The following is a 109,447-nucleotide window of genomic DNA, read 5'->3' on the forward strand; positions in this document are numbered from 1 at the left end:
CGCGTCGAACCCGAGCCGCTTCGAGACCACGAACAGCGCGCCGAACAGGCCGTAGATCGCGCCCGAGGCGCCGACCGTCATCGCCAAGCCGCCGAACAGGTAGACCGCGACCGAGCCGCCGATCGCGGACAGCAGGTACAACATCGCGAACCGGACGGAGCCCAGCCTCCGCTCGAGCTCCGGACCGATCACATACAGGGCCCACATGTTGAACACGATGTGGGTGAAGGAGAACGAGCCTTCGAGTGGGCTCGCGTGGAGGAAGGCGCCAGTGATCAGGCGCCACCACTCGCCGGAATAAATCTCCAGCGCAGACGTCCCGAACCGGCGGAGGATATCCGGCCACAGGTATTCCAGGCCGTAAGCCAAGACGTTGAGGATGAGCAGCGCCCAGGTGACCCTCGGCTTGGCGACCGCGGCACCGCCCAGCGGGGCCTGCGCCTGCCGTACGGACTGGTTGCCCTCGCGGACACACTCGACGCACTGGTGACCGACGGCTGCCTCACGCATGCAGTCCGGGCAGATCGGCCGGTCGCAGCGCTGGCAGCGCACGTAGGTCTCGCGGCCGGGGTGCCGGTAGCACGTGGGCACGGCTTCGGCGCCCGGCTGGACCGGCGGTTGCTCGGAAGGAGACGGCGGCGGGGGCTGGGAGGTCATGAAGTCCTCTCAAAGGGCAGGTCAATCCCTCCCAGCCTATAAGCCGCTGACGCTGGGGAGCGGTTCAGGAACGCTCGATCGTGACCTCTTCGATGATCACGTCGTTGACGGGACGGTCGCGGCCGTCGGTCTCGGTCGTGGCGATCTCGTCCACGACCTTGGAGCCGTCGATGACCTCACCGAAGATGGTGTGGCCCTGGTTGAGGTGCGGAGTCGGCCCGACCGTGATGAAGAACTGCGAGCCGTTGGTGCCCTTGCCGAACCGCTTGCCCGCGTTGGCCATGGCCAGCAGGTAGGGCCGGTTGAACTGGTTGTCGACGTGGATCTCGTCGTCGAAGCTGTAGCCGGGGCCCCCGATGCCCTGGCCCAGCGGGTCGCCGCCCTGGATCATGAAGCCGCTGATGACCCGATGGAAGATCGTGCCGTCGTACAGCTTGTCGGTGGTCTTCGCGCCGGTCTCCGGGTGGGTCCATTCGCGGGTGCCCTCGGCGAGCTCCACGAAGTTCCGCACCGTCTTGGGCGCCTGGTTGGGGAAGAGCTTGACACGGATCGTGCCGCGGTTGGTGCGCAGGTTCGCGATGAGGTTCTCAGCCACGAAGGCCGCCCCCTTATATGCAGGTGTTAGTTGTCCGTTGAACAGGGTATCCAGCGCGCCTCGCATACCTGTCCATGATTGAGCCGCAATCACACGGGAAGGGGGTCGTCAACAGGGCCCCGTCGACAGGGGAGGTTGATTGTGTCCCTGACAATGAAGAAGAGGCGCCACGCCGAGGCGATGGTGCCGCAGGCGTGGCTCGGGCTGATGAAAGGGCAGGCCAGGAAGGCCGGTCGCAGAGTGAGCCCGATGGCGGAGACAGCTCGCGATGTGGCCGCCCATCGCCTCGAGGATGCCAGGATCTGGGCGGCACCCAAGCTCGACCAGGCCTCGCATTCCGTCGAGGAGCAGTTCGCGCCGATGGTCAGCGCGTTCCTCGCCGAGATGTCCCGCCGGGTGGACGTGTCGCCCGTGAAGTCCCGCCGACGTTGGCCGATGCTCGCGCTGCTCACCGGCGCGGTGATCGGTGCCGTCGGCGCCGTGATGTACCGCAACAACGCCCAGCGTTGGACGGACACCATGAAGGACAACATGCGGGAGGGTGTGTCCGACACGGCGAAATGGACCGGAGAAAAGGCCAGGGAGACCGCCGACAAGGTGGGCAAGAAGAGCGACGACATCTCCGGCAAGATCTCCTGACGCTGTCCCCGCCGGTTTTCCGGCGATGTTCTAAACCTGGTACGGCCGGCACCGATCGAGGCGCCGGCCGTACCTGCATGTCGGAGTCGTCATCCCGGGCTTGCGGTGAGCCTTTCGAGCATCTCGGGCAACGCGCCCTCGTAGACCACGGTCAACCTCCGGGTCGCTCTCGTGATCGCCACGTACAGGTCCTGACCGCCCTTGGCCGACTGGCCCAGGATCGTGCCGGGGTCGACCACCACGACCGCGTCGAACTCCAGCCCCTTGCACTGCACGACCGTGAGCACCGCCACCGTGGCGTCGAGCGGGTCGCTCACCTCGGGGAACAGTGCCGCGACCTCGGCGCGGCGGGCGTCTGGCGTCACGATCGCGAGGCGGCCCTCCCCGATCTGGCGGAGCTCGGACTCCACCAGGTGGCGCAGGTCGGTGTCGGCGGCCCGCACGGCGCGCGGCGCGGCCTCGCCGTACCGGACGGACTCCGGAGGCGCCTGGCCGGGCGCCACCGCACGCAGGACGTCCGCGGCGACATCCATGATCTCCACGGGTGTGCGGTAGTTCACGAGCAGCCGCTCCTCCCGCCAGCGACCCTTCACGTAGCGGTCGAGCATCTCGCCCCATGAGCGGGCGCCCGCGGCGGAGCCGGTCTGGGCGATGTCCCCGACGACGGTCAGCGAGCGCGTGGGGACCCGGCGCATGACGGTCCGCCAGGCCATCGCCGACAACTCCTGCGCCTCGTCCACGATGACGTGGCCGTACGCCCAGTCACGGTCGCGGACGGCCCTGTCGGCGGTCGTGACCGGGGGACCGCCGTCGCGGTGCCGATCGGCGACGTCCGACGCCACCATCAGCTCGCCGAGGTCGTTGATCGCCAGAACCCCCTCGGCGTACGTCTCCTCGGCCTGACGTCTCCGCTCGGCCAGCCGTTCGCGCCTCCTGGCGGGCCCGTCGTCCTCGCCGAGGAACTCCGCGGCCTCGTCGAGCAGCGGGACGTCCCCAGCCGTCCACGGCGCGTCGTGCGCGCGAAGCAGGACCGCGCGCTCCGCCTCCGTGAGGTACGGCTCGGCGGCCGATCGCAACAGTTCCTCGTCGGAGAGCAACTCGCCGATCAGGCCTTCCGGTGTGAGTTCCGGCCACAGACGGTCGACGGCGTCGCGGACGGTCCGGTGCTGCCAGAGGTTCTTCGCCGAATGCCGCAGGTCCTCCTCATCCACCGGGCGGTCGAGTTGTGCGGCCTCATCACGGGCGAGCGCGTCGAGCAGTTGACGGACGAAGGCGGCGCGCGCGAGGTTGTGCGGCCGGAGAAGGGATCGTGCCCGGTCGCGGGCCCGGACGCAGGCGGCGTGGCCCGTCCGGACGGTCATCTCCTCGACCACGACCTCGACGCCGTCACGCAGGGACGTCCGCACGGGGACGGCGATCTCGAGGTCGCCGGGGGGCACGCGCTGCCGGTCGGCCACCGCCTTCTCCACCACGGCCGCCATGCGCAGGTCGCCCTTGACGACGGCCGCCGCTGGGAGATCCTCCTCGGTGGCGTGCACGCCGGGATGGAGTTCGCCCGTGCTGGACAACACCACCTCGGTCTCACCGAGGGACGGCAGGACCTGGCTGATGTAGCGGGAGAACATGGCGTTGGGGCCGATGACGAGCACGCCCCGCCGCTCCAGCGTGGCACGGTGGGCGTAGAGCAGGTAGGCGGCGCGGTGCAGCGCGGCCACCGTCTTGCCCGTCCCCGGGCCGCCTTGGACGACCAGGACCCCGGGGAGGCCGGAGCGGATGACCCGGTCCTGCTCGGTCTGGATCGTGGCGACCACGTCTCCCATTCGGCCGGTGCGCCCGCGCCTGAGTGAGGCCAGGAGGGCGGCCTCGCCGACCAGGGTGCGGCGATCGACCTCGCTCATCATGTCCAGGTCGAAGACCTCGTCGTCGATGCCGGTGACCGTACGGTGGCGGAGGTGGAGATGGCGGCGCCGTACGAGGGGCCCTGGGTCGGCCGGCGTGGCGACGTAGAACGGGCGTGCGGCGGGCGCCCTCCAGTCGATCAGCTTCGACTCGTGCTCGTCGTCGCGCAGGCCGATCCTGCCGATGTAGAGGGTTTCGCCACCGGTGTCGTCGATGCGCCCGAAGCACAGGCCGCGCTCGACGGCGGAGAGTTGGGAGAGGCGTCGCGCGTGTTCGTCCGCGGCCACCTCGCGCTCGAACGCCGCCTGCCGGGTGCCGGACGCACCCCGGGCCAGGACTTCGCGGAGGGCCTCCTCCGTCCGGTCTCGAACGGTGTCGAGTCTTTCGTAGAGCATGGAGACGTAGGACTGCTCCATCCGCAAAGCTTCGGCGCGCACGGTTTCGGATTGACGTCGCTCCATCTCTTTGATATACTCCTTTTGGATTACTTGTGTGCTTCACCAGAAATCGACAGAGTATTCCAGCATAGGTCACAGAGCTCCCGCTGCGCGTGTTCGCGCGCCGGGAGTTTTCGTTTTGTATGCCCGCACTCGCCCGGCTCCTCCGCCTGCCGGAGTGACGCGCCGGCAGGTGCCCGTTTGTTTCCGAATTGACTCTGGGTGTTGTCGATAAAACGCAGAGTGAGAATTCGATAGGGAAGAGATATCGGTCACATCCGGGGAAATTCACATCGGCTTCGAGCCGACTTGACCTGCCGTAACGGGGATGTCCCACCCTCGCCGATGATCGCCGTCCGACTTGATATCGGAAATTCCCAGCTTTATCGGGTGAACCCCTGTGACTATCGGGGCGTCTTTTGTGTCAAGGAGGCCCGGATGGACGTCCTCGACGGGCTCGTGGACGAGGAGCTCCGCTTGGAGCTGATCCTTGTTCAGGCTCTTCATGAAGAGGCGGAACGGCTGGCCGCCCCAACCGTCCGCTGAACCCCTCGAAGCCCGCCGCCTTCCCCCACGGAAGGCGGCGGGCGTTGATCGGAACCGCCCGGGCGCGCTACATGTCAGGCCGGAAGACCACCCGGACGCAACCGTCCTTCTTCTCCTTGAACATGTCGTATCCGAGGGGAGCCTCGTCGAGCGACATGATGTGCGTGGCGAGATGGGAGGTCACCAGCTCTCCCCTGGCCACCCGGTCGAGCAGCATCGGGATGTACCGGTGACCGTGCTGCTGCGCCCCGCGGACCGTCAGGCCCTTGTTCATCATGGCGCCGAGCGGGAACCGGTTCACCGTGCCGGAGAAGACCCCCAGGATGAACACCGACCCTCCCGGCCGGCAGGCGAAGATCGCCTCCCGGACGGCGAACGGACGCTCCTGCTCGATCTTCAGCTGATGCTTGGCCTGCTCGTACAGCTGGTCGGGTCCGAGGCCGTGTGCCTCCATCCCGACCGCCTCGATGCAGACGTCCGGCCCTCTGCCCCCGGTCCGTTCGCGCAGCTCGGCAAGGACGTCGGTGGCCGTGTAGTCGATGACCTCCGAGCCGACGTGGCGTGCCGTCATCGCCAGGCGCTCGGGGAACCGGTCGATCGAGATGACGCGTTCGGCGCCGAGCAACATCGCCGCGCGCGCCGCCATCTGGCCGACCCCGCCGCACCCCCAGACGGCGACCACGTCACCGGGCTTCACTCCGCCGAGGTCGGCGCCCATCCACCCGGTGGGTGCGGCGTCCGACGTGAACAGCGCGCTCGTGTCCTCCACGCCCTCGGGCACCGGGAACGCGTTGTGGTCGGCGAAGGGCACGCGGATGAACTCCGCGTGGCTTCCGTGGAAGCCGCCCATCATGTGGGAGAAGCCGAAGACCCCGGCGGTGGATCCGCCCCAGAGCGTCTCCGCGAGGTCCGGCGTGGGGTTGCTGTTCTCACACAGGGACCACAGGTCGTGCCGGCAGGCCCAGCACCGCCCGCAGCCGATGATCGAGCACACGACGACGCGGTCGCCCGGCCTGTGCCGCCGGACGTCGGGCCCGGTCTCGACGATCTCGCCGAGGAACTCGTGGCCGATGACGTCGCCCGGGCGCATCGCCGAGACGTAGCCGCCCAGCAGATGGAGATCGGAACCGCAGGTGGTGGTCGCGAGGACCTTGACGATCGCGTCCTGACCGTTGAGGATCCCGGGATCCGGCACCCGCTCGACCGTCAACTCGTCGACGCCCTGCCAGCAGACCGCCTTCACAGCCGCTCCTCCCCCGCGGCACGCGCGAGCGCCATGTCGACCACCTTGGCCCTCGCCCTTCCGGCCCTGGCAGGCCGCTCTCTGGTGAGATCCGGGTCGGGACGCAGCACCTCACCGGTCTCGATGAGGGATTTCACCTGGCGCAGAGCCGTTCTGACCATCTCGCGGGGATGGTCGCCGCGGAGCCGGGCCAGGACGGCGGCGCGTCCCGTCGGCACGGGCGCGCGGGGACGTGCGTAGAGTTCCGTGCCCCGGTCTCCGGGCGCCTTCTCCACGCGCACCTCGACGTCGAGTTGGGCCAGCGGTCGCGGCAGACGGCCGTCGGGCGCCACGTCATCGGGGTGGCAGTTGATGGTGACCGCCATCCATCGGTGTTGCGCCCTCGGGTCCTTGACCGGCGAGGAAGCACGGCGCCGCGACGCGAGCCAGCGCCCCACCACCACCCCGGTACCTGCCACGCTCACCACGCCGATGACGACACGTTTCATAGTTCGCCCCCTTTGGACGGGTAAGTCCTTGGGAGGGCTACCCACCGCCCGCGCGTGGCTATCTCCGCTTGAGGTCGCGTGAGCCGGGAGTTGGACAGTGCGGGACCGAGGCCGCCGGGCGCTCGCGATCCCCTGACCGCGAAGAGGGTTTGCCGAGCCCGGAGCCCACCTGTCCCCACGGCCCCGAGTGTGTCCGGTGATCTCGCGACACCATCCGATGTCGAACGACAGGAAAGCCGTGTCCGCCCACCGCGTGCCTAGGTAATCTCGCGCCAGGCGAGCTCACGGAGGTTCGGTGCGACCTGATTCGTCGGCCCCGCCAGGAGCCGCGGCGCCGGCGACGTCAGTCGTGGCGGGGCGTTCCGGTCACCTCGTGGTCGGCGTGGAACAGCGCCTCCGCGATGAGTGCCCTGACGTGGGCGTCGCGGGCCCGGTAGACGACGCGGCGGCCGTCCCTGCGGGTGTGCACCAGACCGGCGAGCCGGAGCTTGGCCAGATGCTGGGAGACCAGAGGCCGTGCCACGGCGATCGTCTCGGCCAGGGAACCCACGTCGTACTCGCCATGGGAGAGCAGCCACATCAGGCGGAGCCGGGTGGCATCGCTGAGCATGCGAAAGGCGTCGACTGCGGCGTTCACGCGATCGGCCGCCGGTTGCTCCTGCAAGGGGTTGGCACCTGATTCGTTGTCGCGTGCGTACATGACTACATATACTCGCGGGACAACGTGCCTTCCGCAAGCGAGGGATCATGTCCGACACGCGGCCACCGGCGTCGACGCCGTCCGACCATCGTCACGAGGCCCCTTCCCGCGACCGGCCGGGGCGAGAGCACGGGCACGGAGACGGTCATGGGCACGGGCATGGTCACGGACACGCTCACGGACATGGTCCGGGGGGTCACGGGCACGCTCATCCGCACGAGAGCGCCCATGAGGACGCCGACGGCGGGAGTGGGCGCTTCGGCCGGATGGCGTCCGCGGTCCGGCACACGTTCGCGCCGCACAGCCATGACAGCGCCGACAAGACCGACGCGGCGCTCGAGTCGAGCGCCCGCGGCCTGCGTGTGCTCGGCGTCTCGTTCGCCGTCCTCGTCGTGGCGGCGGCGATACAGGCGGTCATCGTGGCGATGTCCGGTTCGGTGGCTCTGCTCGGCGACTCGTTGCACAACGTCGCCGACGCGCTGACCGCCGTCCCGCTGGCCATCGCCTTCTCCGTCGGCCGCCGTCATGCCAGCCGCCGTTTCACCTACGGGTACGGCCGGGCCGAGGACCTCGCCGGGATCGTCATCGTGTTGATCATCGCGATATCGGGTGGGCTCGCCGGTTACGCGGCCGTCGTGCGACTGCTCGATCCCCAGGGCGTACGGGCTCTGGGCTGGGTCGCCGCGGCGGCGATCGTCGGCTTCGTGGCGAACGAGTGGGTCGCCCGCTTCCGCATCAAGGTGGGGCGCGAGATCGGCTCGGCCGCGTTGGTCGCCGACGGACTGCACGCCCGCGCCGACGGTTTCACCTCGCTCGCCGTGCTGATCGGTGCGGCCGCCACGGCGCTCGGCCTCCCTATCGCGGACCCGATCGTCGGCCTGCTCATCACGGTCGCGATCCTCTATGTGCTCCGCGACGCGGCGCGTGAGATCTACCGGCGGCTGATGGACGCCGTCGACCCCGGCCTGATCGACCAGGCCGAACAGATCATCGCCGGCACGGACGGCGTGCTGGGGATCGGTTCGGTGCGCCTACGCTGGATCGGCCATGCATTGCGCGCCGAGGTGGACATCGTCGTCGGGCATGACCTGTCCCTGGTCGAGGCGCACGCGGTCGCCGTGGAAACCGAGCATCGGCTCATGCACGCCCTGCCCCGCCTGCGCGCGGCGACCGTGCACGCCGATCCGGACAGCCCGGACGGGACCGATCACCACGCCCCGCTCGTCAGTCACCGGAACGCCGCCTGAGCGCACCGGACGGGACGAGCCCGCCGAGGCTCGGCCGTTCGCACTCGTGCGCGGGATCTTCCCCCACCATCACCAAGGAGCGCCCTCAAGGTGACCGCTCGTTCCGTGCTCCCGCACGCCGTCGTCGAATCTCTGGCCGCGGGAGCTCCGAGCTCTCACATGGACGCCGCCGTGGTGGCCGTCGTGCTGGGAGCGGCTCTCCTTCACGCGACCTGGAACGCCATCGCCCATGGCTCGCCCGACCGGTTGACCGGCTTCGCCCTCATCGGGATCCCCTTCACCGCGATCGGGGCGATCGGTGTCGCGGTCAACGGTCTGCCGCCGGCCGACGCCTGGCCGTTCATCGTCATCTCCTCGATCCTCACGGTCACCTACCAACTCCTCCTGCTGGCCAGTTACCAACTCGGACAGTTCAGCCAGACGTATCCGCTCGCCCGGGGCACCTCGCCGTGGGTCGTGGCGGTGGTGAGCGTGACCCTGCTCGGCCAGGAGCTTTCCTGGACGGAGGCGGCCGGCGTCGCGGTCGTCTCCATCGGGCTGATGGGCCTGGTCTTCATCGGCGGGCTGCCCGACCGGGCGAGCATGCCCGCGCTCGCCGCGGCCTTCGCCACCGGGGTCATGATCGCCGCCTACACGACCGTCGACGGCGTCGGCGTCCGGCACGCGCCGGTGCTCACCTATGCCTCGTGGTTGTTCCTGTTCCAGGGGCCGGCGCTGCCCCTGATCGCCGTGGTCCGGCGCGGCCGTGCGCTGCCCGGGCTGATGCGCCCTTCGCTCGCGGCCGGTCTCGGCGGAGGAGCGGCGTCGGTGCTGGCGTACGGGCTGGTGTTGTGGGCCCAGACACGGGGTGCGCTCGCGCCGATCGCCGCGCTCCGGGAGACCAGCATCATCTTCGGCGCGATCATCGGTGCGGTGTTCCTCGGCGAACGGTTCGGTTCGAAGCGGGCCCTCGCCAGTGTCGTCGTCGTGGCCGGGATCGTCCTGATCAACCTGTCGTAGCGGCGGTCTCGCGCGCACGCTCGATGTCCGGGCCGCGGTAGAGGTGTTCGGGTATGCGCGCGAGGGTCGAGGGATGCACCTGCGGGCCCAGGCCGTACAACTTCTGGAAGCTCATGATCAGCGGCCGCCACGCGTCGGGGTCGATCCGGTCGGCCGTGCCGGCCATCCGTATCTCCTCGTGGACGTACACCCGCTGGACGCGTACCTCGATCGCCACGATCCCGCCGCGCTGGGCCTCGTCGTCGTCGGCCACGGGATGCACCCCCTCGACGACCACCTCCATGTTCACCGGGCACTCGGCGACTCTCGGCGGGCCCACCGTCTCGGACGCGACAGGCGTGAGGCCGGCGCGGCCGAACTTGTCGGCCACGAAGTGGTACCCGCGCCTGCGCTTGGTCGGCGGCACGGGATCCGAACCCGTCGTCAGCGCCAGCCGGTCGACGGCCGGGGCGAGCGAGTCCGACGGCAGGTTCAGCACGCCCTCGCGGGTCCTGAGCAGATTCTGCGCGGTCTTCGAGCGGGCGCCGAGGCCGAGCACGGCCCGCCAGCCGAGCCAGAAGGCGGACGACATCGGCGCCAGATTGGCGGACCCGTCCTCGTTGAGGGTGGAGATCAGCACCACCGGGGTGCCGAAATAGAGGATTCCGGGTTCGATCCGCGTGTGCGACGGGGTGGTCATAGCCATGCGGACCAGTGTCTTTCCGCCTCCGGATCCACGCTGGCGGCAATCAGACGTCGCGTTGGGCCCTGTCACTCGAAGACGATGTGCGCCGCGCCCCGCCGTATGAGCGACGGGGCGCGGGCGCCGGCCGGGAGCTCCCGATCAGGACGACGTGCCCGGCCGATCGAAGGCGAAGAGCACCTTGCCCGAGCGCTCGGGCCGCTGGGCGTGCGCGATGGCCTCGCGGTACTGGTCGAGCGAGTAGGTGGCCTCGACCGAGACGTTGAGCACACCCTCCTCGACGAGCCCGGCGAGCTCCGCGTAGACCTTCTCGATCTCCTCGCGCGGAGCATTCCAGACCCAGTTGATCACGAACAGGCCGTGGACGGAGATCTCGCGGTAGACGAGTTCGCCGAGCGGCATGACCGGCGGCTGACCGGTCATGGCAGAGAAGGTGACGAAGGCCCCGCCGGTCTCGATCGAAGGCGCCACCTGGGCGGCGACGTCGGGGCCGCCGATCCCGTCCAGGAGCAGCCGCAGCTTCGCGCCGTCGAGAGCCTGGGCGACCCGATCACCGAGGTTCTCCCCGTCGTCGACGATGACGACGTCGGCGCCGTGCTTCCTCACCTGCTCGGCCGCCTCCTCGCGGCGCACGATGCCGAGGATTTTGACGCCGGCCCGCCTGGCGAGGGCGATCACGGCCTGGGCAATCGCGGAGTTGGCCAGCGTGAGGCCTACCCAGTCGCCCGGCCGCAGAGAGACATAACGGTTGAGCAGGTGGTAGGCGGTCGGCGGGTTGATCCCGAGCATGGCGAGCTGGAGGGCGTCGGCCGTCTCCCCGACGGTGACCACGTTGCGGGCGGGAACGACGACCCTGTCCGCCCAGGTGCCCTGCTCGTATGTCGGGAGGATGAGCACGCGGCGCCCGACCAGCGCCTGGCCGGCCGCGGACCCGGCCTCGAGCACGCGGCCGACGCCCTCCGCCCCCATGGCGAAGGGGAACTCGGGCTGCACGGCGTACCAGCCGTTGGACAGCAGGAAGTCGGCCGGATTGATGGGAGCGGCCTCGATGGCGACGAGCAGGTCGTCGGGGCCGAGAGGCCGGTCGGGCTCGTCGTCGAGGCGGAACGATTCGGCGTCGGAGCCGAGCTTGGTGAGAAAGATCCTGCTCATAGGGAACTGCTCCTCATTGAGGTCATGGGTGATTGCATGGCCGCCCTCGCCGCGGCCGGGGGCCGCGCCGCGCGGCCGGTGGGACGGTGCGGGATTGGGGGCTAGGACTGCTTCGCGAGCGCGGCCCGCAGGACCGGCGCGTCCAGGTACACCTCGAAGGTGAGGATCTTCCCGTCGCGCACGTGCCAGACGTTGACCTCCCGCGCGTCGAACGGCGCGCCGTTGGCCCGTAGGGTGCCGTGCGCACGGCCGACTCCCACGACGCGTTCGCCGGCCTCGAAGACGGCGTCCATCTCGAGCGTGCTGTCCATCGCGCCGGCGACCCGGCCGAGGAACTCCTTGAACTCCTCGATCCCGTCGTAGACGCCGCCCCAGGGCACGTCCTTCGCCGCGTGATAGACCCGGACATCCGGGTGGATCAGGTCGAGGAGGCCGTGAAGGTCACCGGCCGTGAGGGCCCGATAGGCGGCCTCGACCGTCTCGATGTCGCTTCTCTGGCTCATTTCGATCTCCCGAGCACGGCTTTCGCGGGCATCTCGCTCAGGCCTTCGTGTCCAGGACGACGCGGAACCGGGCCTTGCCGGAGATCATGCGTTCGTACGCCTCAGGTGCGGCCGACAGCGGGAGCGTCTCGATCATCGGCCGGATGGCGTGCCGCTGACTGAAGTCGAGGTTGTCCTCGTTCTCGATCGAGCTGCCGGTGAGGCTGCCGGTGATCGTGCGTGTCCCGAAGGTGAGGTCCAGCGTGCTGACGGAGATGGGATCCGAGCCGACTCCGACGACCACCATGCGGCCGCGCGGCGCGAGCCCGGGGACCAGCGCGCTCATCGACGCCCCGCTGGCGGCCGTCGCGATGATCGCGGCCGCGCCGCCGAGCTCGACCAGTGCGGCGCCCGGGTCGTTCTCGGTGCTGTCGATGTAGTGGTCGGCGCCCAGCCGCCGTGCCAGCTCGGCCTTGCCCGCACCTCGGGCGATGGCGGCGACGCGGTAGCCGAGCTTCGCGGCGTACTGCACGCCGAGGTGGCCGAGACCTCCGATCCCCTGGACCGCGACGAGGTCTCCCGGACGGCTGTTCACCTGCTGCAGCGCCTTGAACGTCGTGAGACCGGCGCACAACAACGGCGCCGCCTCGGCGGAGTCCATCGCCTCGGGGATGCGCACGAGCCCGCTGGTCCTGGCGAAGGCCACCTCGGCGTAGCCGCCGTCCGTGGTCATTCCCACGTTCTGCTGATCGGTGCAGTTGACGAAATCGCCCCGCCTGCAGCGGTCGCACTCTCCGCAGTGACCCCCGAGGAAGCCCACGCCGACGCGCTCACCTATCCGCCAGTTGCGCACACCGTCGCCGACCGCGTCGATGACTCCGACGATCTCGTGGCCGGGAATGAGGGGCAGGCCCGGGTCCGCTCGATGGCCTTCCACGGTGACGGCATCCGTATGGCAGACGCCACAGCTCTCGACCCGGATCCGCACGTGACCCGCCGCCGGCTGCGTGAGCTCGCGCTCCACAAGCTCGAACTGGCGTGATCCGGTCACTTCGAAGGCACGGTAGGTGGACATGGTTCTCCTCGCATGGGATTCGACGCCGGGCGGCTCGCTGTCCGATGGGTCGGCAGGCACCCGGCGCGGTTCTCAATATGACCGGTCGTCTTAGACGATGTCAAACGATGCCCGAATGTGGACAGGATCACCTGATCCCGATTTGACGAACGGGGAGACGACCGGCCATATTGGATGCGGAAGAGGGAGCGATCATGGCCAGGCCCAGCATGCGCAAGGAGATCGTCGAGGCTGCGCTGGAGCAGTTCCACACCCGGGGCTTCAACGCCGCCGGGGTGAAGGACATCACCGATCGCGCCGGCGTGCCGAAGGGGTCGTTCTACAACCACTTCGAGAGCAAGGAAGCCCTCGCGATCGTCGCCCTGGAGGAGTACGGCGTCAGCCGTCGCCTGCAGGACCTCGCCGATCCCACCGTGGAGCCCCTGACCCGCCTGCGGAGGCATTTCGAGTCCTTCCGGGACGAGATCCTGGGTCACGGAATCACCCGTGGCTGCCTTTTCGGCAATTTCGGCGCGGAGATCGCCGATCACAGCGAGGCCATCCGGACGGCCGTGAGCCAGGGCTTCGACGCGTGGCTCGTCGCGGTGACCGCGGCGATCACCGAAGCCCAGCGTGCGGGAGCCGTACGCTCCGATCTCGACCCCGAGACGACCGCGCGCTTCCTCCTCAACGCATGGGAGGGCACCCTGATCATGGCCAGGACCGACCGGTCGGCGGTGGCCTTCGACTCGTTCTTCGCCATCGCGTTCGGCACGCTGCTCGTCTGACGGTGACCCCTAAGCCGAAAATGCGGCTCGATCACCGTTCCGTGAACATTTCGCGTCACACGAGCGAATAGAGATCGTTTTTCCTAAATTCCACATAAGTTGAGCCATCCGGCGGTCGCGTCGCCGGATGGCTCAACCAGGGAATGGAACGATCTTGGCTCTCCGCTCCAAGCGCGCACGTATCGTGCGTGCCGCCTCCACCATCACGGCGCTGGTCGTCGCCGCCGGCGTGACCATGGCCGGCTCGGCCAACGCGTATCCGTCCAGCTACGACCGCTGCCCGAAGGGCTACTTCTGCCTCTTCAGCGGCCTGGACGGCAAGGGCACCGTCTGGAAGTTCCGGACGGACCAGCACGATCTGGGCTTCGCCGGCAGGCACGCGACCTCATTCACCAACCGGACCGCGGGCTATGCCTGCCTGTTCGGCGGCAAGGACTACACCACTGAGGACGATCGCACCATCTTCAGCATGGACTCCTGGGGCTCCGGGGGCATGAACATGACGAGCGAGGTCGCCCAGTGGCGCAACCACATGGGTTCGCTCAACCTCGCACCCACCTGGCACGAGTGCTCAAGCAGGGTGCAGTACGTCGACTGGACCCGGCCGGCGAACGAACCGGACGGCACGCCGAAGCCGTTCGGCTCCTTCCTCGGCGACGGCCACAGCCAGATGCTGATGCGCTCCCCCCAGGGCCGCCTGTGGGTGCTTCCCGGCGACGGCAACACGCCGATCGACCTCGGCGAGCGGCTGAAGGGCATGACCACGCTGGTCAGGCATGGCGACTACAGCGGCGACGGCCGGGAGGACATCATCGCCCGCGACGCCAAGGGCGTGCTCTGGCTCTATCCCGGCAACGGCAAGAAGGCCCTGGGCGCCAGGAAGCTGATCGCCTACGGGTGGAACAAGATGAGCCTCATCTCGGCTGCCGGAGACCTCACAGGCGACACGAAGAACGACCTCGTGGCGCGCGACACCAAGGGCGACCTATGGCTCTACCCCGGCAACGGCAAGGGGGGCTTCGGCAAGCGGCAGCGGATCGGGCGCGGCTGGAACAACAAGACGGCCGTCGTCGGCATCGGAGACCTCACCGGTGACCACAAGGACGACCTTGTGGCCCGCGACACCAAGGGCGACCTCTGGCTCTACCCGCGCACCGGCAAGGGCGTGTTCGCCGCCCGCCGCATCGTCGGCCACAGGTTCTCCAAGACCTGGCGCCTGTTCGCCATCGGAGACGTCAACGGCGACCGCAGGAACGACCTCTACACGTCGGGCAACAACGACCTGCGTCTCTACCTGGGCACCACCAAGGGCACCCTCAAGCAGAGCTCCGCCTGGGGGATCGTCAACAACGGCATCGAGCCCAGCGAAGTCGTCTTCTGACCCGTTCGTCCGGCCGGCCGCGTGACGCAGGTCGCGTGGCCGGCCGTACACACCAGAGTCGTCCGCATCGTGGTGAGGCTGAACACATGATCCATGTCGAGGCTCCCGAGGAGTTCGGCGGCCGGACGCGCAGCGTGTTCCTCGCGGGCGGCATCACCGACTGCCCGGACTGGCAGTCGGAGGCCGCCGCGAGCTTGGCCGACCTCCCCGTCGCCGTACTCAACCCTCGTCGTGCGAGGTTCAAGGACTCCCCCGGCGCGGCGGCCGAGCAGATCGACTGGGAGTACCGCCATCTGGTCATCGCCGATGTGATCCTCTTCTGGTTCCCCGGCGGCCCGGCCGTACAACCGATCGCTCTGTACGAACTGGGCGCGTGGGCGGCGAGCACCAAGCCGATCGTGGTCGGCGCCGACCCCGCCTACAACCGCCGCCTGGACGTGGAGCTTCAACTGTCACATGTACGGCCGGGCCTCGACGTGCACACGACCCTGAACGCCACGTCGCAGGCCGCGCGGGCGGTGCTCGAACGATTCTGATTGAACATTTCGTTTAAAACGCTGTGTTGACAATTATCCGTGTGTAGCAGCATATTGTCTGCATGACGTCCGAGTCGATCGATCCCTTCACGCCGCCGAATCCGGACCAGGTTCGCGCACACCGCGTGCACGCCGCTCTCGCCCGCATCGCCGAACGGCATGCGGCCACGGAGGACCAGCGTTCCCGGCAGGTCCACCCCCATGTCCTCGGGCCGCACGAGGCCATCAGGCTGGTGTCGCTGCTCGCGAGCGGGACCGCCCAGCGCGAGGAGGCGGAGCCGGAGGTGGACGCCGCCGACATCACCGCCGCCCTGACCCTCGTTCCGCTGGCACGCGGCGAGATGGACCAGTTGGAGACGGCGCTCCTTCTCATGGCACGAGGCCGCGGGCTCACCTGGCAGGAGATCGCGTTCGGTCTCGGGCTCGGCACCGCGCAGGCCGCCAGGCAGCGGTATGAGCGACTGGCCGGACGCCTCGGAACCGATTGACCCCTCGCTTTATTAGACCGCTCGTTCTTGATACGGTGCGGGCATGGCGAGGACGAAAGAGTTCGATCCCGACGTGGCGCTGCAGGCCGCACTCGACCTGTTCTGGGAGCGGGGCTACGAGGCGACGTCGATGGCCGACCTGGTGGAAGAACTGGGGATAGCGCGCGCCAGTCTGTACTCGACCTTCGGCAACAAGCGCGACCTGTATCTGAAGGCGCTCGAGCGCTACCTGGAGACCAGGAACCCGTCCCCCATCGAGATCCTCTCGCAGCCGGGTCCCGCACTGCCGGCCGTACGGGCCCTGGTCGAGTTCTACGTCACCGACGCCATCGCCGACACACGGCGGCGCGGCTGCATGATCGTGAACGCGGCGGCGGAGATGCTTCCCGGGGACCCCGAGGTCTCGCGCCTGCTCGACACCAACTGGAGCGCACTGGAAGCGGCGCTGACCTCGGCGCTGATCAGAGCCCGAGGCGAGGGCGACCTGCCCGCCGATCGCGATCCGCGGGCGCTCGCCCGGTTCCTGCTCGTCTTCCTCCAGGGGCTGCGACTGGTGAGCAAGGGCTCCTCTGACGCGAAGCGCCTGCGCGAGGCGGCCGCCGAGGCTCTCACCGTCCTCCGCTGACGGCCCGATATCGGGAACGATCGATCTCGAAAGGAACATGATGAAGTTCGCCGGCAAGGTGGTCCTGGTCACCGGAGGGGGCTCGGGCATAGGCCGGGCGGTCGCCCTCGGCTTCGCCCGGGAGGGGGCCCTGGTCACAGTCGCAGGGCGACGCGCGGAACCGCTGGACGACACCGTGAAGCTCATCGACGCCGCGGGCGGGCACGCCGCGGCGACCACCGCCGACCTGACCCGGTCAGGAGACGCGGCCCGGATGGTCGGCGAGATCGTGCGGCGGCACGGCAGGCTCGACATCGCCGTCAACAACGCCGGGGTCTTCACCACGGCCAAGGTCGCCGACATCGACGAGGACGACTGGACGCGCACGCTCGACGGCAACGTCACCGGCGTCTTCCTGTCCATGAAGCACGAGATCGCCGCCATGCGCCGTACGGGCGCGGGAGTGATCGTCAACGTGGCCTCCCAGATCGGCGCGCACCGGCGGGTGCCCGGCCTCGGCGCGTACGGCGCGGCCAAGGCGGCGGTCGCGGTCCTGAGTCGTACGGCGGCGCTGGAGTACATCCGCGAGGGCATCCGGATCAACGTGGTCAGCCCCGGGCCGCACGACACGCCGATGTCCATGCGTCCCGGCGAGAGCGTGGCCGACCGGACCGCACGGGTGAAGGAACAACTGCCGATCGGGCGGGTCGGCACGCTCGACGAGATCACCGCCACCGTCCTGTGGCTGGCCTCGGACGACGCGGGCTTCGCCGTCGGCCACGACCTGGTCGTCGACGGAGGCTCCGCCGCCTGACCACACCCGGCGTCATCACGCGAAATCAGGTTCATGGCCGGGCACACCCCGGACGAGCTGTCCACCCGGACCTCCACGAGCGTGCCGGCAACTCGGCAGGTCCGCAGGGTGGGCGTCCGGATCTATCTGTCCGTGGGGCCGGGCAACCCGCCGCCCACCGACTTCACCATCGAGTCACTCACCGCGCAGCGCTCGCCGACCGGCCCGGTAGCGGCGATCTCGCCTGCCCTGATGAGCCTCGACCGGATGATCAGACTGCCTGGCGCCGCCGAAGCCGCGAGACGACCCATCCGGCTACACCCACCACGAACAGGCCGATCGCCGCGTAGAGGACGGGATTGACGTATGCGGGCACCAGGTCCACCGGCACGCCCCCGGACGCACAGGTGTGATTGTGCAGGGGCCACATGCTCGACGGCTCGGGCGAATCGGAGTACGACAGCCCGGACATATGGCACAGGTCGTCGGGATCGGACATCCACATGAGGTTGCCCACCCACAGCCCGATTCCGTACACCGCCAGGCCGACGCACAGCGAGATCGCCGTGAGCCTTGCCCACAGGGCCGCCGTCCGTGGCCGCCTCCCCCGTGTCGTGACGACGACGGTGTGCACGACCAGTCCGGCGGCCACGATGAGCAACACCGGCGACAGGAGCGGGAGAATTATGAGGAAGAAGAACAAGGCCTCAAGCATGATGGGCAACGGTATCGACCGCTATGTCGCATCAGGCCAGCTCGTGCCGTCTTTCGACGCCATCTGCACATGTCCTGCACACGCGGCATCAGGGGCGTGAAGGATTCTTCGCGGGCCATCCCGGCGACCCCGGACGCGTCCTCCCAGATGTGGACGAGGTCTCCGGCATGTCCGCGTCCGTGTAGGAGCGCATCCTCATCATGGTGGCCTGTGTAGTGCATCCGGACGCCGGGCCGCACATGGTTATCCGCCCAGCCGGGGCGTCCTCTTCGTACGTCGCGGTGAGCCGTCAGCCGGGGAACATGTAGTCGGCGGCGATGCGGCCGTCCTCGTCGAGCACGAGGACCTCCAGGCCCCCGCCCACCGCCTCACCGCCACCGGCGGGCACGGTGTCCCAGTTGAACCTGACGATGTCGTGGAGCAGGACGGCGTTGCCCTGCGGCCGGAAACTCACCTGGCCGGACGCGACGAACCGTTCATGACTGCGGCTCACCCGGACCTCGATGCTGTCGTGTCCGCGGGCTTCGAGGGTCGAGGAGTCGAAGCCCAACTCCGCGGCGATCTCCCGGATCTCCTGCGGTGGGTGAAGGATGTGGGCACCGCCCTCGGCCCAGAGTTCGTGAATGGCTTCGCGCCGCAGTTCGGCGTCCGGCTCGTTCCAGAGGGCGACGTAGCGGGCGGCAAGGTCCTGGGGATCGATATCGGTCATTTGCTTCTCCTTCTGGTTTCCTGCCAAACCATGCGGGAAGCGGCTATCGACTGACAATTCCCCCAAAGGAATGCCCCATACGACGCGAACAGGCAGTGCGACGTCGGTTCGCCCATATTGGTGTGATTTAGTCATGCACCATGTTGATCACCCCCCCTGCCACCGGCAGCCTTCGTCGCGCATGGATACCCCTTGCGCTCTCCTATGCCATCGCACAGCCCCTTGAGGTCTTCCTGCATGAGTTCTCCCATGCCGTGGCCGCGCGGGCGCTGGGGTACCAGACGACGATCGGCCAGTTCGTGGAGGACAACCCGGCGGCCGAGTCCGGGACTCACGAGGCGATCATCGCCGCGGCCGGCCCCGTCGGCAGTGTGGTGATGGGGTTGGTGTTCTTGGCGATCTACCGGCGGTCGATCCGGAGCCAGAGCTTCGGCAACCTGCTGCTGATGTGGCTGGCCATGACGGGCCTGGTCGGCGGCATCGGCTATCTGGCGGTGATGCCGATCCTCGCCGATGGCGACACGGCGGTCCTGGCCAGGATCCTGGGAATCCCCATGGTCCTGCAGATCGTCATCGCCGTCGGCTCCGTGGGGGCCCTCTACTTCCTGACGAGACCACTGAGCACGATGTACCTGGACACCCTGCCGCCGGAGACGCCCCTGGAAACGGCCTTCGACCGCGCGAGGAGCGTCACCCGGCTGTGGACACCCTTCGCGCTGGGTTTCCTCCTGCTCATCCCCGCCGCCATCGGCGGTGATCCGCTGATCGTGTTCTACGGCCTGTTCGGCGCCTGGGGACCCGGCATGGCGCTGGTCGGCTTCATGACCTTGGGCGCTCGCAGGCCGTACGAACGACCCGTCTCATCCGGGACGGGATCCACATGGCACACGCCGGCCTGGGGTTACGTTCTGTACGCGGCCGTCGTGCTCTTCTACGTTCTGGCTCTGCGCCCGGGCCTGCCCTTCTGATTCCCTCTCGACGGCGCGGCCCGACCGGCACCGGGGGCCGCGCCCAGTCGACGATCAAGCTCGTGACGACGCGATCAGTCCGGTTCTTCGGCGCACCCGTCCCGAGAGGAACTCGTCCGATCCACGAGGCACAAGCCCTCACGCTGCATAGAGAACCTCAGCGTCATTGAGAACCTGGTCGCGAATCACCCAGTGGAGGCCTTTTTTGGATACCACGTCCACCTTGCGACCGAGTAGATCTTCGAGTTCCTCCTGAAAGCCGAAGAACTCAAGCCCGCTATCGCTGCTCGCTGAGCTCACGCTCCACGATGGTGTTCAGCCCACGTCCTAGCCTGTGACCTCTGAGAGCGGGATCCGCGCAAACGTGACGGTCGTGTTGGCGTTCCAGTCACCGGTCTCGTACAGCAGCCCGATCGTTGCGTCGTTCATCTGGACCAGGTCCGAGTACGCCGCGGGGAGACCGGAAACCGGGTAGCCGATCGTCCACGTGCGGCCGTTGTCGTCACTGACGCGAATCGTCATCCCGGCACGCTCCGTCGGGTGTACCGGGCCGGAGTAGAGGAGACGTCCGTCAGTGAGAGCGATGACGCTGCCCTCCACGATGGGGCCGGCGATGGTGGCCTGTGGCCGGTACGACTTCTCCAGGGTCTGCCCGTTGGCGCTGTAGCCGTCGACCCGGCTGATCTGCAGCGATCCGTTCTGGTTGCGCGCGTTCACGTACAGGCGGCCGTCGGCGAGCTCGGTGATGGTCGACTCGTTTTCGTTGAGTTCGCCGTTCGGGTTGGAGCTTTGGGCACCGACCGACCAGGTGTGGCCGCTGTCGTCGGAGTACAGGAGGTGCCCGCCGTAGTACTTCGCCTCGGATCCCAGGTCGGTGCCGGTCGGCGGCTTGGAGTGGTTCGCGGGGATGACCAGCCGGCCGATGTTGGTGCCCTTGGCCTTGGCGACGCCGTGCCCGGGCCCGGTGGCGTACCACCGCCATCCTGCCGGCCTCACCTCGTCGGTGATCTCGACCGGCGCGGACCAGGATGCCCCGTCATCCGTTGACCGCTGGACGTAGACGCGCCGGGCGGCGGCCTTGCCTTGCATGATCTGCGCCTCGGTCGCCGCGGCGGCGTTGCGGCACGACAGCAGCACGATCTCACCCGAGGCGGGGTCGACCACCGCGGTGGGGTTGCCCGCCGTGTCGGCTCCCTGGGAGGTGACGACGCTCTGAGCACCCCAGGTCGCTCCGCCGTCGGTGGAGCGTTTGGCGACGATATCGATGTTCCCCCCGTCGGCGGCCGAGGCGTGCCGGCCTTCGGCGAGCGCGACCAGGACGCCGTTGCTGTAGACGATGGACGGAATGCGGTAGGTGTCGTACCCGCCGGCCCCGGCCTGCCAGACGACACTCGTGATGGCGGTCAATGATCTGGCGTCCCCGGTCACGGTGATGAGTGGCGCCGCAACAAGCACGGACGCGGTGAGTGATCGAGTAACTACTGTTCGCATCCGGTCAGGGAACCCCATGCTCGGCGTTCTCGTCCCGCAAACCCCACCGTCCGCCCGTGCGGGTATGCCTGCGCGCACCTCTCCACCGCATGGTTAAGTTCCTCGGGCGGTCACCGTGTCCGCATCCGTCCCAGGAAGCGATCCCTGAGCCGGTTTCCGGCACGAGGGACCGAGTGAGCGAGAAGCGGCCCCCTTGCCGGCGTCCGTGACCGCCGGACGGGGACGGTCCGTTCTCAGCCCGGGGCGATGCCGTCGAACTCGACGAGGAGATGACGGGGACCGCGCAGGAACGGGTGCTGCCGGTAGGGAGGCGGATCGGCGACGAGCCGCGGATTGACCAGCCGGCGAGCGAGCGCGGTCAACGCGAGTTGCGTCTCCAGCCGGGCCAGGGGGGCGCCGAAGCAGTAGTGGATGCCGCCGCCGAAGCCGAGATGCTGGTTGTCCTTCCGCTCGGGATCGAAGTGGTCCGGGTCGTCGAAACGGTTGGGGTCGCGGCTGCCCGCGGCCAGAACCAGAGTGACCACGGCGCCCCTGGGAATCGTGGTCCCGGCGATGTCGATGTCGGCCAGCACGTTCCTTCCCGTGCCCAGCGCCTGAACCGGCGGGTCGTAGCGCAGGAGCTCTTCGACCAGGCCGGCGGCCAGACCGGGCTCGCCGCGCAGCCGCTCCAGCAGATGGGGGTGGCGCAGCAGCAGGAGGACACCGTTGGAGATGAGGTTGACGGTGGTCTCGTGACCGGCGACGAGCAGGAGTGCGGCCGTGCTCAGCAGGTCGCCCGGCGGCATCTCCTCGTCCGTGGCGAGGTCGGAGAGCAGGTCGTCTCCCGGATTGCGGCGATGGACGTCCACCAGTCCCTGCAGATAGCGGCTCAGCTCGGCCGTCGCGGCCACCCGCCGTCGACGCCGCTCGTCCATCGGGCCGGTCGTCTGGTCGTTGGCCTCGATGATCGTCCGGGACCACCGATGGAATTGCCTGTCGTCTTCGCGCGGAACCCCCAGCAGCTCGCAGATCACGGTGACGGGAAGGGGGTAGGCGAAGTTGTTGACGATGTCGGCCTGAGTCCGGCCGGCGAACCCGTCGATCAGCCCGGTGATGATCTCGGTCATCCTCGGCGCCATGCCGGTGATCCGGCCGGGAGCGTCGGGAGGCCCGAAATGCCGCATGGCGACCGATCTGAGCCTGTCGTGGTCGGGCGGGTTGAGCCGGATGAAGGCCGACGGCAGTTCCGGGGTCTCCTCACCCGGTGACGGGCCCACCATCGTCGGCTCCGGAGTGTCCCGTGGGTCGGAGCTCACGCGGGGGTCGTGCAGCAGCGCGACGATCTCCCGATAGGTGCTGACCACGTAGCTGCCGTCCGGTTGTCGTTCCACCGGGGTCTTGCGGAGCTCCGCGAACAGGGGATACGGGTCGGCGCGGTTGGAGTAGTCGAGGATCTGTTCAAAGACGGTGCCGTCCTCCATGACCTCATCTCCTTGACGTGCGCGCTCCTCGGCGGCTCCCGCGGTCAGTGATTCCGGTGGACGAGGGTGGCGCGCCGCTCGTCCGGGTTGTGGCCGGTCACCACGACCGTGGCCCCCTGGAAGGCGGAGACCCGGTCCGGGGCCTCCGCCGGGACGACCCGCATCTCTTCCGGCCCGCCGACCATGCCGAAGGCGGGCGGGAACGGCGCGGCCTGCTCGATCAGGTCCTGGTAGAACTCCAGCCACATCGCCTGATCGAAGGCGACCGCGGCGGTGATGCGGCCGCGGTAGCCGTACGCGGCGACGAAACGCCGGTCCGCGACGGAACCCTGCGTGATGGCGACCTGGTCGGCGAAGGTCGGCACACCGACGGACTTGATGTTGGTGCCGAACTGGGCGGACCAGAAGACGGGCAGGGACAGGTGGGGCCAGCGCTCCGCCGCAGGACTGATCATGTTGTGCGCCGCCACCTGCGCCTGATTGACCGCGTTCCCCCAGTGTTCGAGTGCCAGGAACTGGTAGCCGTACACGGGATGGGGGAAACGTGCCACGTCACCGGCCACGAAGATGTCGTCGGACACCACCCCGTTGACGTCGAAGGCACGGCATCCCGCGTCGCAGGAGACCCCCCACACTCCGGCGGCGAGACCCGAACCCTCCAGCCACTCGACGTTGCGTTCCGCGCCGAGCGCGGCCACCGCGACCTGGACGTCGACCACGCTGCCATCGGACAGGTGCGCGCAGCGGAGCCGTCCGTCGCCGTCGCCTTCGAGCGCGGTGACCGTGAGGCCGCAGCGCAGATCGACGCCGTGCTCGCGCTGCATCTCGGCCGCGATGCCACCGATCACCCCGCCCAGCGCCCCGACGAGCGGCGCGGATCCGCGCTCGACGACGGTGACCCGCAGGCCGAGGTCCCGGCAGGCGGAAGCGATCTCCGACCCGGTGAAACCGGCGCCGATCACCAGCACCCGGCCCGGTCCGGCCGCCAGTCGCTCGTGCAGGCGGGCCGCGTCCTCACGGGTGCGCAACACGAACACCCCGTCCAAAGCGCCCTCCGCCGCGTTCGGCCAGGGCCGGGCTCGCGCCCCCGTGGCGATCAGCAGACGGTCGAAACCGACATGCCCGCCGTCGGACAGGTGCACCTGTTTGGCGGCCAGGTCCAGCCCGGTCGCGGGTTTGCCTCGCAACCATTCCGCGTCGAGATCACCGCGGCGGGGCAACATGGTGTGACCTGCGGTGATCTGCCCGCTCAGGACCTGTTTCGACAACGGCGGCCGATCGTAGGGCTCGCACGGCTCGTCCCCGATCAAGGTCAGCGACCCGTCGTACCCTTCCCTGCGCAGGGTGGCCGCGGCCCGCAGGCCGGCGAGCGAGGCGCCGACGATGACGACGCGACGGACCCGCTCGGACGACTTCGGGCCGCGGATCCGACCGGCCCGAGCCGGAGCGCCGTCCTCGGGGGTTCCACCGGCCCGCGCGGCGTCGGCCGTCTTCGGGCGCCCCAGCGTTCCCATCTGGTCGACCACTATGGCCTGGACCGGGCAGGCCGCGACCGCCCGCAGGACCTGCTCACGCTCCTCGTCGTCCGCGTGCAGTTCGTACATCAGTGCTTCCGCGCGGCTCATCCTGAAGACGCCGGGTGCGAGGAAGGCGCACTGCCCGTATCCCTGGCAACGCGTGAGATCGACGACGACTCTCATGCTGGACCGTCCCCTCCAGAGGGGCGACCGGGCGGCGGCCCGGCCGCGCACCCCGCGGACGGACGTTGCAGATGACCCGTCAGGGGCGCCGGAATCGTGCCTGAATGCCTAGTTCGAGGCTAGCAACCCGCCGCTCACGACCCGGAGGGGGAGGCGCGGCGGGCCAGCAGGACATGGGTCTCGCCATGTGACCGTACGATCCCGCCGAGGTTCTCGATCGCGGCGTGCAGCGCACGCTGAAGCACAGTGAGCCGTTCGGGCCCGAGGCGCTGGTGATCGCTGTACGTCGCCACCAGCCCCACCCACTCATCGGCGCTGAACGTGTCCTCCCAGCGGTAATTCCTCGTCTCGACCGAGGAGAACGCGTCGCTCTCCGTGAACGGGTCCACCGGGGGGCTCTTCACGGCGTTGCGCCCGTGCACCTGCGCATCCGGCGCGTACTGGCGGTAGACCGCGTCGAACGCGGTGAGCACGGGCTCTTCCAACAGGTGGTAGCTCCAGAACCGCGCGATCACGCCGCCCGGTCGCAGCACCTTGGCGGCCTTGGAGACGCCCAGCGCGGGATCGATCCAGTGCCACGCGCTCCCACACGTGATCAGGTCGAATCGCCGTCCGGCGTCGTCCCAGGTCTCGAATGGTGCGATCTCCACCGGAATGCCGTGGCCACGTGCCACGTCCGCCATCCGCTCATCCATTTCGACGCCCAGCACGGACAGACCATGCTTCGCGAGGGGAACGGCCACCTTGCCGGTGCCACAGGCGACGTCGAGCACCTGTTCCGGTCGTAACGCCACGAAGTCCTCGATCAAGGCATCAGGGCATACCGGACGATAGCGGTCATACTGCTCTGCCACGGAGCCGAAGGACCCGGCCCGCCGACGATCAAGATGAAGCTCTTCCGAGGCCACGCAGCGATGATAGGCATCCCCTGGTGGGCGACCCCACGGCGGGATCGGACAAATCGCCGATGGCGGCTCGCCGTCCTCAGTCTTGGGACACGCCCTCCACCGCGTACGTGATCAGCGTGGTCAGCACGTCCTTGACCGACTCACGGTCGCGTACGTCACAGAGCACGATGGGGGCGACCCCTCCCAGCCCCAGCGCTCGCCGTACCTTGTCGGGGTCGTGGCGCCTGGCTCCGTCGAAGCAGTTGACGGCGACCACGAAGGGGATGCCGCGCTGCTCGAAGTAGTCCACGGCGGGGAAGCACTCCTGCAGGCGGCGGGTGTCGGCCAGCACGACGGCCCCGAGTGCGCCGACGGCCAGTTCGTCCCACATGAACCAGAACCGGTCCTGGCCGGGCGTGCCGAACAGGTAGAGCCACAGGCCTTCGCGGATGGTGATGCGTCCGAAGTCCAGCGCGACGGTCGTGGTGATCTTGGACTCCACGCCGGAGATGTCGTCGACGCCGACGCCTCGTTCGCTGAGCAATTCCTCGGTGTGCAGCGGCCGGATCTCACTGATCGTGCCGACCATGGTCGTCTTGCCGACTCCGAACCCGCCGGCGATGAGAATCTTGATGGCCAGCGCCGAGGCGGCCTCGGTCGTGTCCGGCTCAGAGGCTGCGTAGCCCATGCAGCACTTCCCTGTAGATGCGTTCGTCGATCGTCTGCGCCGCCGGCCGCGGCCGGTCGATGGTCACGAGGCCCTCGCGCCGCAGATCGCCGAGGATCACGCGGGTGATGTTGAGCGGCAGCTTCAGGTGCGCCGCGACGTCCGCCACAGGCGTGGGCATGCGGCACAACGTCAGGACGGCGAGATGCTCGGGGATGAGCTCCGCCGGCTGGACCGGCGTGCTGACGGTCGTGACGATGGCCACCAGGTCGAAGGTCTCTCCCACCGGGCGCGCGCGGCCCCCGGTCAGCCCGAAGAGCCTGACCAGCGGCCCGGGGTCCTCTCCCGTCACGACCCCCCGCCGTTCCAGGCGGGCGCCGGAGCCGCCCCCCTCGGCTGTGCGGACAGGTGCTCGCCGACGCGCTTGACCAAGAGCGCCATCTCGTAGGTGACCATGCCGAGCTCGGCGTCACCGGCGGCCAGTACGGCCAGGCGGGCGCCCTGCCCCGCGGCGGTGACGAACAGGAAGCCGCCCTCAAGCTCGATGATGGTCTGCCGGACGCCGCCGAGGCCGAAATGCCGGCCGGCGCCCTGCGCGAGGCTGTGGCTGCCGGCGGAGATCGCGGACAGGTGCTCGGTGTCCTCGCGGGTCAGCTCCTTGGAGCCGCCCATGGCCAGCCCGTCTGCGGACAGCACGATGGCATGCCGGATGTCGGGGATGCGCTGAGTCAGATCGTCGAGCAGCCAGTTCAGTTCAGTTCTGGGGTCGGGCATCGGAGTGGCCGTCCTTTCTGTTCCACGCGTCCTGTCCTTGCTCTGCCTGGCCGCGGCCCTGCTGCCAGCCGCGTTGCATGGTCGACATGAGCCGGGCGAGCTCCTCGGGAGATCGCGCAGAGACATCATCCTGCTCCGTCGACCGTGCACCGCGGAGCTGGGGGGCCAGGCTGGCCTGCGGTATCCGCATCGGCAGCCCGTCGAGGTCGTCGTCGCCGCCCGGCTCGGGGACCGTCCACTGCGCGGGTGCGGGAGAGACGACGGGTACGGGAGAAGGCGCCGGCGCCGGGTTCTGAACGGGCTCGGCCGAGAACCATCCCGACGCGGGCTCTGAAGTAGGTGCCGTCATCTGCCCCCCTGCGACAGAGGTCGTCTCCCTGGACCGAGCCTCCGGCGTCGCGCTCAGCGCGCGCAGGGGCCTGCCCAGACGTGCGTGCCCGGCCGGGGCCATCTGGTGCGACACGATCTCGGTGGCAGGCGCCTCCGCCGTGGCGAGCAGGCTCGACGGCAGCAGCACGATCGCGGTGGTGCCGTCGTACGGCGAGGGCCGTAGCACGATCTTGATGTTGTGCCGGGCCGCGAGCCTCGCCACGACGAACAGCCCGAGCCTGTCGCTGTCGGCCAGGTCGAACTCCGGCGGGTCGGTGAGCCTCGCGTTGAGATCCTCGAGGGTGGCCCGGCTCAGCCCGAGACCCCGGTCCTCGACCTCCAGGGCGAAGCCGTTGGCCGCCACGCTGCTGCGGACATGGACGGTGGTGTCGGGCGGCGAGAACACGGCGGCGTTCTCCACCAGTTCAGCGATCAGATGGATCACGTCGGTGACCGCCGCCCCCACGAGCAGCGGGGCCTGCGGCATGGGGGCCACGACGACACGGGTGTAGTCCTCGACCTCGAGCACGGCGCCGCGCACCACGTCGAGAAGCGGCACGGGGTCGCGCCACCTGCGTGCGGGGGCGGAGTCGGACAAGATGATCAGGTTCTCCGCGTGCCGCCGCATGCGGGTGGTCAGGTGGTCGAGCTTGAAGAGACCCTCCAGGGTCTCCGGCTCCTCGACCCGGCGCTCCATCGTGTCCAGCAGGTTGAGTTGGCGGTGCAGCAGCGCCTGGTTGCGTCTGGCGAGGTTGAGGAACACCTGGCCGACGCCCTTGCGGAGGGTCGCCTGGCCCACCGCCGCCTCCACGGCGGTCCGCTGCACCGCGGAGAACGCGTGCACGACCCGGTCGACCTCGGCGGTGCCCGCGGAGGCCAGGTCGGGGGCCTCCGTCGCGGGGTCCACGTCGTCACCCCTGCGCAGACGCTCGACCAGCCGCGGCAGCCGCTGCTCGGCAAGCTCCACAGCCGACGACTGAAGCCGCTTCAGCTCCGAGATCATGGACCGGCCGAAGCGGTAGGACAGTGCCAACGACAGGATGACCGCCATCAGGCCGAGGAGGAGGATCAGCCCGATCCGCCAGTGCGCCCCGACCTTCTGCGCCTCTCCCTCGGCCGCGGCGCGCTCCAGTTCCTGCTGGGTGTCGCGGTTGATCGCGTTGAGGATGGTGGCGGTGTCGCTGTTCCATTCGGCCGGGTCCACCGGGGGCGCGCCGTCGGTGTCCCAGACGAAGAGCCTGTCCTCCACCTCCACGAGCCGCATGTAGGCGTTGCTGTTCACGAGATTCTCGTAGTGCGCCCGCAGTTCGGGACTCATGTCGCGGCCGGCGTTGGTGAACAGGAGCCTGCGGCTGGTCATCGCGGCCACGAACGTGGCGCGATCGGTGGGGGTCATGTCGCGATGCACGATCGTGCTGGTCAGCACGGCGTGCTCCCTGCCCAGGTATTCGGCGGTGGCGCTGTAGGCGGACATGCCGCGCACCGCGCGGTAGGACGACACGTCGCTCAACGCGTCCTGATCGCTGAACGCCTGGTTGGCGGTGGTGATCAGGCTGTTGTACCCCTCGATGACCTTGAGTGGAGTGGTGAGCCTGCCGTTGTCGGCGGAGTCGCGAAGGTACTGCACCCCGTCCACCGCCGCCACCAGGGCACGCACCGCCGCGGGGGTCTCCGTCTCCCCTCCCTCGGGGGCGATCGACTCGATCACCTGACGCAGGCGCTCCACCCGGCTGTCGGTCACCCGCCGCTGGTCCGCGAGCGCCACGTCGGCGGCGGTGCCGTCCTTCGCCTCCGCGGAGAGTTGGCGCTCCCGCTGGAGCTCCACGACCAACTGCAACACCGGCGACCCGATGCTCTCCCAGCGATTCTGCGTCCGGGAGACGTCAACGATCTCCTGGACGCTCGAGTAGGCGATGAAACCCCACAGGGCGATCATGGAAATCAGCGGAAGCAGCAGGATTCTGAGGAGCTTCGAGCGGATCGGGGGAGGCGAGCTCATCCATCATGTCCAATTCCGCGCGTGCTGCGCCGTAGCGGCCGTGATCTGTTTCCGCCCCCGAGGATGCGTGCCACGGCTGATACGCCTGTGGTTGGTCCACTATGCCCATGGCACAGAAGGACTTCAAGCAACAGATGCGAAGAACGGACACGAATCCGATTGGCATTGATGGTGACGAACCACCACATCACATCCGGCCGCTACGGTGTGCCGCCGGAAAGGTCACAACACGGACGGTTCGGATGTGATGGACGTGCTGGTCAAACACATATCCCTGCCGTCAGGCACACTCGCGACAGCGGTGGGCGGCTCCCCGGAGGGCACGTTCCGTGACTTCGCGTGTGCGGCGAAAAGCAGGGAAGATCAAATTAATGACCCTCGGGTCGCTATCGGAGCGGAGCCGGACGCTCACTCCCTAAGCGACCCGAGGCATCGACCCCTTGTCTTAATTGTGTGGAATATAGAAGGAAATTCTGTCGGACTCGGCGAGGAATGGCGAGTTATCGACTGAAGCCGTAATTTCGAGTCAGCCGCGTGATGACGGGGCGAGCATGTCGAGGGACACCTGCCACAGTCGCGCCGCCGCCTCGGGGTCGAGGGCGTGCGGGGCGACGCCCCGGTGCTCACCGGGTACAGGAGGCTGCGCCTCGTTGCAGTCCTCGAAGTACCGGCCGCCCACGCCTTCGAGCGGCGGCCAGGTCGCGAGCAGCGCGGACGTGGCGGCGCCCTGCTGGGGCGTCTTGAACACATAGCCGGCGGCCTTCGATTGTTCGAGTGCCTCCTGGCTCATGTGCCGCGTCAGATTCGTCAGGATGGCCCCCGGGTGCGCGGCGTTGACCGTGATGCCGTCCGCGGCCCACCTCTTGTTCGCCTCGACCGCGAAGAGGGCGTTGGCCGTCTTGGACTGGCCGTACGCGACCATGGAGTCGTAGGCGCGCCGCATGAAGTGGATGTCGTCGAAGTCCACCCCGGCCCGCAGGTGACCGACCGAGCTGAGCGACACGACACGGGCCCTCCCGGCCGCCACGAGCGCCGGGTGCAGCCCGGTGGAGAGCGCGAAGTGTCCGAGGTGGTTGGTCGCGAACTGCAGTTCCCAGCCTTCCGGCGTCCGCACCTCGGACGTCGTCATCACGCCGGCGTTGTTGACGAGGATGTGCAACGGGCCGTCCCACGCGGCGACGAAGGCCGCCACGGACGTCTGGTCGGCGAGGTCCAGCGGCGCGACCCGGATGTGCTCGTTTCCTGTGGTCGCCCTGATGTCCGCGGCGACCTCCTCACCGGTGCCGACGGAGCGCACCGCCAGGGTGACCTCCGCCCCCGCGCCCGCGAGCGCCCTGGCGGTCTCGATCCCGATGCCGGACGAGGCGCCGGTCACGATGGCACGGCGGCCGGTGAGGTCCACGCCGTCCACCACCTCGGCCGCGGTGGACTGGCCGGTGAACGGCGTGGTGATGAGTGTCGGTTCGGTCATGGGACTGCCTCTCTGTCATGCTCGGGCCCGCAGGCCGACGGCGGACGCGCCCGAATCCGGGTAGCCACTGCTCACCTGACCTCGCGAAACAGGTCCAGATGGCGTCTTGTTCAGCACACCACCGGCGCGGCCCCGCGGACTCCGCGAGGCAGGCCCGCCTCCACCCGGGGCCCGGCCTACCGGGGGTCCAGCAGACCCCCCCACGGACCTCGCCGCCCCTTCACCCCGGTCATACGCTGAATGCCATGACCGATCCCTCCTCCGGCGCCGGGGGCAACACGGAACTCCGGGAGTTCCTGCGCTCGCGCCGGGCCCGGATCACGCCCGAGGAGGCAGGGCTGCCGGCGCAGCCGGGCGCCCGCCGGGTGCCGGGCCTGCGCAGGGAGGAGGTCGCCCAGCTCGCCGGAGTGAGCGTTGACTACTACGTGCGTCTGGAGCGCGGCCGCCACGTCAACGTCTCCGAGACCGTGCTGGACGCCCTCGCCCGGGCGCTGCGCCTGAACGACACGGAACGCAGTCACCTCTTCGACGTGGCCAGGCCCACCCGCAGGCGGAGCCGCCCGATGCCGCCGCAGCGGGTGCGGCCGGGGCTGTACCGCGTGCTCGACCTCCTGAGCGACACCCCGGCGCTGATCCTCGGCCGCCGCATGGACGTCCTGGCGACCAACAGGATGGCCCGGGCCCTGTACACCGACTTCGACGCCCTCCCGCACCGGGAGCGGAACATGATCCGATTCATGTTCCTCGACGAGGCCGCCCGCACGCTGTACGTCGACTGGGAGTCGGCCGCTCGCAGCACCGTCGCCGGTCTGCACCTCTACGCGGGACGCCGGCCCGACGACGCCCGCCTCGCCGAGCTCATCGGCGAGCTCTCCCTCCACGACAAGGACTTCCGCCGCTGGTGGGCCGACCACGACGTCCACCGCCGCACCTACGGCGCCAAGGACTACCACCATCCCGTGGTCGGCGACCTCACCCTGAGCTACGAGACTTTCAGCGCCGACGGCGACCCCGATCAGGTCCTCGGGATACACACCGCGGAGCCCGGCTCCCCGTCCGAGCAGGCTCTGCGCCTGCTGGCCAGCTGGATCAGCGAGCCCGCCGCCGTACGCCTGCCGGGTCCCACCTCCACGAACTGACCGCCCGGGTCGAGGGCGGGCGCCCCACGAGCCGAGGGCGGGCGCCCCGCGGGCCGAGCGCCGGGTAGACGGCGGGCGGCGCGCCGCCTCGATCCCCCACGAGATCGCCGCCATGGGGAAAGGTTGCCGAACGCTTGTCTCAACCCATAGCCGACATGCGATTCACCGGGGCCGGGAACGAGGCCCTGAGCTGCTTGAATTCCCCCGATGAGCAGATCACGTGCAGGGAATTACATCCGTGTCGGCCGGAGGGACCGCCGCTGTGGCAGCCGGCTTCCCCGGCTTGCGGGCGTACTGATCGCCGTGATCCTCATGGCCGGCTTCTTCCCCACATCGGCCGCCCAGGCCGCGACGACCGCTCAGCGGTTCGCCTACGTCAGCGATCTCAACGCCGACTCCGTGTCCGTGATCGACACGGCGGACGAGACCGTCGTGGCGACCGTCCCCGTCGGCGACAGACCGAACGGGATCGCGGCGCTGCCCGACGGCTCGCGCGTCTACGCGATCAACTTCGACTCGGACGACGTGTCGGTGATCTCGACCGCGACGAACACCGTCATCAGGACCGTCGACGTCGGAACCCGGCCGGCCGACGCCACAGTCACCCCTGACGGCAGGTTCCTGTACGTGGCCGACTCCGGCTCCGACACCGTGACCGTGATCGACACCGCCACCGACGCGGTGGTGGACACCCTGGCCGCCGGCGACGGGCCGGCCGAGGTGGCGTTCACCCCGGACGGCCGCTACGCCTACGTGACCGACTTCCTCGCGGGGCCCGCCGGCACCGTCTCGGTGATCGACACCGCCGCCCGCACCACCCTCGCCACCATCCCCGTCGGGGCCCACCCGTCGGGGATCACGATCACCCCCGATGGCCGGTACGCCTATTCGACCAACTTCGGCACGACCACCGTGTCGGTGATCTCGACCTCTTCCAACACGGTCGTCGACACCGTGACCGTCGGTTCCGCCCCGGCGGACGCCGTGGCCGGCCCGGACGGATCGCGGGTCTACGTCGCCGACATGTTCTCCAATGCCGTGTCGGTGATCTCGACCTCTTCCAACACGGTCGTCGACACGATCCCCATCAGTGGTCCCACTCCCGTCGGCTCCGGTCCGAACGGCCTGGCGATCACTCCCGACGGCTCGCGCGTGTACGTCGCCAACACCTTCGCCGACACGACGTCGGTGATCTCGACCGCCGCCGGCACGGTCGCCGACACCGTCGACGTCGGCGGCAGGCCGACCGATGTGGACATCGCGGGGACGGCGACAGGCGGCCCGTCTGCGCCGTCTTCCGCCCCGGCCGCCCAGGAGTCGGGCGGCGTCGTCAGCCGCGAGAACGAGAACTTCACCGGGATCGTCGCCGCGACCCAAGACGCCGGGATCCGGCAGGCGGTGCGTGACATCCGCGCCTTCGTGCAGCAGGTGACGAAGCGCCATCTCGACCACCCCGCGCCCGCGAGACCCCCGAAGATCCGCCACCCTCGTCTGGCCGCGAGGACGCCTTCCTGAGGGTTTCCCGCCGGAGCCCGAGCGTTCCGCGCCGGAGGGGAAACCTACGCCCTGGTGCGGTAGTGGAGGTGGATCACGCCGTTGCCGAAACGGTGTTCGTCCAGCAGTTCCAGCTTCACGCGGACGTCGCCGGGAAGAGCCGGGTTTCCGCCTCCCACGACGATGGGCGACAGGAACAGGTGGAACTCGTCGACCAGCCCGGCCCTGATCGCCTCGGCGGCGAGACAGGGACCGCCGATGCCGAGGTCCCGCTCCGCTGACGCCTTCATCCGGCGGACCGCCTCGGCGTCGAAGGCCCGCTCGATCCGCGTTCTGGCACTCGACACCGTCTCCAGCGTCGTGGAGTAGACGATCTTGTCCTTCGACTGCCATATCGCGGCGTAGTCCAGAACGATGGGCGACTGGCCGGGGAGGGTGTGCATGGTCTCCCAGCCGGCCAGCACCTCGTACATGCGACGCCCGTAGAGGTGGGTGCCGATCGGACGTTCGAGGTCGTTGACGAAGGCGTGCACCTCCTCGTCGGGCATGGACCAGTCGAACTTGCCGTTCTCGTCCGCCACGTAACCGTCGAGCGACGTGATCGCCGCGTAGATCAGCTTGGCCATGATGGCCTCCCTTGACGCCGACTGCTTGCATTTTGCCACCAGTCGGAGAGCATAGGTAAACTGCTCCTCTATTGCAACCAGTTCTCCGGAGGGTTCGATGACCCAGGCCCACCGCTCGGGGTGTCCCATCAACCTGTCGCTCGAGGTCTTCGGTGACAAGTGGAGCCTGCTCATCCTCCGCGACATGATCTTCGGCGGGCGGCGGCACTTCCGCGAAATATTGAACGGATCACAGGAGGGGATCGCCTCCAACATCCTCGCCAACCGGCTGAAGAGGCTGGTCGACCTGGGCATGCTCACCAAGCGGGACGACCCGACCCACAAGCAGAAGGCGATCTACAGCCTGACCGAGCCGTCGATCGAACTCGTGCCGATCATGGCCGCGCTGGGCACCTGGGGCAGCAGGTGGCTGCCGGTCACCGAGGAACTGTCGATCCGGGCGCGTGTGCTGGGGGAGGGCGGCCCCGAACTCTGGGACCGCTTCATGGCCGAGCTTCGCCAGGAGCACCTCGGCATCCCAGCCGACCCGGCACCCGACGGGAAGACGGTGCGCCAGAGTCTCCAGGACGCCTACCTCGCCGTCGTCGCGGGAAGTTGCACGGTCTGACCTCGGACCTCCTCCGTCGCCGCCGACGGCAAAGACCCCGAGCCGGCCGTACCGGAAACTTGACCGTACGTTCCAGATAGGCGTACGGTCCTTCGCATGGCACGAGTCCGGGAGTTCGACACCGAGGCCGCATTGAAGGCGGCGATGTCCGCCTTCCGCCACAAGGGGTACGAGGGGACCTCGGTGCAGGACCTGGTCGACGCCACCGGAATCGGACGCGGGTCGCTGTATGCGGCGTTCGGCAGCAAGGAGGGCCTGTATCTGGCGGTGATGGACCGCTACCGCGAGCAGTACGCCCTGCCGCTGATCGAACTGCTCGGCAGCGGGGCTCCGGCACGCGAACTGGTTCGCTCCATGCTGCTCGGCCTGGTGGACGAGATCGTGCATGACGACTGCACCCAGTCCTGTCTCATCGTCAGCGCCACGACCGAGCGGCTCCCTCATGATCCCGAGGTCGCCGGGCGCGTGCGGGACACGACCGCGTCCCTTGAGGACGCGCTGACCGAGGTGATCGGAAGAGCCCAGGCGAGCGGCGAGGTGACGAGTGCCCGCGATGCGCGGGGCCTGGCGCGGTTCCTCCTGACGACCATCCATGGGCTGCGCATCATGGGCGCGATCAACACCGACCGGCGCTATCTGATGAGCGCAGTGGAGGTGGCCCTGGGCTGCCTCGACTGAGTTTTTCACGCCCTGAATATGTAACGATCATTCAAGATTTTTAAGAGGAACGGATGGGACAGGCGGCTCCGTCGCCGTCTCACGAATCAGTGCAACGGGGGAGCGATTTTGGAGAAGGACGACATGCTTCGGCGTCTGTGGGACGTCGAGGAGGTGAAGCAACTCAAGGCGCGTTACTTCCGCTCCATCGACACCAAGGACTGGGAGGCCTGCCGCGAGCTGTTCACGGCGGACGCGCGCATCGACATCGGCGGAACCGTCAGGACACTCGACGAGTTCATATCCGTCACCCGCGCATGGCTCGGCGACGCCGTTTCCGTGCACAGCGGGTCCACACCCGAGATAGAGATCACGGGTCCCGACGTCGCCACCGGGATCTGGGGCATGCACGACTACATCACCTTTCCCGACAGCGGCGGAGCCCCGCAGGGGATGCACGGCTACGGCCACTACCACGAGCGATATCGGCGGATCGACGGCCGCTGGCGCATCCACACCGTGACGTTGACCCGCTTGCGGATCGACCTGCTTGAGGGTGGCCTTCCTGATGTGTGAGCACCAGGCCCGACACGCCGGATGCCGCTCATGAAGGCGGTGGGAGCTCTCACCTTCGGCGGTCCGGACGTGCTGCGGGTCGTCGACGTGCCGGAACCGCACGCCGGCCCGGAGGAGGTGCGCATCCGCGTGCACGCCGCGGCGGTGAATCCGGCGGACACGCTCATGCGGGCGGGCCTCACCCCACTCCCCGGCGTGCGACCGCCGTACATCCCCGGCCAGGACGCCGCGGGAGTCGTGGACGAGATCGGGGAAGGCGCAGTCACCGATCTGCGGATCGGCGACCGGGTGATGGCCATGGTCATGCCGAACGGCCCGAGCGGCGGCGCCTACGCCGAGTACGTGGTCCTGCCCGCGTCATGGGTGACCAGGGCGCCGACCGGCACGAGTCACGCCGAGGCCGCGACCCTTCCGATGAACGGACTCACCGCCCTCCTGACACTCGACCTGCTGGACCTGTCGGCTGGTCAGACTCTCGCGGTGACCGGCGCGGCAGGCGGATTCGGCGGCTACACGGTCCAACTGGCGAAGGCGGAAGGACTGCGCGTCGTGGCCGACGCCTCACCCGCGGACGAGGAACTGGTCCGGTCCCTGGGGGCGGACATCGTCGTGGCGAGGGGCGACGATGTCGGCGCCCGCATCCGCCAGGCCGTACCCGAAGGTGTGGACGGGCTGGCCGACGGCGCGCTCATCGGGGCGCCCGTGGTGGGCGCGGTGCGTGACGGCGGGGGCGTCGCCGCCCTCCGCGGCACCGGCCCCTTCGGTGCGCCTGATCGCGGCATCACCTTCCACACCGTGTACGTCCCCGACTATCGCGGCCGCCGGGACAAGCTTGATCAATTGCGGCGTCTTGCGGATGCCCATGCGGTGACCTTGCGGGTCGCCGCCACGTTCGCCGCCGAGCAGGCGCCCGAGGCCCACCGCCTTCTTGAAGCCGGCGGCACCCGGGGACGACTGGTCCTCGAGTTCTGACTCACCCGCCGGCTGCGTCTCCGGCACGTCTCCGGCACCTCACGACACACGTCACGACACCTGGCCGCACCACGGCCGGTTCCACCATTGGGGGAAGCACATGAAGAAGATCGGCGTAGGCATCATCGGGGCGAGCACCGGCGGGTGGGCGTCCATCAGTCACGTTCCCGCCCTGAAGGCGTCGCCCGACTACGAACTGCGCGCGATCAGCACCTCGCGCCGCGAGTCCGCCGAGCTCGCCGCGAGGGAATTCGGCGTACCGGCGGCGTTCGACGACCACAGGGACCTGATCGCCCATCCGGATGTCGACCTGGTCGTGGTGGCGGTGAAGGTCACCCACCATCACGCCCTGATCTCCGCGGCGCTGGAGGCCGGGAAGATGGTCTACAGCGAATGGCCCCTCGGCGTGGATCACCGTGAGGCGGCCCTCCTGACCGAGCATGCCCGGGCCGCGGGCGTGCGCACGGTGATCGGGCTGCAGGCCCGCTTCTCCCCGGTGGTCCGTTATGTGCGTGACCTGGTCGCGGAAGGCTACGTCGGGCAGGTGCTCGGCACGACGCTGATCGGGTCGGGTCTCTCCTGGGGGGAGGAGACCGACCGCGCCCACGCCTACATCTTCGACGCCGCCAACGGGGCGACGCTCCTGACCGCCGCGGGTCTGCACGCCCTCGAGGCGGTGAACTTCGCCCTGGGCGACTTCGCCTCCGTCTCGGCCAACCTCGTCAACGGCCGCAAGGAAGTACGAGTGGTCGACGAGGGGATCTCGATCCCGGTGACGACGGCCGACCAGGTGTCCGTCACGGGGACGCTGGACAACGGCGCGGCCGTCTCCGTCTTCTACCGCGGCGCGTTCTCGCGCGGCCCCAACCTGCGCTGGGAGATCAACGGCACCGATGGCGACCTCATCCTGACCGCGCCGGGCATCAACGGAAACCTGCAGGTGGCGGATTTGCAGCTGGAAGGCGGCCGGGGTGCGGAGACCGCCGTCGCCGAGATCGCCGTGCCGGCTCACTACTTCGATCCGGTCCCCCGAACCCTGTCCGGACTTTCGCAGAGCGTGGCCCAGACCTACGCGTTCCTCGCCAAGGATCTGCGTGAGGGCACCGACACCGTTCCCGGCTTCGATTACGCCCTTGAACGGCACCGGCTCGTCGACGCGATCGAGCGGGCCTCCCGGACCGGATCCGTCCAGTCGCCGGCCTGAGCCCACCTGATCCGTCACGACGGAGACAGGCCGCTCTCTCGCAGAAAACGGTTCCGATGACTAGAATCATGTTCTATTTTCCGGTCTCGGACTGCGAGGGAGCGGCATGGGCGAGCTGAGAATCACCTGCGATCCGGAGGAGGTCGGCTTCGACCGCGACCGGCTGCGCCGTATCGACGCACACTTCGCGTCCTACATCGACGACGGAAGGCTCCCCGGCTGGCTGGCGCTGGTCAGCCGGCGCGGCGAGATCGCGCACCTGTCGACGTACGGAGCACGTGACGTGGCGTCCGGGACGCCGGTCGAGACCGACACCCTCTTCCGGATCTATTCGATGTCGAAGCCGATCACGTCGGTCGCGGCCATGATGCTCTACGAGGAGGGTGCACTCGAGCTGACCGATCCGATCAGCCGGTTCATCCCCTCGTTCAGCGACATGCGGGTCTATGAGAAGGGCATGGCGGTCAAGCCGGTCACCCGGCCCGCCGCCGAACCGATACGGCTCTGGCACCTCCTCACCCACACCGCAGGCCTGGTCTACGGCTTTCAGCACGTCAGCGTCGTCGACGAGATCTACCGCAACGCCGGCTTCAACCGCGGCATGCCGCGGGACCTCGACCTCGCCGAGGTCGTGGACCGCTGGGCGGCGCTGCCTCTGCTCTTCGAGCCCGGCTCGCAGTGGAACTACTCCGTCGCGACCGACGTGCTCGGCCGGGTGGTCGAGGTGGTGTCGGGGCAGTCGCTGGACTCCTTCTTCGCCGAGCGGATCTTCGGCCCGCTGGGGATGACCGACACCGGCTTCTCCATCGACGCCGGCAGGGCCGATCGGATGGCCTCGCTCTACACCGCCGGCCCGGACGGGCGTGCGACCCTGCTCGACATGGGCGACGCCGCCCTCCACCGGCCGAAGGCGCTGTCAGGAGGCGGCGGGCTGATCTCCAGCGCCGCCGACTATCACCGGTTCACTCAGATGTTGCTCCGCGGCGGCGAACTCGACGGCGTCCGGCTGCTCAGCCCGCGCACGGTCGCCTACATGACCCGCAACCACCTTCCCGGCGGCGCCGACCTCGAGGAGTTCGGCCGGCCGGTGTTCGCCGAGGTCCCCTACGCCGGCGTCGGCTTCGGGCTCGGCTTCGCGGTGGTGCAGGACGCCGCGAAGCACAAGGCCCTGGCCTCGGAGGGCGAGTACAACTGGGGCGGCGCGGCGAGCACGACGTTCTGGGTGGACCCGGCCGAACAGGTGACGGTCGTCTTCCTCACCCAGCTCACCCCGTCGAACACCCACCCGATACGCACCCAGTTGCGGCAACTGGTCTATCAGGCGCTCGTCGACTGACGCCGGGCCCTGCGCGGCACCCCGGGGCCACATGGCCGCCGGGGTCGGTCGCCATCACCGCGATGCTCTGGATCTCCGTGGTCGCGATCCGGTGCCGCAGCGGCCGCTGATGGTGGTAGGGGCACGCCGTGAACCGACGGGCCGACCTCCGATCCTGGGTGTGACACACCCCTCGTAAGCAGGCCGGATACGCCATAACGTGACGGAGTGGAAGTACTAGCTGACTTGCTTCGCGCCCTTCGCAACACGGCCCCGATGGACACACTGATGCGGCTGCGTGGCCACCGGCAACTGCCGGGATTGCGACGCGAAGAGGTGGCCCTCATGGCAGGCATCAGTCCGGCCTACTACACCCGGCTGGAGCAGGGGCAGGAATCCCATCCGCCCGATCACGTCCTCAGTGCCCTGGCACGCGTCTACGACCTCGACACCGACTCCGCCGATCACTTGTACCGGATCGCGCACCAATCGGAGCGGAACCAGATCTCCCGGAATCTGCAGAAGACCGTGGAGAACTGGTACCACGCTCCGGTGTTCGCCGTGAACCACCAACTGGATGTGCTCGCCGCCAACCGCATGGCGCGCGTGCTGTTCAAAGGCATGGATCACACCGACAACCTGATGCGCCACGCGTTCCTCGCCCCCGGCGCTCACGAGTTCTTTCCCAACTGGGAGTGGGAAGCCCGCTCGAAGGTGGCCCACCTGCGCGCCGCCGCCGAAGCCGACGACGACGCCCCCGCCCTGCGCGACCTGGTCGACGAACTCTCCTCGGAAAGCACGGATTTCCGCCGGATGTGGTCTAACCGGGACGTTCACGCCGACGAGTACAAACACATGCACCATCGCGAGCTGGGCTCGATGAATCTCCGGCACGACACGCTGTCGGTTCAGAGCGCTCCCGGTGTGCTGCTCTTCGTCTGCCACGCCGACCCCGGCAGCTCAGCCGAGGAGGCTCTGTCCCTGCTGAGCATCCTCGCCGCCGACGAGGAGTGACTCTCGTCCACGGCGACCGTTGACGGCATCGTCCGGCGCAGTCGCTACATTGCAGATCATGCTTCGAGGACGGGACGACGACCGGCGAATCGTCGATGACCTGCTCGACGGCGCGCGGGCGGGTCGCAGCGGGGTCCTCGTCGTCCACGGCGACCCGGGCATCGGCAAGACGGCCCTCCTCGGTCACCTCGCCGAGCGGGCCACCGGGCTGCGGATCCTGCGTAGCACCGGGGTGGAGACCGAGGCCGAGTTGCCGTTCGCCGCCCTGCACCAGTTGCTCCGACCCGTGCTGACCTCTGTCTCCGTGCTCCCCGAGCCGCAGTCCAACGCGCTGAAGGGCGCGCTGGGCCTCGCCGGGTCGGCGGGCGAGGACCGCTTCCTCATCGGCCTGGCGACCCTTTCCCTGCTGTCGGAGACGGCGGAAGAAGGCCCGCTCGTCTGCCTGGTGGACGATGCCCACTGGCTCGACCAGTCTTCCGCGGAAGCGCTGCTGTTCGCGGCCAGGCGCCTCGACGCCGAGGGGATCGTGCTCGTCTTCGCCACGCGGGACGGATTCCGGTCACCCGGGCTGCCGGAGTTGCGCCTCGGTCCGCTGGACGCCGAGGCGGCCTCCGCTCTCCTGTCAGAACGCGCTCCCGACCTGCCCGAAGGGATCAGAGCCCGGATCCTCGCGGAGAGCGGCGGCAACCCACTCGCCTTGATCGAGTTGCCTCGGACGACGGACGCCCACAGCCCGCTGCCGTTGCCCGGCAGGATCCAGGAGGCGTACGGCGCGCGCCTCGCCGATCTGCCGCACGGCGCCCGGCTGATGATCCTGCTCGCCGCCGCCGAGACCGCCGGTGATCTCGGAGTCATCCTGCGCGCGGGTGCGACGCTCGGCATCGGAGCCGAGGCGCTCGGCGTCGCCGAACGGTCCGGCTTCCTCTCACTCACCGCGACCGCGGTGAGCTTCGTCCATCCCCTGATGCGCGCCGCGGCCTTCCACGCGGGCACCTTCGACCAGCGATTCGCCGTACACGGGGCTCTCGCCGAGGCTCTCCACGACCAGGAGGACCGGCAGGCCTGGCACCTGGCCGCGGTGGCGCTGGGCCCGGACGAGCGGGCCGCCGCCGCGCTGGAGCGGAGCGCGGAACGCGCCAGGGAACGGCACGGCCACGCGGCCGCCGCCACCGCTCTCGAACGGGCCGCCGAGCTGACCGCCGACCGTTCTCTGCTGGCCAGACGGCTGACCGAGGCCGCCGTGGCGGCGGCGGACGCCGGATCACCCGACCGGGCACAGGGGCTGGCCGAGCGGGCGGCCCACCTCGTGGACGACCCGCGATCCGTCGCGAGGCTCGCCGAACTGCGCGCCAGGGTCGCCTTCGAACGGGGCTCGGTCCACACCGCCCACGACCTCCTGGTGTCGGGTGCGGAACAGGTCGCCGACCTGGATCCGGTGGCCGCCGGTCTCATGCTGGTGGACGCGGGTCGCAACGCCTGGCAGCTCAGCGATCCCGGACGCGTCGCGGAGGCCGCCGCGCTGCTGCGGTCTCTGCGGCTGGGCCCCGAGGACGGTCTGGACACCGCCGTGCACGCGGTCGCCGCGGCGGCTGAGTCGCTCAACCTCGGCCCCGCCAGAGCCCTGTCCGGCATGCGCCCGCTGGTGGAGGACGCCCGGCGTATCAGGCGGGGCTCGTACGGCCTGCGGATCAACGGCGCGTTCGTGGCCGGACTCGTCGGTGATTTCGCGGCGCAGCGGGAGATCTCCGCCGCGGTCGTCGAGGAGTGCAGGACCTCGGGCGTCACCGGTCTCCTGCCGGTCGCGTACGTCACGCTCGCCTCCGCCGAGCTGTATCAAGGCCGGTTCAGGAGCGCACTCGCCGACGCGTCGGAAGGGCTGCGGATCGCCTCGGACATCGGCCAGCCTCACCGGACCGGCTACCTGGAGGGCATCCTCGCCTGGGTGGCCGCGGTCGAGGGAGACGACGCCCGGTGCGCGGAGCTGGCCGTACGGTGTGCCGACCACTTCGCGGCGACCGGGATCGCCAACGGCCTGGCCTGGGCGCAGTGGGCGTCGGCGATGCTCGATCTGAGCCGGGGGCGCCATACGCAGGCCCTGGACCGCCTTGAAGACGCGCTGGCCGGACCGGTACGCCACCAGATCCAGGCCGTCTACTTCGGCGCCGACCAGGTGGAGGCCGCCGTTCGAGCCGGTCAACCTGACCGCGCGAAGGAGCCGCTGGCGAGGTTCGCGGAGTGGGCCACCGCCGCTGGGTGCGACTGGTCCGATGCGGTGCTGCTGCGTTGCCGGGCGCTGGTGGAGGGCGGCGAGGAGCATTTCACGGCCGCCCTGCGCCTCCACGGTCCGGGCGAACGCCCCATGGAGCGAGCCAGGACCGAGCTGCTGTACGGCGAATGGCTGCGCCGCGAGCGCCGTAAACGTGAGGCCCGCACCCACCTGCGGTCGGCACTGGAGATCTTCCATCGTCTCGGCGCACGCCCGTGGGCCGACCGGGCGGGCGCCGAGTTGCGCGCCGCGGGTGAGGCCACGACGCCGTCCGCCGCGCCCGACCGGCTCGCCGACCTTTCCCCCCAGGAACTGCAGATCGTACGGCTGGCCGTCACCGGCCTGACCAACAAGGAGATCGGCGCCAGGCTCTTCGTCAGCCCCAAGACCGTGAGCTACCACCTCTATCGGGCCTTCCCCAAGCTCGGTGTCTCCTCCAGGATCGAGCTGGCGAGGCTGGACCTGGGCGAGTACTAGCCGCGCGACAGGACGGGTGTCACGGACGCGAGCACGGCGAGGACCACGCATCCTCCCGTCACCGCTCCGATCGCCGGCCACGGCACGCTGATGGCGATCGGCCCGGCGATCTGGACCAGCGACGCCCAGAGCCCGGCCAGGCTGACCGCGGCCACGCCGGCGGCCAGGACCACCCCGATGGCCACCACCAGCAGCGCCTCTCCCACGACGTAGCGCACCACCTGGGCGCGCGTGGCGCCGAGGAGCCGCAGCGCCCCGCGTTCCGCCGTCCGGTCGGACGCCGCCATCAGCAGGGTGTTGACCAGCGCGATCGCGGTGTAGGCGAGGATGATTCCGAGAACCACCAGCAGCCCGAGGCGGCTGGCGGAATTACGGCGGGCGCCGTTGTCATCCGTCCAGAGGGCCTTGGTGAGCGCCCGCGCGTTGTGCCCCGTGGTGGCCTGCTTCAGCAGGGCATCCACGGAGTCCCGGGACGTGCCCGCGCGCAGCTTCACGTAGGCCGTGGTCACAGGTGCGGAGAAGGCGTGCGCGGGGGTGATGTAGGAGTCCGCCGGCGCGCCGGCGCCGAGCAGTCCGACCACCTTGAGTGAGGCCTCGCTGCCGTCCGCCCGCCACAACTTCACGGTCTCGCCGAGCTTCCTCTCCCACGTCTCGGAGACGACGATGGTGCCGTCGTTCAGGTCGGTGAGTGATCCCTCGATCACCGGCAGGTCCAGCATGGCCGCAAGCGTGGTCGGGTCGACCGCCTCGGTGGGGCGCTGAATGAGTGCGGTGGCTCCTTCCAGGGTGTAGACGCTGGTGGGAGCCACGGTGGCGACGTCCACACCGGGGATGGCACGAAGGCGCTCCACGAGTTGCCGGTCCAGGCCCGCCGTACCAGTGGGTTGGACCACGTAGTCGGCGCGAACGGGAGCCGACTCCATCGCCGTCTTCGCGTCGTCCGTCATCGCGGCGGCACCGAGCAGCGCGGCGGCCAGGCTCACGGCGATCAGCACGGGTGCGACGGTCGCGGCGGTCTGCCTGGTGGAGGCGGCCGCGGCGGCGGGCACCACGGTGCCGCCCGCTCCGCGCAGGCGCGCCAGCGGCGCGGCCAGCAGACTCGCGACCGGTCTCACCGCGGCCGGGGCGAGCAACCCGACGCCGGCGACGAGCAGCATCACGACCGGCATGAACGACTTGTCGTTCGAGGCTCCGGAAGGGTCGGCGACGGCGGTCACGCCCATGCTGACCAGCGCGCTGCCGAGCAGGCCGCCTCCCACGATCCAGCGGCCCCAGGTCATCGCCCGTGATTCGACGACCGCCTCGCGCATCGCCTCCGCCGGGTGAACACGCCCGGCCCGGTGGGCGGCCATCGCCACTCCGAGCATCGCGACCACCACCCCCGTCGTGAACGCGACGACGGACGGCCAGGTCGCGTGGCTCGGCACCAGCCATTCCGGCGCCATCCCGAGACCGGTCAGCCAGTCGAGGATCGGACCGGAGGCGAAGGGGCCCGCCACCGCGCCGAGCGCTGACGCGATCACCGCGACGAGTCCCGCCTCGCCGTACACCATGCGCCGCACCTGGCGGCGGGTCGCGCCGACCGTGCGCAGCAGGGCGAACTCCCGCCGTCGTTGCGCCACCGCGAACGCGAACGTGGAGGACACCACGAATACAGCGATGAACACGGCGAATCCGGCGGCGATGCCGACGATCGTGTCGGCGTTGTTGCGGGCGCGCTCATCGCTGTCGCGGGTGGGGTCGACCAGGACACGGTCCTGTCCGGTGAGCACCACCGCTCTGTTCCCCACGACGGCGCGCACCTCCTGCGCCGGCTGCCACAGGGCGAGCGCGTCGATCCTCGGCGAGAGCCTCGCGGCCCGGGCATCGGTGAAGAACACCGTCGCTTGTGGTCCCGCGTCCGTGACGCCCACCACCGTGTACGGCTCGGCGCCCTCGGCCGTGACCACCTGGACCCGGTCACCGGCGCGAGCCCCGGCACTCACCGCGATCTCGTCGTCGGCGGCGGGAGCCCGGCCGGCGACGAGCCGCTGCGGCGCCGTGCGAACGGCGGACCAGGGCCGCCCCGCGGCCGGGGGGCCACCGGCGAGTTGGGCGGGGAAGACCCGGTCCACGACCGGCCGGGAGAAGGAGGACGCCAGATCCGCGGGCACGCCACGCGATTCGGCCAGCGGCGCGCTCTCCCGCCCCTGCCAGGTGTTCACGACGAGCCGGTCGTCGGGGACCACCACGACGGGCGCCGCCGCGTACCGCTGCGGGCTCCGGTCGGGCGAGCCGACGGTGGTGGCCAGGACCTGGCCCATCGCGGCGATCAGCCCCGCGCCGAGCGCGAGAGCGACGAACGTGCCGATGAATGAGGTCAGGCGGGTGCGCAGGGTGCTCAACGCGATGGTCAGCACGACTCCTCCAGAGCCAGCATGCGGGAGGCCACGGCCTCAGCGGTCGGGTCGGCGAGTTCGCCGCAGATCCGGCCGTCGGCCAGGAACACCACACGGTCGGCGTACGCCGCGGCCGCGGGGTCGTGGGTGACCATCACGACCGTCTGCGCGTGCTTGTCGACGAGGGAGCGCAGCAGCCGCAACACGTCCCTGGTGGTGTTGGTGTCCAGGGCGCCGGTCGGCTCGTCTCCGAACAGCACGGCCGGCCGGGTCACCAGCGCGCGGGCGATGGCCACCCGCTGCTGCTGCCCGCCGGACAGTTCGGCCGGACGGTGGTCCGCACGGTCCTCGAGCCCCACGGCGGCCAGGCTGTGCCGGACCACGTCGCGATCAGGGCGGCGGCCGGCAAGACGCATCGGCAATCCCACGTTCTGCGCCGCCGTCAGGGAGGGCAGGAGGTTGAACGCCTGGAACACGAACCCGATCCGGTTCCGCCGCAACAGGGTCAGCTTCCGCTCACTCAGTGACGTCAGGTCTCTGCCGTCGACCCTGACCTGACCCGATGTGGCCTTGTCCAGTCCGGCGGCGCACTGCAGCAAGGTCGACTTGCCCGACCCCGAAGGCCCCATCACGGCGGTGAAGGTGCCGTGGCGGAAACCGATCGTCACGTCGTCGAGCGCGGTGACGCCGTGGGCGTAGAGCTTGGTGACCGACACCAGCTCCACGGCGGTGTCGAGGCCTTCCATGAGTTTCACAACGATCCCTGTCCGTCCATGTCAGCGGGGGTGCTCAGGACAGGAAAACTACGGAGGCGGCCGTCGGTCCGGTACCGGACGAGTGACTGGGGCCGGCCCGGAAGTCGATCTACAGGTCGCCCGGATTGACCCATACGTTCCGTTCCATGGCAGCCACACAAGTCCCTTTGGCCTAATAACCTGAGTTGCATGCCAACACGGGGGATATTTCGGACAAGGATTGGTCGAGGCGTCGCGCTGCTCCTGGCGCTCGGTGTAGCCGGGGGCGGCCTGGTGGCGGGGATCTCGTTGCCGGCGATCGGCGGCATCGGCGTCGGGATCGTCACCGCGTCGAACGACCTGGACATCAATCCCGCGGACCTCGTCGAACCCCCGCTGCCTGAGAAGTCGACCGTGGTGGACGCGAACGGCCACCAGATCGCCCAGTTCTACGACCAGTACCGGGTGAGCGTCTCGCTCGACCATGTGGCCGAGGTGATGAAGACGGCGATCATCTCGATCGAGGACTACCGCTTCTACCAGCATGGGCCGATCGACATCGAGGGAACGGTCCGCGCCCTGTCCAAGAACGTGATCGCGGGTGGGGTGAGCCAGGGGGGCTCCAGCATCACCCAGCAGTACGTCAAGCAGGTGCTGCTCAACAAGGCCACGACCAAGGAGGAGCAGGAGGAGGCCCTGCAGCCGAGCTACGGGCGCAAGCTCAGCGAACTCCGGTACGCGATGGGCATGGAGCGGAAGTACACCAAGGACCAGATCCTGGAGAAGTACCTGAACATCGCCTACTTCGGCGCGGGGGCCAACGGGATCGAGGCGGCGGCCAAGCGGTTCTTCGGGGTGTCGGCGTCCAAGCTGAACCTGACCCAGGCGGCGACGCTGGCGGGAGCAGTACAGCAGCCCAACAGCACCGACCCCTCGGCCGGGAAGAAGAGCCAGGACCGGCTGCTGGCGCGGCGCAACACCGTGCTCGACCGGATGGCGGAGCTCAAGAAGATCACCCCGGAGCAGGCCGCGGCGGCCAAGAAGAAGCCGCTGGGGTACAAGGACACCCCCCTCCCCGGCGGATGCGAGTCCAGCAAGTACCCCTACTTCTGCATGTACGTGCGCGCCGACATCCTCACCAACCCCGCGTTCAGCGCCTTCGGCAAGACGGCGGACGCCCGCGACCAGTTCCTCAAGCGCGGCGGCCTGACCATCAAGACCACGCTCGACCCGAAGATGCAGGCGGCGGCCGACAAGGCCATCAAGGACCGCGTCTACGCCAGCGACAACCCGGTCGCGTCCGAAGCCCTCGTCGAGCCGGGAACCGGCAAGATCAAGGCCATGGCGGCCAGCCGGAAGTACGGCACCAACAAACGCAAGAAGCAGATCTCCTACAACGTGGTGGCCAACGTCGCCCACGGCGGCGGCACGGGTTTCCAGGCCGGCTCGACCTTCAAGGTGTTCACGCTGCTCACCGCCCTCAAGCAGGGCTGGAAGCTCAATGACGGCATTCAGAGCCCCGCGGGTTACACGGCGCCCGGCTATTCCGCCTTCAAGAACTGCAAGGACGAGAGCATCGGCGACCCGACCCACACCGTCACCAACGACGAGGGCTCAGGCGGGTTCAAGACCCTGCAGACCGGCACCTGGCAGTCGGTCAACACCTTCTTCGTGTCGCTGGAGCAGAAGGTCGGCCTGTGCAACGTGGTCAAGACCGCCAAGTCGCTGGGCATCAAGCGCGCCGACGGAAAGCCGCTGCAGGAGTTCGAGACCTTCACGCTCGGCATCAACGAGATGGATCCGGTGACCCTCGCCACCGCGTACGCCGCCATCGGCGCACGGGGAATGTACTGCCCGCCGCAGGCCGTCACCGCGATCACCGACCGCAGCGGCAAGACCACCACGTACAAGCCCAAGTGCAAGCAGGCTCTGGACCCGGAGGTCGCGGATGCGGCTGCGAACATCCTGACGGGAGTCTTCGGCCCTCAGGGCACCATGAGCGCCGTCGGTGGAATCGGCCGCGACGCGGCGGGCAAGACCGGCACGAGTGACGACTCCTCGACCGCGTGGTTCGCCGGCTTCACCCCCGACCTCGCCGGCGCGGTGAGCCTGGGCGACCCTCGCGGAGCGGCCACCCACAAGCTGAACAACGTCACCATCGGCGGCGTCACCTACGGCTCGGTGTTCGGTGCGGACATCTCCGGCCGGATCTGGAAGTACACCATGATCGACGCTCTGAAGGGCACCAAGGCGACGGACTTCACCCCGGTGAACACCGCACGCTTCGGTGGCTGCGGCACCGGATGCGCGCCCCACATCGACGAGCCGCCGAACGACGGCCCCGGTGGCCCTGGCGGGCCCGGAACCGGCGGTCCCGGCACCGGCGGTCCGGGAACCGGTAGCCCCGGCACCGGTGGTCCGGACAACGGCGGCCCGGGCACCGGCGGCACCGGTCAGTGACACGACGGAGGACCGCGACAGAGCGCTGAAAGAGCGGTGATCGAGGGCGGGCGTCCCTGACGCCCGCCCTCAGTCGTGCCCGGGCATCACCGGTGCGGGGGAGCCGGACCCCTCCGACGAGGGCGGAACCCCCTCACGAGAGGGGATCGGACCCCGTCCTGAGAGGGGGTCGGACCCCCTCCTGAGAGGGAGCGGCGAGATGGCTCTCCTCGGCGATGTCTTTCTGGCTGGAGAAATCCACCATTGAGACGTAACCAAAACCGCTGAGGAGTCCCCCGAATGAACCCCCGCATCGCGTTCGTCGCAGCCCCCCTGCTCACCATGGTCTACGGAGTGATCCGGATCTTCGATGGGTTCGACGGAGAGAGGGGCCCCGGCCTCGCCTGGACCACCGGTCACCTCGCCTTCATCGCGGCCCTGGCCATGTTCGTCCTGACATTCCTGCAGATGCGCCGGATGGCGGGACGGAACACCTTGTCCACAGTGAGCGCCACGATCGGGATCATTGGCATCGTGTCGCTCGTCGCACAGTTCGCCATCGACATGGTGGTCGGCTTCCTCTCCGCCGACCACGCCGCCATGGGCGTCCACTTCGAACGGATCCAGGCCGTCCCCGGCGTCCTGTTCGTGGTCTACACCGTCGTTCCGCTCCTCTTCTTCGTCGGCCAGTTCGCGATCGTCGCCCAGCTCGCCGTCCAGCGTCGTGTCAAGGCCTGGACGCCCGTCCTGGTCCTGCTCGACTGCGTCGTGCCGAACCTCGACAAGGACCTCATGCCGCTCGGGGCCCTCTTCCTGCTCATCTCCTTCATCCCGCTCGCCGGTCTGGCCTCCCGTACATCCCGTACCGCCGAGCCCCTGCCCGTCGCCGCGTGACACGACGCGGAACGGCGGCCCTCACCTGGGCCGCCGATCGGCGTTTTCCGGCTTCGCCGTACTGGAAGGTCCGAAAGAGGAGGCAAGATTGAACCTCGTGTCCGCTTTGCCGTTTCTCGCCCCGGTTCAGAGCCGGTTGCGTTCCCTCCCGACTCTCTGGCTGGACACGGCCCTCGCCGCGCTCGTGCTGGTCGTGCAGATGTGGCCGCTCCTGTCCCGCGAGAATCCCAACGGCGGCCCCTGGGACTGGTGGGGGTACGTGGTCGTGTTCGCCTCCGCCGTACCACTCGTGTGGAGACGCCGGGCTCCTGTGACCGTGCTGCTGGCCAGCGTCATCGCGACCTCCCTCTACGACCTCGCGGACCAGGTCGCCGCACAACCGATCTGGTACGGCGGGCTCATCGCGATCTACACGGTCGCCGCCTACTCGCCACCCCTGCATCGCGTGGGCATGCTCGTCATCACCATCGTCGGCGGCGTGCTCCTGGTCGGCTCCTCCGACACCGCGCTGCGCGGCATCGTGCTGTTCGTCGCCGCGTACGCGATCGGCCGTGCCTCCGCGGCCTCCCGCGCGTACGCCGCGGCTTTGGAGGAGCGGGCCGTCCGACTGGAACACGAGCGCCAGGCCGAGGCCGAACGAGCCGCCGAGCGTGAGCGGGCCCGGATCGCCCGGGACATGCACGACATCCTCGCGCACGCGGTCAGCCTCATGGTGGTGCAGGCCGAGGCCGGTCCCGTCGTGGTCAGGAGCAACCCGGCCCGCGCCGAGGCCGCGTTCGACGCGATCGCCTCCGCGGGACGCGATGCCATGGTCCAACTCCGCCGCATGCTGAGCGCGCTCAAGGAGGACACGGGCCCGCGGACGCCGCAGCCGACCATCGACGACCTGGCCGGGCTGTCCGATCAGGTCGCCGACACCGGACTCGACGTGGGGTTCTCCACGTCGGGTGAGCCCAGGTCGCTGCTCCCCGACATCGCGGTCGCCGCCTACCGGATCGCCCAGGAAGCCCTCACGAACATCGTCAAGCACGCGGGCGCCACCCGCGCCGACATCCGACTCATCTGGAAGAACGACACACTCATGATCAGCATCACCGATGACGGCCGCGGTTCCGGGGCGTCCTTCCCTTCGGGCGGAAACGGCCTGATCGGCATCCATGAGCGCGCCGCCGCCCTCGGCGGCTCCGCGACCACGGGCCCCCGCACCGACGGTCCGGGCTTCCAGGTGCTCGTACGGCTCCCGCTGGCGGAACCGGTGCGGGCATGACCGTGAGAATCGTGGTCGCCGACGACCAGGAACTGGTGCGTGCCGGGTTCAGCATGATCCTCGACGCCCAGCCCGACATCGAGGTCGTCGCCGAGGCGGGCGACGGCGCCGAGGCCGTCGCGGCGGTCCGTGAACACCGGCCGGACGTGCTCCTCCTCGACATCCGCATGCCCACGATGGACGGCATCGAGGCGGCCGGCATCGTGTGCGCCGAGACCGACTGCCGGGTGCTCATGCTGACCACGTTCGACCTGGACGACTACGTCTACGACGCGTTGCGCGCGGGCGCGAGCGGGTTCCTGCTCAAGGACGTCCGTCGCGACGATCTCGTGCACGCGGTGCGGGTGGTCGCGGCCGGAGAGTCGCTCCTCGCGCCTTCCGTCACCAGGAAGCTGATCGCCGAGTTCACCTCCAGAACGGTCACCCGCTCTGTCGTGCCGCCTTCGGAACGGCTCGCCGTTCTCACGGGCCGCGAGCAGGAGACGCTCCAGATGATCGCGCGCGGGTTGTCCAACGCGGAGATCGCCGCGGCCATGGTGCTCAGCGAGCACACGGTGAAGTCGCACGTCAGCAACGTCCTCACCAAACTCGGTCTGCGCGATCGGGTCCAGGCCGTGATCGCGGCCTACGAAACCGGTCTCGCGGTCCCCGGCAGATCGGAGTAGCCGCGTTCACCGGGTCGTCCCGCCTCGCGGGCCGGCCTCATCGCCGCTCGGCGACGGCGAGGGTTCGGCTGACTTCGGCCGCACCGGCGGCGAAGTCGTCGACATCGGTGGTGCGCCGCCGCAGGAAGCCGCTCAAATGGAGGACGGCGTAGCCGTGGGCGGCGGCGACGTGCTTCTCGAGGAGGGTGATCGCGGCCTGTGCGTCACGGGTGACGTCCATGGCCAGAGGCAGCAGGACGTCCATGACCGCCCGGCCTGCCGCGTTGAGGTCGGGATCGCCGAGATGCCGCAACTGGTCGGCGAAGATGAGGTCGAATCCGGCGTGGTGGCGTGCGACGAACCGCACATAGACGCCGGCGGTGACGGCGAGCGCCTCGCACGGGTCGCCGCTCGTGTCACGCGCGAGGGCGTCCCGCAACTCGGCGGCGAGGAGTTCGGCCGCGCGGATGGCGGTGGCCTTCAACAGCGCCTGACGGGTGGGGAAATGGCGATAGGGCGCCGCCGCGCTCACCCCCGTGCGCCGGGCGGCCTCGGCGACGGACAGTGCGTCGACGCCGCGCTCGGCGATCAGCGCGAGAGCGGCGTCGACGAGGGCGGCACGCAGGTCGCCGTGGTGGTAGCCGCCGCGCTTGGCCACGAAGCTCCTCTCGCGATCGATTTGCCCCCGTTGTAAGAGGTAACTTACATTGGAATCCATGTAAGAGGTCTCTTACATGGAACGAGAGGAAGACCTCATGTCGGGGATCGAAGACAAGGTCGTCGCAATCACAGGTGCGAGCAGTGGAATCGGTGAGGCCACCGCGCTTCTCCTCGCCGAGCGCGGCGCGAAGGTCGTTCTCGGAGCCCGCCGCTCGAATCGCCTCAAGGCTCTGACGGCCCGCATCGAGAACGCGGGCGGTGAAGCCGTCTGTGCCCGCACGGACGTGCGAGTGCGCGACGACGTGGCCGGTCTCGTTGAGTTGGCGTGTGAGCGGTACGGCACGCTCGACGTCCTCGTCAACAACGCCGGAGTGATGCCGATCTCCCCTCTCGACGACCTCCGCGTCGAGGACTGGGAGCAGATGATCGACGTCAACCTCAAAGGCGTCCTGTACGGCATCGCGGCGGCACTGCCCGTCTTCCGCCGGCAGGGTTCCGGGCACTTCGTCAACATCGCTTCCACGGCGGCACATCGCGTGGTACCGAACCAGTCGGTCTACGCCGGCACGAAGTTCGCCGTCCGCGCCGTCTCCGAGGGATTGCGCCAGGAGGCCGGCGACAAACTGCGCGTGACGATCGTCTCGCCGGGCTTCACTCGCACGGACTTCGCGGAATCCGTGCGGAATCCGGAGGTGAAGGCCCGGCTCGAAGAGTCACGCGACACGTTCGCGATGCCGCCGGACGCGATCGCCCGCGCCATCGCTTTCGCGATCGAGCAGCCGGCCGACGTCGACGTGAGCGAGGTCGTCGTACGTCCCACCGCTCAGGTGTGACGCGGACAGCCTCGCGTGGCGATGCGGCCTCGTCCTCAACGGACGGGGAATGAGTGGTGTTCATGGCGGACGACCCATCGGCCCTCCTCCTTGACCAGCCCGAGGGTGAGACGCAGCCGATTCTCGGGATCGGCGGCGAAATCCTGCGGCATTCCGCAGCGCAGCAGCGCGTGGGCGTAGGCGACGCCGGCCCCAGCCGTGATCTCCAGCGACGTGATCTCGAACGAGGCGCCGTGCGACTGCCACTCGAAGAACGGCGGCCAGGTGTCCCGGTAGGCGTCGATGCCGCGAACGCCCTGATAGGGCGGCGGCACGTCGAACATCACGATTTCCCGCGAGTGATCGGCGAGGACCGTTTCGAGGTCGCCGGCGTGGACCGCGGCCGCCCAGCGTGTGACCAGTTCGCGGATCCGCTGCTCGTCATCCATGGTGGCTCCTGCCCCTTCGAGGAGGTACACCGGCGCCGACGGCACCGCTCCGGAGCATCTCTCCGTCAGGAGCTACAACCCCGGCGACGAGCGGAACTCATCGGTCCGGCACCTGTTGCGGTAGACGCTCGGGAAGGCCGAATGCCGAGAAGCCGGCGTCCAGGAACGAGATCACCTCGGCGACCTTGTCCGCCTTCAGGATGACGAGGTCGAGGCCGGCCGCGAGATACGCCGACTCCTGGTCGTCCCACATGTAGGTGCCGAACGCGAGGCCGCCGTTGGCCCGGACCGGGAGGAAACGCCAACGTCTGGTCAGCGGGCCCTCGCTCAGGAACTCACGGATGCCCTCGCGGCCGACGTACACGGCAGGGACCGGCGGCATCGAATACCTCACGTCGTCGGTCACCATGGCCACGATGGCTTCGACGTCGCCGGCCTCCCAGGCGGCGGCGTATCGGCGGGCGATGTCGCGAACGCCGATCTCATCGGCGCCCGGCCCTGCCGTACCTCGACCGGCCCGCGGAAGGTGCTCGTCGCGGGTCCTGCGCGCCCGCTGCAGGGCGGCGTTGACCGAAGGGACCGTGGTGTTCAGGAGTTTCGCCGTCTCACCGGCCGAGTACTCGAGGACCTCGCGGAGAAGGAGCACCGCGCGCTGTCGCGCGGGGAGGTGCTGGAGCGCGGCCACGAACGCGATCTCCATGCTCTCCCAGGCGAGGGCGCGGGCCTCCGGATCCAGTCCGGCGGTGAACCGCATCCGGTGATCCGGATACGGCCCGAGCCACAGGACCTCGGCCGGCGCCGCCCCGCCGGGGGTGAGATCCGTCGGGAGTTCACGACGACGACCTGCCTTGCCGAGAAGTGTCAGACACCGATTGGTGGCGATCTTGTAGAGCCACGCCCGGAACGAGCCCCGGTCCTCGAACCGCGCCAGACTCCGCCACGCCCGGGTCAGGGTCTCCTGTACGGCGTCCTCCGCGTCGTCGAAGGACCCGAGCATCCGATAGCAGTGCGCGGTCAGCTCGTCTCGTAACGGCTCGACCAAGACGGCGAAGGCGTCCTCGTCACCTGTGCGAGCTCTCCCGAGCACATCGCCTGCCGGCCCCTCGGCTGAATCCCGGTCGACCATGATCGTGTCCATTTCCACCTGTGGAGCGCGCGCTCGAAGAACAGGATCCCGTGCTCCGAGCAGAGCGCCTGAGGCCCGAACCGGAGGGTGGACGTGAGGCTTCGGAGTTGCTATCACTGACCAATGCAATGGCAATTATGCAAGTTGCACGGGAATGACGTCTGGTTTTATCTGCCGGGCCCGGGCGCCGGCCACGGGATGGAAATCAAGCGCGACAAGTCAAAAGGCGACAAGAATGACGCGGAAGCCCGCGACCGTTTCATCGCGGAGTTGGGCATGAGTGGCTGGGAATTGGTGAGCGCCGCCTACCCCCACCACCTCGATCCGGTTGTGCTCTGGTTCAAGCGGCCGGTAGGCGAGTGAGCCGATCTCCCGCGTGCACGCCTACGGAGGCGTTCCAGGCCTGGCGACCGTCCGCGACAGGTGGACCGCCGTCTCGGTGGTGAGAGGCGAGCGGACGATCAGAAGCCGGTACCACATCAGCCCGTAGATCTGGTCAATCGTCAGTTCCAGGTCGGTTTCCGCAGGCAGTTCGCCGCGAGCGAGACCCCGGACGAGCAGACCACGGAGTTCGTCCCTGCGGGCCGCGATGAATTCCCGCATGCCCTCCGCGGCCGCGGTGTCCCGCAGGGCCTCGGCCATGAGACCGCGTAAAAGGTGAGCCACCTGCTCGACCGCGCGGAAGGTGTCCGCGAGGAAGGCTTCCAGATCCGTCGCGAGTGCGCCGGTGTCGGGGATGGTCACCTCTTGCTGGGCGCGTTCGATCATCGCCTCCAGCAGCACCGCCCCCTTGGAGGGCCACCACCGGTAGATCGTGTGCTTGCTGACGCCCGCGGCCCGGGCGATCGCGTCGATCGAAACGGCCATGCCGTCCGGCCCGGCGAGCAGATCCGCGGCACAGTCCAGGACGGCCCTTCGCACCGCGGGATTACGCCGGCGTCCCGTGTGGGGGCGGGCTTCGACCGGCTCACGAGGTGACACAGGGCAGACCCTACCAGTTGACGAAACCAAGAGTTCCGGCAATGCTTTGACGGAACCAACAGTTTCGGCAATAAGAGAGCTGCGATGAATCTGAACCTGCGCGGCAGACGGGCGCTCATCACCGGCGCGTCAAAGGGCATCGGCGCGGCGACCGCCGAGGTTCTCGCCGAGGAGGGCTGCGACCTGCACCTCGCCGCCCGCAGCGCGCCCGCGCTCGAAGACCTCGCACACCGCCTGCGCGCCACCTACGCCGTCGATGTGGATGTGCATCCGGTCGACCTGCGGCGGCCGGATGACCTCGCGCGCCTCGCCGAGGAGGCGTCAGACCTGGACATCCTGGTCAACAATGCCGGCGACATCCCCGGCGGCTCCCTCGACGCGGTCGACGGGAAGGCCTGGCGGCACGGCTGGGATCTCAAGGTCTTCGGCTATGTCGATCTCACCCGACTCGTCTACGCGCGGATGAAGGCCCGCGGGCGCGGCGTGATCGTCAACAACATCGGCGTCGCGGGCGAGCGGGTCGACTTCAACTACATCGCCGGAAGTTCCGGCAACGCCGCCCTGATGGCGTTCACCCGGGCCCTGGGCGGGCGCAGCCTGGGCGACGGCATCCGAGTCGTCGGCGTCAACCCCGGACCGGTGGCGACCGAGCGGATCCTCACCCTCCTCGAGGCCCACGCGGATGAAGGCGCCGACGCCGGTCTCATGGCCGGTTACCCGCTCGGCCGGGCGGCGACCCCACGCGAGATCGCCGACCTCATCGCCTTCCTCGCCTCCGACCGCTCCGCCTACACCAGCGGAGTCGTCTTCACCGTCGACGGCGGAATGTCCGCCGCAGGAGCCTGACCGGCACGATTTCATTTGACGATCACACGGCATTGTCGATCATTATTGACAAGGGCTCGATCGATCCGTCAAATGGCCGCATCCGGCCAGCTATTTAATGCCTATATGTGGATATAGCGGGATATTCTAACGGCGCCCTCAAATCTCCGGCAGAAAGAGGGACGGCGATGTCAGGTTCCGCGGTCACGACAGGCATGATGGCACTGAGAACGCACATCGGAAGGCGCACGCGGCGAGTCGTCCTGAGCGGGCTCATGACGGCGGGGCTCCTGTCCGCGCTGATGGTGGGCGCACCCGCGGCGCACGCGGACCAGTATGTGGGCACGTCATTCACGTCGTACCTGCTCAAGGGCGAATACATCCTGAGCCCGAACAGGCTCTACAAGTTCATCATGCAATCGGACGGAAACCTCGTCCTTTACCGGCGGTACAACACAGATATCCTCGCGCCCTGGTACGCCTGCTGGGGAAGCAACACCGTCGGCACAGGCGTGTACGCGGAGTACTGGAAAGAGTCGTCCAACGTTGCCTATCTGAAGGTCGGATCCACAGTCCTGTACGGGGCTTACATAGGCTCGTTCTACTCGACCAACGTCAACGTGACCGACGCGGGCTGGGTCTACGTCGCCTGGAGCGCGAAAGTGCACTGCTGAGAGATCAGGCGGAAGCCGTCAAGACGCCTCGCGTGCCCCGGGAGCGCCAGGCGGCCGACACCGACTCCGCCAGTGCGTCCGGCACCCCGTCGCTGGTGTCCACCTCGTAGTCGTACGGACCGAACGTGTGGATGCCGTCGATCTCCACATGGGAGCGGCCCTCCCCGATCCGGCGGTCGCCTCGCCCGCGTTCTCTCCGATCGATCTCCTCGAGGTCGCAGTGCACGCCGACGAGGAACTCGAGGCTCCGTTGAGAAGGATGACGCGACCCGGGCCTCGATCTGACGGGGTGGGTTCCACGCCCCGAACGATGGCAGATCCACGGGCCTTGCACAACCAATTGGTTGTGCAAACTGACGGTTGTGCGTAGGGTCGGGGCGTGGCAGTCATCGAAGACGAACTGAGCCTGGTGTTCTCGGCGCTGGCCGACCCCACCAGGCGCGCGATCCTGGAGCGCTTGGCTCATGGCGACGCGACGGTGAACCAGATCGCCGAGCCGTTCGCGATGACGCAGCAGGCGGTCTCCAAACACCTGAAGGTGCTCGAACGTGCCCGCCTGATCTCACGGACCCGGACCGCGCAGTCGCGGCCCTGTGTCCTGGACACCGAACGGCTCGACGCGGTCGCCGGTTGGATCGAGCGCCACCGGCGGATCTGGGCCGGCCGTCATGACCGGCTCGACCGGCATCTTGCCGCCCTGCAAGCCACGCAGCGCAGGGACGGGGAGACGCCACGATGACCGAGACCGGCGAGCTGACCTACCGGCGGGTGCACCGGGCGTCGCCCGAGGTGCTGTTCGACTGCATGACCACGCCCGAGCACCTCACCCATTTCTGGGGTCCGGCCGGGACGACGACGCCGGTCGGCAACATCACCGTCGATCTGCGGCCCGGCGGCGTCTTCGAGACCACCATGGTCAACGATGCCGACGGCAGCACGCACACCATGCGGGCCGTCTACGTCGAGGTACGCCGTCCCGAGCGGCTGGTGTGGATCGAGGCCGACGTCGAAGGCGGCATGCGGACCACGATCACCTTCGTCGATCTGCACGACGGGCGGACCGAGGTGGTCACCCATCAGACGAACGTCCCGGCCGCATACCTCAGCGCCCAGGCCAGGGCAGGCTTCACCACCAGCCTCGACCGACTCGACGTCTACCTGGCCCATCTGAACGCCAAGCGAGAATAGGGGAACACGCCATGCCGGCAGTCACCTCAGCAGACGGCACCACGATCGCCTACGAGCACACCGGCGGCGGGCCGGCGCTCGTCCTCGTCGACGGAGCCATGTGCTACCGCGGCGCAGGGCCGATGCGGCCACTCGCCGCGCTCCTGCAGGACACCTTCACCGTCTACGCCTACGACCGACGCGGGAGGGGCGAAAGCTCGGACACCCTGCCCTACGCGGTCGCCAGAGAGGTCGAGGACCTCCAAGCGCTCATCGCACAGGCCGGCGGTGAGGCATACGTCTATGCCATCTCCTCTGGTGCGGCTCTCACCTTGGCGACCGCGGCAGCCGGTCCAGGGATCACCAAGATGGCGCTCTACGAGCCGCCGTTCATGGCCGAGGCCGAAGGGGGCAGCCGGATCAAGGAGTACACCGAGCGGCTCCACGAACTGCTCGACGCCGGGCGCAGGGGCGACGCCGTGGCCCTGTTCATGACATACGTCGGCATGCCTTCGCAGGTCGTCGCCGGCATCCGGGCACAGCCGGGCTGGGCCGCACTGGAGGCGATCGCCCCGACGCTCGCCTATGACGACGCCCTGCTCGCCGGGGGCGTCGTGCCGCGTGACCTCACATCGGCGATCGCCGTTCCGGCGCTGGTCCTCGGCGGCGGGGCCAGCCCGCAGGGGCTCCAGCAGGCGGCGAAGGCCACCGCGGACGCGTTGCCCGCCGCGGAGCACCGGACGCTCGACGGACAGACGCACGACGTGGCCCCCGAAGCCCTCGCACCCGTGCTGGCCGAGTTCTTCGGCGCCTGACGACGCGTCTCCGCCTCTCAGAAGAGGGTCAGCGGCTCGGCCGCGACGGGCTCGGGCAGTGGATCGACCTCGGGCAGCAGGGCCCGCACGTCGTCGTGAAAACGGCGGGCGAGCATCGGCGCGTCCGCGTTGTCGGGGGTATGGATGAACACCGTCGGCGAGCGGCCTTCACGCAACCATTCGGCGACCGTGCCGACCCATTCCCGCCAGCCCTCGATCGTGCGCTCCGTGGCGTCCCGGCCGAGGTAGCGAACGATCGGCCGGTCGGTGAGCGCGACCGACCGGCGAGGCACGCGCGGTTTCTTCGCCCACGCGTCCCGTTCGGCGTCGCTGGTCGGAGGGCTCTGGAAGAGGGTGGTGGTGTCGAAAGGGACCCATTCGGCGTCGACGCCGGCGAGGACCCTTTCCAGCAGTCCCGCGGATCTCGCGTCGTCGAAGAACGCGCGGTGGCGGACTTCGACGGCGTATCTGTGCGAGCTGGGGAGCCGGCGGAGAAAACCCGCCAGGGTCCCGAGATCGGTCGGGGCGAACGAGCCGGGCAACTGGACCCAGAGCGCGTGGGCGCGTGGCCCGAGCGGCTCGATCGCGTCCAGGAACGACCGGAGTTCCTCGTCGGCGCCGATCAGGCGCCGCTCATGTGTGATCGGCTTGGGCAGCTTGACCACGAACCGGAAGTCGGGGCCGGTCTGCCGCGCCCACGACTCCACGGTGCTCCTCGCCGGCGTCGCATAGAACGTCGTGTTGCCCTCCACCGCGTTGCACCAGGTCGCATAGGAGCGCAGGCGCTCTCCCGGAGGGAGTGGATGGGGCAGGAAACGTCCCTGCCATGACGCGTGCGTCCACATCGCGCACCCCACATGAAGCCGCATGACCTCGACGGTATCCGGCAAAATGGGCGCGTGGAGCGCCGTCCGAATTTGCGCACGGCGCCCTTTGCGACGTGGAAAGAGCGAGGGTCGATGGGTTTCAAGCTTGAGGGGCCGGTCCTTGAAGGTGAGCTCGTACGTCTGGAGCCGCTGGACCACCGTCATGCGCCGGACCTGGCGGTGGCGGCGGAAGAGGACCGGAGTTCCTATGGCTTCACCTGGGTGCCCGCGGCGGCTGAGGTGGGAGAGTACATCGACGGCCACCTCGCCCGCGCGGCGACGGGAATGCTCGCTCCGTATGCGCAGGTGGCGAAGTCGTCGGGACGAGCGGTCGGGGTCACGTCCTACTGGGAGCCGCGCCTGTGGCTGTCGGAAGACCGCTTGTCCGCGATAGAGGTCGGTTTCACGTGGCTGGCGACGTCGGCTCAGGGCACCGGACTGAATATCGAGTCCAAGCTCCTGCTGTTCCGCAACGCGTTCGAGAATTGGGGCGTGGCCCGTGTCGACCTGAAGACGGACGCACGGAATCGACGCTCTCGCGCCGCGATCGAGAAGGTGGGCGCGCGGTTCGAAGGCGTCCTGCGGAACTGGTCCCGGTCATGGGCGCCGGGGGAGGACGGCATGCTCCGCGACTCCGCCATTTACTCGATAATCGCCACGGAGTGGCCGGACTGCCGGTCGAAGCTGGAAGAGCGCCTGGCCAGGGCGCTCGAGCGGCGTGAACCGGGCACAGGTCTCCTTCGTGAAGCCGCCCAGGGGGTGCCGGCGGACACGGTCTGAAATTCCACGCATTCCCCTCGTTCGCCGCCTATGCCAACCTTGATCATGTGCATCCCCCCAGCAGGCGCCTCGCCGCACAGCCGGTTCTGAGCCGTACGCTGGCCGCTGCGCTCGTCGGTCTCGCCCTCCCGTTCCTCGCCTGGGCGATCACCCTGGCCGGCCTCTCCGTCCTCCCGTACGACGGCCTGGGCGGCGCCGGCGGCTGGGGCCGCATCGGTCAGGGGATGATCATCGCCGCAGGGGCTGTGCCGTTCCTGCTGGTCGTCTCCTGGCCGTTGTTGTGGGCGCTGCGCGTGCGGCCCGCCTGGCACGTCGCCCTGTCGGCGCCGATCGTGGCCCTCGTCTTCGGGGTCGCCCTCAACACGATGGCCGCACGGATCATCGCGAACCCGGTGGTCGCCGTCGCCGTCGTCCTGGCCCTGGCGTACGGACTGACCGCCCTGTTCACCATGCCGGGGAGACCGTGGTGGTGGTGGCAGCAGTTGCCGCTGATGGCCGTGGGCGGCCCTCCGCCGATACCGGTGACGGTGTCACAACCCGACCTCGCCGGCCTGGGCATCCCCCTCATCGCGCCCGACCTGCCCGGCTACGCGATCGAGCACCTCTCCGCCCGGCCCGGCGACCTGAGCTACCTGCTGCGCCCGTCGGCACTCCACCGCGCCGCCACTCCGGCCGAGCGCGACGCCTCCACCATCAGCGTGATCGTCCGATCCCGTGTGGAACCGCCCGGCGAGGACTCTCCGTACGAACTGACGAGCCCTCGGACCTGGCGGCGGTTCAGAGGAGTCCGGCGTCGCGCACCTTCATGGCGACGTGGACGCGGTTGTCGGTCCCCAACTTGGCGAAGATCCGGGTGACGTTCGCCTTCACGGTCGCGACGCTCATGTGAAGACGTCCGGCGATCTCGGCGTTCGAGCTGCCCCGGGCGACCTCGATCGCCACCTCCCGCTCGCGTTCGGTGAGCTTGGCCAGCTCTCGCCGCGCCTCCGGGCTCCGCGGTTCGCGTCCTCCGGTGGCTGCGGCGATCACCTGCCGTGCGACGCTCGGCGACAGCACCGGCTCGCCTCTGGCCACCGTACGGACCGCGTCGATCATCTTCGGCGGCGGCGTGTCCTTGAGCAGGAAGCCGTCGGCTCCGAGCCGCAGAGCCCGCAGCACCATGTCGTCGGCGTCGAAGGTGGTGAGGACGAGGATCCGGGGCCGGTCCGTCTGTGCCGCCAGCAGTTCGGTGGTGGTCAGCCCGTCCTGGTTGGGCATCCGGATGTCCAGCAGCACGACGTCGGGACTGAGGTCGCGGATCACGTCCATGGCCCGCAGGCCGTCATCGGCCTCGCCGACGATCTCCAGGTCGGGCTCCCCGCCGAGGATGAGTCGCAGCCCGGTTCGCACCATCGGGTCGTCATCCACGATCACCAACCGAGTCACAGTGCGAAGCCTCCCATGGCAACCGGGCGTCGAGGATGAACCGCCCGTTCTGGACGGTGTGCCGGATGGTGCCACCCGCCATCTGTGTTCGTTCGGCCAGGCCGACCAGTCCCAGCCTGCCGCCGGGGCCCGCGGACGTTCCGGACGGCGCCGGATTGCTCACCCGGATTCGCAGGCCGTCACCCGGCCGTCCGCCGAGCTCGGCCCTCACCCGGCTGCCCGGCGCATGCTTGCGCGCATTGGTCAGAGCCTCCTGCACGATCCGGTACGCATGCCGGCCGGTATGCGTCGGAAGCAGTTCCCTGTCGTCCACGGTGTCGTCCACCTCGACCTGCTGACCGGCGGCGCGTACCTCGTCGAACAGGGCGTCCAGGTCGGCCAGGTTCGGCTGCGGGGGCTCCAGGCCGCCGCCGTGCCTGAGCCCGCCGAGCACAGTGCGCAGTTCGTTCAGCGACTGGTGCGCGTTCTCCTGTATCGCCATCGCGGCCTCCCGGGTCTCCTCGGCCGTGAGGTCCGTCCGGTACGCCAGGCCGCCGGCGAGCATCGACACCAGCGAGATCCGGTGAGCGAGGACGTCATGCATCTCCTGCGCGATCTTGACGCGCTCCGCGAGCTTGGCCTGCTCTATCCGCCGCGACTGCTCACGCTCCTCGGCCAATTCCGCCTCTCGCTGCGAGACGGCCAGATCACGGCGCCCGCGCAGGTACAGGCTGAAGACGGTCAGCCCCCCGAGGACGGCGGTTCCGGTGACCACGGAGACGAGGGTCGCCTGGCCGATGCCCGTCCAACTGGAGCGTGCCGCCAGGGCCAGCCAGGAAACGACCGCGACGGGGATGAACTGACGCCACCGGCGACGCGTGCCCAAGGACACGTACGCGACCTGGGCGGGACCGACCGCGGTGGTGGAGTAGACGGTCAGCAGGGCGGTCGCCAGCGCGATCGGCCACGGCCGGTGGCGCCGCCACCGCATCAGCATCAGCCCGATCACGCCGAGCCCCACGTCGACCAGCGCCGGCACGAGCCGGTCGTGGTCACGGGAGACGATCGCGACCAAGACGACGCCGTAGAACACCATCGGCAGCACGGCGCAGATGTAGCGCAGCGCGATGCCCGGCCGATCCAGTGGAGGCGGGTCCTCCGCTCGGTCCTGCACGGCTCACAGCCTAAAGACCACCGGACCGACGCTCTAGCGACCTGGGTCGACGTCCAGGTGGCCACAGGTCGAGAACCAGGGGCGCAGACCTGGCCCTCGCGCCAGTGGTCCTCGACCTGGGTCCGATGATCCGCGGCCTCACATCCGGTGGACTGGACGCATGATCGAGTTCAGCCACGTCAGCAAGGTCTACAGAAATGTGAAGGCACTCGACGACGTGTCCTTCACCGTCGAAGCGGGGAGCATCACCGGTTTCGTCGGGCCCAACGGCGCCGGGAAGTCCACGGCCCTGCGCATCCTGGTCGGACTCGCCCGCCCCACCACGGGTACGGCCACCGTTCTGGGCCGGCCGTACACAGAGTTGGGCTGCCCGGGTCTCCAGGTCGGCACGCTGCTCGACGCCGGCGCCCAGCATCCCGGCCGTACGGGGCGGGAGGTCCTGACGCTGGGCGCGATGATGCTCGGCCTGCCGAAGTCGCGGGTCGACGAGATCCTCGACCTCGTCGGGCTGTCCGGCGGGGAGAGCCGGCGTGCCGTCGGCGGCTACTCGCTGGGAATGAGGCAGCGGCTCGGCGTCGGTCACGCGCTCCTCGGCCGGCCCAGGGTGCTCGTCCTGGACGAGCCCGCCAACGGTCTGGACCCCCAGGGCATCCAGTGGATGCGGGGGCTGCTCCGCGACCTCGCCGACCTGGGTTCCACGGTGCTGCTCAGCACTCATCTGCTGCACGAGGTGGAGCAGGTCGCCGACCACATCGTGATGATCGGCCGTGGCCGCGTCCTCGCCCGGGGCACCGTCGGCGAGCTCGGCCGGGGCCGGAGCCTCGAACAGACCTTCCTCGAACTGACTGCGGACGCCGATCGGAGTGCGGCATGACCGACACCCACCTCCCCGTAACGGACATCACGACCACGGATCTCCGCCGGACCCCTTTCCACCGGCTGCTGTGTGTCGAGGCCCGCAAGCTCGTCGACACCCGCTGCGGCTCGATCGTGGCATCGATCCTGCTCGTCCTGGTGCTCGCGTCCATCGTCAGCCGCGGCGTCGTGTTCGGTCCGGACCTGCACACCCTGGTCGGCACCGCTGGAATCGGCTACGGGACCTTGCTTCCTGTGCTCGGCATCCTCTCGGTGACCGGCGAATGGGTCCACCGGACCGCCCTGACCACGTACGCACTCGAACCGCACCGCTGGCGAGTGCCGGCCGCCAGGTGCCTTCTGTCGCTGATCGTGGCGGTGGCCGCCTCCCTGTTCGCGCTGCTGGTCGCGGTGCCGGTGACGGGTGTCGTGGCGAACGTCCGGAATGTGCCGGCCACCTGGGAGATCACTCCTTTCATGCTGGCGGGCTGGACCGGGACGAATGTTCTCCTGGTGGTGGCAGGACTCGCCCTGGGCATGCTGCTGCTGAACGCGCCGGCCGCGATCGTGATCTGGTTGTCCGCCCCGGTTCTGTGGTCCGTCGTGAAAAGGCTCGGCGCCGGCGGAGAGGTCGCGGCCGAGTGGCTCGATCTCAACAGCACCACCTCGCCTCTGGCGGCAGGGGACATGACCGGTGGCGACGCGGCCCGGCTGGCCGTATCGACGATCTTCTGGATCGTCGTCCCGCTGACGGTCGGTGCGCTGCGCGTGATCCGCAAGGACGTGAATTGACCGGGACGCACCTGTCGGCATCCCGCCGCCGACACGACATGTGCCCTGGTGACGACCGGCCGGCAGTCGGTGGCGGCCATCCGGGCATGGCAGCCAGCAGGTGCCTGCGTAGTCCGGCCTTCAGGGGTGGAAGATGGGCGCTGCCGGAGAAGACGGCGAGCGTACGCGGCGGAATCCTGAAAGGGAAGACCAGCTCCAACCAGGGGAAGTGGGAGCCATGGCTGCCGGCACGATCTCTTCAGCGGCGTTCCACCCAGCGCGGCATCCGGACACGGATCGTGCGTCCGCCGTTTCCAGGCGCGACGCTCACCGGAGCCGCGTCACCGGCACCCCACGACCGGCGGTCGGCCGCCGCGTGACCTGGGTCCTGCCGGACGATCCCTCCGCGGTTCCGGAAGGCCGCCATCGGATTCGCACGACGCTGACCGAGTGGCGACTGGACGATCAGGTCGACGTCGCGGAACTCCTCGCCGACGAGTTGATCACCAACGCCTTGCGGCATGCGTGGGGGAAGCCGCTGCTGACCCTGTCCCTCATCGACGGCGCCCTCCGCTGCGAAGTGAACGACCTGAGTCCCGAACTCCCGCGTATGCGACTCCCCGACGCCGGCGAGGAGCACGGCCGCGGACTCCAGTTGCTCGAGCAACTGTCCGCTCGATGGGGCTCCGTCCTCACCTACACGGGCAAAGTCGTGTGGTTCGAGATCACGGCGGCTCGCCCGTGACCGCGGCGTCCATCAGGACACCGCGACACAGGCCCAGCGCTTTCCCCGTCCAGGGCCTGTAACCGTCCGGCGGTCTCGACGTCTATGTGCGAAAGGCAGAACATTGCCTCTAGCAAAAAGTGATATCACTTTGCTAGATTCGCGATAGACACCGAGGAGGAGCCATGACAGACATGGACATTGCCGTCGACATGCCCACCCCACAGATCGACGAACGAGAGGCCCGTGCGGCCTCGGGATGGCCGATGCTGGTTTTGGCCCTGGCAGGCTCGCTGGGCTCGGTCGCGGCGATCACGATCGGGATCATCGTCGCGGTCCAGGGCAGCGGCGGTGCGGGAGTCGGCCTGATCCTTGTGGGGGTGCTGCTCCTCGTGGCGGCGGCCATCGTCCTCACCGGGCTGACCGCGGTGGCCCCCGGGGAGGCTCGGGTGATCCAGTTGCTCGGCCGCTACGTGGGCACGGTGCGAACCCCAGGCCTGCGCTTCGTCGTGCCCTTCACGCAGAAGCGGCGCGTCTCGACCCGGATCCGCAACCACGAGACCGACATCACCAAGGTCAACGACGCCGACGGCAACCCGATCGAGATGGCCGCGGTGGTGGTGTGGCAGGTCGAGGACACGGCGAAGGCGGTCTTCGAAGTCGACGACTTCGTGGAGTTCGTCGCGTTCCAGACGGAGACCGCGGTGCGTCACATCGCGGGCAGCTACCCCTATGACGGGCACGACGACATGCTCTCCCTGCGCCAGAACGCCGACGAGATCACCGGCCGCCTGTCGGCCGAGATCCAGGCCCGCGTGGCGTCGGCCGGGGTCACGGTCATCGAGTCGCGCATCACCCGTCTCGCGTACGCTCCCGAGATCGCGCAGGCGATGTTGCGGCGCCAGCAGGCCGGAGCGGTCGTCGCCGCCCGCCAGCGGATCGTGGACGGCGCCGTCGGCATGGTCGAGGCGGCCCTGGCCCGACTCGACGAGCACAACGTGATCGAACTGGACGAGGAGCGCAAGGCCACGATGGTCAGCAACCTGCTCGTCGTCCTGTGCGGCGACCGCGACGTGCAGCCCGTGGTCAACACCGGCTCCCTCTACCAGTAGCCGTGGCGACCGAACGCAAGAGCATCCTGCTCCGACTGGACCCCGCGGTGCATGACGCGCTCGCCCGCTGGGCCGGCGACGAACTTCGCAGCACCAACGCACAGATCGAGTTCCTGCTCCGCCGGGCGCTGTCGGACGCGGGACGGCTCCCCGGCAGCGCCGGTCGCATCCCCCGGCGCGGCCGGCCCACCAAGGCAGAGGTCCAGTCCCCGGAGACCTCCGCCCCGGCGGCGTCCGAGACCGGAGCGCCGCCCGACGACGACTGAGAGAAGGCAGTCCCGTGGACACTCCCAGTTCCCTGGCCGCTCAGCTCTACCTCCTCAACTACGACTCCAGAAGGGAGCGGGTGGTGACGCGCATGATGTTCCCCTACCTGCTCCGCGCGGCGGCGCTCACCGATCTGCTTCTCAGCGGACGGATCGCCGACGAGAAGGGCAAGGTGCGGGTCGTCACGCAAGACAGGCTCGCCGATCCGGTCCTGGACGGCCTGCTGCGCCAGATCGCCGAGTCGCGGCCCCGGTCATGGCAGCACTGGATCAGCAAGGACCACCACGCCACGGCTCGGGCCGTACGCGACGAACTGGAGACGGAGCGGTGGATCCGGGTGGAACTCAACCGGCCATTTCTGATCTTCAGCAGGAGCTTCGTCCGGGTGCGGGACACGCGTGTGGTCAAGCGGCTCGCGGCACAGGTCGCCTTCGCCCTGACCGGCCCGCTGTCCCGTGTCAGTGAACGCGACGCAGCACTCGTCGCGCTGGCGGCGGCGGGAGAGGTCAGGACGGTCCTCCCGAGGGCGAAGCGGCGGGAGTACAAGCAGCGCATCACCCAGCTGACCGAACGGGGTGGACCGGCGTCGCCGGCGCTGCGCAAGGTCATCCGCCAACTCCACACGGCCACCGCCGCCGCCGCAGGCAGCGCCGGCTGAGGGGACGAGGCGGGCTCTCGCCTGAGGAGACGGGGCGGCCGCACGCCCGCGGGGATGAGGCGGGCTCTCGCCGTACCGGCTGAGCCCGGAGCAGATGCGGAAGATCCGCACAGGAGTTCCGCTTCTGCTCTTTCGTCCCTTTGCCGAGAGCTCTCTAGATTGGGTTCTGCATCGTCAAGCGGGATGGCTGGCCCTCGGGGAGGTCATCATGAGCGTTCAAGGTCAGAAGGTCGCGGTCATCACCGGCGCCTCGGGGGGCATCGGAACCGGCCTGGTCGCCGCCTACCGCACCCTGGGGTTCGCGGTCGTCGCCACTTCGCGCACGATCCCCTCTTCTGACGACGACGACGTCGTCACCGTCTCGGGCGACATCGTCGATCCCGCCACCGCGGAGCGCGTCATCGACGCCGGGCTCGAACGGTTCGGCCGCATCGACACCCTGGTCAACAACGCCGGAGTGTTCGCGAGCAAGCCCTTCACGGACTACACCGGGGACGACTTCGCCTTGTTCACCGGAGTGAACCTCGCCGGGTTCTTCCACATCACACAGTGCGCCGTCCCGCACATGCTCACCCAGGGCGCCGGCCACATCGTCACCATCACCACCAGCCTGGTCGACCACGCCGACTCGAGGCTGCCGTCGGCGCTGGCGTCGTTGACCAAGGGCGGTCTGCAGTCCGTCACGAAGTCTCTGGCCATCGAGTACGCCACCCGCGGCATCCGCGCCAACGCCGTCTCCCCGGGCCACATCAAGACGCCCCTGACCTCCGAGGAGTCGTACGGGATGCTGGCCGGCCTGGTCCCGGCGGGGCGGATGGGGGAAGTGGGCGACATCGTCGACGCGGTGATCTATTTGGAGGGCGCTCCGTTCGTCACCGGCGAGATCCTGCACGTCGACGGCGGACAGAGCGCCGGCCGCTGAACCGCAACACCCGCGCCCGGCTCCCATTCGGGGGAGTCGAGAGTCATCATGCGTACATGGCCGATGACGAGACCTTGACCTGGACCAGCAGGTCCCGGAGCCTAGGGCTCCTGCAGACGGGATGCGGCTGTTTCCCCGTCGGCATGATCCTCTGCACGGTCTTGTACGTGATCACCCCGCTGGACGGCACGCCGTTGCTCTACCTCCTGGGCCTCGTAATCGCCACCGGTGCCGTGATAGGCCTCGTGGGCGGCCGGACAGAGGTGCACACGGCCGAGTTCACCCGGCGACAGGTTCGCCTGGTCAGCAAGACCGTGACCCGAACCGTGGACGTCGCCGACCTGACCTCGTTGACGGTGGAGCACTCCGGCGACGTCGACCAGGGCTACGACGAGACGACGTTGGGAGTGACCTGGCCGGACGGGACCGAGAGGATCGGCGGCGTTCACGACCCGACGCTGGCCTCCTCCCTCACGGAGTGGCTCGGACCCCGCGTCGCGGTCCAGGAGCAGTGGAAGGAACTGGACCCGTCGCCCGGCACCGCCTGATCGCGGATCCCGGGGGTGATCGGCGGGCCGGCCGCTCTCACCCGCACGCGCGTCAGGCGCTTCTGCGCCGATCGGCGTCGCCGATCATGTCGAGGGACAGCCGCCAGAGGCGTGCGGCGGCGTCGGGGTCGACGGCATATGCCGCGAAGCCGCGCCGGAGCCCGGGCGTGTGGGGTGCGGCTTCCTGGCAGTCCTCGAAATACCGTCCGGTCACGCCTTCGACGAGGGGTGAGGCGGCCAGGAGGGTCGAGGTCGCCGCGCCCTGGGGGATGTCCTTGACCGACACGCCGTCGCTGGATTCGGGCTCGAACGACGCGGGCGGGGCGGACATGTGCCGGGAAAGGCCAGTGCTCCAGATGCGGCCGGGGTTGAGGGCGTTGACCGCGATGCCCTCGCCGGCCCAGCGCCTGGCGGCTTCCACGGCGAACAGGATGTTCGCGGTCTTGGACTGGCTGTAGGCCTTCCATTCGTCGTAGGGGTTCTTCTCGAAGTTGATGTCGTCCCAGATGACGTCCCCGTTGATGTGGCCCACGGAGCTCACGACCACGACGCGGGCATGCCCGGCGGCCGCGAGGGCGTCGTGCAGTCCGAGGGTGAGGGCGAAGTGGCCGAGGTGGTTGGTGGCGAACTGCATCTCCCAGCCTTCGGCGGTGCGCCGCTCCGGGGTGGCCATGACGCCGGCGTTGTCGACCAGGATGTCGAGCGGTCCCCGCCAGGAGGCGACGAACGCGTCGATCGAGTCGCGGGCCGACAGGTCGAGGGGGGCGACGTGCACATGCGCGCCGCCCGTGGACGCCGCGATGCCGGCGGCGACCTTCTCGCCCTCGACGACGTCGCGGACGGCGAGAGTGACGTCGGCGCCGGCCTTGGCGAGCACCCGGGCGGTCTCCACGCCGATTCCCGACGACGCTCCCGTCACGACGGCCTTCTTGGCGGACAGGTCGACGCCCTCGACCGTCTCCTCAGCGGTCGTGGCCGGCCCGAAGGGGGTCGTGACGCGTTCGGTGTTCATGCTGATTTCCTTCACATAGGATTAAGCGGAGCCGGGTCCGGTTAGCTTCACTATAAGCGGACCCGGCTCCGCTTTGCCACCCGGGTGGACTCTTGCAGGAAGCGATCCATGGACACCAAGGACCCCAAGGACCCCAGACAGCCCCGAGCCGACGCCCGGGCGAACCGTGAACGGCTCCTCGACATCGCGACCCGCGCGTTCGCCCGCGAGGGTCCCGGCGCCTCGCTGAAGGGCGTCGCGAAAGAGGCGGGCGTGGGAATCGGGACCCTTTACCGGCACTTCCCGACACGTGAGGCCCTCATCGAGGCAGCACACGCGAGCGAGCTCGCGCGGGTCTGCGATTCGGCGGGCGACGTGCTCGCGACGATGCCCGCGGACGAGGCGCTGCGCGTCTGGCTGGGACGATGGGTGGACTACCTGACCGCCAAGCACGGCCTCGCGCAGGCGTTGCGCGCCACGACGGCGACGGACACGAGCGCCGTCGCCTTCCCCGGCGCCAGGGCTCGTGCGCTCGACGCCGTGAGCCTGCTCCTCGACGCCGGGGTGCGGGACGGCCTGCTCCGGCAGGGCATCGAGCCGCTCGACGTCCTGGTCGCCGCGAACGGCGCCGCCATGGCGGCCCTGGACCCCGATCAGGTCGAACGCCTGCTCAACTACCTCATGGACGCCTTCCGCACCCGGAAGTAGGCCGCGTGTGGGGACCGACTCCGTCGCACGATCGCTCCCCCCGATATCCCCAGGCACCTCCCGATCGTGTCCATCGAACGGTGGACAGCCCGCTCCACCGGTCGTAGGTGTCGCGGCAGCCGTACCGGGACGACGCTTGATCCATGACGACAGCGGTGAGAGTGCGGGGCCTGACCAAGCGGTACGGCGACGTGCAGGCCGTCGGGGGCATCGACCTCGACATCGATACCGGCGAGGTGTTCGCGATCCTCGGCCCGAACGGGGCCGGGAAGTCCACCGCGGTGGAGATCATGGAGGGCTACCGGACCAGGGACGCCGGGGAGGTCAGCGTCCTCGGCGTCGACCCCGGCAGGCCGACACGGGAGTGGCGTTCGCGGATCGGCGTGGTGTTGCAGACGGCCGACGACGTGGCCGAGGCGACCGTGCGGGAGACCGTGCGGCATTTCGCGGGCTACTACCCCAATGCCAAGGACCCGGACCAGGTGATCGAGCAGGTCGGCCTGACGGACAAGGCGGGCAAGCGGATCCGCCAGCTCTCCGGCGGCCAGCGGCGCCGGGTGGACGTGGCACTGGGGGTGATCGGGAGTCCTGAGCTGCTCTTCCTTGACGAGCCGACCACCGGGTTCGACCCCGAGGCCCGCAGGCAGTTCTGGGAGCTGATCGGAGGCCTGGCCCACCAGGGGACCACGATCGTGCTGACCACGCACTACCTGGACGAGGCCGAGGCGCTGGCCGACCGGGTCGCCGTGGTCGCCCAGGGCCGCATCGTCGCCGAGGGCGACCCGACGACCCTGGGGGGCCGGGCGACCGCCAAGGCGACGGTCGGCTGGTCGGAGGCCGGAGAGCACCGTTCACAGGAGACCGACACCCCGACGAGGACGGTGCTGGAGCTGGCCCAGCGGTTCGACGGCGAAGTCCCCGAGCTGACCGTGACCCGTCCCTCCCTGGAGGACGTCTACCTCCGGCTCATCGAGACCCCGTCCTGACCACGCCCGCGGTCAGGCACGGAGGCATTCACCCCTCTTCGGCCTGGATCGCGCCGTCATCCCCCCTCAGCTCCCCATCCCCCGAGGTGTTCAGTCCATGAGCCAGACCGCCACCCGAGCCCCTGCCCCTCCTCTCGTCCGGCAGCCCTCCGCGATACAGCTGGGCCTGTCGCGGGCAGCCCTGGAGACCAAGATCTTCTTCCGCGAGAGAGACGCGGTCATCTTCACCTTCTCCTTCCCGATCGTCCTGCTGCTGATCTTCGGTTCGATCTTCGCCGACGATCTGGAGGGGACGGGCCTCAACGTCTCCCAGCTCTACGTGGCCGGGTTGATCGGCTCGGCGGCGATGACGGGCTTCCAGAATCTCGGCATCGGCATCGCGATGGACCGCGACGACGGCACGCTCAAGCGGTTGCTGGGCACGCCGCTGCCGCGCAGCTCCTACTTCGTCGGCAGGGCGCTCAACACCCTGTTCATCTCCTTCTGCCAGGTCGTGATCCTGCTGATCATCGGGGTCGCGCTGTTCGGCCTGCAGTTGCCCTCCGAGCTCTCCACCTGGCTGACCTTCGTCTGGGTGTTCGTGCTCGGGGTGCTCGGCTCGTCGCTGCTCGGCATCGCGGTCAGCAGCCTGCCCCGGTCGGGCAAGAGCGCCAGCGCGGTGATCGCCATGCCGTTCGTGGTGCTGCAGTTCATCTCCGGGGTGTTCATCCCCGTCAACCAACTCCCGGCCTGGCTGGTGAACATCGCCTCGGTGTTCCCCCTCAAGTGGATGTGCCAGGGCTTCCGCTCGGTCTTCCTCGGTGACGCCGGCGCCACGCTGGAGCTCACGAACTCCTACGAGCTCGGCCGGGTCGCCCTGGTGCTGGGAGCCTGGGTCGTCGGAGGCCTGCTGCTGTGCCTCACGACGTTCCGCTGGAAGGGCCGCCGCGACGGGTGATCCCGCCCGGGTCGGCATGCCTGACATTCGCCGCATGGATGGAACCGACCATGAAGCAGAGCGAGGAGTGGGCCGCCCTCATAGAGGAACTGGAGGCCCAGCGGGCCGAGGTGGCGAGGCTGTCGGCCGAGCGCGGCGTCCTGGCCGAACGCGAGCGCCTCGCCGGGGAGATCCACGACACCCTGGCCCAAGGCTTCACCAGCATCATCATGCTGATCCAGGCAGCCGAAGCCCAGACCGACCCGGCCCGTCATCTGAGGCTGGCCGTACAGACCGCGCGCGAGAACCTGGCCGAGGCGCGCGCGCTGGTGGCCGCGCTCGGCTCGGCGCCGCTGGACGGCTCCGCCCTGGACGGGGCACTGGTACGGCTGGCGGGCCGGCTCAGGCAGGAGTCGGAGACGGCTGCGGCGTTCACGCTCCACGGGGAGTCGCGCCCGCTGACGCCGCCCACCGAGGTGGTGCTCATCCGCGCCGCCCAGGAGGCCCTGGCGAACGTGCGCAAGCACGCGGCGGCCGGCCGGGTGGACGTCTCGGTGACCTACGGCCCGCGGACGGTGACGCTGGAGGTCCGCGACGACGGTCGCGGCTTCGACCCGTCCGCCACCGGCGGGTACGGCCTGCGGGCGATACGGAGCCGGGTGGAGCAGGCGGGCGGCTGGATGCGGGTGCGGAGCTCGCCGGGAGAGGGGACGACTCTGACGTTCGAGGTGACAGAGTGACCGTCGTGAAATTTCGCGACAACTCCCCGCCCAGGTCCCAACACGTGTTCATGCGCCTGAGCGGATGGGAGCTGCTCTACCTCGTCGCCTTCCTGGCCTCCGTCCTCTTCGTGATCTCCGATGACACGCTCGGGACGGCCAAGCAGGTGACCGCGATCGTGCTGCTCGGCGGATGCCTGGTCGCATACGTGCGGCTCGGGCGGCGGTCCGTCGGCGTGGGGTATCGCTCATGGGAGGGGAGGACGTACGTCGTCCTGCTGATCGTGCTGTTCACCCCGGTGGCCGCCATCTGCCCGCCCACCAGATTTCTCCTTTTCGCCCTGTGCGCGCAGTGCTTCATGATGATCCCCAAGAACCAGGCGAGAATCGCCGTGATCATCTTTAATGTGGCCCCCGCTCTGGAGTTCCTCGTCGACCCGCCGTCGCTGCAGGAACTGACCGTCTTCCTGGGGGTGACGCTCACCGTCCTCGCCTTCGCACTGACCTTCGGCCCCTGGATCGTCGACGTCATCGGCCAGAGCAGGGAGCGGGCCTCGCTCATCCAGCAGTTGGAGGCCAAGCGCGCCGAGGTGGCCGCGCTGTCGGCCGAGCGCGGGGCCCTGGCCGAACGCGAGCGCCTCGCCGGGGAGATCCACGACACCCTGGCCCAAGGCTTCACCAGCATCATCATGTTGCTGCAGCAGCCCGACCCCCGTCGGGTCGAGCTGGCCGTACAGACCGCGCGCGAGAACCTGGCCGAGGCGCGCACGCTGATCACCGAGCTCAGCCCGGCGCCGCTGTCCGGGGCCACCCTGGAGGAGGCCCTCGGGCGGATCACCTCGAAGTTCGGTGAGGAGCTCTCGATGTCGGCCGTGTTCGAGGTCCGGGGCGACTCCAGGGCGACCCCGACCAAGGTCGACGTCGTCCTGCTCCGCGCGGCGCAGGAGGCGTTGGCCAACGTGCGCAAGCACGCCAGGGCGGGCTCCGTCACGGTGACGCTGGAATACACACCGGAAGCGGCCAGGCTGACCCTCCAGGACGACGGCGCCGGCGTTGATCCGTCCGCCGCCGAGGGGTACGGTCTGCGCGGCATGCGTGCCCGGGTCGAACAGGCGGGCGGCACCCTCACCGTGACCGGCCCACCGGGCGGGGGCACCGTCCTGGAGGCCGTCGTCCCCACCGGCCGTACCGATCAGGGAGCGTGACAGTGTTGCGTCTGATGATCGTCGATGACCATCCGGTGGTCCGCGAGGGACTGCGGGGAATGCTCGAGGCCGACCCCGGGATCACCGTGGTGGGGGAGGCGGCGTCGGGGGACGAAGCGGTGGTGCGGGCAGCGGAGTCGCGTCCCGACGTGATCCTGATGGACCTGCGCATGCCGAACGGGGACGGGGTGAGCGCCACAGCGCGCATCCTCGCCGCACGGCCGGAGAGCAGGGTGATCGTGCTGACCACCTATGAGACCGACCAGGACATCGTGCGGGCGGTCGAAGCGGGGGCCGCCGGATACCTGCTGAAGGACACCTCCCGGGCCGATCTACTGACCGCGATCTTCTCGGCGGCGCGCGGGGAGACCGTGCTGTCGCCGTCGGTGGCGACCCGGCTGGTCACCCGGATGCGGGCGCCGGCGAGCGAGTCGTTGTCGCCGCGCGAGGCCGAGGTGCTCTCCCTGGTGGCCGAGGGGCTGACCAACGCGGAGATCGGCAAGACGCTGTTCATCAGCGAAGCCACGGTCAAGACCCATCTGCTGCGTGTTTTCGGCAAGCTCGGCGTCTCCGACCGCACCGCCGCCGTGACCGTGGCCCTGGACCGCGGATTCATCATCCGGTAGGAGCGCGACGCCCACGCCCTCGACGTCCGCCGACCGAACGTGGGTGTAGCACGCCCACGTTCCCTGATGAGGTTGTAGATAGCTTGTCAATATGGACGGTGGGAGCCCTCTTGGTGAGTTCCTCCGCGCCCGGCGTTCGGTCATGACTCCCGATCAGGTCGGTCTACCTCTGTTCGGACGCCGACGGACGCCGGGCTTACGCCGCGTCGAGGTGGCGATGCTGGCCGGCGTGAGCGTCGACTACTACAGCCGGCTGGAGCAGGGCAGAGAATGCCATCCATCCGATCAAGTGCTCCGAGCTCTGGCCCGCGCCCTGTCGTTCGATCTCGACGCCACCGAGCACCTGTACGAGCTCGCACGCGGTGGGCCACGCAAGCGGAGGACCGCCGAGGAGATCGATGAGGTCAGCCCGACCGTGGTGCGGTTCGTGGAGGGCTGCGACCACGTACCGGCTGTCGTGGTGAACGGCCGGTTCGACGTGCTGGCCAGGAATCCGCTGGCCGACGCTCTCTACAACGGGCTGGAGCACCGCGACAACCTCATCCGGCTGGCCTTCCTCGCCCCCGAGGCACGCGAGTTCTACCTGGATTGGGAGCAACATTCCCAGGTCAAGGTGGCCCATCTGCGCGCCGCGGCGGGGGCGGACCTCGAGGACCCCGCCCTGGTCGAGCTGATCGAGGAACTCGGGTCCGCAAGTGAGGATTTCCGCCGGATGTGGGCTCGCCACGAAGTACGGGCCCTGACCGGCTCACTCATTCGCGTTCGCCACCGCGACGTCGGCGACCTCGTTCTCTCCTACGAGATGTTCACCGTCGAGAGCTCCCGCCCCCACCAGATCATCGTGTTGGCGGCCGAGCCCGGCAGCCCCTCGGAGAAGGGTCTGGCCCGGCTGGGCATTCACTCCCGGTAGAAGCCGCAGCGGGGTGCCGGAGCCGTAGACCTCGTCGCCGGTCGCCCACCGCGGATTCCCGCGGCCGGCACGCGGCCGATCAGTTGAGCGGCCCGGTCAGCTGGCGATCCGCACCGCACCGGGCCGTTCGTGGAACGTCCGCCGGTAGGCGGTGGGCGACACTCCGACGATCCGGGCGAAATGCGCCCGCAGACTGGCCGGCCCGCCGAAGCCGCAGGTGGCGGCGATCCATCCGATCGGCCGGTCGCTGGTCTCCAGGAACTGCTGGGCCCGGCGCACCCGCTGCTGCAGCAGCCAGCGCAGCGGCGACATCCCGAGCGCCTCGGCGAATCGGCGCTCGACGGTGCGCACGCTGACATTGGCCTGAGCGGCCAGGTCGGCGGTGGACAACGGCAGATGCAGGTGCTCGCCGGCCCAGTCCAGCAGGGTGGCCAGCCAGTCGTCGCGGACCGCGGGCGAGACCGGGCGGTGGTACTGAGCCTGCCCGCCCTCCCGGTGCGGCGGGGTGACCAGGCGGCGGGCCAACTCGGCGGCCACCGCGGCGCCGTGGTCGACCCGCACCACGTGCAGGCAGGCGTCGATGCCGGCCACCGTCCCCGCGGAGGTGATCACATTGGAGTCCTCCACGTAGAGCACGGACGGGTCGACCCGGACGGCGGGATAGCGGTGGCTCAGCTCCTCCGCGTGCAGCCAGTGAGTGGTGGCCCTGCGCCCGTCGAGCACCCCGGCGGCGGCCAGGACGAAGGCGCCGGAACAGATGGACAGGATCCGGATCCCCCGCTGGTACGCATTCCGAACGACCTCCACCAACTCCGCCGGCGGGTCGTCGTGCACATTCGTGCAGGCCGGGACGACGAGCGTGTCCGCCGATTCCAGATCCCACCCGTGACGGACCGGGGGGAGGGTGAATCCCGGGCTCAGCCGCACCGGCCCGCTCCCGACCGGGACCACCGAGAACTCGTACCACGGATCGGCCAGGTGCGGCCGGTCGACGCCGAAGATCTGACACGGGACGGCCGCTTCGAAGATCGGCATGTCGTCGGTGACAGCCATGACGACGCGATGGGGGCGCATGGCGCGAATCTAGCGCAGGTTGACGTCGAGGACGGTGGCCCCCGACGGCACCGCTCGGCAGGATCGAAGGAGTTCCCACGGCTGGAGAGACCTGATGATCGAGACCAACGACCGACCTGATCACGGACCCGCGAAGCCGGTGGTCGCCGTGTTCGGCGCCTACGGGCACACCGCCCGGTTCGTGACGGCGGAGTTGCTGGCGCGCGGTTGGACGCCGGTGCTGTCCGGGCGGGACGCGGCGAAGCTTGAGGCGGCCGCCGCCGTCCACCCCGGCGTGGAGTGGAGGGTCGCCTCGGCCGACGTCCCCGCCTCGCTCGACCAGGCGATCGCCGGCGCGGCCGCGGTGATCAACTGTGCCGGGCCGTTCGCCGACACGGCCCCGCCGCTGATCGAAGCCGCGCTGCGCGCCGGGATCCACTACCTGGACGTCACGGGCGAGACCCTGGTGGCGGTCGACACCTTCGACACCTACCGGGATGACCCGCGAGTGAAGGAGGCGGGCATCGTGGTGGCACCGGTGATGGCGTTCTACGGCGCGCTGGGCGACCTGCTCGCCACCGTCGCGATCGGTGACTGGCCTGCGGCCGACGAGATCTCGATCGCGGTGGCCCTGGACAGCTGGCACCCGACCCGCGGAACCCTGCTGGCCGGCCGGCGCCGGGCGGGGCGGCGGGTGGTCTTCTCCGACCATCACCTCCAGGTCCTCGCGGGCGACGAGCCGCCGCCGAAGGGGACCTGGACATTCTCCGCGCCCTTCGGCACCCAGGACGTCGTAGGGCAGTTCTCCACCACCGACGTGATCACCGTCTCCCGGCACCTGGACACCGCGCGGATCAACACCTTCCTGAACGTCGCCCCGCTGAAGGACCTCGGCGACCCGGAGACCAAGGGCCCGCAGGCCACTGACGCCAGCGGCCGATCGGCCCAGGTCTTCCTGGTCGAGGTCGTCGTCCGCCGGGGGGAGGAGGAGCGGCGGGCGTCGGCGCGCGGCCGTGACATCTACGCCGTCACCGCGCCGATCGTGGTGGAGGCCACCGAGCGGATCCTGACCGGCCGCACCCGGGCCGCCGGCGTCGTCACCGCCGGGGAGATCTTCGATGCCGAGGACTTCCTGCGGTCCCTGCCGCTGGACGAACTGTCGCTCGGCGACGGGTGACCTCCGGCCTCATCGCCACAACGCCGTCGACCGGGCCGTTCACGGCGCGGATCAAGGTTCAGCCGGCTGATCGCGATCCACTGCACCAGGGGATGAAGTATCTTCACGTCAAGATAGAAGGGAACAGGAGCCGTCCATGCTGCATCACGTCCAATTGGCCTGTCCCCCCGGAAGCGAACCCGCCCTCCGGGTCTTCTATGAAGGCGTGCTCGGTCTGGCCGAGATCCCCAAGCCTCCCGTGCTCGCCGCACGTGGCGGGTGCTGGTTCCGCGGCCACGGCATCGAGTTGCACCTGGGCGTCGAATCCGACTTCCGCCCGGCCCGCAAGGCGCACCCCGGCCTCCTGGTCCAGGAGATCGACCAGTGGGCCCGGCGCCTGAGCGAGGCCGGGTACCCCGTCGTCTTCGACGACGACTTTCCAGGGATGCGCCGCTTCTACAGCGAGGACCCGCACGGCAATCGTCTGGAGTTCCTGGAACCGCTCTCCCGATCGCCGAGCGCATGATCGAGATACCTGCCGGGGAGATCGTCCTGCGGGACGAGGGCACGAGGACGGACTGGAGGGTCGAGGTCGGGGCCTTCCTGCTGGCGCCGTACCCCGTGACCCGCGAGTTGTATGACGCGGTTCGAGGGGAGGCGCCCGCGAGCCCGGCGGGGCCGCGGACGCCGGTGACCGAGGTCTCCTGGAAGGAGGCCGTTCGGTTCTGCAACCTGCTCTCGCAGGGAGCGGGGCTCGAACCCTGCTACTCGATGGGTGACGACCCCGACGGTCAGGACGTGGTCTGCGACTGGGAGGCGGACGGCTACCGCCTCCCGTCCGAGGCGGAGTGGGAGTACGCGTGCAGGGCCGGGACCTCCGGCGTCCGCTACGGAGAACTGGACGAGATCGCCTGGTACCGCGAGAACTCCGGCGGTGAAATACGCGATGTCGCAACCAAGGCGCCGAACGCGTGGGGCCTCCACGACATGATCGGCAACGTGTGGGAGTGGTGCTGGGACCTCTACGATCCCGGCGTCTACGGGCCGTACCGCGTATTCCGCGGCGGAGGTGCGCATGATCGACCCCGCGGATGCCGGGCGTCGTGCCGCCGCAAGAGTCACCCGACCTTCCGCATCGACGACCTCGGGTTCCGGCTCGCCCGCTCGCGGTGAAGCAGTCGAATCGCCGGCGTTCTCGACTCCGCAGGTTCCGCTTCCGGGAGGTCGCGTGGTCCACTGTGCGGCGTGAGCCTGACGAAATCGGGGATCGTGAAGAGGTGGTGAATCGTGATGGCTGAGCGATCTCAGGGCGCCGCTCTTTCCCCCGCGGATCAGGCGATCATGCGGGATCTCCTCGGCGCCGACCGCGAGCGGACCCTGGAGCGAGTCGCCTCGCTGACACGCGACTGGGACGCCATCGTCCAGTCGGCCGCGCTGGTGGCCACCGATGACGAGCACGACCCCGAGGGGTCGTCCACCGCCTTCGAGCGCGCCCATGTCCAGTCCCTGCTCGACCAGGCGCAGAGCCATCTCGCCGATTTGGACACGGCGATGGAACGGCTCAACGACGGGACGTACGGGGTGTGCGAGAGGTGCGGACGCCCCGTCGCGGTCGAACGCCTGAAGGTCCGCCCAGCGGCGAAGACCTGCATCACCTGCGCGACCGCCCGACGCTGAGGCGACCGTCGCGTGCTACGTTCCATTCCGGATGTTCTGCTTCCGGATTGTGAGGGTGCGGTGAGATCCGACGCGAGCCCGACGGCACGGGCGCTGATGGCTCTCGAACTGGTCCAGGGCAGCCCGGGCATCACCGCGGACCGGCTCGCCGACAAGCTCGGCGTCTCGGAGCGGGCAGCCCGGCGGTACGTCGGCATCCTCCGCGAGGCCGGCATCCCGATCGAGTCCGTCCGGGGCCCCTACGGGGGCTACCGCGTCGGCCGCGGCCTCCGGCTCCCGCCCCTGATGTTCAGCGCCGTCGAGGCCCTCGGCCTGGTGATGGCCGTGCTCGACGGCCATCACGACGCGAGCGATCCCACGGACCCGGTCGGCAGCGCGCTCGGCAAGATCGTGCGGGCACTCCCCGAGTCCGTGGCCGCGCAGGCAGAGGCCGTACGCCGGACCACGGCGCCCGCCCCCGATCGCGCCGCCGCCCGGCCCGACCCCGAGACCACGACCGCCCTCGTGCAGGCCTGCTCGAACCACCGGCGGGTACGACTCGGCTACCGCTCCGAGGCCGGGTCGGAGTGGGTCACCGAGGTCGACCCGTGGGCGGTCGTCGTCCGCCACGGCCGGTGGTATCTGCTGTGCTGGTCCCACAGCAGGCAGGCCCGCCGGGCGTACCGGATCGACCGGGTCCGCGGAGTGGAGGTGCTCGACGACCCCTTCAGCCCACCCGCCGACCTCGACCCGGTCTCCATGCTCGAGGAGCATCTCGCCGTCGGGTGGGAGTACGACGCCGAGGTCGTCATCGATGCGCCGGTCGACGCCCTCGCGCATCGCCTCCCCCGCGCTCTCGGACGGCTCGAGCCGCTCGATGCCGAGACCACCCGCCTGGTCGGCAGCACCAGCAACCCGTGGTGGTACGCCGAGCAGCTCGCGGCGATCCCGGTGCCGTACCGGATCGTGAGGTGCCCCGAGCTCCAGGAGGTCGCGCGCGTCGTCGGGTCGCGGCTCCTGGCGGCGGGTGAGGGTCCGCGTCCCTGACCGACAGGCCGGGCCAGGCGATCACCGTCGGACTTCCGACGCGATCTTTGCCTGCCTGCGCCGGTGTGAGATAACGGGCCATGAGGCGCTCGACATCGATCTCACGCCGCGAAGGATGCGGAGACGGTCGAGGATGACGACCCGGGACGGAGGCTGATGGAGACGAGCCCGACCGGCGAGGAGTACCTGCTGATCACCAGCAAGGACCGGGCATTACCGAGCGTCGTGATCCTCTGCCTGACCGTGGCTGTGCTCGCCGGGGGGTACCTGACGCTCCGGTGGGTCTCACAGCACATTCACGGATTCGCCCTCGGCTTGGCCTACTCGGCGGGAGGCCTGCTCCTCCTGCTGGCGTTCTGGGTGGTGGACACGCACGTGACACACCTGATGAATTGGGCGTTCTGGCGGCGGCGGGGGGTGCCGGCGATGCGGCTGACTCCCGCAGGCTTGGACTACAGTGCCGCCTTCGCCGGCACGTTTCCGCTCCATGTTCCGTGGGACCTGGTCGAGGGTTGCGGCTACCGGCCGAACAGCGACGGACATCCTTTCTGGTGTGCAGGCCTTCACCCTGTCGCCGTCATGGACGCGGTGCCCGCCTCGATCTTCGTGAGGCCCGTTCCCCCGATCCGCGCCCGGGAGGTCGCTGAAGAACTGGCCCGAACCGCCGCTGCGGAGGGTGAGAGCGTCGATGTCGGTCTGCTCACGCACATGTTGGCATTCGGTACGCCAGTGGCCATCAACCTCCACCGGGTCCATGGCGTGCCGCTGGCGGAGGTCGACGAAAAGCTCCGGGAATGGACGCACGGGCGGTGCTCGTTCCGGGCCGATACCCGAGGACCGGGCTTCTTCTGATCCGTCGGCCGACGTGGTGCTTTCGCGGTATCCGCGCCGTCACTCTTACTCAGCCTAGGCCGGTCTCCGGGCCGTGCCGATGGTGCGGACACCCGAACTCGCCCAGGTGCCCGCACCCCCATCGGTGAGGTGCCGGAGCCCTGGCCCGCGCTCGGCGAGCCCGGCCAGTCTTTGATCAACGGACGCGGCGCCGAAGGCCGCGTCCCTGATCCGACGAGGATGTGCCATGCGGCCTACGACAGCTCACGCGAGGACCACTGAAGGAGCCGGCGCGTCCACGGCGAGACGGTGGATGTCGCTCCCGCTCGCTCTCTGGGCGGTCGCGCTGTCCGCGGTCGTCCTGTCGGCCGGTCCCGCGCACGCCGCGCCGGGCGGCCTGACCACGACCGAGGTGTCCTTCTCCGGCGACGGCGGGGTGGTGCTGCGCGGAACCGTTCTGGCACCGGCGTCGGCGACGCGACGCCGGCCCGCCCTGGTCATGGTGCAGGGCGCGGGAACCCGCGGCCGGGGGGAGTTGCGCGCGGAGGCCGAGGCATTCGCCCGTCTCGGCATCGTGACGCTCATCTACGACAAGCGGACCATCGGGTACTCCCTGTTCCATCGCGACTACTCGGTGCTGGCCGACGACGCGCTCGCCGCGTTGCGCCTGATGCGTGCCCGCGCCGACGTCGACCCGGCACGTCTCGGGCTGTGGGCCCAGTCGGAAGGGGCCTGGGTCGCCTCGCTGGCGGCCGCCCGCTCGGCCGACCCGAAGTTCCTGATCACGGTCGGGGCGGTAGGCAGCACCCCGGCCGCGCAGACGGCATGGGGGTACGGTCAATTCCTCCGGCATGCCGGGGTGTCCGGCTCGCTGCCGCGCACGATGCAGGAGACGGGCCTCCGGCTGCTGGTCGGCGCCGGCCTGTTCCCCGAGGCCGACTACGACCCGGTGCCCGCGTGGCAGAACGTACACCAGCCGGTACTCGCGCAGTGGGGTGAGTTCGACCGTGAAGCCCTGCCCGCGGAGAGCAGCCGGATCATCCGCCAGGCGCTGGAGCGCGGCGGCGACACCCGGTACACGATCCGGTTCGTTCCCGGGGTCCGGCACGACCTGAACCTCACCGCCGACGACGGCTTCGACCGGATCGACAGCCTCCCACCCGGCTACGGCGAATTCGAGGCCTCCTGGATCGACGGCCTGGCCCACGACGTGCCGCCGGCCACCGTGGGGACGGTTCCGCAGCCGAACCAGATGAGCCGCCCGCTGACGCCGTCGGCCTGGTACGAGTCGCCGTGGCTGCACCTCGCCGTTTTCGCGCTACTGCTGGCGGCCTTCGCCGGATACCCGGTGACCGCGGCCGTGCGCCGCGTCCTCGGCCGCCGCGGCGCCCCGCTCGTCCGGCGTCCCGCCCGCTGGCTGGCCGCGCTCGGACTGACGACCACCTTGGGTTCCTTGCTGTACCTCTGTTTCATGCTGGCGACGGCGGCGAACGTCGTCGGCCCCGTGGTGGCCGGCCGGCCCCTGCCGTGGCTCGTCCTGCAGGTGCTCACCGTGGCCACCGTCGTCACCACGCTCGCCACGGCGCTTGCGTGGAGACGCCACCGCCGCAGCCTCGACCGCGCCGGGCGGGTACGGCTCGGCGTGCTCCTCACCGGCGGCCTGGTGTTCCTGCCGTGGGCGCTGTACTGGGGCCTGCTACTGCCGTGAGAGGTATCCGTGCCTGCTCCGAGACGCAACTGGGAGGATTCACACCATGCGGCAGAGGATCGCACGCGGGACGCGCGAGCTGGGGCACCTGCTGACCGACGTGGTCATCGGGCTGGCCACGCCGTTCCTCCTCGTCCTGACGCTGATATCGGCACCGACGAGCCTGGTGGGGGCCTGGGCATCCCGCTCTTCCTCGTCGCCGTCTTGCTGACCCGCCGGCTGGCCGACCTGCAACGCCGCCGGGCCGCCGCGGTGCTGGGCGTACCGGTGGCCTCGCCCTACGCTCCGTCGCCCGCAGGTCTGCTCGCCCGGGCGCGCGCCACGCTGAGCGACCCGGCCACCTGGCGCGACCTGGCCTGGCTGCCGTGTCAGTTCGCGGCGGGCGTGCTCGGCGTGACACTCGGGCTCGGACTATGGCTGGCGGCCCTGCAATGCCTTTCCGCGCCGTTGCTGCGGGCGCTGCTGCCGACCCGTACGCCCTACGACCCCGCAGTGCTGGAGATCACCGGCCGGTCCGGCCCGTTGACGTGGCTGTTGGTTCCAGTCGGCGTCGGGCTGGTGATAGCGGCCTACCGCCTGCCACGGCATCTCGTCACCGGTCAGGCCTGGCTGGCGCGCGCCCTGTTGGGACCCACGTCCACCGCCCGGCTGTCCGCGCGGGTCAACCGGCTGACCGCCACCAGGGCAGCCGCCGTCGACGCCTCCGCCAAGGAACTACGCCGCGTCGAACGCGACCTGCATGACGGCGCGCAGGTGCGCCTCGTGGCGGCGTCCATGAATCTCGGCATGGCCGAGGACGTCATCGACACCGATCCGGCGGGCGCCAAAGCGCTCATGGCCGAGGCGAAGGCCGGCATGGGCGAGGCTCTGACCGAACTGCGCGACCTGGTGCGCGGCATCCACCCGCCGGTGCTGGCCGACCGCGGCCTGGCCGGAGCGGTGCAGGCGCTGGCGGTGTCCAGCGGCATCCCCGTCGAACTGGATCTGCGACTCGACCGGCGTCTCGCCGCCCCGGTGGAATCCTCGGCCTACTTCGTCATCGCCGAGTCGCTGGCCAACGCCATCCGGCACAGCGGCGCCCGGCACATCCAGGTCACGGTCGCGGACGCCGCCCACGTGCTGCGCATCACCGTGCGCGACGACGGCCGCGGCGGCGCCGACCCGTCACTCGGCACGGGGCTTCGGGGCATCCAACGGCGACTGGCCGCCTTCGACGGAACCCTCCGCATCACCAGTCCCCCGGACGGACCGACCGTGCTCGACATGGAGTTGCCATGCGCGTCCTGATCGCCGAGGACCAACTGCTGCTGCGCGACGGACTGACCCGGATGCTGACCGCGTACGGCTTCGACGTGGTGGCCGCGATCGACGACGGTGCGGGACTGGCCGAAGCGCTCGTCTCGCACCGGCCCGACGTCGCCGTGGTCGACGTGCGCCTGCCCCCGACGTTCACCGACGAAGGGTTGCGCGCCGCCATCGCCGCCCGGTCGGAGGTTCCCGGCCTTCCGATCCTGATCCTCTCCCAGTACGTCGAACGGCTCTACGCCCGCGAACTGCTCTCCGATCGCAACGGTGCGGTCGGGTACCTCCTCAAGGACCGCGTAGGTGACGTGCGGCAGTTCGTCGAAGCGATCCGTCAGATCGCCGCCGGCGGCACCGTCATGGACCCGGAAGTGGTCGCGCAGTTGCTCCATCAGCGCGACGCCCTGGCCGTACTCTCTCCGCGTGAGCGAGACGTGCTGCGCCTGATGGCCGAGGGCCGATCCAACGCTGCGAACGCCGCCCATTTGGTCATCGCCGAGAAATCGGTCAACAACCACATCAACGCCCTCTTCGCCAAACTGGGGCTACCGCCCTCCGGCAGCGACCACCGTCGCGTCCTCGCCGTCCTGGCCTACCTCGACCAGTGAACGGCAATGGCACGCCGTCCCACACTGGCCGGCTGCGCGAAAAAATCTTGATGTGAGCTGTAGTAGAGGGCTCCGCCCGTTCGTCATCCACCTGACGAACGGGAGAGGAGAACACTCATGGACATGGTCACCGGAGCACAGGTGGCGGTCGCCCTGACCGTCCCGATACCACGCGAGCGGATGTGGGACCTGGTCACCACGGTGGGCCGGATCGGCGAGTGGAGCCCGGAGGCCACCGGCGGCGCCTGGTGTGACGACGCCCGAGGTCCGGTGCCGGGTGCCCGATTCATCGGCCGCAACCGGTTCCCCAGCGGATTCGAAAGTATGGTGACCTGCGTGGTCGTAGAAGCAGAGCAGCCGAGCGTCTTCGCCTGGACGGTTCTGGACGACGCCGGCCTGGCCGGCTCGACGTGGCGCTATGAGCTGCGCGAAGGCGACGAGCCGGGGAGCACCCTGGTCCATCACTCGTTCACCCATGGCCCCGGCGCCAGCGGCGCCCGCGAAGGTGCCGAGGCCGATCCGCAGGGGCTCAACGACCGCCTGGTCACGCTGTGCCGGAACATGACCACCACGATCACCGCGATGGCCACCGCCGATTCCACGATGGGAGCAGTCCGATGAAGTACCTGATGCTGGTGTGCACCGACCCGAACTACACGCCCGGCCAGGACGACGGCGCCCCGGATGTCGAGGACTGGGTCAAGGAGATGGACGGCAAGGGGGTCCGGCTGATGGGCAACCGCACCCGGCCGGCGAGCGACGCGACCACGGTTCGCGTCCGCAACCGTGAGGTGCTGCTCACCGACGGCCCGTACGCGGAGACCAAGGACCAGATAGCCGGCTTCGACATCCTCGAGTGCGCCGACCTCGACGAAGCCATCGACGTCGCGTCCAAGCACCCGATGGCGTGGGCGGGGATGATCGAGCTGCGTCCGTTCTGGCCGGACGACGAGGACTAGCGGCTGAGACGGATGACGCCGGTGACAGGTCAGGAGAAGGACCGGATCGCCGGGATCTACGCCGACGGGTGGAGCCGGATCGTGGCCACCATGATCCGGTTCACCGGCGGCGACTGGAACCTGGCCGAAGAGTGTGCGCAGGACGCGTTCGCGAAGGCGCTCCAAAGCTGGCCGGAATCAGGCGTACCGGACCAGCCACTGGCGTGGCTGACCACCACGGCACGCCATCGCGCGATCGACCGGATGCGTCGCGCGTCGACCGAGGCGGCGAAGCTGCGGGAGGTGGCCGCGATGGACCCGGAGCCGTCGCCCTACCTGAGCGACAGCGAGATCCCTGACGAGCGTCTGGAGCTCATGTTCACCTGCTGCCATCCGTCGCTGAGTCTCGAGGCCCAGGTGGCGCTGACCCTGCGGAGCCTGGCCGGCATGAGCACCGCGGAGATCGCGCGTGCGTTCCTGGTGCCGGAACGCACCATGGGCCAGCGCCTCTTCCGGGCCAAGCAGAAGGTCGCGCACGCGGTCATCCCGTTCCGGGTGCCGCCCGCGCACCTGTTGCCGGACCGCCTTCCCGCTGTGCTCCACGTGCTCTATCTGCTGTTCAACGAAGGATACGGAGACTCGCGGAAGGCCCGGCTCTGCCAGGAGGCCATCCGTCTCGCGCGGGTGCTGACTGCGTTGATGCCCGACGAGCCCGAAGCTCACGGCGTGCTCGCGCTGATGTTGCTGCACGATGCCCGGCGGCCGGCGCGTGTGGACGCGGCCGGCGATCTGGTCACCCTGGACGAGCAGGACCGCTCGCTGTGGGATCAGGCGCAGATCGCGGAAGGAGCCGCGATCTGCGAACGAGCGCTACGCCGGCGCCGCGCCGGGCCGTTCCAGCTCCAGGCGGCCATCGCGGCGTGTCATGCGACCGCGCCGCTCGCCGCCCAGACGGACTGGCCGCAGATCGTCGGGCTGTACACGCAACTCGCGCGCATCGCGCCGAGCCCGATCGTGGACCTGAACCGTGCCGTGGCGATCGGCATGGCCGACGGTCCCGAGGCGGCGCTACCCCTGGTCGACGCGATCGCCGGAACCGGGCAGCTCAACGACTACTACCTGTTGCACGCCACACGTGCCGACCTGCTGCGCCGCGCCGGCCGCGCACAGGAGGCGGCCGAAAGCTACCGCTCGGCGCTCGACCTCGCACCCACCGACGCCGAGCGCCGTTTCCTGCGCAACCGGCTGGAGCTCCACTGACGGCGGACGACGGAGGGCTCATGCGTCGCGGCGACGTAACACCAGGTAGCCGCCGATGAGAGCGGCGGCGGCCCAGAGCGCCAGGAGGCCGATCCCGGTCCACGGGCCGTAGTCGCGAGCCCAGCGCGGCTCAGTCTGCGGCCCGGTGATATGCATGATCACCATGCCTACCTGGTCCGGCAGATACTGGGTGACGCTCCGCAACTTCGGGATGTTGCCCAGGCGCCCGACATCGAGGTCGTCGCGCAGGCGCAGAACGGCCGGGCCGCCGTGGACCAGGCGCTCATGCACCGCGTCAACGTGGCACTGCTCGACATCAAGATGCCGGTGATGGACGGCCTGAGCGCGACAGAGGAGCTCCTGCGGCAGGCGCCCGCGGTGCGGACCGTGATGCTCACGTCGTTCGGCGACGAGGCCAACGTGCTGCGGGCCCTGCAGAACGGCACGGCGGGGTTCGTGGCCGAGATCGGCCGGCGGCTGGGCATGAGTGAGACGACCATCAAAACCTATGTGAGCCGGATCCTGACCAAGCTCGGCTGCTCGAATCGTGTTCAGGCGGCCCTGCTGGTGCGCGACGCCCGAGGATGAAACGGGCCGGGTCGTCCCGCCCCGGGTGCCGCAGGCGATGCTCCTCGACTGAGATCGACGCCGGGTCCGCGAGGGCCGTATCGCGTCGTTCCACGGTCATCGCCGCCTTGTGCAGGCCGTACTCACTCCAGGCGGGCGACCAGGCGCTTGGGCGCGACGGTCCGGTAGGCGTCCGCGACGATCTCGGCGATCTCGGCCCAGTCCTGGGGGACGTCGACGTAGACGCCGAGCCAGCCGCGGTGGCCGACATACGGCGGGCGGAAGAAGCGCTCGTGGTCCTCGGCCAGCAGAGCCTCCTGGGTGCCGGGCGGGGCGGCGCACCAGAACGCGACCCGGTCGTCGTGATGGTGGTCGGCGTACGTCACGAACGTCTTCTTGTCCTGGATGAACCAGGTCGGCGCGCCATGGCTGAGGCGTTCGGTGGTCTCGGGGAGCGCGAGGCAGAGCCGGCGCAGTGACTCCAGCGGATCATCGGCCATGGTCGGACGATACTTCGCGCAATCCCGGGACGACCCGGGTTCCGCCGAGCAGGTCGTCGGGCGTCCTGGTGGAGGGCAGGAAACAAGGCTCCCAGCCAGGCGAAGACGATGACGTAAACGATGATCGTCAGCGCCGGATGGGCGACCGCTACAAGGCGAGCCCGCCCTGTGAACGGCCGCCCACACCTGACCTGGGGTCAGAGGTGACCGCCCCTGACCCTCCTCTCAGAACCGGTCACGGAACGGCCGGCCCTCGCTGAACCGGTCGCGGGCGCGCCGGTCCTCGCCGAACCGCTCCCGGAACGGCCGGTCCTCCCTGAACCGGTCACGGAACGGCCGGTCTTCCCTGAAGCGCTCGTGGAAGCGCCGGTTCTCTCTGAACCGCTCGTGGAAGCGCCTGTCTCCCCTGAACCGGTCGCGGGCGCGCCGGTCCTCCCTGAACCGCTCGCGGTAGCGCTCCTCGCTGAACCGCTCGTGGAAGCGGCGCTCCTCCCGGGCACGGTCAGGGCGTGGCGGAGGTTGCACCGGAGTCACCGCAGCCGCCTTCGCATGGTTCGACATGCTGAGCGTCGTGGTCGTGTTCATCGAGTTCAGGCCGGCGGGGCCATTCGGCGCTTGAGTAAGCCCGAACGCCAGAGCCCCGAGCACTGCAGCGCCTAATGGCGCCGACAGCCGATTCTTGGGCATGCTGCCTCCTCCCCGAATCGCCATGACCTGCAGCGATTTCGGATCTCCAACCATCGTGGGCATTGAGATCCAGGCGCGTCTAGGCAAGTTGGCGGATATTGAGACGGCAGGACGGCCATTCAGAGGAGCGGCATGACTTTGCGCTTTCCGTCGCCGGGCCCCCTTTGCTGTGGGTTTTCATCCACGTACTGGAGAGATTGCGTTCGGATCAGCCGGCAGGGCCGCGGTGTCCACGGGAGTCCGCCTACCATGTCGCCGATTTCCTTGCCTGTCATTTTCCGTCCTATGGTGCGGCATTGAACCCCCCAGGGAAGTGCCGTTCATTTCCCCCATCGAGATACGAATCAGCAGCTCAAAGCCTCACAGCGGCCGGCTGAGTGCAATACCGAATTTCTCTGGTGAATGCGGCTAATCATATTCATACAGTGATGTGCCAGAAATGATGTTTTGCCCCCGTCTGGGAGATTTCATCTGATTCCACGATTAGTCTTAATGATGTTCAGCGCCGCATCGGCGTATCCCGAGACCCGGAACCGACGCTCGTCATCCCCGTCGATCAGGGGTTCGGTCCTCACCTCAGGGAGTGGTCTCTGATGCTCAAGCGTTTATTCTTCGCCGTCACGCTGGCCGCATCCACGCTCCTCGTCACCGGCACCGGCATCGCGCAGGCCTCCGCGCAGTCCTCCGACCCGAGCGTCTGCGCGTCGGCCCAGCACATCACCCCGGGGCAGCCCGGCCAATGCCTCTGGAGGGCCGGCTGCTACCAGTGTTACAGCTACCGGACCGGACGCTGGGAAACCCAGCATTGCGACGACGGCGGCTGATGGCCGCACGTATCGACGACCAGGCCCTATAGGCGACGACAGCCCTGCGAGGCACCGCTTCGCAGGGCTGTCCCGCGCAGATGAGCGCATCGCGGACGCGCGACCGGTCGCCCCCGCCGGCAACTCCATGCCGGCCGGCGGCGGCGGAACCTCGTGGTGCGGATAGGAGCCGAATCGATCTCGAGAAAGTAGTTGCAGAGACACTAGTGCATGTGACACTATTCACTCATGACACAGAACAGCACCGCCGAGGTAGTCCGAGTTCACGCCGACCACACCATGACCAAGCACCTGGGGAACTGGACGACTGCGCGCACCTTCCAGGTCCGCACCCGGCGCGGCGCGGCCGTCATCGACCTGCGCTCGCCGGAGATCGCCGATGGTGACATCGAACTGGACCTGGACATCGACCACGGCATGGTCAAGCTGCTGCTGCCCGCCGACGCCACCGTCGACCAGTGGGGCATCCAGTGGACCGGCGCCGGCAAGGTCAAGGACGGCGAGGGAGCCAAGGCCCAGGGCGGTCGTCGGGTGCGACTCACCGGACGGGTGAGTGGCGGAGAGGTCCGGATCCACCGCGGCGGCATGGCGATCCTGTCCGCCATGTTCTCCCGGGCATACCTGGAAGATCTCAAGCGTGCCCACCGCGACGGTGCCATGCCGACCGTCGACGATCCCACTCGCACGGCCTGATCCGCTCAGAGCTACCGGACCGGGGCACCCACCCGGCAGCGAGCCGCTATGAGCCGGTCGCCTGCTGAAGCTGATGCGGCATGTTCCAGCCCTCGGCGAGCCTCGACGGATGCACGTTCTGCCCGCCGCCGAAGAACTCGCAGAACTTCATGATGAGCGGATCCCACCCCAGCGGGTCCACGTACTGGGTCCCAGGGATGATCAACTCCTCCTCGACATGGATGCGCACCACCCTGACCTGGAAGGCGGTCGCCTCCGTCTCCGGACCGCCGAACGGATGCGCCTCATCCACCACGCACTCCAGTTGGATGGGGCACTCCTCGACGCGCGGCGCCCGCACCAACTCCGCCGGCTGCTCGGTCAGCCCCGAGACCCCGAACTTGTCTCGCTCATACCGGTAACCCTGGTGCAGCCGATAGTCCGGTATCACCGCTTTCGCGGTCAGAAGCGCGAGCCTGTCGACGGCGTCGACCATCGAAGAGGACGCGAGATTCAGCACACACTCGCGTTCGCGCAGCAGATTCGCCGCGGTCTGACCGTTGTTACCGAGCCCCAGCATGCAGGAGTCGTCCAACCACCAGGCCGAGGACATCGGCGAGATGTTCGCCGAGCCGTCCTCGTTCCGGGAGCCGATCAGGACCACCGGGGTCCCGAAGTACAGGACTTTCAAGTCGGAGATCTTGTGCATGCCCTTTGCCCTTCGTCCTTCGCCGCGCCGTACCACGCCGGTTTGCGCCGGTTTGCGTCGCGAAGACTCTCTCCACTAGCTGCGACGGCCGCTGGCAGAAATCGGACGCCTCGCTTCCCGCTCGTCGGGCCTGCCGGGGCGAAGGGATTCAAGGTCGGCGGTAGGAGTCTTGTGGATCAACGTGCCCGGCATGCCCAGCGTGTGGGCGATCGCGCGTACGCGCCGCTTGGTCAGACCGGCGAGCGGCACGACGTCGGCGGCGCCGTCTCCGTGTTTGGTGAAGAATCCGGTCACCGCCTCGGCGGCGTGGTCGGTGCCGACGACCAGCCCCCCGAGCGCCCCGGCGACGGCGTACTGGGCGATCATTCGCTGCCTGGCTTTGATGTTGCCGAGGAGGAAGTCCTGCTGGATGGCGTCAGGCAAGGGTCAGGCCCCCGGCCAGCAGCGTCCGCAGGCTCGCGTCGCTGGCCGGCTGGATGTCGACGGTCAGAGTTCGGTCGGGACGGACGAACGCCAACGCGGCCTGGGCGTCGTGCTCGTCGCGCTGGACGCCGTACGGCAGTCGCATGGCCACGAAGACGGCTTCGCTTCCCGCGCCGCGCGCCTTTTCGACCGCGAGCCGGCACAGCCGGCCCGCGGTGGCCGAGTCGACGCCGCCGCTGACGGCCAGCACCAGCGTGGCGGTCCCGGCGCCGTTCAATGAATCGACGAGGTATGCGACTCGCCGCTCGATCTCGCGGCCGGCGTCGAAGTCGGAGTCGACGCCCAGGTCGCGGGCGATGTGCCGCCGGGTTCGCTCGGCGGTCGTGACGTCGTTCATGACCGCTCGGTTCCGGCCGGCTGAGGGTAGCGGGCACCGTTGACGGTGACCCGAAGCGTGTACACGCTGGTCCCCGCGGTGATGAAGAGGTGGTTGCGCTTGGGACCGCCGAAAGTGAGGTTCGCGACCGATTCGGGCAGCAGAAGCTTGCCGATGAGGGTGCCGTCCGTGTCGAAGCAGTGCACGCCGTCCCAGGCGGCCGCCCATACCCGTCCGGCGTCGTCCACCCGGAGACCGTCGAAGCGTCCGTTGTCGCACTCGGCGAAGATCTTCCCGCCGGTCAGGGCGCCCTCGGCGGTGACGTCGAAGACGCGAATGTGGCTGGGTTCCTGCCGGGTGTCGGCGATGTACAGCCGTTGCTCGTCGGGTGCGAAGGCCAGGCCGTTGGGCCGGCAGAAGTCGTCGGCGACCACTCGCAGGTCACCGGTGGCCGGGTCGAGGCGGAACACGTAGCAGGCGCCGCCGAACTCACTGTCCCCCTTGTCGCCCTCGTAGTCGCTGAAGATGCCGTAGCTCGGGTCGGTGAACCAGATCGTGCCGTCAGCGCGGACGACCACGTCGTTGGGGCTGTTGAGTCGCTTGCCCTGATACCGGTCGGCCAGCACGGTGACGGTGCCGTCGTGTTCGGTGCGGGTGACGCGCCGGTTGCCCTGCTCGCAGGTGATGAGCCGGCCCTGCCGGTCGATGGTGTTGCCGTTGGCATGACCGGAGCTGTGGCGGAAGACGCCGACGGCGCCGGTGGTCTCGTCCCAGCGTAGGAGCCGGTCGTTGGGGATGTCGCTCCACACCAGGTGGCGCCCGGCCGGGAAGTACGCCGGGCCCTCGGTCTTGCGCGAGCCGGTGTGCAACCGTTCGAGGACGAAGTCGCCGTCGATGTACCGGAAGCGTTCGTCGAGCACCTGGAACTGGGCGGGGATGGTCTCGACCATCGCAGGCTCCTCATCGTGAGCTGATTGAAGTTCGGTAGAACGCTAGCATCTCCGAATGTAGTATGGTTATTAGGCGACTTGGCTAGTTGACGTTCTACGAGTAGGGGTGCGGTGGACGACATAGATCGGGCGCTGCTGGCGGCGTTGCAGGCCGACGCCACACAGGCCTACGCGGCCCTCGGCAAGGCAGTGGGGCTGTCGGCGGGATCGGCCCACGAGCGAGTGCGCAAGCTGCGCGAACGCGAGGTCATCCGGCACACCACCATCGACGTCGATCCGGCCGCCGTCGACCGCGGCGTGCTCTCGTTCGTCATGCTGCAGTCCAACGCGTGGATGGGCGACCCACCGACCCGCGACGCCCTCGCGGCCATCCCCGAGATCCAGGAAGCCCACATCATCGCCGGGTCCGCGTCGCTCCTGGTCAAGATCCGCACCTCGACCCCGGAGCAGTTGCAGGCTGTGCTGCGCCGCGTCTTCGACGTCGACGGTGTCACCGGCACCCAGACCATCATCGTGCTGGAGACGTTCTTCGAACGGCCACTCAACGTCACTGATCCGGACCCGGCCCGATAGTCGGGCCGCCGGCGAAAACGCGATGGCTCAGGGTGTGCCTGCCGGCCGGCGCGGGGGTGCAACCTGAAGCGTGATCGCCGCCCCGACCCGGGTCCCCGTGTGAGCGGAGCCTAGAACCTCTGATTTCCTGCTTGCAATTGTGCCCGCCGTAGTCGAGGCTCGACGAAGCTGATCACGAAGCCGCGCGCAAACGCCTTTTCCTGGAGAAGCAAGGGCTCATGGATTTCACTCCGGGATTTCGGCGAAAGCCAGGAGGTCGGTGGCCGACCAGGTCAGGTTGCCACTACGCAGATCGTCCGTCACCGAGCGAAGCCACTGCAATTCAGCCGCCGAGACGGCGCGCAGATATTCGGCTTCGAGCATGGTGATGCGGGGAAGGCCGTGTCCGGTTTCAGCGCTCATTTCGGCGTCCAGTGTGGCCAGTGCCTCGCTCAGTGTTCTGACGCGCCGATCAAGGGCGTCGTGTATCTCTTGCGGGGCGAGCATCAGCAGGTGAGACAGCGCCGCTGGGAACTCGGGGAACTCCTGCTTGGGCGTGGCCAGCATGTCCAGCAGCCACTCGCGGGCCACGGCGCGTCCCGTATCGGTGATCTCATACACCGTCCTCTCCGGGTATGCCTGGTCCCGCTCCGTCTCCCGCACCCCGATCAGGCCGGCTGCGGTGAGGCGGTCGATCGTCCGGTAGAGGCTCGTTCGCTGGCCCACGTTGACCACCTTGTCCTTACCCCACTGTCTGATCAGGCGCTGGATCCCGTACGGGTGCAGCGGTTTGTACTGCAACAGCGCGAGGACGGTCAGGGCGAGCGGTGAGCCCGTACGAGGAGTGGTCATGTCTCCATACTATCGACGGTGATACTAGTTGACAAGAAACTAGTATCTTTGACACTATTCAGAAGTCGGCCACTACCGCTCAGAAGGACTCTGTGATGACCACCAATGAACGGCCTCAGACGGCGGAACTCACCACGAGCTTCGTCACCTCCGACGACGGCACCCGCATCGCTTTCCACACCATCGGGGACGGCCCGGGCATCGTGCTTCTGCACGGCTCCATGGAGACGGCCAGAAACCACATGGCCATGGCCGAAGAGTTGGCCGACGCGTTCACCGTCCACCTTCCCGACCGTCGCGGCCGCGGCCAAAGCGGGCCGTACGGTGATGACTACAGCGTGCGGAAGGAAGTGGAAGACCTCGACGCCGTTCTGAACGAGACGGGTGCCCACTATGTCTTCGGCGTCAGCGCCAGCGGTATCGCCGTGCTCGAGGCGGCACGCGAGTTGCCGGCGATTCACAAGGCCGCCGTCTACGAACCGGCGCTGTTTCTGGAGGACATCCCGCAGCTGACCGGGTGGGTCGACCGCTTCGATCGGGAAATGGCCGAAGGCAAGGTGACAGCCGCACTGGTGACGAGCATGCTCGGGCTTCGGCTCGGGCCGCCGATCATGAACATCATGCCGCGAGGGCTGCTGGCCTGGCTGACCGGCCTGCTGCTGAAGAGCGAGGACAAGAACGCCAAGCCGGGCGACGCGACCATGCGCATGCTCGCCCCGACTCTCCACTACGAAGGCGTGCTGCTGGCCGAGATGGCCGACACCCTGGACCGTTTCGCCGACGTGAAGGCTGAAGTGCTCCTGCTCAGCGGAAGCAAGGGGCTGCCCTTCCTCAAGCCTGCGCTGTCCGGCCTGGAGAAGACCATTCCCAACGTCGAACGGATCGAGTTCCCTGGGCTCGATCATGATGCGTCGGGTGATGTCAGCAAGCGAAACCCGGCCGGCCGTCCGGATGTCGTGGCAGCCGAACTCAGGCGCTTCTTCACCTCGGCGGGTGAGAGCCGAGACATCGGGACGAGGTAGCCGGACCGGCCACGTGATGCGCGGCGAAGGTCATCGGATGTTGCGACGAACGCCCCGTTTCTTGATCAGAAACGGGGCGTTTCGCTTAGTGAAGGCCAGGAGACAGGGCTCAGGCCCGGAGAGTTCGCAGGGTGCTCCGAGTCACCAGGTCAGCGCGTCGTCGCGTGTCCCCGGGGCGTCCGGGTGGCCTGACGTCCAGACGGTGATCCCGTCCGTCGCGGCTCCACAAAACCGACGATTGGTCATAACTGGCCTACAGGTCATGTAAACCGCATATCGCCTTAAGGCGTGATAGATCATAGTGAAGCGGTTCGCACGGTGATCGCGATCCGGAGATGGCCTGAACGCCTGCCTTGTCCGTCGAGACAGTGGATGGAAAAGGAAGCCCCTCTCCGGCACGGCGATCCGGCGCATGGCCGGTCCGGTAACGACGAGGAACAACCGCAGCGAGAACCATCGACTGCGCCGATCATGAAGGAACACGTTGCATGACTGGTCTGACGGCTGAGGCTTCGCCCGGCTCTGTTTCGGCGGACGCGGGTGGGCGGTTGCGAAGGTGGGGGCCAGGCGCTCGGGTGCGTGCCCTGGCGGTCGGTGTGGTGCTGACCGTGAGCGCTCTCGCAGTGGCAGCGCCGGGTCCGGCGGCGGCCTCCAGCGGCACCTCGTCCTTGTACGCATGGGGGCAAGGCAGCTCGGGGGAGTTGGGCAACGGGACGACGGGCGAACAACCCTCCCCGGTCGCTCTGCCCGCGCCGACGCAGGTGGCTCAGATTGCCGCCGGTAGTTTCCACAGCCTGGCGGTGCGCACGGACGGCACCGTGTGGGCGTGGGGCAACAACGATTTCGGCCAGCTGGGCAACGGGACGATGAAGTCCAGCTCGTCACCTGTGCGGGTGTCTGGCCTGACCGGCGTCGTACAGGTCGCAGCGGGTGGCTCCAACAGCCTCGCGTTGCGCTCGGACGGCACGGTGTGGGCCTGGGGCGACAACAGCATGCCGATCAATAACGGCCCCGTCACCCACCTCACCACTCCCGTACAGGTGGCCGGGTTGACCGGGATCACCCAGATCGCAGCCGGCGAGTACCACAGCCTCGCGTTGCGCTCGAACGGCACCGTGATGGCCTGGGGCTACAACCACACCGGGCAACTCGGCAACGGCACCACCGTCACAAGCAGAACCCCCGTCGCGGTCAGCGGCCTGACCAAGGTGACCCAGATCGCGGTCGGCTTTCTCAACAGTCTGGCGTTGCGCTCGGACGGCACCGTGTGGGCGTGGGGCAACAACACCGAGGGGGAGCTCGGTGACCTCACCGTCAAGAACCGCACCACCCCCGTGAAGGTGGCCAGGTTGACCGGGGCCACCCAGATCGCCGCCGGCCGCGACCACGGCCTCGCGTTGCGCTCGGACGGCACGGTGTGGGCCTGGGGTTTCAACCTCTACGGGCAGCTCGGTAACGGCACTCAGTACGACTTCGGGCCGGCCACCGTGCCAGGGCTGACCAACGTCGCTCGGGTGAGCGCGGGCGCCTGGCACAGTGTCGCGGTGCGCTCGGATGGCACCGTGATGGCCTGGGGCGACAACTCCAACGGGCAGCTCGGTGACGGCACCACCACCCACCGCTACAGCCCGGTCACCGTACCTGGGCTGAGCTCGGTGATCGAGGTCGCGGCCGGTCAGTACCACACGCTGGCAAAGGTGGGGCCGCCGACACTGACCGCCAAAGCGGCGATCACCGGCACCCGGATCGTCGGCGCCAAGCTGACCTGCAAGGCCGCCTTCATCGGCGCCACCTCGGTGAAGTACAGCTGGACGCGAGACGGAAAGGCGATCACCGGTGCGACCACCTCCGCCTACACACCGGTGACGGCCGATGCCGGTCACAAGGTGACCTGCAACATCTCCGGCGTCAACGGCCGAGGCAGCACCGGCACCTCCGCGACCGTCATCGCCTACATCCCGGCGAAGTTCACCGCGGGAACCCCACCGATCGCGCTGGTCGGCAAGTACTTCATCTACCGATTCCCGACGACGGGGACACCCGCGCCGACGGTCACACGCGCGTCCGGGACACTCCCGCCCGGCCTGAAGCTGGCCACCGGCGGCACCCTGTCCGGAACGCCCACCCGCAAGGGCACCTACACGTTCACCCTCAAGGCGACCGGCGGCGGCGGCACCTCCGCCACCGCCACCAAGACCGTCACCGTCCGCTGATCAGCGTGATCCCGGGGAATCGGCACACCACCGACTCCCCGGGACACCCCGAGTAGGCACGCAACGCACACCAAGCGCGACAAGAGAGTGTGGAGCGTCGTCCTGCGAGGACGGGGTTAAGCAGGACGCTGGAAGGTTCACGTCACGGCTCCATGCTTCTCATGCGGTCGCCGAACGGGCGGCCCAGCAGGGGAAGTGGACGAGCACACCATGAGCATGAACACACATCCGGTCGGCGGCCAGGGCCTGGTGACCTCAGTCGAGGGCCTCGGCACGATGGGCATGACCGCGATGTACGGCACTCCGGACGACGCGGAAGCCCTCGCCACCGTGCATCGGGCGATCGAGCTTGGTGTATCGATGTTCGACACCGCGGACATGTACGGACCGTTCAGCGGCGAGGAGTTGCTGGGGCGGGCGGTGTCGGCCCACCGTGACCAGGTCGTCGTGGCCACCAAGGGCGGTGGTGTGACCCTCGACGAGACGGGCAAGATCGTCGGCGGCCCGAACGGGCGGCCGGACTATCTGCGTGGTTCCGTCGAAGGATCCCTCCGCCGCCTGGGCACGGACCGCATCGACCTGTACTACCTGCACCGGGTCGACCCGAATGTGCCGCTGGAGGAGTCCTTCGGCGCTCTGGGCGAACTGGTCACCGAAGGAAAGCTGCGCTACCTGGGGATCAGCGAAGCGTCTGCGGAGAGCATCCGCGCCGCTCACGCCGCCGCGCCGCTCTCCGCGGTGCAGACGGAATACTCGTTGTTCACCCGCACCGTCGAATCCAACGGTGTCCTCGACACCGTTCGAGAGCTGGGCATCGGATTCGTGGCGTACTCGCCCCTGGGGCGCGGGATCCTCACCGGTGGTCTCCGGTCGGTGGAAGGGCTGCCGGAACGCGACTTCCGCCGTACGGCCCCGCGGTTCGCGGGGGAGAACCTGCGGCACAACCTCCAGCTGGTCGACAGGGTCCGCGCGATCGCCGACAATCGTGGTGTCGCGCCTGGTCGATTGGCGCTGGCCTGGGTGCTGGCGCAGGGCGTGACCGCGATCCCCGGCACCAAGCGCCGGGTCTACCTGGAAGACAACGTCGCCGCGGCAGACCTCGTGCTGGACACCGAGACACTTGCGGCGCTCGACGAAGCGGTGCCCGCCGGCGCCGTGGCGGGCGAGCGCTACACGCCGGTCGCGATGAGCGCAATCCAGGAGTGAGTGCACGTGAAACACGGCGACGTGGGCGGTTTCCTCAGGGCGCGTCGTGAGGCGCTCCGGCCGGCCGACGTCGGCCTCGTTCCCGGCGGCCGCAGGCGGACGCCGGGCCTGCGCCGCTCGGAGGTCGCCCTGCTGGCGGACGTGTCCGTGGACTACTACGAACGGCTCGAGCAGTCCCGCAACGCCAGGCCCTCCGAGGCGATGCTGGCGAGCCTGGCGCGGGCGTTGCGGCTGTCGGTGGACGAGCGCGACTACCTCTATGACCTGGCGGGCTATCCGCCGCCCCGGATGGGCGCGACCGGCGGCTATGTCGACCCGGCGATGATGTTCCTGCTCGACGCGCTGACCACGGTGCCCGCCCAAATCGGCGACGACCTGAACACGATGCTCGCGCAGAACCGGCTCAGCCGCGCGCTCGTAGGCCCCTGGCCGCTCGGCGACGATCGCCTGGGGAACGTGACCTGGCGCTGGTTCACCGATCCGGACTCGCGTGCCCTCAACGTGCCCGAGGAACACGAGGCGATCGGGCGAGGTTACGCGGCCGACCTGCGGGCCGCCGGCGCTCACCGTGGTCAGGACCCCGTCAGCGGACGGCTCATCGCCGACCTCATCGAAGCCAGCGAGGAGTTCTCCCGCTACTGGGACGACATGGAGGTCATCCCCCTGCGGTCCACTCGCAAGAAGTTGATCCACCCGTATGCCGGGGAGTTGGACGTGCAGTGTGACTTCGTGCTCAGCTCCACCACCGGACACCGCTTGGTGATCTTCCGGCCGCAGCCCGGCTCGGCCACAGCGGCGAATTTCGAGTTCCTGGACGCCCTGGGCCATCAGTCCTTCGAAGGCTGACCACCTTCGAAGAGTCAGCCTGCGTTTCCGCCGCTCAGACGCCTGATCGCGTCCCCGCTGGTCCCCTCGATCACCGCCCCATCGGGCACGCGACGGGCACGAGTGACAGACCACCGCGTGATCGAATTCGACGGCCCTTCCAGCGTGTCAGCGTGGTTTATAGTCTTTAACCCGTGCGTTAAAGATCGAGGGCGGGGTCGTGGAGCTTCGGGACATCGAGATCTTCCTGGTCTTGGCCGAGGAGCTGCACTTCAGCCGTACCGCCGAGCGCCTGCACGTGTCGGTGGCCCGGGTCAGCCAGGCAATCAAGAAGCAGGAACGCGCGATCGGCGGCGACCTGTTCGTGCGCGACAGCCGTAACGTGCGGCTGACCCCGCTCGGCGAGCGCCTGCACCGCGACCTCAAGGCCGGGTATCAGCTGATCGAGGAGGGCATCGAGGGCGCCAAGGCGGAGACCCGTGACGCGGTCGCCGGCCTCACGGTCGGTGTCATAGGTCCGCAGGCCCACGACCTCATGCCGGTGACCACCGCATTCAGGGCGCGCCATCCCGAATGCGGGCTGACGTTTCGCGAGGTGGGCTTCATCGAACCGCTGGCGCCGTTGCGGGCCGGCGAGGTCGACCTGCAGACCTGCTGGTTCCCTGCGGATGACGAGGGTCTGCGGGAAATGATCGCGAGTGAGCCGGACCTGACCCTCGGCCCGGTCGTGATCACAGAGCCGAAGGTTCTGATGACCGCGGATACGCATCCGCTCGCGCAGCGCGTTTCCGTGTCGATGGAGGAGCTCGGCGACTGTGTGCTGCTGGGTTTCGAGGGTCTCGATTCGATTCCCGACTATTGGGTGCAGATCCACTCTCCGACCCACACGCCTGGCGGCCGTCCCATCCCGCGCGGTCCCGCGGTCGGCAACTGGGAGGAGACCATGGCGAGGGTCACCGGCCGAACCGTGTGCCTGGTCTCCGCCGAGGCGCTCCGCTACTACCCGCGCCGCCCCGGCATCAGTTTCGTGCCGATTCACGATGCGCCGCGCGCCCGGTGGGGCCTGGTCTGGCGCACCGACCGTGAGACTCCGATGGCCCGCGCCTACGTCCGGGCGGTCCAGGACATCGGACCCCGCCACTTCGACCTGGACTGACACGTCATCCCTTTGTGAATCCCGGCGTTAAGAGATGTTGCGGGATTCGCCACGGATCACGACCAGTGGTAGAGCAGGTCCACGGCCAATGCGGCCACCGAAGTGGCGAAGAATCCGGCCCAGTTCGCGAGATTGTGAGACTCCACGCGCAGGTGCGCAAGGAGCGCGCCGATGAAATACAGCACGAGGGCGGCGGCAGCCAGTGTCCCCAGCATTGGCAGGGCGAACCCGCCCAACAGTCCCAAAGAGCCCGCCGCCAACAACATGCCCAACACCGGTGCCCACGACCGCGGCAAGCGCTTCATGTCCAGCTGAGCCTTGGGAAATTCATGGCCGATCAGGTAGACGACGGCGGCGCTGCCGTACAACAGCGAGGCGAAGATGGTGATCGTCGCGTAAACGGCGAACATGAGCCCTCCTTCAGGGGGTTTGCTTCAAGAGCTTCCGTTGAGAAAGCCGGCCGGTGCACCGTTGATCGCTGCGCGTCTTCGATGGGCGGCGCGAGGTATGACGACCATCTGAGCGTGCGCGAGAGCCGGCGTGCGCGTGGGCATGGCGAGGTCTCCCTTCGCGGTCTCGGCGGTGTTTGAGCCTTGCGACCCGGTGGCCCAGTAGTCCGACGAAACAACTGCCGGGAATGTGAGGCGACGCGCCCCCGGCATGGACAGGGTTGCGGCTGTGCCACCATCGGTCGGATGGCCGATGACGATGGAAAGCGTCCCTCGATCTGGCGTCATCGCGAGTTCCTGTTGTTATGGGGCGGCCAGACGGTCAGCGAAATGGGGTCGCAGGTCACCGTCCTCGCCCTGCCGTTGGTCGCCGTCGTGGTGTTGGAGGCCTCCGCGCTCCAGGTCAGCCTGTTGGCGGCGGCGGAGACGAGTGCCTACCTGCTGGTGGCGCTGCCGGCCGGGGCCATAGTCGACCGGGTCGCCAAGCGCCCGCTGATGATCTGGTGCAACCTCGCGCTGTTCCTGGTGATCGGCTCGGTGCCGCTGGCGCACGCCGTCGGGGCGCTGACGCTCGCCCAGCTCTACGCCGTCGCGCTGCTCTCCAGCGTCTTCTCTGTGTTCTTCTCGGTGGCCTATCAGAGCTATCTGCCGGTGCTGCTCGACCGCGCCCAGCTCATGGACGGCAATGGCAAGCTCGCCACCTCCCGGTCGGTCGGGCAGATCGCCGGACCCAGTCTGGGCGCAGGACTGGTGACGGTGGTCGGCGCCGCAGGCGCGATGGCCGCCGACGCTCTCTCCTTTGCGCTGTCGGCGGGCTCGCTGACAGCGATCCGTACCCGCGAGCCGCGCCGACCCCGAGCGGAGGCCGACCCGCGGCCCAGGCTGTGGTCACAGATCCGTGAGGGACTCGCCTACGTCACCCGCGATCCCATCCTGCGGAACTCGGTGGCCTTCAACGGCACAGCCAACTTCTTCGTCATCATGGTGGAGACCCTCGGCCCGGTGTTCCTGATCCGCACGCTGCATCTGCGTCCTGGCCTGGTCGGGCTGCTGCTGGCGCTGGGGGCCGTCGGCGGGATGGCCGGCGGGATGGCGGCGCGGTATCTCGCCCGGAAGGTCGGCTCGGCCCGGATCAGCTGGATCTCGATGACCGTGCTGTCACTGCCCGGCCTGCTGATCCCGCTGGCCGGGCACGGCTGGTGGGTGCTGCTGTTCGGCTTCGGCTGGATCTCGTGGACCTTCGCCTCCACCGTCGCGGGTATCTCGCTGACCAGTTACCGCCAGGCCGCCTGCCCGCCGGACATGCTCGGCCGGGTCAGCGCCGCCGCACGCTGGATCAACTGGGGCACATTGCCGCTGGGCGGCCTGGCCGGCGGCGCGCTCGCCACCGCCCTCGGCGTTCGGACCACCTTGTGGATCGCCGTGATCGGCGGCTGCTGCGCGGGACTGTGGCTGTTCTTCTCACCCTTGCGCGGCATGCGCGACATCCCTCTCGGAACGCCCGAGCCCGAGCCCGTCGGCGGATAGCCGTAACGCGACCGCGATCTCGTCGGGCGGTCAACACGGGCTTCGCGCGCGGACCAGGGCGGCTGTACCTCAACGGGGCCGGCGCACCCTACCCGTGATCATTACTGGCCTATGCGTCCGTCGATCCGCTCGCGCAACAGGTCGACGTGACCCATGTGGCGGCCATACTCCCAGATCGTTCCGACCAGCACCTCGCGCAGCGACATCGCCCCTCCACCGCTGCCATGCTGATTCAAGGGATCGTCGCCGGTGATGTCGAGACTGGGCGCCTCGGCCACGAACCGCTCGGCGAAGTCCACCTCCGCACGCCAGGCGTCCCACGCCTCCGCAACCACCTGAGGGTCGGGAACAGCACCATCGAAATCGCCGTCACGGTCGGTCTCGGAGGTGAACAGTCGGGGCACGTCCTGTCCCGCCATCATCACCCGGAACGTCGCACGCTCCACCTCGGCCAGGTGTCGCACCAGCCCCAGGAGCGACATCGTCGACGGCTCAACGGAACGCCGCGCCATGGCCTCCGCATCAAGACCTGCGCATTTCATCTCCAACGTGAGGCGTCCGAAGCGCACGGCTTCGACCAGCGTCGTGCGCTCGTCGCCCAACGTCGGTCCGTTCTCACGGGGGTCGTCGTCAGACGGCTTGCCGTCCGCGGTGAACATGTCGGCTCGTCGGGTCGTCGCCATAGCCGCAATCATCGGCGACGCGCATGGCGGCGACAACTGATTAACGACACCTGCACTCATGGTCCTGGCAGCCCACGGTTCGGAGAGCTAATGGCACAAAAAGCCCCGTTTCTTGATCAGAAACGGGGCTTTTTGCCGGGTGGAGCCTAGGCTGACAGCACGACGATCACGCTCCCGACCTGCAGCCCGACCGCTGCTATTCGGAGGCCGCCGAGACGCGCTTGGACCACCGGCCGGCGAGGTCTACTCCGACGACCGCGTCGTCGTCGCGGGTGAAGAAGCCGCGCTGGCCCTTGAGGGCGCCGCTGGTGACGATGTATTCGTCGGTGTCGCCGGGCAGCAGGCCGAGATCGGCCGGCGGGAGATCCGGGGGAAGTTCGGTGTCCGTGGCCGCGCGGATTTCCGGTTTGATCCCGCATTCGATCGTCAATCCGGTCCCATTCGTGGCGATGGTGAGCGTCATCATGTCGTTTTCGTAGCTCCCGACAACCTCCCGGGCTCGGGCCTCGTCATAGGGAAGCGGCTCCGGGTCCCGGTCGACCACCCCCAGATAGTGCTCGAGCGCCCATCGCACGACGGATTGGTTGAAGGCGAGGCCCCCGTCTGGGCCCGCGTTGGACAGCGCGACGACGGCGAAGTCCCGTTCGGGCACGATGAGAAGCTCGGCGAACTGGCCGTTGGCTGATCCGCCGTGCCCGACGGTGCGCACACCATCCACGTCACGCAGAAACCAGCAGATGCCGAAGGCGTCGCCCAGCGTGCTGCCCCGCAATTCGACCGTCTGCTCCTTCATCCGCTGCAGCACCTCGGCGGGCAGCACCTGGGCACCGTCCTCCGCGCGACCGTCACCGAGATGGAACCGGGCCCATCGAAGCTGGTCGGCCACCGAGGACGCGCCGCCACCGCCGGGGTTGTTGGCGCGGGTGTCCTTCCACTGCCGGGCGACGACCGGAGTTCCGTCCTCGCTGAGGTTGTGCCCCACCGCGAACCGCCGGGTCATGACGTCACCGGTCGCGAAGGAACTGTGCGACAGCCCCAGCGGCTCGAACAGGAGCGAGGCGATGGCCTGCTCATAGGTCAGACCCGTGGCCTTTTCGATGATCCTCCCGACGAGGTTGTACCCCACCTGGCTGTAGGAGGCCCGGGCCCCAGGTGGTGCGATCAGCTCCGACTCGGCCATGTTCTCCACATACGCGGCCAGGGCGTCATCCCCCTCGCCGGTCTCGACGCTCATCCTCCAGTCCAGCCCTGCGGTGTGGTTGAGCAGCTGCGACACGGTGATCTCCGCCGCGGCCCGCTCATCCGGCAGGCTGAACTCGGGGACATACCGGCGCACCGGCGCGTCCAGTTCGACCCGCCCCTCAGCGACCAGGCGCATCAGCGCGGTCGCGGTGAAGGACTTCGTGACCGATCCCAGCACGAACAGCGTGTCGGCGTCGACGGGCAGCGGGTTGTCGACGCTCGTCACGCCGTGACACGCGTACAGCTCCCTCCCGCCCACCCACACCCCGACGGCGACGCCGGGAACGCCGAACTTGGTGGCCGTCGTGTCGACGAACTGCGCCAGCGTGTTCTGTGACATCTCATTCTCCGTTCAGCGACTTGCACTGCGTTCAAGTAGGACGCTAATTCATACTTGAACGTTGTGCAAGTGGCCTCTTGAACATTGTGCAAAAACGAGTCGGGTGGCATATTGTGGGCGGATGCCGCGTGACACGCTGACCCGCGAACAGATCGTCAAGGCAGCCATCGAGCTGCTGGACGACGAAGGCCTGGAAGGCCTGAACATGCGCGCGCTGGGCAAGCGGCTGGGCTCCGCGGCCACCGCCGTCTATTGGCACGTGGGCAGCAAGGACAACCTCATCACCCTCGCCGGCGACGAGGTGTGGCACCAGATCGCGCTGCCCGACCTGGCCACGACCGACTGGCGGACGGCCGCCACACAGATGGCCACCGACCTGCACACGATGCTCACCCGCCACTCCTGGCTGGTGCAGGCCTTCGGCTCGTACATGATCTTCGGCCCCGGCAAGGCCCGCCATGACGACCACGGCCTCGCCATCTACGAGGCGGCCGGATTCACCATGGCGCAGGCCGATCAGGCAGCAGCCATCGTCTTCACCTTCGTGCTCGGCAACGCCCTCGTCCCGGCCGCAGCCGCATCATTCGCCAAGAAGCTCGGCCGCGACGGCGGCAACGCCGAGGCGCTGATGCACGAAAGCATGGCAAAGGCCCACGAGATCGCGGCGCAGTTCCCACGGCTGCGCGCCCGCCTCGACACAGCCGTCACCGACTACGCCACGGCCCCCGACAACACCTTCCAGTTCGGCCTCCAAGCCATCCTCGATGGCCTCGAAGCCCGACTCAGCGCACGCGTTTCGGGTGGAGCCTAGGGGGTTCGAACCCCTGACCTCCTGCGGGCAAAGACGTACGCCGATCTTGCCCCACCAGCGGAAACGCGGATCAGCGCACTGATCGTCTTCCCTGCTCGACCCTGCGCAATCCGCAATGCTTCAGGGGCCGCAGGTCTGCTGCTCCCGGAGCGTGCAGCCCTGGGGAAGTCCTGGATCCTCGTCGGTCCAGCCCATCTGAGTGAACGTGAGCTGATCGATCACGGTGCCCTTCGGCAGGCTGGAGAAGTCGCCCGCGCCGCCTCTCCGCGCCGGGTCTCGTTTCAGCAGCACGTACTCGAGGGCCGACAACTTTCCCGTAGCGGGGTCGAAGACGACATGCTGTTCGAGATAGCCGTCCTGGAGTGCCCGGGCGATCGTCACGGTGCCTGAGCGACGGATCACCCGTGCGCCGGGAAGCTCTGTGAGCATGCGATAGAAGGCGGTACGCGTCGCCGAGGAGATCGGCAACTGCGTGAGGATGTCCGTGCTCGTCCCCCAGAGCCAATCGTCCTTGGTCGGCATGTCCTTCGCGGGTACGTCCCAGGCTTTCTCCGGGTGGTCACCCTCGGGCCAGAAACGGAGGATCGCGGACCTCAGCGTTGAGGGATCGCCGGGCAATTTCATGGGATCCAGGTTCGTCAATGGAGGCCCGGAAAAACCGTTCTGCCAGAACCAACTCCCAGGCAACAGGTCGAACTTGGTCTGGCCGACGCGCAGGTCGGCGGCTCGGCATTTCAGGTATTCACAGGACTCGGGGGAACCCGCGCGCTTCCACGCTCTCCGATCGGCGGCGGTGGCCGGTTCCGAACTGAGGAACCGCTTTTCGTCTACCAGATTCGCTTCAGGACCCCATGCTGCTGTTTCGTCGACGAGGCCTGTGCGTCGCCATTGGACGTGGCTGAGGCGCTGCCGTAGGAAGTAATTCCCGCTTGTTCGCCAGAGCCTGTTCTCCTCCATGATCACTCGCCAGTACCGCCCCGATGAGGATTCCCGCCGGTCTGCCGGAGAGGCCGGAAAGGGCCCCGTCAGACGGGGGATCCCCACGATCGCGACGATCACCGTCACCGTGGCCAGGGCCGCCAGGGCCGCCGCCGCCGGCTTCCCGGACCGTCGTCGCGTCCGCGAGCCCCTCAGCACCCTGGCCCTGACCGCGGCCGTCTGTTCGGGATCGGAAGGAGGTGCGTCTGGCATGGCGGTGTCGATGAGCTTGAACTCATTCATTCAGGGCCCCATCTCAACGATTCGTTCAGCTTGGTCCTGGCCCGGTTGAGCCTGGAGGCCACCGTGCCGTAGGCGATCCCGAGTGCTGCGGCGACCTCGTCGTAGGTCAAGCCGCTGTACGCGATGAGCAGGACCACGTCTCGCTCGCCGGGGGACAGTCTCGCCAGCGCCCCCGAGAGCCGGCCGACCGTCGTCCCCGCGCTGACCTGGTCGACGATCCGCTGGTCGTGGCGGTCATCGTCCGTCGGTGGCCCCGTTCGGGCCAGTGCGCGGTAGCGGCGTAACTCGCTCCGCCGATGGCGGCCGATCAGATTGGTGGCTATGCCGTACAGCCAGGGCCGGATCATGCCTTTCTGCGGGTCGAACCGGTGGCGTCGGCGGAACGCGATCAGAAAGGTCTCTGCGGCCAGGTCCTCGGCGATGTCGAGGTCGAGGCGCCGTCCGATGTAGCGGCGGATCTCTTCGTAGTGCGCGTCGAAGACGGTGCCGAACCGCTCGGGATCGACCACCGAGGCGGCATCGGGGACAGCGATCATGCAAGGGGCTCCCTTGCCGGAAGGACAGGACATACCTTCTTGCCCGTACGGCCTGGACCCTTCCATACATTTCTCAGGCCTGAAGTTCGGGGCACGCAACGGGCACGGAGGCCGGAGAAGGCCGAACAACGATCAAAGCCCAGGTCGGGAAAAGTAACCCTGAGCTGGGCTTTCGTATGGGTGGAGCCAAGGACTCGGCCTGTGCCTCAGAGTCGATGTTCCATAGCCGTGGTCAACTCCGTCTCGGCCCAGGCTGACCCAACCGCCGTCACATCGATGCACTGACCAGTTACCGACCACAAGGGCACAAGTCGGCGCGTCTCCTCCCAATGCGCAATGCCGTGCAGGCGTACAACCGGGCCTGTCATCGTCGATCGATTTGGGAGATCCGAATGCTTGCGCGTTGGAAGAGAAATACGGCGCAGAATCGTTGTCCGAAGCTGCCCGGAGGGCGTCAAGAGCGCGGGCGATTCCGAATCCGGCCATTGGTGGCCGCGGCCGCCATCGCGATCGGGCTGGCGCCGCCGGCAGCAGTGGCTGGGCCCGCTCTGGCCGGGCAGAAGCCCGTGCCGGGAGAATTCGCCTACGTCAACAACAACGGCAACAGCACCGTGTCGAGGCTCAACACCACGATCAACAAAATCGTCGCCACCATCCCCCTCCCTCCCGGGGCCAATACGATCGGGTCGGAGGTCACGCCGAACGGCGCCTTCTACTACGTGGCCAACGCCGGCATCGACAACGTCACGAAGATCGACACCTTCACCAACAGAATCGTCGCCGTCATCCACCTCCCCCCGGGGTCTGCTCCCAACGGAGTGGGGATCACGCCGGACAGCCGCTTCATCTACGTCACCAACAAGGGCAGCAACTCCGTCACGAAGATAAGCGTGGCCACCAACGCCATCGTCGCCACCATCCCCGTCGGGACCGCTCCCGAGTCAGTGGCGGTCACGCCGAACGGCGCCTTCGCCTACGTCTCCAACAGCGTCAGCAACGACGTCACGAAGATCAGCGTCGCCACCAACACCGTCGACGTCCTCAGCATCCCCGTCGGGAGCGCTCCTCGGGGGGTGAAGATCACGCCGAACGGCGCCTTCGTCTACGTCGCCAATAACGGCAGCAACAACGTCTCGAAGATCAACGCCGCTGACAACGCCGTCACCACCATCCCCGTCGGAACCGGTCCGACCTGGTTGTCGATCACGCTGGACAGCGCCTTCACCTACGTCACCAACAACGGCAGCAACAACGTCTCGAAGATCAGAGTCGCCGACAACGCCGTCGTCGCCACCATCCCCGTCGGAATCGGTCCCAGGGGGATGTGGATCAACACCAGCGGCACCCAGGTCTACGTGGCCAATCACGACAGCAACACGGTGTCGGTGATCAATGTCGCCGCCGACGCCATCGACGACACCATCTACTTCCCCTACGGGGCCGGTCCCGAAGGAGTCGCGTTTGGGCGCCATCCCGTTCCCGCGAAGGTGACCAAGACTCAGAGCTCCTCAACCTCCGGCGGCATCGTCAGAAGTAAGAACGAGAACTTCACCGGCGTCGTCGCCACAGGG

120 protein-coding genes and 1 pseudogene (2 of these 121 cut by a window edge) are annotated in these 109,447 nt (G+C 68.8%); 73 read left to right on the top strand and 48 right to left on the bottom strand.

Annotated features, from left to right (window positions below; genetic code table 11):
- On the bottom strand, positions 1–657 hold the 5' portion of the coding sequence (locus Pmi06nite_RS09735) for a rhomboid family intramembrane serine protease (RefSeq protein WP_203952567.1). 234 nt of this gene lie to the left of the window's left edge; the window shows 657 of its 891 coding nt (coding positions 1–657); its start codon is at positions 655–657; its stop codon lies off the left edge, out of view.
- 64 nt (positions 658–721) lie between these two features.
- Entirely contained in the window at positions 722–1,252 is a 531-nt protein-coding gene (locus Pmi06nite_RS09740) for a peptidylprolyl isomerase (RefSeq protein WP_239094600.1), read from the bottom strand.
- A gap of 141 nt (positions 1,253–1,393) precedes the next feature.
- Between Pmi06nite_RS09740 and Pmi06nite_RS09745 the strand changes: the two genes are divergently transcribed.
- Entirely contained in the window at positions 1,394–1,891 is a 498-nt protein-coding gene (locus Pmi06nite_RS09745) for a DUF5324 family protein (RefSeq protein ID WP_203952569.1), read from the top strand.
- 89 nt (positions 1,892–1,980) lie between these two features.
- On the opposite strand, the gene Pmi06nite_RS09750 is transcribed toward Pmi06nite_RS09745, so the two are convergent.
- The 4 genes from Pmi06nite_RS09750 to Pmi06nite_RS09765 all read right to left on the bottom strand — a co-directional run bounded on the left by Pmi06nite_RS09750 (position 1,981) and on the right by Pmi06nite_RS09765 (position 7,204).
- Positions 1,981–4,251, bottom strand: a complete 2,271-nt coding sequence (locus tag Pmi06nite_RS09750) for a HelD family protein (RefSeq protein ID WP_203952570.1) — start codon at positions 4,249–4,251, stop codon at positions 1,981–1,983.
- 589 nt (positions 4,252–4,840) lie between these two features.
- Complete coding sequence (locus Pmi06nite_RS09755; protein WP_203952571.1) at positions 4,841–6,016, bottom strand: zinc-dependent alcohol dehydrogenase; 1,176 nt, start codon at positions 6,014–6,016, stop codon at positions 4,841–4,843.
- Entirely contained in the window at positions 6,013–6,504 is a 492-nt protein-coding gene (locus tag Pmi06nite_RS09760; RefSeq protein WP_203952572.1) for a hypothetical protein, read from the bottom strand. The genes Pmi06nite_RS09755 and Pmi06nite_RS09760 overlap by 4 nt, the downstream gene beginning before the upstream one ends.
- 343 nt (positions 6,505–6,847) lie before the next feature.
- The gene (locus Pmi06nite_RS09765) at positions 6,848–7,204 is read right to left on the bottom strand and encodes an ArsR/SmtB family transcription factor (protein ID WP_203952573.1); all 357 of its coding nucleotides are present in this window, start codon (positions 7,202–7,204) and stop codon (positions 6,848–6,850) included.
- A gap of 266 nt (positions 7,205–7,470) precedes the next feature.
- Between Pmi06nite_RS09765 and Pmi06nite_RS09770 the strand changes: the two genes are divergently transcribed.
- Positions 7,471–8,451, top strand: a complete 981-nt coding sequence (locus Pmi06nite_RS09770) for a cation diffusion facilitator family transporter (RefSeq protein ID WP_203952574.1) — start codon at positions 7,471–7,473, stop codon at positions 8,449–8,451.
- 159 nt (positions 8,452–8,610) lie between these two features.
- Positions 8,611–9,450, top strand: a complete 840-nt coding sequence (locus Pmi06nite_RS09775; RefSeq protein ID WP_203952699.1) for an EamA family transporter — start codon at positions 8,611–8,613, stop codon at positions 9,448–9,450.
- Here the strand turns inward: Pmi06nite_RS09775 and Pmi06nite_RS09780 are convergent.
- From Pmi06nite_RS09780 to Pmi06nite_RS09795, 4 genes are all read right to left on the bottom strand, one after another.
- A complete protein-coding gene (locus tag Pmi06nite_RS09780) occupies positions 9,437–10,135 on the bottom strand; it encodes a flavin reductase family protein (protein ID WP_203952575.1) in 699 nt (232 codons plus the stop codon). The genes Pmi06nite_RS09775 and Pmi06nite_RS09780 overlap by 14 nt on opposite strands.
- A 138-nt stretch (positions 10,136–10,273) precedes the next feature.
- Positions 10,274–11,284 carry a zinc-dependent alcohol dehydrogenase family protein gene (locus Pmi06nite_RS09785; RefSeq protein WP_203952576.1) on the bottom strand — a complete coding sequence of 337 codons (1,011 nt, stop codon included), beginning with the start codon at positions 11,282–11,284 and terminating at the stop codon, positions 10,274–10,276.
- A 101-nt stretch (positions 11,285–11,385) separates the two neighbouring features.
- Positions 11,386–11,787, bottom strand: a complete 402-nt coding sequence (locus Pmi06nite_RS09790) for a nuclear transport factor 2 family protein (RefSeq protein ID WP_203952577.1) — start codon at positions 11,785–11,787, stop codon at positions 11,386–11,388.
- Between the two features lie 37 nt (positions 11,788–11,824).
- A complete protein-coding gene (locus tag Pmi06nite_RS09795; protein WP_203952578.1) occupies positions 11,825–12,841 on the bottom strand; it encodes an alcohol dehydrogenase catalytic domain-containing protein in 1,017 nt (338 codons plus the stop codon).
- A 194-nt stretch (positions 12,842–13,035) separates the two neighbouring features.
- On the opposite strand from Pmi06nite_RS09795, the gene Pmi06nite_RS09800 reads away from it, so the two are divergent.
- The 6 genes from Pmi06nite_RS09800 to Pmi06nite_RS09825 all read left to right on the top strand — a co-directional run bounded on the left by Pmi06nite_RS09800 (position 13,036) and on the right by Pmi06nite_RS09825 (position 17,431).
- The gene (locus Pmi06nite_RS09800; RefSeq protein WP_203952579.1) at positions 13,036–13,608 is read left to right on the top strand and encodes a TetR/AcrR family transcriptional regulator; all 573 of its coding nucleotides are present in this window, start codon (positions 13,036–13,038) and stop codon (positions 13,606–13,608) included.
- A 154-nt stretch (positions 13,609–13,762) separates the two neighbouring features.
- On the top strand, positions 13,763–14,989 hold the full coding sequence (locus tag Pmi06nite_RS09805) for an FG-GAP-like repeat-containing protein (RefSeq protein ID WP_203952580.1): 1,227 nt from the start codon (positions 13,763–13,765) through the stop codon (positions 14,987–14,989).
- Positions 14,990–15,075: 86 nt separating this feature from the next.
- Positions 15,076–15,525 (top strand): nucleoside 2-deoxyribosyltransferase domain-containing protein, encoded by a 450-nt coding sequence (locus Pmi06nite_RS09810; RefSeq protein ID WP_203952581.1) that lies wholly within the window; start codon positions 15,076–15,078, stop codon positions 15,523–15,525.
- A 62-nt stretch (positions 15,526–15,587) separates the two neighbouring features.
- Positions 15,588–16,013 carry a DNA-binding protein gene (locus Pmi06nite_RS09815; RefSeq protein ID WP_203952582.1) on the top strand — a complete coding sequence of 142 codons (426 nt, stop codon included), beginning with the start codon at positions 15,588–15,590 and terminating at the stop codon, positions 16,011–16,013.
- A gap of 43 nt (positions 16,014–16,056) precedes the next feature.
- Entirely contained in the window at positions 16,057–16,638 is a 582-nt protein-coding gene (locus Pmi06nite_RS09820) for a TetR/AcrR family transcriptional regulator (RefSeq protein WP_203952583.1), read from the top strand.
- A gap of 37 nt (positions 16,639–16,675) precedes the next feature.
- Positions 16,676–17,431 carry an SDR family NAD(P)-dependent oxidoreductase gene (locus tag Pmi06nite_RS09825; RefSeq protein WP_308442486.1) on the top strand — a complete coding sequence of 252 codons (756 nt, stop codon included), beginning with the start codon at positions 16,676–16,678 and terminating at the stop codon, positions 17,429–17,431.
- Positions 17,432–17,681: 250 nt separating this feature from the next.
- On the opposite strand, the gene Pmi06nite_RS09830 is transcribed toward Pmi06nite_RS09825, so the two are convergent.
- Positions 17,682–18,125: a hypothetical protein gene (locus Pmi06nite_RS09830; protein WP_203952584.1), complete on the bottom strand. Its 444-nt coding sequence runs from the start codon at positions 18,123–18,125 to the stop codon at positions 17,682–17,684.
- Positions 18,126–18,414: 289 nt separating this feature from the next.
- Positions 18,415–18,834 carry a hypothetical protein gene (locus Pmi06nite_RS09835; RefSeq protein ID WP_203952585.1) on the bottom strand — a complete coding sequence of 140 codons (420 nt, stop codon included), beginning with the start codon at positions 18,832–18,834 and terminating at the stop codon, positions 18,415–18,417.
- A 140-nt stretch (positions 18,835–18,974) separates the two neighbouring features.
- On the opposite strand from Pmi06nite_RS09835, the gene Pmi06nite_RS09840 reads away from it, so the two are divergent.
- Positions 18,975–19,802 carry a M50 family metallopeptidase gene (locus Pmi06nite_RS09840; RefSeq protein WP_203952586.1) on the top strand — a complete coding sequence of 276 codons (828 nt, stop codon included), beginning with the start codon at positions 18,975–18,977 and terminating at the stop codon, positions 19,800–19,802.
- 138 nt (positions 19,803–19,940) lie between these two features.
- Here the strand turns inward: Pmi06nite_RS09840 and Pmi06nite_RS09845 are convergent, their stop codons facing one another.
- The 10 genes from Pmi06nite_RS09845 to Pmi06nite_RS09890 form a co-directional block, all read right to left on the bottom strand.
- Positions 19,941–20,102, bottom strand: a complete 162-nt coding sequence (locus Pmi06nite_RS09845) for a nucleotidyltransferase family protein (RefSeq protein ID WP_203952587.1) — start codon at positions 20,100–20,102, stop codon at positions 19,941–19,943.
- Between the two features lie 27 nt (positions 20,103–20,129).
- The gene (locus Pmi06nite_RS09850; RefSeq protein ID WP_203952588.1) at positions 20,130–21,209 is read right to left on the bottom strand and encodes a sialidase family protein; all 1,080 of its coding nucleotides are present in this window, start codon (positions 21,207–21,209) and stop codon (positions 20,130–20,132) included.
- A gap of 317 nt (positions 21,210–21,526) precedes the next feature.
- A complete protein-coding gene (locus Pmi06nite_RS09855) occupies positions 21,527–22,753 on the bottom strand; it encodes a cytochrome P450 (RefSeq protein WP_203952589.1) in 1,227 nt (408 codons plus the stop codon).
- Between the two features lie 44 nt (positions 22,754–22,797).
- Complete coding sequence (locus Pmi06nite_RS09860; RefSeq protein WP_203952590.1) at positions 22,798–24,453, bottom strand: FAD-dependent oxidoreductase; 1,656 nt, start codon at positions 24,451–24,453, stop codon at positions 22,798–22,800.
- A gap of 134 nt (positions 24,454–24,587) precedes the next feature.
- Positions 24,588–25,361, bottom strand: coding sequence for a class I SAM-dependent methyltransferase (locus tag Pmi06nite_RS09865; protein ID WP_308442487.1), 774 nt, complete (start codon positions 25,359–25,361; stop codon positions 24,588–24,590).
- A 76-nt stretch (positions 25,362–25,437) separates the two neighbouring features.
- Positions 25,438–26,028 carry a GTP-binding protein gene (locus Pmi06nite_RS09870; protein ID WP_203952592.1) on the bottom strand — a complete coding sequence of 197 codons (591 nt, stop codon included), beginning with the start codon at positions 26,026–26,028 and terminating at the stop codon, positions 25,438–25,440.
- Entirely contained in the window at positions 26,009–26,359 is a 351-nt protein-coding gene (locus tag Pmi06nite_RS09875; RefSeq protein ID WP_203952593.1) for a DUF742 domain-containing protein, read from the bottom strand. Before Pmi06nite_RS09875 ends, Pmi06nite_RS09870 begins: the two co-directional genes overlap by 20 nt.
- A complete protein-coding gene (locus Pmi06nite_RS09880) occupies positions 26,356–26,781 on the bottom strand; it encodes a roadblock/LC7 domain-containing protein (RefSeq protein WP_203952594.1) in 426 nt (141 codons plus the stop codon). Before Pmi06nite_RS09880 ends, Pmi06nite_RS09875 begins: the two co-directional genes overlap by 4 nt.
- The gene (locus Pmi06nite_RS09885; protein ID WP_203952595.1) at positions 26,762–29,149 is read right to left on the bottom strand and encodes a sensor histidine kinase; all 2,388 of its coding nucleotides are present in this window, start codon (positions 29,147–29,149) and stop codon (positions 26,762–26,764) included. Before Pmi06nite_RS09885 ends, Pmi06nite_RS09880 begins: the two co-directional genes overlap by 20 nt.
- A 526-nt stretch (positions 29,150–29,675) precedes the next feature.
- The gene (locus Pmi06nite_RS09890; protein WP_203952596.1) at positions 29,676–30,620 is read right to left on the bottom strand and encodes an SDR family NAD(P)-dependent oxidoreductase; all 945 of its coding nucleotides are present in this window, start codon (positions 30,618–30,620) and stop codon (positions 29,676–29,678) included.
- A gap of 245 nt (positions 30,621–30,865) precedes the next feature.
- On the opposite strand from Pmi06nite_RS09890, the gene Pmi06nite_RS09895 reads away from it, so the two are divergent.
- Both Pmi06nite_RS09895 and Pmi06nite_RS09900 read left to right on the top strand, forming a co-directional pair.
- Positions 30,866–31,759, top strand: coding sequence for a helix-turn-helix transcriptional regulator (locus Pmi06nite_RS09895; protein ID WP_203952597.1), 894 nt, complete (start codon positions 30,866–30,868; stop codon positions 31,757–31,759).
- Between the two features lie 207 nt (positions 31,760–31,966).
- A complete protein-coding gene (locus tag Pmi06nite_RS09900) occupies positions 31,967–33,274 on the top strand; it encodes a YncE family protein (protein WP_203952598.1) in 1,308 nt (435 codons plus the stop codon).
- A gap of 44 nt (positions 33,275–33,318) precedes the next feature.
- On the opposite strand, the gene Pmi06nite_RS09905 is transcribed toward Pmi06nite_RS09900, so the two are convergent.
- Positions 33,319–33,879 (bottom strand): dihydrofolate reductase family protein, encoded by a 561-nt coding sequence (locus Pmi06nite_RS09905; RefSeq protein WP_203952599.1) that lies wholly within the window; start codon positions 33,877–33,879, stop codon positions 33,319–33,321.
- Positions 33,880–33,976: 97 nt separating this feature from the next.
- On the opposite strand from Pmi06nite_RS09905, the gene Pmi06nite_RS09910 reads away from it, so the two are divergent.
- From Pmi06nite_RS09910 to Pmi06nite_RS09945, 8 genes are all read left to right on the top strand, one after another.
- A complete protein-coding gene (locus Pmi06nite_RS09910) occupies positions 33,977–34,486 on the top strand; it encodes a winged helix-turn-helix transcriptional regulator (RefSeq protein WP_203952600.1) in 510 nt (169 codons plus the stop codon).
- A gap of 96 nt (positions 34,487–34,582) precedes the next feature.
- The gene (locus Pmi06nite_RS09915; RefSeq protein ID WP_203952601.1) at positions 34,583–35,164 is read left to right on the top strand and encodes a TetR/AcrR family transcriptional regulator; all 582 of its coding nucleotides are present in this window, start codon (positions 34,583–34,585) and stop codon (positions 35,162–35,164) included.
- 123 nt (positions 35,165–35,287) lie between these two features.
- Positions 35,288–35,719 carry a nuclear transport factor 2 family protein gene (locus Pmi06nite_RS09920; protein ID WP_203952602.1) on the top strand — a complete coding sequence of 144 codons (432 nt, stop codon included), beginning with the start codon at positions 35,288–35,290 and terminating at the stop codon, positions 35,717–35,719.
- 30 nt (positions 35,720–35,749) lie between these two features.
- Positions 35,750–36,691: an NADP-dependent oxidoreductase gene (locus tag Pmi06nite_RS09925; RefSeq protein ID WP_203952603.1), complete on the top strand. Its 942-nt coding sequence runs from the start codon at positions 35,750–35,752 to the stop codon at positions 36,689–36,691.
- A gap of 100 nt (positions 36,692–36,791) precedes the next feature.
- Positions 36,792–37,895 (top strand): Gfo/Idh/MocA family protein, encoded by a 1,104-nt coding sequence (locus Pmi06nite_RS09930; protein WP_203952604.1) that lies wholly within the window; start codon positions 36,792–36,794, stop codon positions 37,893–37,895.
- Positions 37,896–38,001: 106 nt separating this feature from the next.
- On the top strand, positions 38,002–39,231 hold the full coding sequence (locus tag Pmi06nite_RS09935; protein ID WP_203952605.1) for a serine hydrolase domain-containing protein: 1,230 nt from the start codon (positions 38,002–38,004) through the stop codon (positions 39,229–39,231).
- A gap of 207 nt (positions 39,232–39,438) precedes the next feature.
- Positions 39,439–40,224, top strand: coding sequence for a helix-turn-helix transcriptional regulator (locus tag Pmi06nite_RS09940; RefSeq protein ID WP_275409556.1), 786 nt, complete (start codon positions 39,439–39,441; stop codon positions 40,222–40,224).
- A gap of 58 nt (positions 40,225–40,282) precedes the next feature.
- Complete coding sequence (locus Pmi06nite_RS09945; protein WP_203952607.1) at positions 40,283–42,967, top strand: helix-turn-helix transcriptional regulator; 2,685 nt, start codon at positions 40,283–40,285, stop codon at positions 42,965–42,967.
- Here Pmi06nite_RS09945 and Pmi06nite_RS09950 read toward each other — a convergent pair.
- Complete coding sequence (locus tag Pmi06nite_RS09950; protein ID WP_203952608.1) at positions 42,964–45,366, bottom strand: ABC transporter permease; 2,403 nt, start codon at positions 45,364–45,366, stop codon at positions 42,964–42,966. The genes Pmi06nite_RS09945 and Pmi06nite_RS09950 overlap by 4 nt on opposite strands.
- Positions 45,360–46,091 carry an ABC transporter ATP-binding protein gene (locus tag Pmi06nite_RS09955; protein WP_203952701.1) on the bottom strand — a complete coding sequence of 244 codons (732 nt, stop codon included), beginning with the start codon at positions 46,089–46,091 and terminating at the stop codon, positions 45,360–45,362. The genes Pmi06nite_RS09950 and Pmi06nite_RS09955 overlap by 7 nt, the downstream gene beginning before the upstream one ends.
- 198 nt (positions 46,092–46,289) lie before the next feature.
- Between Pmi06nite_RS09955 and Pmi06nite_RS09960 the strand changes: the two genes are divergently transcribed.
- The 4 genes from Pmi06nite_RS09960 (at position 46,290) to Pmi06nite_RS09975 (ending at position 51,344) form a co-directional block, all read left to right on the top strand.
- A complete protein-coding gene (locus Pmi06nite_RS09960) occupies positions 46,290–48,539 on the top strand; it encodes a transglycosylase domain-containing protein (RefSeq protein WP_203952609.1) in 2,250 nt (749 codons plus the stop codon).
- 279 nt (positions 48,540–48,818) lie between these two features.
- On the top strand, positions 48,819–49,412 hold the full coding sequence (locus Pmi06nite_RS09965; RefSeq protein WP_203952610.1) for a hypothetical protein: 594 nt from the start codon (positions 48,819–48,821) through the stop codon (positions 49,410–49,412).
- A 97-nt stretch (positions 49,413–49,509) separates the two neighbouring features.
- Positions 49,510–50,679 carry a sensor histidine kinase gene (locus Pmi06nite_RS09970; RefSeq protein WP_203952702.1) on the top strand — a complete coding sequence of 390 codons (1,170 nt, stop codon included), beginning with the start codon at positions 49,510–49,512 and terminating at the stop codon, positions 50,677–50,679.
- Entirely contained in the window at positions 50,676–51,344 is a 669-nt protein-coding gene (locus Pmi06nite_RS09975; protein ID WP_203952611.1) for a response regulator, read from the top strand. Before Pmi06nite_RS09970 ends, Pmi06nite_RS09975 begins: the two co-directional genes overlap by 4 nt.
- Positions 51,345–51,381: 37 nt before the next feature.
- Here Pmi06nite_RS09975 and Pmi06nite_RS09980 read toward each other — a convergent pair whose 3' ends face one another.
- The gene (locus tag Pmi06nite_RS09980) at positions 51,382–51,981 is read right to left on the bottom strand and encodes a TetR/AcrR family transcriptional regulator (RefSeq protein ID WP_239113786.1); all 600 of its coding nucleotides are present in this window, start codon (positions 51,979–51,981) and stop codon (positions 51,382–51,384) included.
- Positions 51,982–52,057: 76 nt separating this feature from the next.
- Here Pmi06nite_RS09980 and Pmi06nite_RS09985 point away from each other — a divergent pair, with 76 nt between their 5' ends.
- Entirely contained in the window at positions 52,058–52,816 is a 759-nt protein-coding gene (locus Pmi06nite_RS09985; RefSeq protein ID WP_239113787.1) for an SDR family oxidoreductase, read from the top strand.
- 35 nt (positions 52,817–52,851) lie between these two features.
- Here the strand turns inward: Pmi06nite_RS09985 and Pmi06nite_RS09990 are convergent, their stop codons facing one another.
- The gene (locus Pmi06nite_RS09990; protein ID WP_203952613.1) at positions 52,852–53,244 is read right to left on the bottom strand and encodes a YybH family protein; all 393 of its coding nucleotides are present in this window, start codon (positions 53,242–53,244) and stop codon (positions 52,852–52,854) included.
- Positions 53,245–53,341: 97 nt separating this feature from the next.
- The gene (locus Pmi06nite_RS09995; RefSeq protein ID WP_239113788.1) at positions 53,342–54,382 is read right to left on the bottom strand and encodes a sigma-70 family RNA polymerase sigma factor; all 1,041 of its coding nucleotides are present in this window, start codon (positions 54,380–54,382) and stop codon (positions 53,342–53,344) included.
- Between the two features lie 111 nt (positions 54,383–54,493).
- Between Pmi06nite_RS09995 and Pmi06nite_RS10000 the strand changes: the two genes are divergently transcribed.
- Entirely contained in the window at positions 54,494–54,733 is a 240-nt protein-coding gene (locus Pmi06nite_RS10000) for a hypothetical protein (protein WP_203952614.1), read from the top strand.
- Positions 54,734–54,754: 21 nt separating this feature from the next.
- Here the strand turns inward: Pmi06nite_RS10000 and Pmi06nite_RS10005 are convergent, their stop codons facing one another.
- Positions 54,755–55,351, bottom strand: a complete 597-nt coding sequence (locus Pmi06nite_RS10005; RefSeq protein WP_203952615.1) for a TetR/AcrR family transcriptional regulator — start codon at positions 55,349–55,351, stop codon at positions 54,755–54,757.
- Positions 55,352–55,435: 84 nt separating this feature from the next.
- Here Pmi06nite_RS10005 and Pmi06nite_RS10010 point away from each other — a divergent pair, with 84 nt between their 5' ends.
- Complete coding sequence (locus Pmi06nite_RS10010; RefSeq protein ID WP_203952616.1) at positions 55,436–56,197, top strand: SDR family oxidoreductase; 762 nt, start codon at positions 55,436–55,438, stop codon at positions 56,195–56,197.
- A 167-nt stretch (positions 56,198–56,364) separates the two neighbouring features.
- Positions 56,365–56,850 carry a hypothetical protein gene (locus Pmi06nite_RS10015; protein WP_203952617.1) on the top strand — a complete coding sequence of 162 codons (486 nt, stop codon included), beginning with the start codon at positions 56,365–56,367 and terminating at the stop codon, positions 56,848–56,850.
- Between the two features lie 4 nt (positions 56,851–56,854).
- Here Pmi06nite_RS10015 and Pmi06nite_RS10020 read toward each other — a convergent pair whose 3' ends face one another.
- A complete protein-coding gene (locus tag Pmi06nite_RS10020) occupies positions 56,855–57,076 on the bottom strand; it encodes a phosphotransferase-like protein (RefSeq protein ID WP_203952618.1) in 222 nt (73 codons plus the stop codon).
- A 153-nt stretch (positions 57,077–57,229) separates the two neighbouring features.
- On the opposite strand from Pmi06nite_RS10020, the gene Pmi06nite_RS10025 reads away from it, so the two are divergent.
- The 3 genes from Pmi06nite_RS10025 to Pmi06nite_RS10035 are packed head-to-tail and all read left to right on the top strand — an operon-like array spanning position 57,230 to position 58,832.
- Complete coding sequence (locus tag Pmi06nite_RS10025) at positions 57,230–57,589, top strand: ArsR/SmtB family transcription factor (protein WP_203952619.1); 360 nt, start codon at positions 57,230–57,232, stop codon at positions 57,587–57,589.
- The gene (locus Pmi06nite_RS10030; RefSeq protein WP_203952620.1) at positions 57,586–58,038 is read left to right on the top strand and encodes an SRPBCC family protein; all 453 of its coding nucleotides are present in this window, start codon (positions 57,586–57,588) and stop codon (positions 58,036–58,038) included. The genes Pmi06nite_RS10025 and Pmi06nite_RS10030 overlap by 4 nt, the downstream gene beginning before the upstream one ends.
- Positions 58,039–58,049: 11 nt before the next feature.
- Positions 58,050–58,832 carry an alpha/beta fold hydrolase gene (locus tag Pmi06nite_RS10035; protein WP_203952621.1) on the top strand — a complete coding sequence of 261 codons (783 nt, stop codon included), beginning with the start codon at positions 58,050–58,052 and terminating at the stop codon, positions 58,830–58,832.
- Between the two features lie 17 nt (positions 58,833–58,849).
- On the opposite strand, the gene Pmi06nite_RS10040 is transcribed toward Pmi06nite_RS10035, so the two are convergent.
- Positions 58,850–59,701, bottom strand: a complete 852-nt coding sequence (locus Pmi06nite_RS10040) for a DUF72 domain-containing protein (RefSeq protein ID WP_239113789.1) — start codon at positions 59,699–59,701, stop codon at positions 58,850–58,852.
- Between the two features lie 90 nt (positions 59,702–59,791).
- On the opposite strand from Pmi06nite_RS10040, the gene Pmi06nite_RS10045 reads away from it, so the two are divergent.
- Both Pmi06nite_RS10045 and Pmi06nite_RS10050 read left to right on the top strand, forming a co-directional pair.
- A complete protein-coding gene (locus tag Pmi06nite_RS10045; RefSeq protein WP_203952622.1) occupies positions 59,792–60,478 on the top strand; it encodes a GNAT family N-acetyltransferase in 687 nt (228 codons plus the stop codon).
- Positions 60,479–60,525: 47 nt separating this feature from the next.
- Positions 60,526–61,335, top strand: coding sequence for a hypothetical protein (locus Pmi06nite_RS10050; RefSeq protein WP_203952623.1), 810 nt, complete (start codon positions 60,526–60,528; stop codon positions 61,333–61,335).
- On the opposite strand, the gene Pmi06nite_RS10055 is transcribed toward Pmi06nite_RS10050, so the two are convergent.
- Together Pmi06nite_RS10055 and Pmi06nite_RS10060 are read right to left on the bottom strand one after the other, a co-directional pair.
- Entirely contained in the window at positions 61,256–61,903 is a 648-nt protein-coding gene (locus Pmi06nite_RS10055; RefSeq protein WP_203952624.1) for a response regulator, read from the bottom strand. The genes Pmi06nite_RS10050 and Pmi06nite_RS10055 overlap by 80 nt on opposite strands.
- Positions 61,878–63,056 carry a sensor histidine kinase gene (locus tag Pmi06nite_RS10060; protein ID WP_203952625.1) on the bottom strand — a complete coding sequence of 393 codons (1,179 nt, stop codon included), beginning with the start codon at positions 63,054–63,056 and terminating at the stop codon, positions 61,878–61,880. The genes Pmi06nite_RS10055 and Pmi06nite_RS10060 overlap by 26 nt, the downstream gene beginning before the upstream one ends.
- Before the next feature lie 160 nt (positions 63,057–63,216).
- Between Pmi06nite_RS10060 and Pmi06nite_RS10065 the strand changes: the two genes are divergently transcribed.
- The 8 genes from Pmi06nite_RS10065 to Pmi06nite_RS10100 all read left to right on the top strand — a co-directional run bounded on the left by Pmi06nite_RS10065 (position 63,217) and on the right by Pmi06nite_RS10100 (position 68,913).
- A complete protein-coding gene (locus Pmi06nite_RS10065; protein ID WP_203952626.1) occupies positions 63,217–63,930 on the top strand; it encodes an ABC transporter ATP-binding protein in 714 nt (237 codons plus the stop codon).
- On the top strand, positions 63,927–64,703 hold the full coding sequence (locus Pmi06nite_RS10070) for a hypothetical protein (protein WP_203952627.1): 777 nt from the start codon (positions 63,927–63,929) through the stop codon (positions 64,701–64,703). The genes Pmi06nite_RS10065 and Pmi06nite_RS10070 overlap by 4 nt, the downstream gene beginning before the upstream one ends.
- A gap of 355 nt (positions 64,704–65,058) precedes the next feature.
- Complete coding sequence (locus Pmi06nite_RS10075; RefSeq protein WP_203952628.1) at positions 65,059–65,427, top strand: ATP-binding protein; 369 nt, start codon at positions 65,059–65,061, stop codon at positions 65,425–65,427.
- A gap of 164 nt (positions 65,428–65,591) precedes the next feature.
- Entirely contained in the window at positions 65,592–66,518 is a 927-nt protein-coding gene (locus Pmi06nite_RS10080; RefSeq protein WP_203952629.1) for an SPFH domain-containing protein, read from the top strand.
- Positions 66,519–66,520: 2 nt separating this feature from the next.
- Positions 66,521–66,784, top strand: coding sequence for a type II toxin-antitoxin system antitoxin (locus Pmi06nite_RS10085; RefSeq protein ID WP_203952630.1), 264 nt, complete (start codon positions 66,521–66,523; stop codon positions 66,782–66,784).
- A 14-nt stretch (positions 66,785–66,798) separates the two neighbouring features.
- Positions 66,799–67,443, top strand: a complete 645-nt coding sequence (locus tag Pmi06nite_RS10090; protein WP_203952631.1) for a GOLPH3/VPS74 family protein — start codon at positions 66,799–66,801, stop codon at positions 67,441–67,443.
- A gap of 208 nt (positions 67,444–67,651) precedes the next feature.
- Positions 67,652–68,365 carry an SDR family NAD(P)-dependent oxidoreductase gene (locus tag Pmi06nite_RS10095; RefSeq protein WP_203952632.1) on the top strand — a complete coding sequence of 238 codons (714 nt, stop codon included), beginning with the start codon at positions 67,652–67,654 and terminating at the stop codon, positions 68,363–68,365.
- 56 nt (positions 68,366–68,421) lie between these two features.
- The gene (locus Pmi06nite_RS10100) at positions 68,422–68,913 is read left to right on the top strand and encodes a hypothetical protein (RefSeq protein ID WP_203952633.1); all 492 of its coding nucleotides are present in this window, start codon (positions 68,422–68,424) and stop codon (positions 68,911–68,913) included.
- 52 nt (positions 68,914–68,965) lie between these two features.
- Here the strand turns inward: Pmi06nite_RS10100 and Pmi06nite_RS10105 are convergent, their stop codons facing one another.
- On the bottom strand, positions 68,966–69,925 hold the full coding sequence (locus tag Pmi06nite_RS10105; RefSeq protein ID WP_203952634.1) for an SDR family NAD(P)-dependent oxidoreductase: 960 nt from the start codon (positions 69,923–69,925) through the stop codon (positions 68,966–68,968).
- A gap of 108 nt (positions 69,926–70,033) precedes the next feature.
- Between Pmi06nite_RS10105 and Pmi06nite_RS10110 the strand changes: the two genes are divergently transcribed.
- From Pmi06nite_RS10110 to Pmi06nite_RS10140, 7 genes are all read left to right on the top strand, one after another.
- Positions 70,034–70,612 carry a TetR/AcrR family transcriptional regulator gene (locus tag Pmi06nite_RS10110; protein ID WP_203952635.1) on the top strand — a complete coding sequence of 193 codons (579 nt, stop codon included), beginning with the start codon at positions 70,034–70,036 and terminating at the stop codon, positions 70,610–70,612.
- 143 nt (positions 70,613–70,755) lie between these two features.
- Positions 70,756–71,598 (top strand): ABC transporter ATP-binding protein, encoded by an 843-nt coding sequence (locus tag Pmi06nite_RS10115; RefSeq protein ID WP_203952636.1) that lies wholly within the window; start codon positions 70,756–70,758, stop codon positions 71,596–71,598.
- A gap of 97 nt (positions 71,599–71,695) precedes the next feature.
- The gene (locus tag Pmi06nite_RS10120) at positions 71,696–72,535 is read left to right on the top strand and encodes an ABC transporter permease (protein ID WP_203952637.1); all 840 of its coding nucleotides are present in this window, start codon (positions 71,696–71,698) and stop codon (positions 72,533–72,535) included.
- A 50-nt stretch (positions 72,536–72,585) separates the two neighbouring features.
- Positions 72,586–73,254 (top strand): sensor histidine kinase, encoded by a 669-nt coding sequence (locus Pmi06nite_RS10125; protein ID WP_203952638.1) that lies wholly within the window; start codon positions 72,586–72,588, stop codon positions 73,252–73,254.
- Positions 73,251–74,438 (top strand): sensor histidine kinase, encoded by a 1,188-nt coding sequence (locus tag Pmi06nite_RS10130; RefSeq protein ID WP_203952639.1) that lies wholly within the window; start codon positions 73,251–73,253, stop codon positions 74,436–74,438. Before Pmi06nite_RS10125 ends, Pmi06nite_RS10130 begins: the two co-directional genes overlap by 4 nt.
- A 2-nt stretch (positions 74,439–74,440) precedes the next feature.
- Positions 74,441–75,064, top strand: a complete 624-nt coding sequence (locus Pmi06nite_RS10135) for a response regulator (protein ID WP_203952640.1) — start codon at positions 74,441–74,443, stop codon at positions 75,062–75,064.
- Positions 75,065–75,155: 91 nt separating this feature from the next.
- A complete protein-coding gene (locus Pmi06nite_RS10140) occupies positions 75,156–75,974 on the top strand; it encodes a helix-turn-helix transcriptional regulator (protein ID WP_203952641.1) in 819 nt (272 codons plus the stop codon).
- Between the two features lie 96 nt (positions 75,975–76,070).
- Here the strand turns inward: Pmi06nite_RS10140 and Pmi06nite_RS10145 are convergent, their stop codons facing one another.
- Positions 76,071–77,048 carry a helix-turn-helix domain-containing protein gene (locus tag Pmi06nite_RS10145; RefSeq protein WP_239113790.1) on the bottom strand — a complete coding sequence of 326 codons (978 nt, stop codon included), beginning with the start codon at positions 77,046–77,048 and terminating at the stop codon, positions 76,071–76,073.
- Between the two features lie 94 nt (positions 77,049–77,142).
- Between Pmi06nite_RS10145 and Pmi06nite_RS10150 the strand changes: the two genes are divergently transcribed.
- From Pmi06nite_RS10150 to Pmi06nite_RS10175, 6 genes are all read left to right on the top strand, one after another.
- Positions 77,143–78,204, top strand: a complete 1,062-nt coding sequence (locus Pmi06nite_RS10150) for a saccharopine dehydrogenase family protein (protein WP_203952642.1) — start codon at positions 77,143–77,145, stop codon at positions 78,202–78,204.
- Positions 78,205–78,340: 136 nt separating this feature from the next.
- Positions 78,341–78,709: a VOC family protein gene (locus Pmi06nite_RS10155; protein WP_203952643.1), complete on the top strand. Its 369-nt coding sequence runs from the start codon at positions 78,341–78,343 to the stop codon at positions 78,707–78,709.
- Positions 78,706–79,356, top strand: coding sequence for a formylglycine-generating enzyme family protein (locus tag Pmi06nite_RS10160; protein WP_203952644.1), 651 nt, complete (start codon positions 78,706–78,708; stop codon positions 79,354–79,356). Before Pmi06nite_RS10155 ends, Pmi06nite_RS10160 begins: the two co-directional genes overlap by 4 nt.
- Before the next feature lie 117 nt (positions 79,357–79,473).
- Entirely contained in the window at positions 79,474–79,860 is a 387-nt protein-coding gene (locus Pmi06nite_RS10165) for a TraR/DksA family transcriptional regulator (protein WP_203952645.1), read from the top strand.
- A gap of 60 nt (positions 79,861–79,920) precedes the next feature.
- Positions 79,921–80,886 (top strand): helix-turn-helix transcriptional regulator, encoded by a 966-nt coding sequence (locus Pmi06nite_RS10170; protein ID WP_203952646.1) that lies wholly within the window; start codon positions 79,921–79,923, stop codon positions 80,884–80,886.
- A gap of 156 nt (positions 80,887–81,042) precedes the next feature.
- Positions 81,043–81,738, top strand: coding sequence for a hypothetical protein (locus Pmi06nite_RS10175; protein WP_203952647.1), 696 nt, complete (start codon positions 81,043–81,045; stop codon positions 81,736–81,738).
- Positions 81,739–81,792: 54 nt separating this feature from the next.
- Here the strand turns inward: Pmi06nite_RS10175 and Pmi06nite_RS10180 are convergent, their stop codons facing one another.
- A complete protein-coding gene (locus Pmi06nite_RS10180; RefSeq protein ID WP_203952648.1) occupies positions 81,793–81,966 on the bottom strand; it encodes a hypothetical protein in 174 nt (57 codons plus the stop codon).
- A gap of 64 nt (positions 81,967–82,030) precedes the next feature.
- Between Pmi06nite_RS10180 and Pmi06nite_RS10185 the strand changes: the two genes are divergently transcribed.
- The 7 genes from Pmi06nite_RS10185 (at position 82,031) to Pmi06nite_RS10215 (ending at position 87,533) form a co-directional block, all read left to right on the top strand.
- The gene (locus tag Pmi06nite_RS10185; RefSeq protein WP_203952649.1) at positions 82,031–83,425 is read left to right on the top strand and encodes an alpha/beta hydrolase family protein; all 1,395 of its coding nucleotides are present in this window, start codon (positions 82,031–82,033) and stop codon (positions 83,423–83,425) included.
- A gap of 46 nt (positions 83,426–83,471) precedes the next feature.
- Positions 83,472–83,636 (top strand): hypothetical protein, encoded by a 165-nt coding sequence (locus tag Pmi06nite_RS10190; protein ID WP_203952650.1) that lies wholly within the window; start codon positions 83,472–83,474, stop codon positions 83,634–83,636.
- Positions 83,630–84,712: a sensor histidine kinase gene (locus Pmi06nite_RS10195; RefSeq protein WP_203952651.1), complete on the top strand. Its 1,083-nt coding sequence runs from the start codon at positions 83,630–83,632 to the stop codon at positions 84,710–84,712. The genes Pmi06nite_RS10190 and Pmi06nite_RS10195 overlap by 7 nt, the downstream gene beginning before the upstream one ends.
- Positions 84,700–85,335, top strand: coding sequence for a response regulator (locus tag Pmi06nite_RS10200; protein ID WP_203952652.1), 636 nt, complete (start codon positions 84,700–84,702; stop codon positions 85,333–85,335). Before Pmi06nite_RS10195 ends, Pmi06nite_RS10200 begins: the two co-directional genes overlap by 13 nt.
- A 117-nt stretch (positions 85,336–85,452) precedes the next feature.
- Positions 85,453–85,956: an SRPBCC family protein gene (locus tag Pmi06nite_RS10205; RefSeq protein WP_203952653.1), complete on the top strand. Its 504-nt coding sequence runs from the start codon at positions 85,453–85,455 to the stop codon at positions 85,954–85,956.
- Positions 85,953–86,294 carry a YciI family protein gene (locus Pmi06nite_RS10210; RefSeq protein ID WP_203952654.1) on the top strand — a complete coding sequence of 114 codons (342 nt, stop codon included), beginning with the start codon at positions 85,953–85,955 and terminating at the stop codon, positions 86,292–86,294. The genes Pmi06nite_RS10205 and Pmi06nite_RS10210 overlap by 4 nt, the downstream gene beginning before the upstream one ends.
- A 21-nt stretch (positions 86,295–86,315) precedes the next feature.
- Positions 86,316–87,533 carry an RNA polymerase sigma factor gene (locus tag Pmi06nite_RS10215; RefSeq protein ID WP_239113791.1) on the top strand — a complete coding sequence of 406 codons (1,218 nt, stop codon included), beginning with the start codon at positions 86,316–86,318 and terminating at the stop codon, positions 87,531–87,533.
- Between the two features lie 18 nt (positions 87,534–87,551).
- On the opposite strand, the gene Pmi06nite_RS41830 is transcribed toward Pmi06nite_RS10215, so the two are convergent.
- The gene (locus Pmi06nite_RS41830) at positions 87,552–87,824 is read right to left on the bottom strand and encodes a hypothetical protein (protein WP_239113799.1); all 273 of its coding nucleotides are present in this window, start codon (positions 87,822–87,824) and stop codon (positions 87,552–87,554) included.
- Here Pmi06nite_RS41830 and Pmi06nite_RS10225 point away from each other — a divergent pair.
- Entirely contained in the window at positions 87,765–88,121 is a 357-nt protein-coding gene (locus Pmi06nite_RS10225; RefSeq protein ID WP_308442490.1) for a response regulator transcription factor, read from the top strand. The genes Pmi06nite_RS41830 and Pmi06nite_RS10225 overlap by 60 nt on opposite strands.
- Before the next feature lie 122 nt (positions 88,122–88,243).
- On the opposite strand, the gene Pmi06nite_RS10230 is transcribed toward Pmi06nite_RS10225, so the two are convergent.
- Both Pmi06nite_RS10230 and Pmi06nite_RS10235 read right to left on the bottom strand, forming a co-directional pair.
- Positions 88,244–88,600 (bottom strand): MmcQ/YjbR family DNA-binding protein, encoded by a 357-nt coding sequence (locus tag Pmi06nite_RS10230; RefSeq protein ID WP_203952658.1) that lies wholly within the window; start codon positions 88,598–88,600, stop codon positions 88,244–88,246.
- A 225-nt stretch (positions 88,601–88,825) separates the two neighbouring features.
- A complete protein-coding gene (locus Pmi06nite_RS10235) occupies positions 88,826–89,287 on the bottom strand; it encodes a hypothetical protein (RefSeq protein WP_203952659.1) in 462 nt (153 codons plus the stop codon).
- A gap of 593 nt (positions 89,288–89,880) precedes the next feature.
- Between Pmi06nite_RS10235 and Pmi06nite_RS10240 the strand changes: the two genes are divergently transcribed.
- Together Pmi06nite_RS10240 and Pmi06nite_RS10245 are read left to right on the top strand one after the other, a co-directional pair.
- Positions 89,881–90,111 carry a hypothetical protein gene (locus tag Pmi06nite_RS10240; RefSeq protein WP_203952660.1) on the top strand — a complete coding sequence of 77 codons (231 nt, stop codon included), beginning with the start codon at positions 89,881–89,883 and terminating at the stop codon, positions 90,109–90,111.
- A 228-nt stretch (positions 90,112–90,339) separates the two neighbouring features.
- Positions 90,340–90,804, top strand: a complete 465-nt coding sequence (locus Pmi06nite_RS10245) for a hypothetical protein (protein ID WP_203952661.1) — start codon at positions 90,340–90,342, stop codon at positions 90,802–90,804.
- Between the two features lie 46 nt (positions 90,805–90,850).
- On the opposite strand, the gene Pmi06nite_RS10250 is transcribed toward Pmi06nite_RS10245, so the two are convergent.
- From Pmi06nite_RS10250 to Pmi06nite_RS10260, 3 genes and pseudogenes are all read right to left on the bottom strand, one after another.
- Positions 90,851–91,492 (bottom strand): flavin reductase family protein, encoded by a 642-nt coding sequence (locus Pmi06nite_RS10250; protein WP_203952662.1) that lies wholly within the window; start codon positions 91,490–91,492, stop codon positions 90,851–90,853.
- Positions 91,493–91,612: 120 nt separating this feature from the next.
- A pseudogene (gene nadE / locus Pmi06nite_RS10255) lies at positions 91,613–92,312 on the bottom strand (NAD(+) synthase); the annotation flags it as partial.
- Positions 92,309–93,241 (bottom strand): SMP-30/gluconolactonase/LRE family protein, encoded by a 933-nt coding sequence (locus Pmi06nite_RS10260; protein ID WP_203952663.1) that lies wholly within the window; start codon positions 93,239–93,241, stop codon positions 92,309–92,311. The pseudogene nadE and the gene Pmi06nite_RS10260, both read right to left, overlap by 4 nt.
- A 111-nt stretch (positions 93,242–93,352) precedes the next feature.
- Between Pmi06nite_RS10260 and Pmi06nite_RS10265 the strand changes: the two genes are divergently transcribed.
- Entirely contained in the window at positions 93,353–93,814 is a 462-nt protein-coding gene (locus Pmi06nite_RS10265) for an Lrp/AsnC family transcriptional regulator (RefSeq protein ID WP_203952664.1), read from the top strand.
- 225 nt (positions 93,815–94,039) lie between these two features.
- On the opposite strand, the gene Pmi06nite_RS10270 is transcribed toward Pmi06nite_RS10265, so the two are convergent.
- Positions 94,040–94,645 (bottom strand): PadR family transcriptional regulator, encoded by a 606-nt coding sequence (locus Pmi06nite_RS10270; protein WP_203952665.1) that lies wholly within the window; start codon positions 94,643–94,645, stop codon positions 94,040–94,042.
- A gap of 95 nt (positions 94,646–94,740) precedes the next feature.
- On the opposite strand from Pmi06nite_RS10270, the gene Pmi06nite_RS10275 reads away from it, so the two are divergent.
- The 5 genes from Pmi06nite_RS10275 (at position 94,741) to Pmi06nite_RS10295 (ending at position 101,067) form a co-directional block, all read left to right on the top strand.
- The gene (locus Pmi06nite_RS10275) at positions 94,741–95,667 is read left to right on the top strand and encodes an alpha/beta fold hydrolase (RefSeq protein ID WP_275409557.1); all 927 of its coding nucleotides are present in this window, start codon (positions 94,741–94,743) and stop codon (positions 95,665–95,667) included.
- Positions 95,668–96,275: 608 nt separating this feature from the next.
- Positions 96,276–97,880: an RCC1 domain-containing protein gene (locus Pmi06nite_RS10280; protein ID WP_203952667.1), complete on the top strand. Its 1,605-nt coding sequence runs from the start codon at positions 96,276–96,278 to the stop codon at positions 97,878–97,880.
- Between the two features lie 210 nt (positions 97,881–98,090).
- Positions 98,091–99,086, top strand: coding sequence for an aldo/keto reductase (locus tag Pmi06nite_RS10285; RefSeq protein ID WP_308442489.1), 996 nt, complete (start codon positions 98,091–98,093; stop codon positions 99,084–99,086).
- 6 nt (positions 99,087–99,092) lie between these two features.
- Positions 99,093–99,932 (top strand): helix-turn-helix transcriptional regulator, encoded by an 840-nt coding sequence (locus Pmi06nite_RS10290; RefSeq protein WP_203952668.1) that lies wholly within the window; start codon positions 99,093–99,095, stop codon positions 99,930–99,932.
- Positions 99,933–100,131: 199 nt separating this feature from the next.
- Entirely contained in the window at positions 100,132–101,067 is a 936-nt protein-coding gene (locus tag Pmi06nite_RS10295; RefSeq protein WP_203952669.1) for a LysR family transcriptional regulator, read from the top strand.
- Between the two features lie 56 nt (positions 101,068–101,123).
- Here Pmi06nite_RS10295 and Pmi06nite_RS10300 read toward each other — a convergent pair whose 3' ends face one another.
- Positions 101,124–101,477, bottom strand: coding sequence for a DoxX family protein (locus tag Pmi06nite_RS10300; RefSeq protein ID WP_203952670.1), 354 nt, complete (start codon positions 101,475–101,477; stop codon positions 101,124–101,126).
- Between the two features lie 285 nt (positions 101,478–101,762).
- Here Pmi06nite_RS10300 and Pmi06nite_RS10305 point away from each other — a divergent pair, with 285 nt between their 5' ends.
- Positions 101,763–103,043 carry an MFS transporter gene (locus Pmi06nite_RS10305; RefSeq protein WP_203952671.1) on the top strand — a complete coding sequence of 427 codons (1,281 nt, stop codon included), beginning with the start codon at positions 101,763–101,765 and terminating at the stop codon, positions 103,041–103,043.
- Between the two features lie 101 nt (positions 103,044–103,144).
- Here the strand turns inward: Pmi06nite_RS10305 and Pmi06nite_RS10310 are convergent, their stop codons facing one another.
- Positions 103,145–103,726 (bottom strand): DinB family protein, encoded by a 582-nt coding sequence (locus tag Pmi06nite_RS10310; RefSeq protein WP_239113792.1) that lies wholly within the window; start codon positions 103,724–103,726, stop codon positions 103,145–103,147.
- 196 nt (positions 103,727–103,922) lie between these two features.
- Positions 103,923–105,308: a serine hydrolase domain-containing protein gene (locus Pmi06nite_RS10315; protein WP_203952672.1), complete on the bottom strand. Its 1,386-nt coding sequence runs from the start codon at positions 105,306–105,308 to the stop codon at positions 103,923–103,925.
- 121 nt (positions 105,309–105,429) lie between these two features.
- Between Pmi06nite_RS10315 and Pmi06nite_RS10320 the strand changes: the two genes are divergently transcribed.
- Positions 105,430–106,119 (top strand): TetR/AcrR family transcriptional regulator, encoded by a 690-nt coding sequence (locus tag Pmi06nite_RS10320; protein ID WP_203952673.1) that lies wholly within the window; start codon positions 105,430–105,432, stop codon positions 106,117–106,119.
- A 120-nt stretch (positions 106,120–106,239) separates the two neighbouring features.
- Here Pmi06nite_RS10320 and Pmi06nite_RS10325 read toward each other — a convergent pair whose 3' ends face one another.
- Together Pmi06nite_RS10325 and Pmi06nite_RS10330 are read right to left on the bottom strand one after the other, a co-directional pair.
- Complete coding sequence (locus Pmi06nite_RS10325; protein WP_203952674.1) at positions 106,240–107,076, bottom strand: hypothetical protein; 837 nt, start codon at positions 107,074–107,076, stop codon at positions 106,240–106,242.
- A gap of 260 nt (positions 107,077–107,336) precedes the next feature.
- Positions 107,337–107,876, bottom strand: coding sequence for an RNA polymerase sigma factor (locus tag Pmi06nite_RS10330; RefSeq protein ID WP_203952675.1), 540 nt, complete (start codon positions 107,874–107,876; stop codon positions 107,337–107,339).
- A gap of 488 nt (positions 107,877–108,364) precedes the next feature.
- Between Pmi06nite_RS10330 and Pmi06nite_RS10335 the strand changes: the two genes are divergently transcribed.
- A protein-coding gene (locus Pmi06nite_RS10335; protein WP_203952676.1) for a beta-propeller fold lactonase family protein crosses the window boundary here: on the top strand, positions 108,365–109,447 show its 5' portion. 126 nt of this gene lie beyond the right edge of the window; the window shows 1,083 of its 1,209 coding nt (coding positions 1–1,083); it begins with the start codon at positions 108,365–108,367; its stop codon lies beyond the right edge, outside the window.

The sequence above is a fragment of the Planotetraspora mira genome, from assembly GCF_016863275.1.
Lineage (GTDB): Bacteria > Actinomycetota > Actinomycetes > Streptosporangiales > Streptosporangiaceae > Planotetraspora > Planotetraspora mira.

Bases quoted from the DNA above. Each gene is read 5' to 3' on its own strand.
- Pmi06nite_RS10165 (WP_203952645.1), top strand. From the start codon at position 79,474: ATGGCTGAGCGATCTCAGGGCGCCGCTCTTTCCCCCGCGGATCAGGCG.
- Pmi06nite_RS09880 (WP_203952594.1), bottom strand. From the start codon at position 26,781: ATGCCCGACCCCAGAACTGAACTGAACTGGCTGCTCGACGATCTGACT.
- Pmi06nite_RS10190 (WP_203952650.1), top strand. From the start codon at position 83,472: ATGCGGCAGAGGATCGCACGCGGGACGCGCGAGCTGGGGCACCTGCTG.
- Pmi06nite_RS10040 (WP_239113789.1), bottom strand. From the start codon at position 59,701: ATGCGGCTTCATGTGGGGTGCGCGATGTGGACGCACGCGTCATGGCAG.
- Pmi06nite_RS10320 (WP_203952673.1), top strand. From the start codon at position 105,430: ATGCCGCGTGACACGCTGACCCGCGAACAGATCGTCAAGGCAGCCATC.
- Pmi06nite_RS10240 (WP_203952660.1), top strand. From the start codon at position 89,881: ATGCTCAAGCGTTTATTCTTCGCCGTCACGCTGGCCGCATCCACGCTC.
- Pmi06nite_RS10260 (WP_203952663.1), bottom strand. From the start codon at position 93,241: ATGGTCGAGACCATCCCCGCCCAGTTCCAGGTGCTCGACGAACGCTTC.
- Pmi06nite_RS09760 (WP_203952572.1), bottom strand. From the start codon at position 6,504: ATGAAACGTGTCGTCATCGGCGTGGTGAGCGTGGCAGGTACCGGGGTG.
- Pmi06nite_RS10180 (WP_203952648.1), bottom strand. From the start codon at position 81,966: ATGGCACATCCTCGTCGGATCAGGGACGCGGCCTTCGGCGCCGCGTCC.
- Pmi06nite_RS10115 (WP_203952636.1), top strand. From the start codon at position 70,756: ATGACGACAGCGGTGAGAGTGCGGGGCCTGACCAAGCGGTACGGCGAC.
- Pmi06nite_RS10300 (WP_203952670.1), bottom strand. From the start codon at position 101,477: ATGTTCGCCGTTTACGCGACGATCACCATCTTCGCCTCGCTGTTGTAC.
- Pmi06nite_RS10095 (WP_203952632.1), top strand. From the start codon at position 67,652: ATGAGCGTTCAAGGTCAGAAGGTCGCGGTCATCACCGGCGCCTCGGGG.
- Pmi06nite_RS10315 (WP_203952672.1), bottom strand. From the start codon at position 105,308: ATGTCACAGAACACGCTGGCGCAGTTCGTCGACACGACGGCCACCAAG.
- Pmi06nite_RS10145 (WP_239113790.1), bottom strand. From the start codon at position 77,048: ATGCGCCCCCATCGCGTCGTCATGGCTGTCACCGACGACATGCCGATC.
- Pmi06nite_RS09935 (WP_203952605.1), top strand. From the start codon at position 38,002: ATGGGCGAGCTGAGAATCACCTGCGATCCGGAGGAGGTCGGCTTCGAC.
- Pmi06nite_RS09820 (WP_203952583.1), top strand. From the start codon at position 16,057: ATGGCGAGGACGAAAGAGTTCGATCCCGACGTGGCGCTGCAGGCCGCA.
- Pmi06nite_RS10245 (WP_203952661.1), top strand. From the start codon at position 90,340: ATGACACAGAACAGCACCGCCGAGGTAGTCCGAGTTCACGCCGACCAC.
- Pmi06nite_RS09770 (WP_203952574.1), top strand. From the start codon at position 7,471: ATGGCGTCCGCGGTCCGGCACACGTTCGCGCCGCACAGCCATGACAGC.
- Pmi06nite_RS10010 (WP_203952616.1), top strand. From the start codon at position 55,436: ATGAATCTGAACCTGCGCGGCAGACGGGCGCTCATCACCGGCGCGTCA.
- Pmi06nite_RS09925 (WP_203952603.1), top strand. From the start codon at position 35,750: ATGAAGGCGGTGGGAGCTCTCACCTTCGGCGGTCCGGACGTGCTGCGG.
- Pmi06nite_RS10305 (WP_203952671.1), top strand. From the start codon at position 101,763: ATGGCCGATGACGATGGAAAGCGTCCCTCGATCTGGCGTCATCGCGAG.
- Pmi06nite_RS10065 (WP_203952626.1), top strand. From the start codon at position 63,217: ATGATCGAGTTCAGCCACGTCAGCAAGGTCTACAGAAATGTGAAGGCA.
- Pmi06nite_RS10155 (WP_203952643.1), top strand. From the start codon at position 78,341: ATGCTGCATCACGTCCAATTGGCCTGTCCCCCCGGAAGCGAACCCGCC.
- Pmi06nite_RS09965 (WP_203952610.1), top strand. From the start codon at position 48,819: ATGAACCCCCGCATCGCGTTCGTCGCAGCCCCCCTGCTCACCATGGTC.
- Pmi06nite_RS09985 (WP_239113787.1), top strand. From the start codon at position 52,058: ATGGAACGAGAGGAAGACCTCATGTCGGGGATCGAAGACAAGGTCGTC.
- Pmi06nite_RS09835 (WP_203952585.1), bottom strand. From the start codon at position 18,834: ATGACCGATATCGATCCCCAGGACCTTGCCGCCCGCTACGTCGCCCTC.
- Pmi06nite_RS09840 (WP_203952586.1), top strand. From the start codon at position 18,975: ATGTTGATCACCCCCCCTGCCACCGGCAGCCTTCGTCGCGCATGGATA.
- Pmi06nite_RS09830 (WP_203952584.1), bottom strand. From the start codon at position 18,125: ATGCTTGAGGCCTTGTTCTTCTTCCTCATAATTCTCCCGCTCCTGTCG.
- Pmi06nite_RS09765 (WP_203952573.1), bottom strand. From the start codon at position 7,204: ATGTACGCACGCGACAACGAATCAGGTGCCAACCCCTTGCAGGAGCAA.
- Pmi06nite_RS10175 (WP_203952647.1), top strand. From the start codon at position 81,043: ATGGAGACGAGCCCGACCGGCGAGGAGTACCTGCTGATCACCAGCAAG.
- Pmi06nite_RS09795 (WP_203952578.1), bottom strand. From the start codon at position 12,841: ATGTCCACCTACCGTGCCTTCGAAGTGACCGGATCACGCCAGTTCGAG.
- Pmi06nite_RS09915 (WP_203952601.1), top strand. From the start codon at position 34,583: ATGGCACGAGTCCGGGAGTTCGACACCGAGGCCGCATTGAAGGCGGCG.
- Pmi06nite_RS09900 (WP_203952598.1), top strand. From the start codon at position 31,967: ATGAGCAGATCACGTGCAGGGAATTACATCCGTGTCGGCCGGAGGGAC.
- Pmi06nite_RS10120 (WP_203952637.1), top strand. From the start codon at position 71,696: ATGAGCCAGACCGCCACCCGAGCCCCTGCCCCTCCTCTCGTCCGGCAG.
- Pmi06nite_RS09920 (WP_203952602.1), top strand. From the start codon at position 35,288: ATGCTTCGGCGTCTGTGGGACGTCGAGGAGGTGAAGCAACTCAAGGCG.
- Pmi06nite_RS10270 (WP_203952665.1), bottom strand. From the start codon at position 94,645: ATGACCACTCCTCGTACGGGCTCACCGCTCGCCCTGACCGTCCTCGCG.
- Pmi06nite_RS10205 (WP_203952653.1), top strand. From the start codon at position 85,453: ATGGACATGGTCACCGGAGCACAGGTGGCGGTCGCCCTGACCGTCCCG.
- Pmi06nite_RS10140 (WP_203952641.1), top strand. From the start codon at position 75,156: ATGGACGGTGGGAGCCCTCTTGGTGAGTTCCTCCGCGCCCGGCGTTCG.
- Pmi06nite_RS10030 (WP_203952620.1), top strand. From the start codon at position 57,586: ATGACCGAGACCGGCGAGCTGACCTACCGGCGGGTGCACCGGGCGTCG.
- Pmi06nite_RS10105 (WP_203952634.1), bottom strand. From the start codon at position 69,925: ATGAACACCGAACGCGTCACGACCCCCTTCGGGCCGGCCACGACCGCT.
- Pmi06nite_RS09885 (WP_203952595.1), bottom strand. From the start codon at position 29,149: ATGAGCTCGCCTCCCCCGATCCGCTCGAAGCTCCTCAGAATCCTGCTG.
- Pmi06nite_RS09930 (WP_203952604.1), top strand. From the start codon at position 36,792: ATGAAGAAGATCGGCGTAGGCATCATCGGGGCGAGCACCGGCGGGTGG.
- Pmi06nite_RS10070 (WP_203952627.1), top strand. From the start codon at position 63,927: ATGACCGACACCCACCTCCCCGTAACGGACATCACGACCACGGATCTC.
- Pmi06nite_RS09995 (WP_239113788.1), bottom strand. From the start codon at position 54,382: ATGGACACGATCATGGTCGACCGGGATTCAGCCGAGGGGCCGGCAGGC.
- Pmi06nite_RS09790 (WP_203952577.1), bottom strand. From the start codon at position 11,787: ATGAGCCAGAGAAGCGACATCGAGACGGTCGAGGCCGCCTATCGGGCC.
- Pmi06nite_RS09860 (WP_203952590.1), bottom strand. From the start codon at position 24,453: ATGAGAGTCGTCGTCGATCTCACGCGTTGCCAGGGATACGGGCAGTGC.
- Pmi06nite_RS10285 (WP_308442489.1), top strand. From the start codon at position 98,091: ATGAGCATGAACACACATCCGGTCGGCGGCCAGGGCCTGGTGACCTCA.
- Pmi06nite_RS10325 (WP_203952674.1), bottom strand. From the start codon at position 107,076: ATGGAGGAGAACAGGCTCTGGCGAACAAGCGGGAATTACTTCCTACGG.
- Pmi06nite_RS09750 (WP_203952570.1), bottom strand. From the start codon at position 4,251: ATGGAGCGACGTCAATCCGAAACCGTGCGCGCCGAAGCTTTGCGGATG.
- Pmi06nite_RS10250 (WP_203952662.1), bottom strand. From the start codon at position 91,492: ATGCACAAGATCTCCGACTTGAAAGTCCTGTACTTCGGGACCCCGGTG.
- Pmi06nite_RS10000 (WP_203952614.1), top strand. From the start codon at position 54,494: ATGCAATGGCAATTATGCAAGTTGCACGGGAATGACGTCTGGTTTTAT.
- Pmi06nite_RS10330 (WP_203952675.1), bottom strand. From the start codon at position 107,876: ATGATCGCTGTCCCCGATGCCGCCTCGGTGGTCGATCCCGAGCGGTTC.
- Pmi06nite_RS09800 (WP_203952579.1), top strand. From the start codon at position 13,036: ATGGCCAGGCCCAGCATGCGCAAGGAGATCGTCGAGGCTGCGCTGGAG.
- Pmi06nite_RS09905 (WP_203952599.1), bottom strand. From the start codon at position 33,879: ATGGCCAAGCTGATCTACGCGGCGATCACGTCGCTCGACGGTTACGTG.
- Pmi06nite_RS10080 (WP_203952629.1), top strand. From the start codon at position 65,592: ATGACAGACATGGACATTGCCGTCGACATGCCCACCCCACAGATCGAC.
- Pmi06nite_RS10045 (WP_203952622.1), top strand. From the start codon at position 59,792: ATGGGTTTCAAGCTTGAGGGGCCGGTCCTTGAAGGTGAGCTCGTACGT.
- Pmi06nite_RS10230 (WP_203952658.1), bottom strand. From the start codon at position 88,600: ATGGCCGATGATCCGCTGGAGTCACTGCGCCGGCTCTGCCTCGCGCTC.
- Pmi06nite_RS09960 (WP_203952609.1), top strand. From the start codon at position 46,290: ATGCCAACACGGGGGATATTTCGGACAAGGATTGGTCGAGGCGTCGCG.
- Pmi06nite_RS10110 (WP_203952635.1), top strand. From the start codon at position 70,034: ATGGACACCAAGGACCCCAAGGACCCCAGACAGCCCCGAGCCGACGCC.
- Pmi06nite_RS10235 (WP_203952659.1), bottom strand. From the start codon at position 89,287: ATGCCCAAGAATCGGCTGTCGGCGCCATTAGGCGCTGCAGTGCTCGGG.
- Pmi06nite_RS09870 (WP_203952592.1), bottom strand. From the start codon at position 26,028: ATGGGCTACGCAGCCTCTGAGCCGGACACGACCGAGGCCGCCTCGGCG.
- Pmi06nite_RS09955 (WP_203952701.1), bottom strand. From the start codon at position 46,091: ATGGAAGGCCTCGACACCGCCGTGGAGCTGGTGTCGGTCACCAAGCTC.
- Pmi06nite_RS09910 (WP_203952600.1), top strand. From the start codon at position 33,977: ATGACCCAGGCCCACCGCTCGGGGTGTCCCATCAACCTGTCGCTCGAG.
- Pmi06nite_RS10185 (WP_203952649.1), top strand. From the start codon at position 82,031: ATGTCGCTCCCGCTCGCTCTCTGGGCGGTCGCGCTGTCCGCGGTCGTC.
- Pmi06nite_RS09975 (WP_203952611.1), top strand. From the start codon at position 50,676: ATGACCGTGAGAATCGTGGTCGCCGACGACCAGGAACTGGTGCGTGCC.
- Pmi06nite_RS09945 (WP_203952607.1), top strand. From the start codon at position 40,283: ATGCTTCGAGGACGGGACGACGACCGGCGAATCGTCGATGACCTGCTC.
- Pmi06nite_RS10125 (WP_203952638.1), top strand. From the start codon at position 72,586: ATGAAGCAGAGCGAGGAGTGGGCCGCCCTCATAGAGGAACTGGAGGCC.
- Pmi06nite_RS09775 (WP_203952699.1), top strand. From the start codon at position 8,611: ATGGACGCCGCCGTGGTGGCCGTCGTGCTGGGAGCGGCTCTCCTTCAC.
- Pmi06nite_RS09895 (WP_203952597.1), top strand. From the start codon at position 30,866: ATGACCGATCCCTCCTCCGGCGCCGGGGGCAACACGGAACTCCGGGAG.
- Pmi06nite_RS10275 (WP_275409557.1), top strand. From the start codon at position 94,741: ATGACCACCAATGAACGGCCTCAGACGGCGGAACTCACCACGAGCTTC.
- Pmi06nite_RS09780 (WP_203952575.1), bottom strand. From the start codon at position 10,135: ATGGCTATGACCACCCCGTCGCACACGCGGATCGAACCCGGAATCCTC.
- Pmi06nite_RS09785 (WP_203952576.1), bottom strand. From the start codon at position 11,284: ATGAGCAGGATCTTTCTCACCAAGCTCGGCTCCGACGCCGAATCGTTC.
- Pmi06nite_RS10150 (WP_203952642.1), top strand. From the start codon at position 77,143: ATGATCGAGACCAACGACCGACCTGATCACGGACCCGCGAAGCCGGTG.
- Pmi06nite_RS09855 (WP_203952589.1), bottom strand. From the start codon at position 22,753: ATGGAGGACGGCACCGTCTTTGAACAGATCCTCGACTACTCCAACCGC.
- Pmi06nite_RS10160 (WP_203952644.1), top strand. From the start codon at position 78,706: ATGATCGAGATACCTGCCGGGGAGATCGTCCTGCGGGACGAGGGCACG.
- Pmi06nite_RS10035 (WP_203952621.1), top strand. From the start codon at position 58,050: ATGCCGGCAGTCACCTCAGCAGACGGCACCACGATCGCCTACGAGCAC.
- Pmi06nite_RS10015 (WP_203952617.1), top strand. From the start codon at position 56,365: ATGTCAGGTTCCGCGGTCACGACAGGCATGATGGCACTGAGAACGCAC.
- Pmi06nite_RS09810 (WP_203952581.1), top strand. From the start codon at position 15,076: ATGATCCATGTCGAGGCTCCCGAGGAGTTCGGCGGCCGGACGCGCAGC.
- Pmi06nite_RS09890 (WP_203952596.1), bottom strand. From the start codon at position 30,620: ATGACCGAACCGACACTCATCACCACGCCGTTCACCGGCCAGTCCACC.
- Pmi06nite_RS10210 (WP_203952654.1), top strand. From the start codon at position 85,953: ATGAAGTACCTGATGCTGGTGTGCACCGACCCGAACTACACGCCCGGC.
- Pmi06nite_RS09815 (WP_203952582.1), top strand. From the start codon at position 15,588: ATGACGTCCGAGTCGATCGATCCCTTCACGCCGCCGAATCCGGACCAG.
- Pmi06nite_RS10310 (WP_239113792.1), bottom strand. From the start codon at position 103,726: ATGGCGACGACCCGACGAGCCGACATGTTCACCGCGGACGGCAAGCCG.
- Pmi06nite_RS10100 (WP_203952633.1), top strand. From the start codon at position 68,422: ATGGCCGATGACGAGACCTTGACCTGGACCAGCAGGTCCCGGAGCCTA.
- Pmi06nite_RS09990 (WP_203952613.1), bottom strand. From the start codon at position 53,244: ATGGATGACGAGCAGCGGATCCGCGAACTGGTCACACGCTGGGCGGCC.
- Pmi06nite_RS10200 (WP_203952652.1), top strand. From the start codon at position 84,700: ATGCGCGTCCTGATCGCCGAGGACCAACTGCTGCTGCGCGACGGACTG.
- Pmi06nite_RS09825 (WP_308442486.1), top strand. From the start codon at position 16,676: ATGATGAAGTTCGCCGGCAAGGTGGTCCTGGTCACCGGAGGGGGCTCG.